The 96,027-nt window shown below is 61.9% G+C and carries 98 protein-coding genes, 1 tRNA gene and 1 pseudogene; 35 read left to right on the plus strand and 65 right to left on the minus strand.

Features of this window, described 5'->3' with window-relative positions; translation table 11 throughout:
- Window positions 1–148: 148 nt before the first annotated feature.
- The 4 genes from AC0L3N_RS09460 to AC0L3N_RS09475 form a co-directional block, all read right to left on the minus strand.
- Complete coding sequence (locus tag AC0L3N_RS09460; protein ID WP_473547292.1) at window positions 149–292, minus strand: hypothetical protein; 144 nt, start codon at window positions 290–292, stop codon at window positions 149–151.
- Window positions 289–567 (minus strand): DUF4031 domain-containing protein, encoded by a 279-nt coding sequence (locus tag AC0L3N_RS09465; RefSeq protein WP_473547294.1) that lies wholly within the window; start codon window positions 565–567, stop codon window positions 289–291. Before AC0L3N_RS09465 ends, AC0L3N_RS09460 begins: the two co-directional genes overlap by 4 nt.
- Window positions 568–639: 72 nt before the next feature.
- Window positions 640–1,938 carry a hypothetical protein gene (locus AC0L3N_RS09470; protein ID WP_473547296.1) on the minus strand — a complete coding sequence of 433 codons (1,299 nt, stop codon included), beginning with the start codon at window positions 1,936–1,938 and terminating at the stop codon, window positions 640–642.
- Window positions 1,939–2,036: 98 nt separating this feature from the next.
- Complete coding sequence (locus AC0L3N_RS09475; protein WP_473547298.1) at window positions 2,037–2,867, minus strand: cell envelope integrity EipB family protein; 831 nt, start codon at window positions 2,865–2,867, stop codon at window positions 2,037–2,039.
- Window positions 2,868–3,005: 138 nt separating this feature from the next.
- Between AC0L3N_RS09475 and AC0L3N_RS09480 the strand changes: the two genes are divergently transcribed.
- From AC0L3N_RS09480 to AC0L3N_RS09495, 4 genes are all read left to right on the plus strand, one after another.
- Complete coding sequence (locus tag AC0L3N_RS09480) at window positions 3,006–3,470, plus strand: RidA family protein (RefSeq protein WP_473547300.1); 465 nt, start codon at window positions 3,006–3,008, stop codon at window positions 3,468–3,470.
- A 7-nt stretch (window positions 3,471–3,477) separates the two neighbouring features.
- Window positions 3,478–4,206: a glycerophosphodiester phosphodiesterase gene (locus AC0L3N_RS09485; protein ID WP_473547302.1), complete on the plus strand. Its 729-nt coding sequence runs from the start codon at window positions 3,478–3,480 to the stop codon at window positions 4,204–4,206.
- 42 nt (window positions 4,207–4,248) lie between these two features.
- Window positions 4,249–5,466, plus strand: a complete 1,218-nt coding sequence (locus AC0L3N_RS09490; protein ID WP_473547304.1) for a GNAT family N-acetyltransferase — start codon at window positions 4,249–4,251, stop codon at window positions 5,464–5,466.
- 130 nt (window positions 5,467–5,596) lie between these two features.
- Window positions 5,597–6,028, plus strand: a complete 432-nt coding sequence (locus AC0L3N_RS09495; RefSeq protein WP_473547306.1) for an HIT family protein — start codon at window positions 5,597–5,599, stop codon at window positions 6,026–6,028.
- A 101-nt stretch (window positions 6,029–6,129) separates the two neighbouring features.
- Here AC0L3N_RS09495 and clpA read toward each other — a convergent pair whose 3' ends face one another.
- The 3 genes from clpA to AC0L3N_RS09510 form a co-directional block, all read right to left on the minus strand.
- Window positions 6,130–8,598 carry an ATP-dependent Clp protease ATP-binding subunit ClpA gene (gene clpA, locus AC0L3N_RS09500; RefSeq protein ID WP_123145837.1) on the minus strand — a complete coding sequence of 823 codons (2,469 nt, stop codon included), beginning with the start codon at window positions 8,596–8,598 and terminating at the stop codon, window positions 6,130–6,132.
- A gap of 6 nt (window positions 8,599–8,604) precedes the next feature.
- The gene (gene clpS / locus AC0L3N_RS09505) at window positions 8,605–8,931 is read right to left on the minus strand and encodes an ATP-dependent Clp protease adapter ClpS (RefSeq protein WP_165848388.1); all 327 of its coding nucleotides are present in this window, start codon (window positions 8,929–8,931) and stop codon (window positions 8,605–8,607) included.
- 273 nt (window positions 8,932–9,204) lie between these two features.
- Window positions 9,205–9,534 carry a phasin family protein gene (locus AC0L3N_RS09510; protein ID WP_292209689.1) on the minus strand — a complete coding sequence of 110 codons (330 nt, stop codon included), beginning with the start codon at window positions 9,532–9,534 and terminating at the stop codon, window positions 9,205–9,207.
- Between the two features lie 317 nt (window positions 9,535–9,851).
- Between AC0L3N_RS09510 and AC0L3N_RS09515 the strand changes: the two genes are divergently transcribed.
- On the plus strand, window positions 9,852–11,267 hold the full coding sequence (locus AC0L3N_RS09515) for a D-alanyl-D-alanine carboxypeptidase (protein WP_473547308.1): 1,416 nt from the start codon (window positions 9,852–9,854) through the stop codon (window positions 11,265–11,267).
- A 45-nt stretch (window positions 11,268–11,312) separates the two neighbouring features.
- On the opposite strand, the gene AC0L3N_RS09520 is transcribed toward AC0L3N_RS09515, so the two are convergent.
- The 4 genes from AC0L3N_RS09520 to AC0L3N_RS09535 all read right to left on the minus strand — a co-directional run bounded on the left by AC0L3N_RS09520 (window position 11,313) and on the right by AC0L3N_RS09535 (window position 14,777).
- Complete coding sequence (locus tag AC0L3N_RS09520) at window positions 11,313–12,011, minus strand: DnaJ domain-containing protein (RefSeq protein ID WP_123145834.1); 699 nt, start codon at window positions 12,009–12,011, stop codon at window positions 11,313–11,315.
- The gene (locus AC0L3N_RS09525; protein WP_473547311.1) at window positions 12,011–12,742 is read right to left on the minus strand and encodes a VWA domain-containing protein; all 732 of its coding nucleotides are present in this window, start codon (window positions 12,740–12,742) and stop codon (window positions 12,011–12,013) included. Before AC0L3N_RS09525 ends, AC0L3N_RS09520 begins: the two co-directional genes overlap by 1 nt.
- 97 nt (window positions 12,743–12,839) lie before the next feature.
- On the minus strand, window positions 12,840–13,277 hold the full coding sequence (locus tag AC0L3N_RS09530) for a DUF1489 family protein (protein ID WP_123145832.1): 438 nt from the start codon (window positions 13,275–13,277) through the stop codon (window positions 12,840–12,842).
- A gap of 96 nt (window positions 13,278–13,373) precedes the next feature.
- Window positions 13,374–14,777, minus strand: coding sequence for an L-serine ammonia-lyase (locus AC0L3N_RS09535; RefSeq protein WP_095493060.1), 1,404 nt, complete (start codon window positions 14,775–14,777; stop codon window positions 13,374–13,376).
- A gap of 161 nt (window positions 14,778–14,938) precedes the next feature.
- Here AC0L3N_RS09535 and AC0L3N_RS09540 point away from each other — a divergent pair, with 161 nt between their 5' ends.
- On the plus strand, window positions 14,939–15,694 hold the full coding sequence (locus AC0L3N_RS09540) for a DUF599 domain-containing protein (RefSeq protein WP_123145830.1): 756 nt from the start codon (window positions 14,939–14,941) through the stop codon (window positions 15,692–15,694).
- Here AC0L3N_RS09540 and AC0L3N_RS09545 read toward each other — a convergent pair.
- The 5 genes from AC0L3N_RS09545 to AC0L3N_RS09565 all read right to left on the minus strand — a co-directional run bounded on the left by AC0L3N_RS09545 (window position 15,631) and on the right by AC0L3N_RS09565 (window position 19,639).
- Window positions 15,631–16,440 (minus strand): YdcF family protein, encoded by an 810-nt coding sequence (locus tag AC0L3N_RS09545; protein ID WP_473547314.1) that lies wholly within the window; start codon window positions 16,438–16,440, stop codon window positions 15,631–15,633. The two genes, AC0L3N_RS09540 and AC0L3N_RS09545, sit on opposite strands and share 64 nt — an antisense overlap.
- 27 nt (window positions 16,441–16,467) lie before the next feature.
- Window positions 16,468–18,033 carry an amidase family protein gene (locus AC0L3N_RS09550; protein ID WP_123145828.1) on the minus strand — a complete coding sequence of 522 codons (1,566 nt, stop codon included), beginning with the start codon at window positions 18,031–18,033 and terminating at the stop codon, window positions 16,468–16,470.
- A complete protein-coding gene (locus tag AC0L3N_RS09555) occupies window positions 18,033–18,491 on the minus strand; it encodes a GNAT family N-acetyltransferase (RefSeq protein WP_473547316.1) in 459 nt (152 codons plus the stop codon). Before AC0L3N_RS09555 ends, AC0L3N_RS09550 begins: the two co-directional genes overlap by 1 nt.
- Window positions 18,492–18,498: 7 nt before the next feature.
- Entirely contained in the window at window positions 18,499–18,786 is a 288-nt protein-coding gene (gene gatC, locus AC0L3N_RS09560) for an Asp-tRNA(Asn)/Glu-tRNA(Gln) amidotransferase subunit GatC (RefSeq protein ID WP_473547318.1), read from the minus strand.
- Window positions 18,787–18,931: 145 nt separating this feature from the next.
- Entirely contained in the window at window positions 18,932–19,639 is a 708-nt protein-coding gene (locus AC0L3N_RS09565; RefSeq protein ID WP_473547320.1) for a metal-dependent hydrolase, read from the minus strand.
- A 100-nt stretch (window positions 19,640–19,739) separates the two neighbouring features.
- On the opposite strand from AC0L3N_RS09565, the gene ruvX reads away from it, so the two are divergent.
- Window positions 19,740–20,225 (plus strand): Holliday junction resolvase RuvX, encoded by a 486-nt coding sequence (gene ruvX, locus AC0L3N_RS09570; protein ID WP_123145825.1) that lies wholly within the window; start codon window positions 19,740–19,742, stop codon window positions 20,223–20,225.
- Here ruvX and AC0L3N_RS09575 read toward each other — a convergent pair.
- From AC0L3N_RS09575 to AC0L3N_RS09585, 3 genes are all read right to left on the minus strand, one after another.
- Window positions 20,192–20,503 carry a DUF6105 family protein gene (locus AC0L3N_RS09575; RefSeq protein ID WP_123145824.1) on the minus strand — a complete coding sequence of 104 codons (312 nt, stop codon included), beginning with the start codon at window positions 20,501–20,503 and terminating at the stop codon, window positions 20,192–20,194. The genes ruvX and AC0L3N_RS09575 overlap by 34 nt on opposite strands.
- Window positions 20,503–21,081 (minus strand): hypothetical protein, encoded by a 579-nt coding sequence (locus tag AC0L3N_RS09580; RefSeq protein ID WP_473547322.1) that lies wholly within the window; start codon window positions 21,079–21,081, stop codon window positions 20,503–20,505. Before AC0L3N_RS09580 ends, AC0L3N_RS09575 begins: the two co-directional genes overlap by 1 nt.
- 128 nt (window positions 21,082–21,209) lie before the next feature.
- Complete coding sequence (locus AC0L3N_RS09585; protein WP_123145823.1) at window positions 21,210–22,838, minus strand: DNA alkylation response protein; 1,629 nt, start codon at window positions 22,836–22,838, stop codon at window positions 21,210–21,212.
- 164 nt (window positions 22,839–23,002) lie between these two features.
- Here AC0L3N_RS09585 and AC0L3N_RS09590 point away from each other — a divergent pair, with 164 nt between their 5' ends.
- The 4 genes from AC0L3N_RS09590 (at window position 23,003) to dprA (ending at window position 27,096) form a co-directional block, all read left to right on the plus strand.
- Window positions 23,003–23,983, plus strand: a complete 981-nt coding sequence (locus AC0L3N_RS09590) for an aspartate carbamoyltransferase catalytic subunit (protein WP_473547324.1) — start codon at window positions 23,003–23,005, stop codon at window positions 23,981–23,983.
- Window positions 23,980–25,266, plus strand: coding sequence for a dihydroorotase (locus AC0L3N_RS09595; RefSeq protein WP_473547326.1), 1,287 nt, complete (start codon window positions 23,980–23,982; stop codon window positions 25,264–25,266). Before AC0L3N_RS09590 ends, AC0L3N_RS09595 begins: the two co-directional genes overlap by 4 nt.
- Window positions 25,267–25,387: 121 nt before the next feature.
- Complete coding sequence (gene plsY / locus AC0L3N_RS09600) at window positions 25,388–25,975, plus strand: glycerol-3-phosphate 1-O-acyltransferase PlsY (protein ID WP_473547328.1); 588 nt, start codon at window positions 25,388–25,390, stop codon at window positions 25,973–25,975.
- On the plus strand, window positions 25,972–27,096 hold the full coding sequence (dprA, locus tag AC0L3N_RS09605) for a DNA-processing protein DprA (RefSeq protein WP_473547330.1): 1,125 nt from the start codon (window positions 25,972–25,974) through the stop codon (window positions 27,094–27,096). Before plsY ends, dprA begins: the two co-directional genes overlap by 4 nt.
- A gap of 243 nt (window positions 27,097–27,339) precedes the next feature.
- Here the strand turns inward: dprA and AC0L3N_RS09610 are convergent.
- A tRNA-Lys gene (locus AC0L3N_RS09610) sits at window positions 27,340–27,415 on the minus strand.
- Window positions 27,416–27,678: 263 nt separating this feature from the next.
- Between AC0L3N_RS09610 and AC0L3N_RS09615 the strand changes: the two genes are divergently transcribed.
- Entirely contained in the window at window positions 27,679–28,155 is a 477-nt protein-coding gene (locus AC0L3N_RS09615; protein ID WP_473547332.1) for a BA14K family protein, read from the plus strand.
- A 78-nt stretch (window positions 28,156–28,233) separates the two neighbouring features.
- On the opposite strand, the gene glpK is transcribed toward AC0L3N_RS09615, so the two are convergent.
- The 22 genes and pseudogenes from glpK to coaD all read right to left on the minus strand — a co-directional run bounded on the left by glpK (window position 28,234) and on the right by coaD (window position 49,705).
- Window positions 28,234–29,727, minus strand: coding sequence for a glycerol kinase GlpK (glpK, locus tag AC0L3N_RS09620; RefSeq protein ID WP_473547334.1), 1,494 nt, complete (start codon window positions 29,725–29,727; stop codon window positions 28,234–28,236).
- 84 nt (window positions 29,728–29,811) lie between these two features.
- Window positions 29,812–31,554 carry an ABC transporter substrate-binding protein gene (locus tag AC0L3N_RS09625; RefSeq protein WP_473547336.1) on the minus strand — a complete coding sequence of 581 codons (1,743 nt, stop codon included), beginning with the start codon at window positions 31,552–31,554 and terminating at the stop codon, window positions 29,812–29,814.
- Between the two features lie 72 nt (window positions 31,555–31,626).
- A complete protein-coding gene (locus AC0L3N_RS09630) occupies window positions 31,627–31,908 on the minus strand; it encodes a DUF2160 domain-containing protein (protein WP_473547338.1) in 282 nt (93 codons plus the stop codon).
- A gap of 27 nt (window positions 31,909–31,935) precedes the next feature.
- Window positions 31,936–32,754 (minus strand): carbohydrate ABC transporter permease, encoded by an 819-nt coding sequence (locus AC0L3N_RS09635; RefSeq protein ID WP_065007668.1) that lies wholly within the window; start codon window positions 32,752–32,754, stop codon window positions 31,936–31,938.
- Between the two features lie 112 nt (window positions 32,755–32,866).
- Window positions 32,867–33,733 carry a carbohydrate ABC transporter permease gene (locus AC0L3N_RS09640; protein ID WP_065007669.1) on the minus strand — a complete coding sequence of 289 codons (867 nt, stop codon included), beginning with the start codon at window positions 33,731–33,733 and terminating at the stop codon, window positions 32,867–32,869.
- A gap of 5 nt (window positions 33,734–33,738) precedes the next feature.
- Entirely contained in the window at window positions 33,739–34,809 is a 1,071-nt protein-coding gene (locus tag AC0L3N_RS09645) for an ABC transporter ATP-binding protein (RefSeq protein ID WP_473547340.1), read from the minus strand.
- Between the two features lie 13 nt (window positions 34,810–34,822).
- Window positions 34,823–35,905, minus strand: a complete 1,083-nt coding sequence (locus AC0L3N_RS09650; protein ID WP_473547342.1) for an ABC transporter ATP-binding protein — start codon at window positions 35,903–35,905, stop codon at window positions 34,823–34,825.
- A 28-nt stretch (window positions 35,906–35,933) separates the two neighbouring features.
- On the minus strand, window positions 35,934–37,460 hold the full coding sequence (gene glpD, locus AC0L3N_RS09655) for a glycerol-3-phosphate dehydrogenase (RefSeq protein ID WP_473547344.1): 1,527 nt from the start codon (window positions 37,458–37,460) through the stop codon (window positions 35,934–35,936).
- A gap of 126 nt (window positions 37,461–37,586) precedes the next feature.
- On the minus strand, window positions 37,587–38,354 hold the full coding sequence (locus AC0L3N_RS09660) for a DeoR/GlpR family DNA-binding transcription regulator (protein ID WP_123145812.1): 768 nt from the start codon (window positions 38,352–38,354) through the stop codon (window positions 37,587–37,589).
- A gap of 124 nt (window positions 38,355–38,478) precedes the next feature.
- Window positions 38,479–39,891: a pyridoxal phosphate-dependent decarboxylase family protein gene (locus tag AC0L3N_RS09665; RefSeq protein WP_473547346.1), complete on the minus strand. Its 1,413-nt coding sequence runs from the start codon at window positions 39,889–39,891 to the stop codon at window positions 38,479–38,481.
- Window positions 39,892–39,946: 55 nt separating this feature from the next.
- Window positions 39,947–40,678 (minus strand): proteasome-type protease, encoded by a 732-nt coding sequence (locus tag AC0L3N_RS09670; RefSeq protein ID WP_095492829.1) that lies wholly within the window; start codon window positions 40,676–40,678, stop codon window positions 39,947–39,949.
- A 31-nt stretch (window positions 40,679–40,709) separates the two neighbouring features.
- Window positions 40,710–41,504 carry a transglutaminase family protein gene (locus AC0L3N_RS09675; protein ID WP_473547348.1) on the minus strand — a complete coding sequence of 265 codons (795 nt, stop codon included), beginning with the start codon at window positions 41,502–41,504 and terminating at the stop codon, window positions 40,710–40,712.
- Between the two features lie 61 nt (window positions 41,505–41,565).
- Complete coding sequence (locus tag AC0L3N_RS09680; RefSeq protein WP_473487047.1) at window positions 41,566–42,507, minus strand: alpha-E domain-containing protein; 942 nt, start codon at window positions 42,505–42,507, stop codon at window positions 41,566–41,568.
- Between the two features lie 63 nt (window positions 42,508–42,570).
- A pseudogene (locus tag AC0L3N_RS09685) lies at window positions 42,571–42,886 on the minus strand (four helix bundle protein).
- 101 nt (window positions 42,887–42,987) lie between these two features.
- The gene (locus AC0L3N_RS09690; protein WP_165848376.1) at window positions 42,988–44,400 is read right to left on the minus strand and encodes a circularly permuted type 2 ATP-grasp protein; all 1,413 of its coding nucleotides are present in this window, start codon (window positions 44,398–44,400) and stop codon (window positions 42,988–42,990) included.
- A 483-nt stretch (window positions 44,401–44,883) separates the two neighbouring features.
- The gene (locus tag AC0L3N_RS09695) at window positions 44,884–45,120 is read right to left on the minus strand and encodes an Lrp/AsnC ligand binding domain-containing protein (RefSeq protein WP_095492825.1); all 237 of its coding nucleotides are present in this window, start codon (window positions 45,118–45,120) and stop codon (window positions 44,884–44,886) included.
- 231 nt (window positions 45,121–45,351) lie between these two features.
- A complete protein-coding gene (tgt, locus tag AC0L3N_RS09700; protein ID WP_473547350.1) occupies window positions 45,352–46,482 on the minus strand; it encodes a tRNA guanosine(34) transglycosylase Tgt in 1,131 nt (376 codons plus the stop codon).
- The gene (gene queA, locus AC0L3N_RS09705) at window positions 46,475–47,590 is read right to left on the minus strand and encodes a tRNA preQ1(34) S-adenosylmethionine ribosyltransferase-isomerase QueA (protein WP_473547352.1); all 1,116 of its coding nucleotides are present in this window, start codon (window positions 47,588–47,590) and stop codon (window positions 46,475–46,477) included. The genes tgt and queA overlap by 8 nt, the downstream gene beginning before the upstream one ends.
- 12 nt (window positions 47,591–47,602) lie before the next feature.
- Window positions 47,603–48,001: a hypothetical protein gene (locus AC0L3N_RS09710; protein ID WP_135937499.1), complete on the minus strand. Its 399-nt coding sequence runs from the start codon at window positions 47,999–48,001 to the stop codon at window positions 47,603–47,605.
- Window positions 47,998–48,510 (minus strand): peptidylprolyl isomerase, encoded by a 513-nt coding sequence (locus AC0L3N_RS09715; RefSeq protein ID WP_095492821.1) that lies wholly within the window; start codon window positions 48,508–48,510, stop codon window positions 47,998–48,000. The genes AC0L3N_RS09710 and AC0L3N_RS09715 overlap by 4 nt, the downstream gene beginning before the upstream one ends.
- Window positions 48,511–48,538: 28 nt before the next feature.
- Window positions 48,539–49,129, minus strand: a complete 591-nt coding sequence (locus tag AC0L3N_RS09720; protein ID WP_473547355.1) for a peptidylprolyl isomerase — start codon at window positions 49,127–49,129, stop codon at window positions 48,539–48,541.
- 75 nt (window positions 49,130–49,204) lie between these two features.
- Window positions 49,205–49,705, minus strand: coding sequence for a pantetheine-phosphate adenylyltransferase (coaD, locus tag AC0L3N_RS09725; protein WP_473547357.1), 501 nt, complete (start codon window positions 49,703–49,705; stop codon window positions 49,205–49,207).
- Window positions 49,706–49,975: 270 nt separating this feature from the next.
- On the opposite strand from coaD, the gene AC0L3N_RS09730 reads away from it, so the two are divergent.
- On the plus strand, window positions 49,976–50,128 hold the full coding sequence (locus tag AC0L3N_RS09730; protein ID WP_095485300.1) for a hypothetical protein: 153 nt from the start codon (window positions 49,976–49,978) through the stop codon (window positions 50,126–50,128).
- A gap of 59 nt (window positions 50,129–50,187) precedes the next feature.
- On the opposite strand, the gene gyrA is transcribed toward AC0L3N_RS09730, so the two are convergent.
- Both gyrA and AC0L3N_RS09740 read right to left on the minus strand, forming a co-directional pair.
- On the minus strand, window positions 50,188–52,998 hold the full coding sequence (gene gyrA / locus AC0L3N_RS09735) for a DNA gyrase subunit A (RefSeq protein WP_473547359.1): 2,811 nt from the start codon (window positions 52,996–52,998) through the stop codon (window positions 50,188–50,190).
- A gap of 191 nt (window positions 52,999–53,189) precedes the next feature.
- The gene (locus AC0L3N_RS09740; RefSeq protein WP_123145803.1) at window positions 53,190–54,044 is read right to left on the minus strand and encodes a helix-turn-helix transcriptional regulator; all 855 of its coding nucleotides are present in this window, start codon (window positions 54,042–54,044) and stop codon (window positions 53,190–53,192) included.
- Between the two features lie 103 nt (window positions 54,045–54,147).
- Between AC0L3N_RS09740 and AC0L3N_RS09745 the strand changes: the two genes are divergently transcribed.
- Both AC0L3N_RS09745 and AC0L3N_RS09750 read left to right on the plus strand, forming a co-directional pair.
- On the plus strand, window positions 54,148–54,684 hold the full coding sequence (locus tag AC0L3N_RS09745) for a hypothetical protein (protein WP_473547361.1): 537 nt from the start codon (window positions 54,148–54,150) through the stop codon (window positions 54,682–54,684).
- A 74-nt stretch (window positions 54,685–54,758) separates the two neighbouring features.
- Window positions 54,759–55,388 carry a MarC family protein gene (locus tag AC0L3N_RS09750; protein ID WP_473547363.1) on the plus strand — a complete coding sequence of 210 codons (630 nt, stop codon included), beginning with the start codon at window positions 54,759–54,761 and terminating at the stop codon, window positions 55,386–55,388.
- An 89-nt stretch (window positions 55,389–55,477) separates the two neighbouring features.
- Here AC0L3N_RS09750 and AC0L3N_RS09755 read toward each other — a convergent pair whose 3' ends face one another.
- A complete protein-coding gene (locus AC0L3N_RS09755; protein ID WP_473547364.1) occupies window positions 55,478–55,903 on the minus strand; it encodes an OsmC family protein in 426 nt (141 codons plus the stop codon).
- A gap of 134 nt (window positions 55,904–56,037) precedes the next feature.
- Window positions 56,038–56,556 carry a single-stranded DNA-binding protein gene (gene ssb, locus AC0L3N_RS09760; protein ID WP_473547366.1) on the minus strand — a complete coding sequence of 173 codons (519 nt, stop codon included), beginning with the start codon at window positions 56,554–56,556 and terminating at the stop codon, window positions 56,038–56,040.
- Window positions 56,557–56,947: 391 nt separating this feature from the next.
- On the opposite strand from ssb, the gene AC0L3N_RS09765 reads away from it, so the two are divergent.
- The 9 genes from AC0L3N_RS09765 to AC0L3N_RS09805 all read left to right on the plus strand — a co-directional run bounded on the left by AC0L3N_RS09765 (window position 56,948) and on the right by AC0L3N_RS09805 (window position 65,338).
- Entirely contained in the window at window positions 56,948–57,163 is a 216-nt protein-coding gene (locus tag AC0L3N_RS09765; protein WP_473547368.1) for a cupin domain-containing protein, read from the plus strand.
- A 77-nt stretch (window positions 57,164–57,240) separates the two neighbouring features.
- Window positions 57,241–57,555: an ArsR/SmtB family transcription factor gene (locus AC0L3N_RS09770; RefSeq protein WP_095492810.1), complete on the plus strand. Its 315-nt coding sequence runs from the start codon at window positions 57,241–57,243 to the stop codon at window positions 57,553–57,555.
- Window positions 57,552–58,046: an SRPBCC family protein gene (locus tag AC0L3N_RS09775; RefSeq protein WP_473547371.1), complete on the plus strand. Its 495-nt coding sequence runs from the start codon at window positions 57,552–57,554 to the stop codon at window positions 58,044–58,046. Before AC0L3N_RS09770 ends, AC0L3N_RS09775 begins: the two co-directional genes overlap by 4 nt.
- Window positions 58,047–58,067: 21 nt before the next feature.
- Window positions 58,068–58,673 carry an ATP-dependent Clp protease proteolytic subunit gene (locus AC0L3N_RS09780; protein ID WP_473547373.1) on the plus strand — a complete coding sequence of 202 codons (606 nt, stop codon included), beginning with the start codon at window positions 58,068–58,070 and terminating at the stop codon, window positions 58,671–58,673.
- A 158-nt stretch (window positions 58,674–58,831) separates the two neighbouring features.
- Window positions 58,832–59,059 (plus strand): hypothetical protein, encoded by a 228-nt coding sequence (locus AC0L3N_RS09785; protein WP_473547626.1) that lies wholly within the window; start codon window positions 58,832–58,834, stop codon window positions 59,057–59,059.
- Window positions 59,060–59,831: 772 nt separating this feature from the next.
- Complete coding sequence (gene uvrA / locus AC0L3N_RS09790; RefSeq protein ID WP_473547375.1) at window positions 59,832–62,753, plus strand: excinuclease ABC subunit UvrA; 2,922 nt, start codon at window positions 59,832–59,834, stop codon at window positions 62,751–62,753.
- Between the two features lie 33 nt (window positions 62,754–62,786).
- The gene (locus tag AC0L3N_RS09795; protein ID WP_473547377.1) at window positions 62,787–63,239 is read left to right on the plus strand and encodes a GNAT family N-acetyltransferase; all 453 of its coding nucleotides are present in this window, start codon (window positions 62,787–62,789) and stop codon (window positions 63,237–63,239) included.
- Window positions 63,240–63,283: 44 nt separating this feature from the next.
- Window positions 63,284–64,090, plus strand: coding sequence for a DUF72 domain-containing protein (locus tag AC0L3N_RS09800; RefSeq protein ID WP_473547379.1), 807 nt, complete (start codon window positions 63,284–63,286; stop codon window positions 64,088–64,090).
- 96 nt (window positions 64,091–64,186) lie between these two features.
- Window positions 64,187–65,338 carry a GGDEF domain-containing protein gene (locus AC0L3N_RS09805; protein WP_473547381.1) on the plus strand — a complete coding sequence of 384 codons (1,152 nt, stop codon included), beginning with the start codon at window positions 64,187–64,189 and terminating at the stop codon, window positions 65,336–65,338.
- 40 nt (window positions 65,339–65,378) lie between these two features.
- Here the strand turns inward: AC0L3N_RS09805 and AC0L3N_RS09810 are convergent, their stop codons facing one another.
- The 6 genes from AC0L3N_RS09810 to urtA form a co-directional block, all read right to left on the minus strand.
- Entirely contained in the window at window positions 65,379–65,555 is a 177-nt protein-coding gene (locus AC0L3N_RS09810; RefSeq protein ID WP_473547383.1) for a hypothetical protein, read from the minus strand.
- A 456-nt stretch (window positions 65,556–66,011) separates the two neighbouring features.
- Complete coding sequence (gene urtE, locus AC0L3N_RS09815; RefSeq protein WP_473547385.1) at window positions 66,012–66,707, minus strand: urea ABC transporter ATP-binding subunit UrtE; 696 nt, start codon at window positions 66,705–66,707, stop codon at window positions 66,012–66,014.
- A gap of 69 nt (window positions 66,708–66,776) precedes the next feature.
- The gene (urtD, locus tag AC0L3N_RS09820; protein ID WP_473547387.1) at window positions 66,777–67,523 is read right to left on the minus strand and encodes an urea ABC transporter ATP-binding protein UrtD; all 747 of its coding nucleotides are present in this window, start codon (window positions 67,521–67,523) and stop codon (window positions 66,777–66,779) included.
- Between the two features lie 3 nt (window positions 67,524–67,526).
- The gene (gene urtC / locus AC0L3N_RS09825) at window positions 67,527–68,756 is read right to left on the minus strand and encodes an urea ABC transporter permease subunit UrtC (RefSeq protein WP_473547389.1); all 1,230 of its coding nucleotides are present in this window, start codon (window positions 68,754–68,756) and stop codon (window positions 67,527–67,529) included.
- A complete protein-coding gene (urtB, locus tag AC0L3N_RS09830) occupies window positions 68,753–70,369 on the minus strand; it encodes an urea ABC transporter permease subunit UrtB (RefSeq protein WP_473547391.1) in 1,617 nt (538 codons plus the stop codon). The genes urtC and urtB overlap by 4 nt, the downstream gene beginning before the upstream one ends.
- 124 nt (window positions 70,370–70,493) lie before the next feature.
- Window positions 70,494–71,804, minus strand: a complete 1,311-nt coding sequence (gene urtA / locus AC0L3N_RS09835) for an urea ABC transporter substrate-binding protein (RefSeq protein ID WP_473547392.1) — start codon at window positions 71,802–71,804, stop codon at window positions 70,494–70,496.
- A 301-nt stretch (window positions 71,805–72,105) separates the two neighbouring features.
- On the opposite strand from urtA, the gene AC0L3N_RS09840 reads away from it, so the two are divergent.
- Window positions 72,106–72,501, plus strand: a complete 396-nt coding sequence (locus AC0L3N_RS09840) for a hypothetical protein (protein ID WP_473547394.1) — start codon at window positions 72,106–72,108, stop codon at window positions 72,499–72,501.
- A 67-nt stretch (window positions 72,502–72,568) separates the two neighbouring features.
- Here AC0L3N_RS09840 and AC0L3N_RS09845 read toward each other — a convergent pair whose 3' ends face one another.
- The 3 genes from AC0L3N_RS09845 to AC0L3N_RS09855 form a co-directional block, all read right to left on the minus strand.
- On the minus strand, window positions 72,569–74,140 hold the full coding sequence (locus AC0L3N_RS09845; protein ID WP_473547396.1) for a GMC family oxidoreductase: 1,572 nt from the start codon (window positions 74,138–74,140) through the stop codon (window positions 72,569–72,571).
- 47 nt (window positions 74,141–74,187) lie between these two features.
- Complete coding sequence (locus AC0L3N_RS09850; RefSeq protein WP_473547398.1) at window positions 74,188–74,736, minus strand: gluconate 2-dehydrogenase subunit 3 family protein; 549 nt, start codon at window positions 74,734–74,736, stop codon at window positions 74,188–74,190.
- A 79-nt stretch (window positions 74,737–74,815) separates the two neighbouring features.
- Complete coding sequence (locus AC0L3N_RS09855) at window positions 74,816–75,211, minus strand: VOC family protein (RefSeq protein ID WP_473547401.1); 396 nt, start codon at window positions 75,209–75,211, stop codon at window positions 74,816–74,818.
- Window positions 75,212–75,576: 365 nt separating this feature from the next.
- On the opposite strand from AC0L3N_RS09855, the gene AC0L3N_RS09860 reads away from it, so the two are divergent.
- Entirely contained in the window at window positions 75,577–75,882 is a 306-nt protein-coding gene (locus AC0L3N_RS09860) for a ribbon-helix-helix domain-containing protein (RefSeq protein WP_123145784.1), read from the plus strand.
- On the opposite strand, the gene AC0L3N_RS09865 is transcribed toward AC0L3N_RS09860, so the two are convergent.
- Window positions 75,879–76,589, minus strand: a complete 711-nt coding sequence (locus AC0L3N_RS09865) for a purine-nucleoside phosphorylase (RefSeq protein ID WP_123145783.1) — start codon at window positions 76,587–76,589, stop codon at window positions 75,879–75,881. The two genes, AC0L3N_RS09860 and AC0L3N_RS09865, sit on opposite strands and share 4 nt — an antisense overlap.
- 85 nt (window positions 76,590–76,674) lie before the next feature.
- Window positions 76,675–79,245, minus strand: coding sequence for a cell cycle histidine kinase CckA (gene cckA, locus AC0L3N_RS09870; protein WP_473547403.1), 2,571 nt, complete (start codon window positions 79,243–79,245; stop codon window positions 76,675–76,677).
- 300 nt (window positions 79,246–79,545) lie between these two features.
- Between cckA and AC0L3N_RS09875 the strand changes: the two genes are divergently transcribed.
- A complete protein-coding gene (locus tag AC0L3N_RS09875; RefSeq protein WP_123145781.1) occupies window positions 79,546–80,283 on the plus strand; it encodes a flagellar biosynthetic protein FliO in 738 nt (245 codons plus the stop codon).
- A gap of 101 nt (window positions 80,284–80,384) precedes the next feature.
- Here the strand turns inward: AC0L3N_RS09875 and dksA are convergent, their stop codons facing one another.
- Entirely contained in the window at window positions 80,385–80,801 is a 417-nt protein-coding gene (gene dksA / locus AC0L3N_RS09880) for an RNA polymerase-binding protein DksA (RefSeq protein ID WP_006202025.1), read from the minus strand.
- A gap of 263 nt (window positions 80,802–81,064) precedes the next feature.
- On the opposite strand from dksA, the gene AC0L3N_RS09885 reads away from it, so the two are divergent.
- The 4 genes from AC0L3N_RS09885 (at window position 81,065) to AC0L3N_RS09900 (ending at window position 85,199) form a co-directional block, all read left to right on the plus strand.
- Entirely contained in the window at window positions 81,065–81,568 is a 504-nt protein-coding gene (locus AC0L3N_RS09885) for a SixA phosphatase family protein (RefSeq protein ID WP_473547406.1), read from the plus strand.
- Between the two features lie 287 nt (window positions 81,569–81,855).
- Window positions 81,856–83,370, plus strand: a complete 1,515-nt coding sequence (locus AC0L3N_RS09890; RefSeq protein WP_473547408.1) for a YcjX family GTP-binding protein — start codon at window positions 81,856–81,858, stop codon at window positions 83,368–83,370.
- A complete protein-coding gene (locus AC0L3N_RS09895; protein WP_473547409.1) occupies window positions 83,367–84,455 on the plus strand; it encodes a YcjF family protein in 1,089 nt (362 codons plus the stop codon). The genes AC0L3N_RS09890 and AC0L3N_RS09895 overlap by 4 nt, the downstream gene beginning before the upstream one ends.
- A gap of 189 nt (window positions 84,456–84,644) precedes the next feature.
- Complete coding sequence (locus tag AC0L3N_RS09900) at window positions 84,645–85,199, plus strand: hypothetical protein (RefSeq protein WP_473547411.1); 555 nt, start codon at window positions 84,645–84,647, stop codon at window positions 85,197–85,199.
- 97 nt (window positions 85,200–85,296) lie between these two features.
- On the opposite strand, the gene AC0L3N_RS09905 is transcribed toward AC0L3N_RS09900, so the two are convergent.
- A complete protein-coding gene (locus AC0L3N_RS09905) occupies window positions 85,297–85,455 on the minus strand; it encodes a hypothetical protein (RefSeq protein WP_473547413.1) in 159 nt (52 codons plus the stop codon).
- A gap of 216 nt (window positions 85,456–85,671) precedes the next feature.
- Here AC0L3N_RS09905 and AC0L3N_RS09910 point away from each other — a divergent pair, with 216 nt between their 5' ends.
- Together AC0L3N_RS09910 and AC0L3N_RS09915 are read left to right on the plus strand one after the other, a co-directional pair.
- Window positions 85,672–87,528 carry a monovalent cation:proton antiporter-2 (CPA2) family protein gene (locus AC0L3N_RS09910; protein WP_473547415.1) on the plus strand — a complete coding sequence of 619 codons (1,857 nt, stop codon included), beginning with the start codon at window positions 85,672–85,674 and terminating at the stop codon, window positions 87,526–87,528.
- Window positions 87,525–88,073: a DUF924 family protein gene (locus AC0L3N_RS09915; RefSeq protein WP_165848374.1), complete on the plus strand. Its 549-nt coding sequence runs from the start codon at window positions 87,525–87,527 to the stop codon at window positions 88,071–88,073. The genes AC0L3N_RS09910 and AC0L3N_RS09915 overlap by 4 nt, the downstream gene beginning before the upstream one ends.
- Window positions 88,074–88,176: 103 nt before the next feature.
- Here the strand turns inward: AC0L3N_RS09915 and folK are convergent, their stop codons facing one another.
- The 3 genes from folK to folP all read right to left on the minus strand — a co-directional run bounded on the left by folK (window position 88,177) and on the right by folP (window position 89,982).
- A complete protein-coding gene (folK, locus tag AC0L3N_RS09920) occupies window positions 88,177–88,689 on the minus strand; it encodes a 2-amino-4-hydroxy-6-hydroxymethyldihydropteridine diphosphokinase (RefSeq protein WP_123145776.1) in 513 nt (170 codons plus the stop codon).
- Window positions 88,673–89,032: a dihydroneopterin aldolase gene (gene folB, locus AC0L3N_RS09925; protein ID WP_123145775.1), complete on the minus strand. Its 360-nt coding sequence runs from the start codon at window positions 89,030–89,032 to the stop codon at window positions 88,673–88,675. Before folB ends, folK begins: the two co-directional genes overlap by 17 nt.
- A 107-nt stretch (window positions 89,033–89,139) precedes the next feature.
- On the minus strand, window positions 89,140–89,982 hold the full coding sequence (folP, locus tag AC0L3N_RS09930) for a dihydropteroate synthase (protein WP_473547417.1): 843 nt from the start codon (window positions 89,980–89,982) through the stop codon (window positions 89,140–89,142).
- An 84-nt stretch (window positions 89,983–90,066) separates the two neighbouring features.
- Here folP and AC0L3N_RS09935 point away from each other — a divergent pair, with 84 nt between their 5' ends.
- Window positions 90,067–90,684: a DUF922 domain-containing Zn-dependent protease gene (locus tag AC0L3N_RS09935; protein WP_473547419.1), complete on the plus strand. Its 618-nt coding sequence runs from the start codon at window positions 90,067–90,069 to the stop codon at window positions 90,682–90,684.
- A 46-nt stretch (window positions 90,685–90,730) separates the two neighbouring features.
- On the opposite strand, the gene AC0L3N_RS09940 is transcribed toward AC0L3N_RS09935, so the two are convergent.
- The 3 genes from AC0L3N_RS09940 to AC0L3N_RS09950 form a co-directional block, all read right to left on the minus strand.
- Entirely contained in the window at window positions 90,731–91,759 is a 1,029-nt protein-coding gene (locus tag AC0L3N_RS09940) for an NAD(P)/FAD-dependent oxidoreductase (protein ID WP_473547421.1), read from the minus strand.
- A 207-nt stretch (window positions 91,760–91,966) separates the two neighbouring features.
- A complete protein-coding gene (locus AC0L3N_RS09945; protein WP_023762917.1) occupies window positions 91,967–92,287 on the minus strand; it encodes a 2Fe-2S iron-sulfur cluster-binding protein in 321 nt (106 codons plus the stop codon).
- A 100-nt stretch (window positions 92,288–92,387) separates the two neighbouring features.
- Window positions 92,388–92,756 carry an Hpt domain-containing protein gene (locus AC0L3N_RS09950; RefSeq protein WP_473547423.1) on the minus strand — a complete coding sequence of 123 codons (369 nt, stop codon included), beginning with the start codon at window positions 92,754–92,756 and terminating at the stop codon, window positions 92,388–92,390.
- A 271-nt stretch (window positions 92,757–93,027) separates the two neighbouring features.
- Between AC0L3N_RS09950 and AC0L3N_RS09955 the strand changes: the two genes are divergently transcribed.
- Window positions 93,028–96,027: coiled-coil domain-containing protein (locus tag AC0L3N_RS09955; RefSeq protein ID WP_473547425.1), on the plus strand; the 3,000-nt coding region annotated here is incomplete at its 3' end.

Raw genomic sequence — 96,027 nt, forward strand, 5'->3', positions numbered from 1 at the left:
GGAAGCCTCTTTGAATCACGCTAACCTGCGACAGACCACAAATTACACGCCGTCGTTAACCTGAACTCGTTGCCCTGGTGTCTTGCGGCTCAGCGTGCGGCGATCAGCGCACCGGTGCCGATCATGGCGCCGCCGGCAAACCTGTTCATCAAGCGATACCGAGGCCAGCCAGGAACGCGCGAACGAACCCGCGCGAGACGCCGTTGGTAATGACCGTGAATACCGCCGGGCCAGGCGTGGCGGCGGCGAATGTGATCGCAGCGCAGTAAGCCAGAAATGCCGTCAACGTCATGGTCGTATCTTCCCCTTCGGCACCCGGACACGCCGGAAAACAGCAACGATCTCTTCGCGGCTGCATTCGATGGCGCCTTGCCGCACCGCGCGGTCGCGCTCGAAGCCGGTTATGTCATAATGCGGCGCCGATGTCTTCGGCGGTCCCTGATAGGACGAGCGCTTGATGCCGAGCTGTGCTGCAAAACGATGCAGCTCATCGGTGTCGTCGGCCAGCAGGTGACACCAGCGGTGGCCGACCCATTTCCAGATCGCCGCGTCGACATAAACCGCCATGAGGCTTGCCGCACTCCTTCATCTTGCGCCGACCAGCGGAGCCGCAGTTCACTTGGGGCCAAGATCCAAACGTTAGCGATGATAGAAGGGATTCGGATAGAAAATGAAGCCGCCGGCGGCTTCGAGTTCGGCCACGATCCCGGTGACAGCCGCCTGCATACGGCGGTGCAGTTCGGCGAGCGCATCGTCGATCGAGCCCGGAAAGGCGTGCAATCCCAACGGCTCCGGCACCCGGATATGCGCGCAGCGCGGCCCGGCCGGCTGCGGCACGAAGCGGTTGATCGTGTCGCGCAGCGTGCCCTTGCAATAGTCGTTGCGGATGCGCTTCAGATGCTCGGCGATCTCCTCTTGCGTGATGCGCGAGTTGGCTGAGACCCACGGTCCGACGCGTTGGAGGCGCTGAATGGTGTCCGCCAGCGTCCGGACCTGTTTTTGTCGTTCGGCGTCGCCGGTGTTTTCCCGCAGCCAGCGGCGCGACCGGCGCAAAAGCTCGGCGATCTCGTTGGCGCCGGGATCAAACGAAATGCCCTCCCCCAGGCGCCGGCTCAATTCGAGCAGCAGTTGCGTCTGACGCGCTGCATACGAAGCCCGTTCGTTGGGTGCCATGCCACAGGCAAGCTCATCGCGCGACAGCAGCGTCGCATAGATATGGTGGACGCGCTCCGGCAGCGTATCGGCGGCACGGCGTTCGATCTTCAGGCTCTTCTCGACATAGGCGCATTCCTGCGCCAACGTCGGCTCGACATTTTTGGTGAAGGCGAGCTTCCAGACAACCGGCGCGATCCAAGCCCTAGAATCCTGATCCGTCGCGCGACCGCGCTTGAGCGCTTCGAACCCCATCTCGACCGCCCCCGGAAGAAGCGGACCGACGACATTGGCATGCCAGCCGACGCCGCCTTCGGGATGCAAGAGAACACCGTGCCCCTTCAGCGCCCAGGCGATCGAGTGTTCCTTGGCAGCCCCACTATTGCCGGGAATCTGGGCGATCAGATTGTTGGCCAGCCAGAATTTCTGCATGATCCGGCCGAGGCCGTTGACGACGCCATGTGTGGCCCAGGATGCCGCGAGCGGACTGACCTGCGAGACGATCTCCTTGTCGATCATCCAGTCGGTAAAGAATTCCGGATGGTTGGGCGTGATGAACGTCGCCTTGCCGGCGCCGCAACAGGCCTTCAGCCGCTGCCGGTCGTCGTCGGGAAAGTCGATATGACGGACATTGGCGACGCCGCGCAATCCGGCCAGGCGGTTGAACGGCAACAGGTCGCGAAACCCGGGAATGCCATGCAGCATGACAACCCGGTTGACTACAGTCATGATCCTGATCAGCGCCGGATTGGGTCTCGGCGCCACGAACACATCGATTCTGCTCAACCCACCCCCCGATCGACCCATCGGCGTAGAAGTTGAGATGCAATTGCGGCGTGTTCAAGTCATTCGCCGCCGCCTTGTGGGCGTGGCTAACCTGAAGCCTATTTCGGCGGACAGGCTTTCGACTGATCGAACAACGACAGATTGACCAGCTTGCCGGTCATCGAGAACTCGCCATAGTCCATGACGAGGTCGCGCGTGATTCCGTTGCCATGCAGCTTGAAGCTGATCCGGTACTCCGGCACCTCCTCGCCTGACTTGTCGGTGCCGTCGAAATAGGCGATGTCGACCGGCCAGTATTTGTCGGTGGCGAGTTTCGCCAGTGCCGGCGCTTCCGGATCAGCCTTGTCGGCATCGGCTTTCTTGCCGACGACAACGGTGGTGGTCATCACCTTGTCGGCATCTTCCGAGCCGTCGAACAGGTTGGTTTCGTAGAAATTTTCGCCCTTTTCGGCCTTGTCGATCAGTTCGGCCAGATGCTGGGTCGGAAACTGGGTGGCGGCGAGTTCGAGGCTGCTCTTCTCCGGCTTGTCGATGTCGACCTTGAGGCCCTTCGTCTCCTTCGTCGCGGTGCCCTTGACCTCCTTGTCGAGGTTCTGGTCGACGAAGGATTTTGTCACGAACGAGAACGTCTTGCCTTCGGCGTCCTCGAAAGTGGTCGTCTGCTGGTCGGTCAGCTTTGTTGCATTGTCGTTGGTGGCAATCTGGGTGACGAAGCGGAACTTCACCGTGTAGCCTTCGCAAGGCGAACCGTTGAACTCATAGACCATGCGGCCGGAAATGCCGGTGATGCCGGAGCGATCGGAGGCTTTGTCCAGGCTCAGATCATAAACCGCGCGATGCGCCTGCAGCGCCGGTACGGCAAAAGCCGGCGCCATCGAGAACACCGCCGGCAGCAGGACGGCGTGGAATGCGAGGCGTGTTGCGCGCATGAGGGGCTCCGATCATCGCGCCTGATGGCAGGCCGCAGGGAAAGAGGGTCCAGCTTAAAAAAAGTCGTGGCGGAAGCGAGGCAAAAATAGCAATTTCGGCCCGGCCTGCGCGGCGTCATCAAGCAATAGGGAAATACCATGAGTGAAACAATCGAAAAGCGGCTAAGCGATCTCGGCGTGACGCTTCCGGTCGCCGCCGCGCCCGCCGCCAACTACTTGCCCCATTCCAGGTCGGGCAACCTGCTGTTCACCGCCGGGCAGCTGCCGCTCAGCGAGGGCAAGCTGCAGGCGAGTGGGCTGCTCGGCCGCGATGTCGACACCGCAAGCGGCAAGGAAGCGGCAAAATACTGCGCGATCAACATATTGGCGCAGGCCAAGGCAGCCCTTGGCGATCTCAAGAAAATCCGCCGCCTGGTGAAGATCACCGTCTTCGTCGCCTCGGCGCCAGATTTTGTCGAACAGCACCTGGTTGCCAACGGCGCCTCGGATTTTCTGGTTGCAGTGCTCGGCGATCACGGCAAACATGCCCGCTCCGCCGTCGGCGCCGCCTCCCTGCCGCTTAATGCCGCAGTGGAAATCGAAGCCATCTTCGAAGTCGAATGAGCCTGTCATGACCGATCTTTCCTGGCTGACCGCCCGACCCGTTGCCCATCGCGGCCTCCACGACATGAACAAGACGCGCTGGGAGAACACGCTTTCCGCCTTTGCCGCGGCAGCCGAACGCGGCTATGCGATCGAATGCGACGTGCATCTGTCGTCTGACCGCATCCCGGTCGTCATTCACGACAGCGATCTGAAGCGGCTGACCGGCCAGGACGGCTTCGTCTGGCAGCGAACGGCAGCGGAGATGACTGCGCTCACGGTTGGCGGCACATCAGACCATCTGCCGACTCTGCAGCAGGCACTCGACCTGGTCGATGGTCGTGTGCCGATGGTCGTCGAGCTGAAAGGGGTCCCCGGCCGGGACGAGGGCCTGGTGGAAAGCGTCGGCAAGATGCTCAAGCACTACAAGGGCAAGGCGGCGATCATGTCGTTCGACCACTGGCTGATCCGCGATTTCCCGAAACACGCGCCCGGCATTCCGGGCGGGCTGACCGCTTATGGCAATGACGTCAAGCTGATCGAGGCGCATTTCGCCATGCTGGCGCACGACATCGCCTTCGCCTCCTACGCCGCCGGCGACCTGCCGAACCGGTTTGTCAGTTTCGTGCGCGAAAGGCTCAAAATGCCGGTCATCACCTGGACCGTGCTCGACCAACCGGCGGTCGACTTGACCTTTAGATACGCCGACCAAATGACGTTCGAAGGATTCGAACCCGATCTTGTACAGGTCGCTTGAAACCGAGCTTGCATGGACCGGCACGGAGCTTAAATAAGCCTCATGGATCAAGGCGATGAAGGCGACGGGCAAACGGCGAATGGAGCGTATGCGATCCGGGTTGCCTCCGGCATCGGAGCCTTCACCTGCGCGGAATGGGATGGCCTCGGCGGTACCGCACGCGGCGACACAGAAAACGGCTACAATCCCCTCGTTTCATTCGCTTTTCTGAGCGCACTTGAGGATTCGGGCTGCGCCGTGCGGCGCACCGGCTGGCAGGGCCATCATCTCAGGCTGGAGACAGCGCAGGGAAAGCTGCTCGGTGCCGTTCCCTGCTACCTGAAATCGCATAGCCAGGGCGAGTATGTTTTCGATCACGGCTGGTCGGACGCGTTCGAGCGCGCCGGCGGGCGTTACTACCCAAAACTGCAATGCGCCGTGCCGTTCACGCCGGTCACCGGTCCTCGCCTGCTGGTCAACAAGGGCGAGGACAGTCGCGCCGTGAAAGCCGGCTTGGCAGCGGGCCTGAAGGCGGTGACGGACAAGCTCGGCGTGTCTTCCGCGCACGTAACCTTCGCGCAGCAGAAGGATGTCGGGGCGCTGGAAGCGGCGGGCTTCCTGCACCGCACCGACCAGCAGTTCCACTTCTTCAATGAAGGTTATTCGACCTACGACGATTTTCTCGCCACCCTGGCATCGCGCAAGCGCAAGGCTATGAAGAAGGAGCGGCGCGAGGCGCTCGCTCACGGCATCTCGATCGACTGGCTGACCGGCAGGGATCTCACCGAAAGGATCTGGGACGACTTCTTTGCCTTCTACATGGATACCGGCAGCAGAAAATGGGGGCGGCCCTACCTCAGCCGTGAGTTTTTCTCGATGATCGGCGAGCGCATGGCCGACGACATCCTGCTGGTGATGGCCAAGCGCAATGGACGCTACATTGCCGGCGCTATCAATTTCATCGGTTCCGATGCGCTCTACGGCCGCAACTGGGGCTGCATCGAAGACCATCCGTTCCTGCATTTCGAGGTCTGCTATCACCAGGCGATCGACTTCGCGATCGACCGTAAGCTGAAAGTGGTCGAAGCGGGCGCGCAAGGCGAGCACAAGCTGGCGCGCGGCTATAGGCCGGTGACCATGCATTCGGCGCATTACATCGCGCATCCGGGCTTGCGCAACGCGGTCGCCGACTATCTCAGGCGCGAGCGGCGCGAAGTGCAGCGGATGGGCGACTATCTTGAAGAGCACACGCCATTCCGCAAGGATATGGCGGGCGATTAGGGCGACGTGCGTCCAATTGGACGCACAAAGTACGCTCTAACACTTTGAATTTCCGCATCGTACTTTCCGAAAATCGATTCCGATTTTCGGGTCGGTACGGTAGAGCAAGGCACAATCCGGAGCGCACGCCATGGCCGAAGCAACCTACGACAGCAGCAATATCTTCGCGAAAATCCTACGCGGTGAAATCCCGTCGCATCGCGTCTATGAAGATGACGCAGTTGTCGCCTTCATGGATGTGATGCCGCAAGGGCCGGGTCATACGCTGGTTGTGCCGAAGGCGCCGTCGCGCAACCTGCTCGATGCCGATCCGGCAGTGTTCGGCCCGCTCTTCGCAAATGTCCAGAAAGTTGCGCGGGCAGTAAAAAAGGCCTTCGATGCCGATGGTGTCACAGTCATGCAGTTCAACGAGCCTGCTTCGGGCCAGACCGTCTTTCACCTCCATGTTCACATCATTCCACGCTTCGAGGGCATTCCTTTGAAGCCGCATAGCGGTCAGATGGAGAAGCCAGAAGTGTTGGCTGAGAACGCCGGCAAGATACGAACGGCGCTGGGAAACTGAAGCCGGGCGTCGCACACCAAATGCCTTCGGCAACTCACATCACTACCTCTTCATCTAACAAAAAAAGCCCCGTTTCCGGGGCTTTTCTAGTTTTCAGGCCATCACCCCTTGCGGGGCAGTTGCGGCACCAGGCTGCGCTTGCCGCCATCCTTGCCCTTGGGCTCCGCCTTCTGCGCGATCGCCTTTTTCGCGACGGGCTTCTTGATGGCAGCTTTCTTCGGCTTCGGCGTGTCGTCCGGTTCTTCCTTCTTCGGCTTGACCGGCGCCTCGTCGGCGAGTGACTCGAGCTTCAGGCCGGTCTCCCCGGTCTCCTTCTTCTCGACGGTGACGCGCACCGTGCCGCCCTTCTTGAGCTTGCCGAACAGCACCTCGTCGGCCAGTGGCTTCTTGATGTGCTCCTGGATGACCCGGCCGAGCGGCCGCGCACCCATTCGTTCGTCATAGCCCTTCTCGGCCAGCCAGGCGATCGCCTCCTGCGACAGGTCGAAGGTGACGCCACGCTCGGAGAGCTGGGCCTCGAGCTGCATGACAAACTTCTGCACCACCTGGTGGATGACCGGAATCGGCAGCGAGCCGAACGGGATGATCGCATCGAGACGGTTGCGGAACTCTGGCGTGAACAGCCGGTTGATCGCCTCGACATCATCACCTTCGCGCTTGGTCGAGCCAAAACCGATCGCCGCGCGCTGCGCATCCGAGGCGCCCGCATTGGTGGTCATGATCAGGATGACATTGCGGAAGTCGATCTGCTTGCCGTTGTGGTCGGTCAGCTTGCCGTGGTCCATGACCTGCAACAGGATGTTGAACAGGTCCGGATGCGCCTTCTCGACCTCGTCCAGCAACAGCACGCAATGCGGATGCTGGTCGACGCCGTCGGTCAGCAGGCCGCCCTGGTCGAAGCCGACATAGCCGGGAGGCGCGCCGATCAGCCGCGAGACGGTGTGGCGTTCCATATATTCGGACATGTCGAAGCGGATCAGCTCGACACCGAGCGAGGCGGCGAGCTGCTTTGCCACTTCGGTCTTGCCGACGCCGGTTGGTCCCGAGAACAGATAGGAGCCGATCGGCTTCTCCGGTTCGCGCAAGCCGGCCCGCGCCAGCTTGATCGCCGAGGTCAACGCCGTGATCGCGGTGTCCTGACCGTAGACGACGCGCTTCAGCTCGACGTCGAGACCGGCCAGCACCTTCTCGTCGTCGGCGGAAACCGTCTTCGGCGGAATGCGGGCGATGGTGGCGATCGTCGCTTCGATCTCCTTGATGCCGATGGTCTTCTTGCGCTTGGCCTCCGGCACCAGCATCTGCGAGGCGCCGGTCTCGTCGATCACGTCGATCGCCTTGTCCGGCAGCTTGCGGTCATTGATGTAGCGCGCCGACAGTTCGACCGAAGCCTTGATCGCCTCAGCCGTGTAGCGGACCTTGTGGAACTCCTCGAAATACGGCTTCAGACCCTTCATGATCTCGATGGCGTCCTCGATGGTCGGCTCGTTGACATCGATCTTCTGGAAGCGCCGCACCAAGGCGCGGTCCTTCTCGAAGAACTGGCGGAACTCCTTGTAGGTGGTCGAGCCGATGCAGCGGATCGTTCCGGACGACAGCGCCGGCTTCAACAGGTTCGACGCATCCATGGCGCCGCCCGACGTCGCCCCTGCCCCGATCACCGTGTGGATCTCGTCGATGAACAGCACCGCGCCCGGATAATCCTCGAGTTCCTTGACGACCTGCTTCAGCCGCTCCTCGAAATCGCCGCGATAGCGGGTGCCGGCCAGCAATGTTCCCATATCAAGCGCGAAGATGGTGGCGTTGTGCAGCACTTCCGGCACGTCTCCCTCCACGATGCGCTTGGCAAGGCCTTCGGCGATCGCCGTCTTGCCGACGCCGGGGTCGCCGACATAGAGCGGATTGTTCTTGGAGCGGCGGCACAGCACCTGGATGGTGCGGTTGATCTCGGACCCGCGGCCGATCAGCGGATCGATCTTGCCGGCCTTGGCCTTGTTGTTCAGATTGATGCAATAGGCGGTCAGCGCGTCCTGCTGCTGCTTTTTCTTGCCGCCGTCCTCTTGCGGCTCGGCGCCGCTTTGGCCGCCCTGTTCGTCGTCGGCGCCGCGCGGCGACCGCGTCTCGGATGCGCCGGGGCGCTTGGCGATGCCATGCGAGATGTAGTTGACCGCGTCGTAGCGGGTCATCTGCTGTTCCTGCAGGAAATAGGCAGCATGGCTCTCGCGCTCGGCGAAGATGGCAACGAGCACATTGGCGCCGGAGACTTCCTCGCGGCCGGACGACTGCACATGGATCACCGCGCGCTGGATGACGCGCTGGAAACCGGCCGTCGGCTTGGAATCCTCGTCATAGCCGGTAACGAGATTGTCGAGCTCGGTGTCGATATAGGTGAGAACCGTATGCTTCAACTCGTCGAGATCGACGTTGCAGGCGCGCATGACCGCGGCCGCCTCGGTGTCGTCGATAAGGGCGAGCAGCAAATGTTCAAGGGTTGCGTATTCGTGGTGCCGCTCATTGGCGAGCGTCAGCGCCTGGTGAAGCGCCTTTTCCAGGCCTTGGGAGAAAGCCGGCATGTTACCTCACTTCTTCTCCATCACGCATTGCAGCGGATGCTGATTCTGTCGGGCGAAATCCATGACCTGAGACACTTTGGTCTCGGCCACCTCGAATGTATAGACCCCGCACTCGCCCACTCCATGATTGTGAACATGGAGCATGATGCGGGTGGCGGCTTCACGGTCCTTCTGGAAAAAACGCTCCAGCACGTGAACCACGAATTCCATGGGCGTGTAGTCGTCGTTGAGAATGAGGACCCGATAAAGGCTAGGCTTCTTGATCTTGGTCTTGGTGCGCGTGATGACGGCCGTGCCGCGACCGGCCTCATTGCCGTCGCTGCCGTTTTGCATCCGCACTACATCTCTCGTGGCAGTCAAACCAATCGTCACGTAGCCCTGCCTTTTCGAATCCCCATATGAGTTCGACATGTAGGTCTTCGATGGACGATTTTAAGCCCTTCTGTTTAGCTGACAATATGGCTAGGTGGCCAAACTTGACCGATTTTTCGAAATCGTGAAGGCAGCAGAACCCTCTGATTTCAAATTGCCATGAAAAAACCCGGCCGCGCGCTCGCGACCGGGTCTGTCTTGCAGGCCCGAGGCCATCTTCACATTATAGCGAGGTTATTTCGCTTTTGCGACCATTGATTCGAACGGCTTGTAGGCTTCTTTGGCGAGTTCGGCATAGAGATCGCCGATCTTGGTGGCTTCGTTGACGAAGGCTTCGTACGACTGCTTGGCAAAATCGGACTGGATCTCGATCGCCTTCTCCAGCGACTTGGCCGACAAAAGTTTCTCGGCTGCTGCGCTGCCGGCCTCGAAGCTTTTCTTGGTGTACTCGCCCGCCTCGGTGGCGATGGCCTGCGCACCCTTGGAAAGGGATGCGAAGCTCTTCAAGCCGGTGTCGGCAAACTCCTTGCCGTATTTGCTGAAATCTTCATAGGTCTGGGTCATTTCACGCTCCCTTGACAGTTGACGTTGAACGGTAGACGCGCCCTGTCCGGGGCCGCGTTGTGCAATGCAAGTTATATATTGTGCACTGCACAAAAAGTCAATGTTTCACCGAGCGGGGTTCCAGCCGACCGGCGCGGCATACAGGCCCAGCCACCGGCAATGGCTAAAATTCGAATAAAGAGAAGCTCAAGCCCGAAGAAAATGGTGAACACGGTGGTTACCATAAACGGATTGGTAACGCTGACCGCGATAGCTTGGCTTGAAGTGAGGCAGGACCTTTGCCGCCTCCAGCAACAAAAAATTCAAAGGAACCATCGGTGCGTCAGGCGTTGTCGGGCATTCTCTCCAAATCCTCGTCCTCTTTGAAAACGATCATGATCCTCGCTTTGGCGATGACATTCGTCGTTGCCGACGCTGCTTCGTCGATGGCGGCGAGGTCAGCGGCTATCGTCATCGATGCCAAGACCGGCAAGGTGCTCTATTCTTCGAATGCCGATGGTCGGCGCTACCCGGCCTCGCTCACCAAGATGATGACGCTTTACCTGGCCTTCGAGGCCATGGCGAACGGCAAGATCAGCAAGAACTCCCGGGTCGTCTTCTCGGCCAATGCTGCCGCTGAACCGCCAACGAAACTCGGCGTCAGACGGGGCGGCGCGATCACGGTCGAGACCGCGATCCTGTCGATGGTGACCAAGTCGGCAAACGACTCGGCAACGGCGCTCGGCGAGCTTCTTGGCGGCAATGAAGCCAATTTCGCCCACATGATGACAGCCAAGGCGCGGGCGCTGGGCATGAAGGGCACTGTTTTCCGCAACTCCCACGGCTTGCCAAATCCCGGTCAATTCACGACCGCGCGCGACATGGCGGTACTCGGCATCGCGCTGCGGGAGCATTTTCCCCAGTATTACGGCTATTTCTCGCAGCGTTCCTTTCTCTACGGCCGCAAGCGCATCAACGGCCATAACCGCCTGCTTGGGCGCATCAAGGGCGTCGACGGTATCAAGACCGGTTATACTCGCGCCTCCGGCTACAATCTCGTTTCCTCGGTCGACGACGGCGATCGCCGCATCGTCGCAGTGATCATAGGCGGAAAATCCGGCGGCAGCCGCGACAACCAGATGGCCGCATTGATCAACACCTACATGCCGAAGGCCTCCTCGCGCGGCAGCGGCATGCTGGTCGCCAAGGCCGGCGGCGGCAATCCCATCACCGCTCTGGCAAAAGTGTTCCTGCCCAAGCGCGACGCGCCGACGCCGGACAGCAGGCCGGACGACGATGCCCCGGACGGCGATGCCATTGCCTCGCTAGTTGAGGAAACCGAACCCGCCGTTGAAGAAACCATCCCCGTTGTCCAGACCAGGCCCGTCTCTCAGACCAAGAAGGTCAACACAGTGGCCGCGGCCACGGCGGACGATGTGGCGACGGCGCGGGTCGCAGCAGCCTACGCCGAACCGGCGGCGGTCGATCCCGTCAACACGGCATCGGTGCCGTCCGGCTGGGCAGTCCAGGTCGCCTCTTCGCCAAAACAATCCGAAGCCCAGGCTCTCCTGGATGAGACGAGCAAGCAGGCGCCTTCGATCCTCGCCGATGCCACAGGTTTCACCGTCGCCTTCGAAAAGGACGGCGTCACCTACTACCGCGCCCGGTTCGGCTTTGGTTCGAAGACTGCTGCCTGGAAAGCCTGCAACGCCCTGAAGAAAAAGAAAATCGAGTGTTACGCCGTCCAGCAGTAGGCGGCGTCGAAAACATCTCCCGGAAAAATTCTGCGTCGAAGGAGACTAGTTGTGATCGGAGAGCAAGACGTCCTTGGCTTCGTTGATTCGCGCCGCCAGAAAAGAAGTGCCGCCGATATCGGGGTGCAGGCGCTGCATCAAGCGGCGGTGCGCCTTGCGGACATCCGCCGCGGCGGCCCCCGCTTCAAGACCAAGGATCTTGTAGGCCTCCTCCTTAGTCATGGCGCCCGAACCTGGCGAAACACCCAGCCCGTCGCCACCATTCGCCTCAGCGTCTTTGCGCCAGATGGGAAATCTGCCGTCAAGATACGTCTCTAGCAACTGGCGGCTCTCGGGGTCGCCAGGGAGTTCGCGATAAAGCTGCTGCAATTCCGCAAGGCTCATCGTGCCAAGCATCTTGCCTTCATGGCGGCCGGCGAGCACGAGCCCCTCCAGACTGCCGGTATCGTGATCAAGCTCCATTTCGAGTGCCGCGGTGCGCACCGTCGAATGCTTGCCCGGCTCCAGTTTCGCCGTCGGCCGCTTCATCCGCATCGAGCCATACCAGGCGAGCGCCGTCGACAGGATCAAGCCGCCGATGCCTGCGCGTCCAACCAGAAGCGCGGCGACGCCGATCAGCGCCAGCAGGGCGGGCCCAACTGTCCTCATCCAGCTTGCGAGTTTCGCGGGGTCGGCGCGCAGAAACACCGTGGCCACGCCGAGCAGCACCAAAAGCAACGCCACGAATGCGATAGTCGCGCCCATTATTTCCTGCCGCCTCGCAAATGCTCGATCATCAGCCGGTCTTCCGGCCTACCCCTCGCCTCCAGTGCCTTCAGCCCGCCGGTTGCAAACACGGCGACCGCCGAAAGCAGGTTGGCCAAAGTTGCGGCGGCCCGCCGATCAAATCGGAACCAAGCCCCTTTGGACAGCCGCGCAATTTCCTTGAATGCCTTTTCCGCGTCGGCATCATGGCCCTCCTGAAAGACGAAGACAGGAACGCCGTGCAGGCCGAGGCTCCCGGCTTTTTCGGCCAGATCGTCTATATTTTCTTCCATCGCATCGCCGATATAGACCAGCGCGTTGACCTTGGCCGCCGCCGTCTGTTTCAGCGCATGGACCAGCACCTTGCCTATCTGGGTGTGGCCGCTGCGGCATTCGATCCTCGTCATCAGCTGCTTCAGCGCGTTCGTATCGGTGACGAATGCGGATGAGCGGCACTCGCCAAGACCTCGAAAATAAACCAGTTGAACCTTGAGCGCCCCGGCCTTGCCGACGGCGTCGAACATCTCGCCCTGCAGCGCACAGGCGAGATCCCAGGTCGGCTGGCGGCTCATCGTCGCGTCGAGGGAAAGGATCAGCCTGCCTGACCCGGTCGCGGACGCAGCGAGCGTCCTCGCCTGACGGATAAAGGCGTCGATCTCGCCGGTGCTCGATTGGGGTTCGACCGGCGCAGGATTGGCCTTTGCGGGCACGGGCTGCTTCTTGTCGCTCATGACATTCAAGATGTGGCGTTGTCGCACAGCTTGCAAGCCCAGCATGAGGCGACTGGAGGGCCAGCGATCACGGCAGCTTTGAATTTGGGGCGCCTTCCTAGAGAAGGCCGAGATCGGCAAGCTCGCGCCTGAGTTTCGGCGGCATCTCGACCAATCCCGCTTTACCCTTGCCGAGATCGGCAGGTGCGTCCGTCGGTTTCAGGTAGCGCCAGCCTTGAAAGGCGCGGCGCGGCTGCCATTCGGTGCGCACGACCGCGGGATCGAGCATCAGATGACAGCGGCCGATGCCCTCGTCATCGGTGAAAGGACGGATTTCCGTGATCAACTGCCGGCATTGCACATTGCCCTTGATCACCCAGTAGAGGGAACCGCCATCGGTGACCTCGGCGCCGCGCGTCGGCATCATGCGTGTGGTGTGGTAGTGCTCGACCGGTTCACCGGCGCGCCGCCGTTCGTCGAGGCGGAAGGCGATCCACTCTTCGAGATCCTCGACGCTGTCGCAGCCGACACAGAGCTTTATGAGATTGAGAGACATGGATTAAGGTTTAGTTCGGCGTGCGAAGGCGTCAACGGTCGGGTCGACTTTCTCCACAGTGCCAGTGTTCGCAGTGTTCGCAGTGCCAGGTTTGGCTCAGCATTCCACGATATTGACGGCCAGTCCGCCGAGGCTGGTTTCCTTGTATTTCTCGTTCATGTCGAGCCCGGTCTGGCGCATTGTCTCGATTGCGGCATCGAGCGGCACGAAATGAACGCCGTCGCCCTTGATGGCCAGCGAAGCAGCGGTCACCGCCTTGACCGCGCCGAGCGCGTTGCGCTCGATGCAAGGCACCTGCACCAGCCCACCGACCGGATCGCAGGTCATGCCGAGATGATGTTCAAGCGCGATCTCGGCGGCGTTCTCGACCTGCTCGGGCGTGCCGCCCATGACGGCGCACAGCCCAGCTGCCGCCATCGCCGAGGCCGAACCGACCTCGCCCTGGCAGCCGACCTCGGCGCCTGAGATCGAAGCGTTGGTCTTGATGATGCCGCCGATCGCCGCCGCGGTCAGCAGGAAATCGCGGATGCTTGGCTGGTCGGCCTCGGGATGGAAATGCAGCCAGTAGCGCAGCACCGCGGGCAGCGTGCCTGCAGCACCATTGGTCGGCGCGGTGACGACGCGCCCGCCGGCGGCGTTCTCCTCGTTCACCGCCATGGCATAGATCGACAGCCAGTCGTTGGCGAGCAGCGGATTGGGCCGGTTCTGCTGCCACTGCTCCTGCAGCTTGTCATGCAATCGCCGCGCGCGTCGGCGCACCTTCAACCCACCCGGCATGATGCCGTCCTGCGACAGGCCACGCTCGATGCAGCTCTTCATGGCGCTCCAGATGCCGTCGAGGCCGGCGTCGAGTTCCTCGCGCGGCATCTGCGTCTCTTCGTTGACGCGCTTCATGTCGGCGATGGAAAGACCGCTTTTTGCCGCCATCGACAGCATCTCGACGGCGTTCTTGAAGGGGTATGGAACCTTCTTGCCTTCCGTCGTCACCGAGCCCTTCACCTTCATCCGCTGCAGTTCTTCCTCGGAAACCACGAAGCCGCCGCCGATCGAATAATAGATGCGCTTGAGCAGCAGGCGATCGTCGGCATCATAGGCGGAGAAGGCCATGCCGTTGGCGTGGCCGGAAAGCGGCGTCTTGCGATCCAGCACCAGATCCGTTGCCGGGTCGAAGCGATAGGAGGGATGGCCGGGCGGCGAAATCCGCTTGTCGGCGGCAATACGGTCGACGATGCTGTCCGCCTGATCGGGGTCCACCGTCTGCGGCATCTGGCCGGCAAGGCCGAGCACGACGGCACGGTCGGAACCATGGCCGATGCCGGTATAGGCAAGCGAGCCGTGCAGGCTGGCAGCGACGCGGTCGACCTTGGCGCCGGCCGGGCGTGGCCAGTCATCTCCCGCGACCTCGTCGAGAAAACGCCGCGCAGCCGTCATCGGCCCCATCGTGTGCGAACTCGATGGTCCAATGCCGATCTTGAACAGGTCGAAAACCGAAAGGAACACTCGCCGCTCTCTCCTATTAGAATTTACATATAGGAATTCCTGTGATGTTTCCGCTCTTTCGAAGATCGCGGCGCTGCACCTGCCGACCTTGTTTGCTCCGGCAGCGACATCGTTGCGTTCCGCCATCGAAGCGGCGCCACCGCTTGTGGTAAAAGGGTCGCATGGGCGATTCCTTTCATTTGTCGACGGCCGACCTCGTGGCGCTGGCCTTCTTCCTTTTCGTATGGGTGCTGCATACGCTCGCCTCCGACGGAAAGCTGGTCAGCCGCATGTCGCTGACGACGGCAATGAACGTCCAGCGCGAAGCCTGGATGCGGACCATGGCCGAACGCGAGATCCGCATCGTCGACACCGCCATTATGGCAGGTCTTCAACAGGGAACCGCCTTCTTCGCCTCCAGTTCGCTGATTGCGATCGGCGGCTGTTTTGCCCTGCTCGGCGCCTCCGATCAGGTTGTTTCGATGCTGAGCGATCTGCCGCTCGGCGCGACATCATCCCGCTCCGCCTTTCAGATGAAGGTGTTCGGATTGGTGCTGATCCTTGCCTATTCCTTTTTCAAGTTCGGCTGGGCCTACCGGCTGTTCAACTATTGCTCGATCCTGATCGGTGCGGTGCCGATCCCGCACGGCGAGGCTTCACGCAACCCGGTCAGCGAAACCGCGGTATGGCGGGCGGCGCGCATGAACATGCTGGCCGGAAAACATTTCAATTCCGGCATGCGCGGCGTCTTCTTCTCGATCGGCTACCTCGGCTGGTTCGTCGACCCAACGGTGTTCGTACTGTCGACGCTGCTGTTGCTGGCGGTTCTGGTGCGTCGCCAGTTCTTCTCGGCGGCGCGGCTAGCCGTGATCGGTCAGCCGCCCGAACCAACACCCGGTCCGGGGAAAAGCCGATCGATTCGGCCCGACAGCCAGTAGGCGACGAGCCCGATCCATTCGCGGACCGCCGTGCTGGCGGTTTGCAGCGAACCGAAGGGATCGTCGCGGAACAGGCCGATGCCTTCCTTGCCGGAGGTGCGATAATCGACCGGCCAAGGAACGGTGGCAAAGCCGGCCTTGTCGAACAGCGCCTTGGCGCGCGGCATGTGGAAGGCCGAGGTTACCAGCAGCCAGATCTCGCCCGGTTTCAGGGTGACAAGTTCCCGGGTGAAGACGGCGTTCTCGTAGGTGTTTCGGGATTTTTTCTCGAGGATCAGCCGATCGGCCGTCACGCCAAACGCGGCGAACAGACGCGGCGCCGTCTCTGCATCGCCCTCGCCTTCGCCGATCATTGCGATGGTGCCGCCTGAGATGACGACTTTCGGCGTCGGAAAATGCCGTGCCAGCACGGCCGCCGCGAGCATCCGATCGCCGCTTGCACTCAGTTCATAGCCGCCACGCGCGAAATTGATGGCGCCCTCCATGCCGCCGCCGAGCACGACGATGCCATCGACCTTTTCCGGCAGCGGCGGGCGCGGGAACCGCTCTTCGAGCGGGTTGAGCATCAGCGCGCCGAGCGAGGTCCAGGTCGAGAGGGCGAGGATGAGAAAGGCCAGCCAGCTGCCGGTGGCAAACAGCTTTTTACGCCCGACCAAGGCAGCAAGCAACGCAACCAGCAGCAGGATGATCGCCAGATTCAACGGCTGGACGAGGAGCCAAAATACCTTGGAAAGATAGTAGAACATCCCTCACCCTTCAGATGGGAGACGACACTACCACCACTTTTCCGGCTGGAACGTACCCGCCGCCTGTTCGATGACATGGGCGGTCTGGAACAAAGTTTCCTCGTCGAAGGGCCGGCCGATGAGCTGCAGGCCGAGCGGCAGGCCCTTGGCGTCTAGCCCTGCGGGCACGGCGATGCCCGGCAGTCCAGCCATGTTCACCGTCACCGTGAAGATGTCATTGAGGTACATCTTGACCGGGTCGGCGGCCATGTCCTCGTCGGCAATGCCGAAGGCCGCCGACGGCGTTGCCGGTGTCAGGATGACATCGACGCCCGCCGCGAATGCATTCTCGAAATCCCGCTTGATGAGATTCCGCACCTTCTGCGCCTGCAGATAGTAGGCATCGTAGTAGCCGGCAGAGAGGACATAGGTGCCGATCATGATGCGGCGCTTGACCTCGCGGCCGAACCCGGCGGCTCGGGTCTTTTCATACATGTCGACGATGTCCTTGCCCGGCACGCGCAGCCCGTAGCGGACGCCGTCATAGCGGGCGAGGTTTGATGAGGCTTCGGCGGGCGCAACGATGTAATAGGCGGGTAGCGCATATTTGGTATGCGGAAGCGAAATGTCGACGATCTCAGCACCGGCATCTTTCAGCCAGGCAATGCCTTTCTGCCACAGCGCCTCAATCCCCTCAGGCATGCCGTCGACGCGGTATTCCCTGGGGATCCCGACCTTCATGCCCTTGATCGGCTTGCCGATCGCCGCCTCGTAATCCGGCACCGGCCGGTCGACCGAGGTGGTGTCCTTCGGATCGACCGAGGCCATGGATTTCAAGAGAATCGCGGCGTCACGCACATCGCGGGCGATCGGTCCGGCCTGGTCGAGCGACGAAGCAAAGGCGACAATACCCCAACGCGAGCAGCGGCCGTAGGTCGGCTTGATGCCGACCGTGCCGGTGAAGGCGGCGGGTTGGCGGATCGACCCGCCGGTGTCGGTGGCGGTGGCGCCGGCACACAGGAGCGCCGAAACGGCGGAGGCCGAGCCACCCGACGAGCCGCCCGGCACAAGCTGGGCATTGTCGAGCGTACGCGCAGTCCGGGTGCCGCCGGCCGAGACAAAACCGCCATCGCCCTGATGCGTGGTCGGCATCACCACCGTGTCGAGGCGCGAACGCCGCCACGGATTGACGACAGGGCCGTAGTAGGAGGTCTCGTTGGAGGAGCCCATGGCGAACTCGTCCATGTTGAGCTTGCCGAGCATGACGGCGCCGTCGGCCCACAAATTGGCGGTGACGGTTGATTCGAAGTGCGGCTTGAACCCGTCCAGCACATGGCTGCAGGCCTGGGTGTGAATGCCTTCGGTGCCGAACAGGTCCTTTATCCCGAGCGGAATGCCTTCGAGCGACCCGCCCTCGCCCTTCGCCAGCTTCGCGTCCGAGGCCTTGGCCATGTCGCGCGCCTTATCATCGGTAACGACGACATAGGCGTTGAGCGCCGGATTGGCCCGCTCGATCGCCTGGAGATAGGCTTCGGTGATCTCGGTTGCGGTGATTTCCTTGGTGCGCAGCATGGCGCGGGCCTGCGAAATCGTCAGGTGGGTCAGGTCGCTCATCAGGCAAGGCTCTTTTCGTAAAACACCGACCACTCGGTATCAGGGTAGTCCAGCACCGGGCCGCAGCGCGAAAATCCGGCGCGTTCATAGACGGTCCACGCAGCCGGATGGCGGTCGCCGGTTTCCAGCACCAAACGCTTCAGCCCTTCATTGCGCGCCAGCGCTTCGATCCGCTCGACGATCCTGGCGCCAATCTTCCGTCCACGATGCGAAGGCCGCGTGTACATGCGCTTGACCTCGCCGACGGCGCCATCGTGGCGCTTCAGCGCGCCGCAGCCGATGGCAAGGCCGTTGTCGCGAGCGATGAAGACGGTTGTGTCATTGTCGGCCATCTGTTCGACGGACATGTGGTAGCAGTGCTCCGGCGGCGTCAGTTCCAGCAGCGTGTCGTTGAGTTCCTTAACCAGCCCGCGCACTTCGTCCTGCAGCGGCTTCTCGATGGCGATCTCGATTGCCATCGGCCCGCTACTCCACGACCTTCGGAACGAGGAAGAAATTCTCTTCGGTGGCCGGTGCGTTGGCGACGATGTCGGCCGCCTTGTTGCCGTCGGTGACGACGTCCGCGCGCTTCTTCATCTCCATCGGGATAACTGAAGTCATCGGCTCGACGCCGGAAACGTCGACCTCGTTCAATTGCTCGACAAAGCCCAGAATGGCGTTCAACTCGCCGGTCATGCGCTCGGCATCCTCCTCGCTCACCGCAATACGGGCGAGATGCGCGACGCGCTTCACAGTCTTGACATCAACGGACATATTTGTTTGTGCCTCGGGAAAACCAGTCCGCGCTATAGCGGCGCGGCGCGTGCCGCGCAACATGCATCGTGCCGAGAACCGGCCCAGAAGGTCCAAGGCAGGGCCACGCCGTCGCAGAGGAAACAGCTGCCGGCTTTGGCATCCTCTACAAGGTGATCGTCCCGCCGATCTCCGGCAACGCCACCTTCACGCCGGATCCCTCCAACCCCGCGACGAACTTGTCGGCGGTCTGGTCGATGATCGGGAACGTGCCGAAGTGACTGGGGATGACGGTCTCGAACTGAAAGAAGCGCCGGCAGGCAAGGGCTGCCACTGCGCCACCCATGGTGAAGCGGTCGCCGACCGGCACAATGCCGATCTTCGGCTCATGTAATTCGTTGATCAGCGCCATGTCGGAAAAGATGTCGGTGTCGCCCATGTGATAGAGTGTCTTGTCCTCCGGAAAATGCAGCAGGAGACCGCCTGGATTGCCGAGATAAGTGTTCTGGCCATTGTCACCTGGGAATGACGATGAATGCAGGGCCTGGACGAAGGTGGTGGTGAAACCGCCGCAATCGACGGTGCCGCCGATATTGCCGGGATTGATCTTCTTGTCGCTGGCGCCCTTGCCGACCAGGTACATGCAGACCTCGAAATTGGCGACCAGCATGGCGCCGCTTTTCCCAAGAACTTCCAGCGCACCGCTGATGTGATCGCTATGGCCATGGGTCAAAAGGACATGCGTCACCCCTTCCGCCGGCTCTTCCCAGCCGCCCTTCCATGACGGATTGCCGATCAGATAGGGATCGATGAGGATTTTCGCGTCGGTGGTTTCGATGCGAAATGCGGAATGTCCGTACCAGGTCAGTTTCATGAATGCCTTCCTCGATTTTTGCTTTGCCAAAGGATAGAACGCCGGCAGTGAAATTAAAGTCCCGCAGCGTCCTTTGCGGGCAGCAGTCGAAGGAAAGCCGTTGAGCATCATCACCATCGAAGAGCTGCCGGCACGGCTCAGCGGCGGCAAGACGCTGGCCGGGCTCGACCTCGGCGACAAGACCATTGGCGTCGCGGTTTCCGACCGGGGCTTTGCCTTCGCCCACCCGCGTCCCGTCATCATGCGCAGGAAATTCTCGCTGGATGCAGCTGTGCTGCTCGGCTTGCTGCAGAAAGAGAACGTCGGGGCCGTGGTGCTCGGTCTGCCGGTCAACATGGACGGGTCGGAAGGCCCGCGCGCCCAGAAATCCCGCGCCTTCGCCCGCAACATGGCTGCTGTGACCGACCTGCCCTTCGTTTTGTGGGACGAGCGACTGTCGACGGTGGCGGCTGAGCGGACGTTGATCGAGATGGATTTTTCGCGCCGCAAACGCGCCGGCAAGATCGATTCCGCCGCGGCGGCCTTTATTCTGCAGGGCGTTCTCGACCGGCTTCAGGCGCTCGGCGTCGGTGCCTGGTCGAAATAGCGGTCGAGCATTATCCTGATCCAGCCACCGATCACCCGGCGGCGGCGGAACGCCCAAAACGCCATGAGCAGCAGACTGTCGAGGATGCAGGCCTTTGCCACCATGCCGGGAATGAGCGCCGGATCGATGCCAAGCATTTCCCCATAGAGCTGGAAGACGAGGTCATGCAATTGGCGGCTCAGCATGACGTAGCCGAAATTGATATCGTTGAGCGACAGGAAGAACCAGCCCCAGAACAGGGCGAGCGGGGCCGCCCATAGCGCGAACAAGGTGCGCATCAGCGGCGATCCCTCAAGTTTGTGTCCGGCCCGAAGCTTGCGTCCGGCCGGCCGGAAATGCGCGAGAGCGCCGAGTTGTGCGCCGCCGCCTTCGCCATCACATGCGCGGCGGCACGGACTTCACCGGTGCCCGGAACCGTTGCGGCAAGGGCCGACCGCCGCTCTGCGAGCATGGCGACATAGGAAGCCAGCAGTGCCGCCAGTTGCACCGCGATAGCCATGAATAGCCCGTTGATGCCTTGCGCGGCGCCGCCGACGACAATCAGCGACAGTACGCCGGAGGCGGAGATGAAGGCGACCCGCACGACGCTGTCGGTGGCGTCCGGATTTGTCGGGTCGCTAAACAGAGTCTCGACAAAGGCCCAGCAAAACAGCACCGCTACAACAAGCAGCGCTACGGCAAGCGGTGCCACGACGACGGCGTTTTCGAGGTCGACGAAGCGGATATTCTGGACGACGACGCCGAGCACGCCAAGCGCTGCCGCAACACCGCGATTCCCGTCGATGCAGATGAACGCGAGCAGGGCGAAAACGACCGCCCAGTGCAAGGCCAGAAAGGAGCTTAATATATGCCGCATGGCGATCCTGCTTCCGTAAACAGGACAGTGGGCTTTGCGGCCCGCCATCGCAATGGAAACCATTTGTTAAGGTTAACGGTCATCCACAGCGGCGCGACAGACGACGAGAAACCCTCCCAAGTCTCCTCTCAGGTGACCGGCGGATAAAGCGTATCGATGATCATACGCGCGTCATGGCGTGAATCGAGCATGCCATAAGTATTGCGCCACTGGCCGGCGAGGCGCGTCTCGACGAAGGCGTCGGCGATCCGCCCTGCCCCCAGCCTGCGAAGCTCCGCCGCTGCCGCCGACAGCGCCAGTTGCTCGGTGAGCAGGCGGGCCGAGCCCTCGTCGGTTGCCGCGACCTGCATTGCCGCCTTGAGCACACCGACGGTGCCGCGTCCGCCGGCGCCGAGATCGCGATCGATGCCGACCAGCACCTCCTCGAACAGGCCGGGTGCACGCCCCAGCACGCGCAGCACGTCGAGCGCCATGACATTGCCGGATCCCTCCCAGATCGCGTTGACCGGAGCTTCGCGATAGTAGCGGGCGAGCGGCGCCTCCTCGACATAGCCATTGCCGCCGAGGCATTCCATCGCCTCGTAGAGCAGCGGTGGTGCGATCTTGCAGACCCAGTATTTGACGACCGGCGTCATGGCGCGCGCGAAGGCCGCCTCGCCGCGGTCGCTGGCCGCCTCGTCGAAGGAGCGCGCCAGCCGGAACGACAGCGCGGTGGCCGCAGCGACGTCGAGCGCCATGTCGGCCAGCACGCGCTGCATCAGCGGCTGCTCGATCAGATTGGTTCCAAACACCTGGCGGTGACGGGTGTGGTGGACGGCCTCGGCCAGCCCGGCACGCATGATCGCCGACGAGGCGATCGCGCAGTCGAGCCGGGTCAGCGTCACCATGTCCATGATCGTCTTGACGCCCGCCCCTGGCTCGCCGACCATCTCGCCGATGGCGTTGACGAACTCCACCTCGGACGACGCGTTGGAGCGGTTGCCGAGCTTGTCCTTCAGCCGCTGGAAGCGGAAGCCGTTACCCGACCCATCGCCGAGAATGCGGGGAACGAGAAAGCACGAAAGCCCTTCCGGCGCCTGTCCAAGCACCAGGAACGCATCCGACATCGGGGCCGACATGAACCATTTGTGGCCGGTCAGCCGATAGAAGCTGCTGCCGGCGCGCTCGGCCCTGGTGACGTTGGCGCGGACGTCGGTGCCGCCCTGCTTCTCGGTCATGCCCATGCCCAGCGTCAGCCCGGCCTTTTCGACCGGCGGCTTCTGGCCCTGGTCGTATTTGCGTGTCGTCACACGCGGCGCCCATTCGCGAAAAAGCTTCGGGCTTGCCATCAGCGCTGCCAGCGATGCGCTGGTCATGGTGATGGGGCAGAGATGCCCGGTTTCGAGCTCGGCCGTCAGGTAGAAACGGGCGGCGCGCACCTGATGACGGCGGCCGATCTCGGCATCGCCATTTTCCCAGACCGACGAATGCAGCCCGTTCGCCACCGACCGGCGCATCAACGCGTGATAGGCTGGATGGAACTCGACCAGATCGATGCGCCGGCCCTGCCGGTCATGGGTCCTGAGCTTCGGCGTCTCGACATTGGCAAGGCGGGCCAGCTCCTGCGCCTCGTGCGTCAGCACGAAACGGCCGAGCCCGTCGAGATCCTTGCGCACCGGATCGGAAAAACGCTCGGCAAGCTGGATCAGCAACGGATCGCCCCGCCAGGCGTTGCCGCCTGCCAGCGGCGGCGGCTGGTTCGTCACGTCGTCGGTCACGCATTGTCCTTATCATCATCATCACAAGGCCACGAATCCGAAGCCATCGGCGGTTTATAGCCCAAGCCGCGCAACGCGCGCGACGAAAATACCGGGGAGAAAGGCCGCAATCCAAAGCTGGTGCTTGCAGCCAAAGGTCCTCCACCCTATAGCAGCGCCTTGAGATGACCGACGCTTCGTCCCTGCCACTCTATCCCCACCGCCATCTTCTGGGCATCCGCGATCTTTCCCCCGCCGACATCGAGCTTTTGCTGGACAGGGCGGACCGGGCGGTCGCGATCTCGCGGCAGTCGGAGAAGAAGACCTCGACGCTGCGCGGCCGCACCCAGATCAACCTCTTCTACGAAGCCTCGACCCGCACGCAGTCGTCGTTCGAGCTGGCCGGAAAACGGCTCGGTGCCGACGTCATGAACATGTCGGTGGCCAGTTCTTCGGTGAAGAAGGGCGAGACGCTGATCGACACGGCGATGACGCTGAACGCCATGCGGCCGGACATATTGATCATCCGCCACCAGTCGGCGGGTGCCGCCGCACTGCTGGCGCAAAAGGTCGGCTGCTCGGTGATCAATGCCGGTGACGGCGCCCATGAGCACCCGACGCAGGCGCTGCTCGACGCGCTGACCATCCGCCGCGCCAGGGGCCCGCTGTCGAAGCTGATCGTGGCGGTCTGCGGCGACATCCTGCATTCGCGCGTGGCGCGTTCCAACATCATGCTTCTCAATGCGCTCGGCGCCCAGGTCCGCGTCGTGGCGCCGTCGACGCTTCTGCCCGCCGGCGTCGAGAAAATGGGCGTGATCGTCACCCGTTCGATGGCCGAAGGGCTCAAGGACGCGGATGTGGTGATGATGCTGCGGCTGCAGCGCGAGCGCATGGAAGGCGCTTTCGTGCCTTCGGTGCGCGAATATTTCCACTATTTCGGCCTCGATGCCGAGAAGCTGAAGGCGGCCAAGGACGGCGCTCTGGTCATGCATCCCGGCCCGATGAACCGCGGCGTCGAGATCGCCTCGGAAATCGCCGACGGTCCGCAGAGCGTCATCCAGGAACAGGTGGAGATGGGTGTTGCCGTGCGCATGGCGGTGATGGAAGCCCTGCTCGACCCCCGCCGCAATCGTGAGGACCGCAACCTCGAGGGCCGCGGCGCATGAACACAACGGTCTTCAGCCGGGCGCACATCGTCGATCCGTCGCGCGGCATCGACGAGGTCGGCACGGTCATTGTCGAGGGCCGCAAGATCGTCGCTGCCGGCAAGGCGGCATTGAACCAGGGCGCTCCGCAAGATGCCGTCGTCATCGACTGCGCCGGCAAGGCTGTTATCCCCGGTCTGATCGATGCGCGCGTCTTCATCGGCGAACCGGGCGGTGAGCACCGCGAAACCATCGCTTCGGCCAGCGTGGCGGCGGCCGCCGGCGGCGTCACTTCCATCGTCATGATGCCCGACACCGACCCGGTGATCGACAATGTCGCGCTCGTCGAATTCGTGCGGCGCACCGCCAAGGACACGGCCATCGTCAACATCTTTCCGGCGGCTGCGATCACCAAGGGCCTCGAAGGCCGCGAGATGACCGAATTCGGGCTGCTGCGCGAGGCCGGCGCGGTCGCCTTCACCGACGGGCGGCACACCATATCAAGCGCACTGGTAATGCGCCGCGCGCTGACCTATGCGCGCGATTTCGGCGGCGTGATCGCTCATGAAACCCAAGACCCCGACCTCGCCTCGTCAGGCGTCATGAATGAAGGCCTCTATGCCAGCTGGCTCGGCCTTGCCGGCATTCCGCGCGAGGCCGAGTCCATTCCGCTGGAGCGTGACCTTGCGCTGGCGCGGCTGACCGGCGGCACCTATCACGCGGCCAAGATCTCGACGGCCATGGCGGCAAACGCGGTAACGCGGGCGAAAGCCGACAGCGCGAATGTCACAGCAGGCGTCTCGATCCACAATCTGTCGCTCAATGAGAACGATGTCGGCGAATACCGCACCTTCTTCCGGCTGACACCCCCGCTGCGCGCCGAGGAAGACCGGATGGCGATGATCGAGGCGGTCAAGGACGGCACGATCGACCTCATCGTATCCTCGCACGACCCGCAGGACGTCGACACCAAGCGCCTGCCCTTCGCCGACGCCGCGGCCGGTGCCATCGGACTGGAAACGCTGCTGGGTGCGGCGCTGCGGCTCTATCACAATGACGACGTGACGCTGCTTAGATTGGTTGAGACATTGTCCACCGCGCCGGCAAGACTGTTCGGCCTGCCCGGCGGCACGCTGAAGCCGGGTGCGGTCGCCGATCTTGCGTTGGTCGATCTCGACGAGCCATGGATCGTCAGCGAAAGCGGCATCCGTTCGCGCTCGAAAAACACCTGTTTCGAAGGCGCGCGGCTGCAGGGCAAGGTCTTGCAAACGATGGTGGCGGGCCGCACAGTGTTTTCAGCCTAATGCATGTCGCGCAAAAGTGTGCAGCGGATTTGCGATAACGACATGCATAAAACAGCAACCTAAAGCGCGTCGCATGAGGCCGGTCAACCGCGACGCGCTTTAGGGCATATCTGGGGGAACAATGGCTTACGGCATCGTCTTGGCGCTGGTGTTCGGTTATCTGCTCGGCTCGATCCCGTTCGGGCTCCTGATCACCCGCGCCGCCGGTCTTGGCGACGTCCGCAATATCGGCTCCGGCAATATCGGCGCCACCAATGTATTGCGCACCGGCAACAAGGGCCTGGCCGCCGCCACGCTGCTGCTCGACGCGCTGAAAGGCTCGGCGGCTGTGCTGATCGCTGGTCGCTTTGCACCGGAACTCGGGCCTTGGGCCGGCCTCGGCGCTTTTTTCGGCCATCTCTTTCCGGTCTGGCTCGGCTTCAAAGGCGGCAAGGGTGTCGCCACCTATCTCGGCGTGCTGACCGCCCTTGCCTGGCAGGTGGCGCTGATCTTCGCCGTCGTCTGGCTGGCCGCTGCTTTCCTGTTCCGCTATTCCTCGCTGGCGGCGCTGACGGCTGCAGTCGTCGTGCCGATTGCACTCTATGTCCTTAGCACGCCTGAGATTGCCGGGCTGTTCGTGCTGATGAGCCTGATCGTCTTCATAAAACACCGGGCCAACATTGCGCGGCTGCTGGCCGGCACCGAGAGCAAGATCGGGGCCAAGGAGTGAGCCAGCGCGCCGCCGGGCCGCGACTCAGCGACCGGCAGCGGTTGAGCTGGCTTCGTTTGATCCGCACGCCGAATGTCGGCCCGGCCACCTTTCGCGATCTGATCAACCGCTTCGGTTCGGCCGAGACGGCGCTCGAGATGCTGCCCGAGCTGATGATTTCGGGCGGCGCTAGAAAGAGCGTCCGCATCCCGTCGATTGCCGAGGCAGAGGCGGAACTGGAGAGGGCCTGGCAGGCCGGCGCCCGCTTCGTCGGCATCGGCGAGGCCGAATATCCGTCATTGATGAAAAGCATGGACCATCCGCCGCCGCTGCTCGCGGTCAAGGGCGAAGGTGCGGTGTTCCGGCTGCCGGCGGTTGCCATCGTCGGCGCCCGCAACGCCTCGTTGGCCGGCATCAAGATGGCGCGAACGCTCGCCGCCGAACTCGGCCGCGACGGCTATGGCATCGTCTCCGGCCTGGCGCGCGGCATCGACACGGCGGCACATCAGGGCAGCCTTGCGACTGGCACGATCGGTGTGCTGGCCGGCGGCCTCGATTTGCCCTACCCGCCCGAGAATGCCGGGCTGTGCAACGAGATTGCCGAGCGCGGCGGCGCCATCATTTCGGAAATGCCATTCGGCTGGCAGCCGCGCGCCCAGGATTTTCCGCGCCGCAACCGCCTTGTCGCCGGTGCAGCATTGGGGCTGGTCGTGGTCGAGGCCGCGCAACGCTCCGGCTCGCTGATCAGCGCCAGGCTTGCCGGCGAGATGGGCCGACTGGTCTTCGCCGTCCCCGGCTCGCCACTCGATCCGCGCGCCGCCGGCGCCAACGCCTTGCTCAAGGACGGCGCCACCCTGGTCACCGAGGCATCGGATATTGCCAATGCGATCGCCCCCTTAGTCGGAGTGCAGACACGAGAGGCGCCGCCGCTCGAAAAGCCGCCCGACTTTTCCGCAACGCCGCCACCCGGCGAACACGACCGCGCCCGCGTCATCGAAGCCCTCGGCCCAACGCCGGTGGCGGTCGACGAAATCATCCGCCACACCGGCCTGCATCCCGCCCAGGTTTTCATGGTGCTGTTGGAACTCGACCTCGCCGGCCGGCTGGAGCGCCACGCCGGCGGGAATGTCTCGCTGGTATGATCGAAGTCTTCCGGATGTCTCAGCACACGATTCTTGGGAGAACCTGCCCCGATGCTATGAGGCGCTTACCAATACAATGGTGGGCGACGGGGCGGGCGGCTAGGAGAATGCTGCTGTGCTATCGCTTGCGGTCGGCAGCCATCTGACGCCGGAACAGGTGCGCCGTGAGCGTTTCGCAGTGTCATAGGTTCTGGCTATGCTCCACCGGATCAGCCTAAATAATTGACTTTTCATATGAAACAATGGTGAGCGCGCAGGGATTCGAACCCTGGACCTACTGATTAAAAGTCAGTTGCTCTACCGGCTGAGCTACGCGCTCCCGCGGGCTCAGAATGCCGCCCTCGAAATTGCGCGGAACATAGGGAGAGTGTCTCGACCGGTCAACCGGAAAAAGTGGGCACGTAAGCTGGACTTTTCGCGGTCTCGTGACGCCTCGCAGACCGCTTCGGCAAGGCCGGAGTGGCTGTCTCGCAGAAAGCCGAGACGCATTACGAATCAGCAGCTTTGCTGTTTTCGCGGAACAATTGCGCAACCCTACCCGTTTTTGTCGCTACAAGGGACGACGCTTTCAAGGAGAAGATCATGAACAGGATCATGTCGGGCTTGCTGGCGACCGCGCTGTCAGCGTCATTCGTTGTAGCGGAGATCGTGCCCGTCAACGCCCAGCCCATATACGTGCCGCCAGGTCAGAGCGTCTCGTCGGATGTCCAGACTGTCTACCACGGGCGGTGGAGGCGTAATTTCAACGGCGATTTCTCCCGTCGCGACCTCTACCGTCGCGATTTCGCCCGTGACGACGGCAGGTATTGGCGCGGCTATCGCGGTTATCGCTACTATCGTCCCAGCTATCGCCGTTACGGCGACTACTGGTTCCCGCTGGCTGCCTTCGCCACTGGGGCGCTGATCACCGGCGCGATCGTCAACAACCAGTACCGCCGCGTCTATCGAGGCGATGCCCACGTGCAGTGGTGCTACAACCGCTACAGATCTTACCGGGCCTATGACAACACGTACCAGCCTTACTACGGCCCTCGCCGGCAGTGCATCTCGCCCTTTTGATACGCCGGGCAGAGTTGAATAACGATTGTTGAAGAGCCTGCGCCGGCACCGGCGCAGGCTTTTTTTGGTGCGCGAAATTTACAGCGTGCTCAGCGTCCTGCGCACAGCATGGCGCCACCCCGCCAGCTTTGCGGAACGGACCGATCCATCCATGTCAGGTCGAAACCTCCGCTCGAGCGCCCAACTCCTGGCGAATTCCCTCGTCTTCGGCCAGACGCCCGCCTTTGAGCCGGCCAGCCATGCCGCGCCGAGTGCCGTCGTCTCCAAAATGGTTGGACGGTCGACCGGCGCATCGAGGATGTCGGCAAGCCGCTGCATCGTCCAGTCCGACGCCACCATGCCGCCATCGACCCTGAGAACGGTCTTCGCTGAAGCACCCTTCCAGTCCTTGCGCATGGCATCGAGCAGGTCGCGGGTCTGGAAAGCCACGGATTCCAATGCGGCGCGGGCAAATTCGGCCGGGCCCGAATTGCGGGTCAACCCGAAGATGGCGCCGCGTGCGTCGGCGTCCCAGTGCGGCGCGCCAAGCCCGACGAAAGCCGGCACCAGATAGACTTCTTGAGTCGGATCGGCGCTCGCCGCCAGCACACCGCTCTGCTCGGCCTTGCCGATCACCTTGATGCCGTCGCGCAGCCACTGTACGGCAGCACCCGCGATGAAGATCGACCCTTCCAGCGCATAAGTGGTCTTGCCGTTCAGCCTGTAGGCAATGGTCGTCAGCAACCGGTTCTTCGAGCGCACCAGATCACTGCCGGTGTTGAGCAACGCGAAGCAGCCGGTGCCGTAGGTGGATTTCATCATGCCCGGCTCGAAACAGGCCTGGCCGATGGCCGCCGCGTGCTGATCACCGGCCACGCCGAGAATCTTTATTTCTGCGCCGAACAGGCTTTTCTCTGTGATTCCATAATCGTCGGCGCAATCCTTCACCTGCGGCAGCATTCTTCCCGGTATGCCAAGAATGGCCAGAAGCTCGTTGTCCCATTCATTATCTTCGATGTTGTAGACGAGTGTGCGCGAGGCGTTGGTGGCGTCTGTGGCGTGAACCTTGCCGCCGGTCAGCCGCCAGATCAAAAAGCTGTCGATTGTGCCGGCCAGCAATTCGCCCTTTTCGGCGCGCTTCCTAGCGCCTTTCACCTTGTCCAGCATCCAGGCAATCTTGGTGCCGGAGAAATAGGGATCGAGCAGCAGGCCGGTCTTTCTGGTGAACTTCTTCTCCAGCCCCTGCTTCTTCAATTTCTGGCACAGCGGCGCGGTGCGGCGGTCCTGCCAGACAATCGCGTTGTGGATCGGCTTGCCGGTCGTCCTGTCCCAGATGACGACGGTCTCGCGCTGATTGGTGATGCCGATCGCCGCGATGTCGGCGGCCTTTCGCCCAGCAGCAGCCAAGGCTGCCTCGCAGGTCGAAACGACCGTGTCCCAGATTTCCTCTGGATCGTGCTCGACCCAGCCGGAGGCCGGATAGTGCTGGGCAAACTCCTTTTGTCCGCTGCCCACGAGTTTCATGGACCCGTCGAACACGATGGCGCGGCTGGACGTGGTGCCCTGGTCGATCGACAAGATGTATCCGGTCATGCTGTCTACCCCTCAGTTACAACGAAGGGAGACGGCTCGCGCCGCCTCCCTGTGGTCTCTTTCCGCTTTGGCGGTTCGGCAAGCCTACTGGGTGGTCCAGCGCTTTATCAGTTCCTCATAGACGATGGTCTCGCCTTTCGGCTTCTCGTTCTCGAGTTTGGCCTTAGGACCGTTCGGCTTGCCCAACCATTCGGCCGGATCTTTCGGCTCGTTCAGTCGCGGACCACAGCCGCCATAGACCTTAGCGGACTCGTCGGCGGCCTGCATGCGGGCCATCGTGATGTCCATTTCCTCAGCGAGGCGGTCCATCGCCTGCTGCGGCGTGAACGCCCCGGAGTTCACGTCGCCGATCTGCTGCCACCAGATCTGGGCGAGCTTCGGGTAGTCGGGCACGTTGATGCCGGTCGGCGACCAGGCGACCCGGTCTGGAGAGCGGTAGAACTCCACCCAGCCGCCGAGTTTGGGCGCACGGTCGGTAAACGACTGATGCCGAATGTCGGAATCGCGGATCAGAGTGAGCCCGACATGGGACTTCTTCAAAGACACGGTCTTCGACACGACGAACTGCGCATAAAGCCAGGCGGCCTTGGCACGATCGGCCGGGGTCGATTTCAGGATCGTCCAAGAGCCCACGTCCTGATAGCCGATCTTCTGCCCTTCCTTCCAGTACGGGCCGTGCGGCGACGGGGCCATGCGCCACAACAAATTGCCCTGATCATCGACCGTGTTGTTGCCTTCCGACTTGGGCTTCACCATGTCGGCAAGGAAAGCCGTGTACCAGAAGATCTGCTGGGCCACGTTGCCTTGGCTCAGCGCGGGCAGCGACTGGTAGAAATCGTAGCTCGCTGCTCCGGGAGGCGCAAAGTTGCGCAGCCACTCGTCCCACTTGGCGATGGCATAGACCGACGCCGGACCATTCGCCTCGCCACCGCGCGAAACGCTCGCGCCGACCGGATTGCAGGTGCCCGCCTCCATGCGAATGCCCCATTCGTCGATCGGGATGCCATTCGGCTCGCCGGGGCTGCCGGTGCCGGCCATGGACAGCCACGCGTCAGTCATGCGCCAACCGAGATCGGGTGCGCGCTTGCCGTAGTCCATGTGTCCGAAGACCTGCACGCCGTCGATTTCCTTCACGTCCTTGGAGAAGAATTCGGCGATATCCTCGTAGGCGGACCAGTTCACTGGGACGCCCAGATCGTAGCCATACTTGGCCTTGAACTTTTCCTTGAGTTCCGGCTTGTCGAACCAGTCCTTGCGGAACCAGTAGAGGTTGGCGAACTGCTGGTCCGGGAGCTGGTAGAGCTTGCCGTCCGGGCCGGTCGTGAACTTGATGCCAATGAAGTCTTCGAGATCGAGAGTCGGAAGGGTGACATCCTTGCCTTCGCCGGCCATGAAATCAGTGAGATTCACGGCAAGCTGCAGCCGCGAATGGGTGCCGATCAGGTCGCTGTCGTTGACATAAGCGTCATAGAGGTTGCGGTTGGTCTGCATCTGGGTCTGCACGGCCTGGACGACTTCGCCCTCGCCGAGGATCTGGTGGTTGACCTTGATGCCGGTGATCGCCTCGAACGCCTTGGTGAGCACGGTCGATTCATAGGTGTGTGTCGGGATACCTTCCGACAGCACGTTGACTTCCATGCCGGCGAAGGGTTTCGCAGCATCGACAAACCATTGCATTTCGGCTTCCTGAGCCGAGCGATCGAGGGTCGAAAGGCCATTGATTTCCGTGTCAAGGAATGTCTTGGCTTCGTCCATGCCTGCGTAGGCCCGACTGGCCCCGAGCAGCAGGACTAGTGCCGTTGTCGATGTTAGTAGGTGACGTCGCATGAGGTTCCTCCCATTTCGGTTTCAAGTGCGATCGGAGCGGTCGTTGTGCGGCCGCTCCAACAGTTTCTCCCCCTAGACGAATCGAAAAACGCCGATGGCGTAGACGATCGAGAGGGCGAGTGCCCACCACAGGTTGGGTCCGACAAGACCCAGCCAAGCGAGATGGATGTAGGCGCTGCCTAGCAGCGAAATGAACAGTCGGTCGCCACGCGTAGTATCGAGGCCGAGAATGCCATGGCGCGGCGCTCCGCCAGGACTGGCCAACTCCCACGCGGTCATCCCGACCAGAAGAAGCAGGATCACGCCGAAGAACGTGGCGGTCTGCCAAGTCCAGGCCATCCATGACAGATCCATCGTCTTTACTCCTTCCCTGCGCCGCCGCTAGACGCGGCCGAGCGCAAACCCCTTGGCGATATAGTTCCGGACGAACCAGATGACGATCGCGCCCGGAACGATGGTGAGCACGCCGGCGGCCGCGAGCAATCCGAGTTCGTAGCCCGATGTGCTCGCCGTCCGGGTCATCACGGCGGCGATCGGCTTCGCGGCGACAGACGTCAGCGTCTTGGCGAGCAACAGCTCGACCCAAGAGAACATGAAGCAGAAGAACGCCGTGACACCGATGCCGGAAGCGATCAGCGGCATGAATATCTTCACGAAGAACCGCGGCCAGGAATAGCCGTCTATGAAGGCCGTCTCGTCGATCTCTTTCGGCACGCCGGACATGAAGCCTTCGAGAATCCACACTGCGAGCGGTATGTTGAACAGGCAGTGCGCCAGCGCAACGGCCCATGGCGTGTCGAAGAGATTGATGGCCGAGTAGAGCTGGTAAAACGGCAGCGCGAAAACCGCCGGCGGCGCCATGCGGTTGGTCAGCAGCCAGAAGAACAGGTGCTTGTCCCCAAGGAAGCGGTAGCGCGAGAAGGCATAGGCAGCGGGCAGCGCCACGCTGACCGAAATCGCAGTGTTGATAAATACATAGCTGATGGAGCTGATGTAGCCATTGTACCAAACGGGGTTGGTGAGGATCTCGACATAGCTCGCCACCGTGAAACTGCGTGGCCACAATGAGAAGCCGCCGAGGATTTCGTTCGTAGTCTTGAACGACATGTTGAGCAGCCAGTAGATCGGCAGCATCAGGAAGATGATGTAGACCGTCGGCACGAGCCAAAGGAAGCGCGCCTCCCGGCCGCGTCCGCTCATTACGCTCGCCGACCGGAGACCCGCCGCATTCGACGCCGGTGGCGGCGTTGTCTGCTCTCGCATCAAAACGTCGCCCCTTTTGTCCCCAAGGCCTTCCTTCACCGATGTCATCTCAGCCCTCCGCTTCGGATTGGGTCATCAGGGTGTAGAAGAGCCACGACACTAGCAGCGTCATCAGGAAGTAGATGATGCTCATGGCCGCCGCGATTCCGAGGTTGAATTCGCCGAGCGCTGCCTTGACAAGATCGATCGACAGGAAGGTCGTGGCATTGCCCGGTCCCCCGCCGGTCAGTACGAACGGTTCAGTGTAGACCATGAAGGAATCCATGAACCGCAGCAGCATAGCAATGGTCAGCACGCGCTTCATCTTGGGCAGTTGGATAAAGCGGAACACCGACCAACGTGATGCACCGTCAATCTTTGCAGCCTGATAGTAGGCGTCGGGTATCGAGACGAGGCCTGCATAGGCAAGCAGCACCACCAGCGAGGTCCAATGCCATACGTCCATCAGGACGACGGTGAACCACGCCGACAGCGGCTGGCTGGTAAAATTGTAGCTGATGCCCATCGCGTTGATAACATAGCCGAGCAGCCCGATGTCCGGCAGCGCAAAGATGTTCCACATAGCGCCGACGACGTTCCATGGGATCAGCAACGGCAGCGACATCAACACCAGGCAGACCGCGACCCATGGGCCGGAACGCGGCATGGCAAGCGCCACCGCCACGCCTAGCGGCACCTCGATCAGCAGGATTAACCCGGTGAAGGCGAACTGGCGCAGGAGCGATGCGTGGAAGCGCGGCGAATTAAGGACTTCCTGGAACCACTTAACGCCTTCAAAGAAGAACAGGTTGTTTCCGAACGTCTCCTGAACTGAATAGTTGACCACCGTCATCAGCGGGATGATTGCGTTGAACGCCACCAGCACCAGCACCGGCAGCACCATGAACCAAGCCTTGTTGTTCCAGGTCTTATCCATGGAGTTCAGCCTCCCATCTCGACGCGCCAGGAATCGGCATAGATATTGATGCCGGCCGGGTCGAAAGCGATCTTCGGATCGGCGGGAATGTCCTCGTCCTCACCGACGATCGCCGCGATGTCGCGGCCTTCGAAACTGGCGCGCACCACCTTGTGGCGGCCGATATCCTCGACCTTGCGGATTGAAACCGGCATGCCGCTGGCGCCAAGCCTGACATATTCGGGGCGGATGCCGAGTTCGATCGCGCCTGTGATTCCGGCCTTGGGCGCGCCCGGCAATTCGATCGTCTGGCTGCCGAGCCGCGCGTTCCTGCCTTCGACCGCGACCGGCATGACGTTCATGCCCGGTGAGCCGATGAAATAGCCGACGAATGTATGCTTGGGACGCTCGAAGAGCTCTGCGGGAGAGCCGATCTGCACGATCTCGCCCTCATACATGACGACGACGTTTTCGGCGAAGGTGAGCGCCTCGGTCTGGTCATGCGTGACATAGACCATGGTGAAGCCGAAGCGCCTGTGCAGCTGTTTCAGTTGCGAGCGCAGCACCCACTTCATATGCGGATCGATGACGGTCAGCGGCTCGTCGAACAGGATCGCGTTGACATCGGAGCGCACCAGCCCGCGCCCGAGCGAGATCTTCTGCTTCTGATCGGCGGTCAGCCCCCGCGCCTTTCTTTTGGCCATATCGGCCAAGCCCGTCATTTCCAAAGTTTCGCGCACCTTGCGGTCGACGTCAGGTTCCGGGACGCCGCGGTTGCGCAGCGGAAACGCCAAATTGTCGTAGACGGTCATGGTGTCGTAGATGACCGGGAACTGGAACACCTGCGCGATATTGCGCTCCTGCGTCGACAGATTGGTCACGTCCTTGCCGTCGAACAGAAGCTCGCCATGCGACGGGTACAACAGGCCGGAAATAATGTTGAGCAGCGTGGTCTTGCCGCAGCCCGACGGCCCGAGCAGCGCATAGGCGCCGCCGTCCTCGAAGGCGTGATGCACCTCCTTCAGCGCATAGTCCTTGTCCGACTTCGGATGCGGCCCGTAGGCGTGGCGGATATGGTTGCAGTCGATGCGCGCCATGTGCCCTCCTCCCTCAAGCCGCCAGCATCTGTGGCGGCGCGGCCGAGCGGCCGTTCGCGTCGAAAACCATGATGTGCCGCGGATCGATGAACACCTCGATGGTCTGGTCCGGCTCGAACACCAGGATGCCGTGCTCCAGCATCACCCAGCGGACATCGGCGAAGTCGAGATGCACAAAGCTTTCAGAACCGGTGATCTCGGTCACCGAGACCTTGGCTTTCACCGGAACCGCCGACGGGCTCGGCCGGGCAAGAGAGAGATGGTGGGGCTGGAAGCCGATCGTGTAACTCGTATCGGCAATACCGGCGAGTTCAGCCGGCACCGGGAGGTCCACCCCACCATCAAGAAGGAAGCTCGAACCGCTCTTCTTCAGCACGATCGTGTTGAGCGGCGGATCGGCGAATGTCTTGGCCGTGACGAGGTCGTTCGGCCTGCGGAAGACGTCGATCGTCGGGCCGAACTGGGTGATGCGGCCTTCGGAAAGCGTCGCCGTGTTGCCGCCGAGCAGCAAGGCTTCGTGCGGCTCCGTCGTGGCGTAGACGAATATGGTGCCGGTCGCCGCGAAGATCTTCGGCAATTCCGCGCGCAACTCCTCGCGCAGCTTGTAGTCGAGGTTGGCGAGCGGCTCGTCGAGCAGCACGAGGCTGGCGTTCTTGACGATGGCGCGCGCCAGCGCGGTGCGCTGCTGCTGGCCGCCGGAGAGGCTGAGCGGTGTGCGGTCGAGGAAGGGCGTCAGCTTGAGAAGGGCTGCGGCATCGCGCACCTCCTTGTCGATCTTTGCCCGCTGGGTCCCGGCCACCCTCAGCGGCGAGGCGATGTTCTCGTAAACGGTCATCGCCGGATAGTTGATGAACTGCTGGTAGACCATGGCGACGTTGCGCTTCTGCACCGGGATGCCGGTGACATCCTTGCCATCGAACCAGACCGAACCGGATGTCGGCACATCAAGGCCGGCCATCAGCCGCATCAGGCTGGTCTTGCCGGAAAGCGTCGGTCCAAGAAGGACGTTGAGCGAGCCGTGCTGGAGCGTCAGCGACACGTCGCGTATATGCTCCGTCGCGCCGATCGTCTTCGTGACGTTTCTCAGTTCCAGCATGATGCCTCCTCCCAGGCTTTCTGCATCACTATTCGGCAGCCGCGACATGGCGCCGGCTTATCCCGCGCATGAATTCGTCGAGCGCTGCCGCCTGCTCGCGGCTCAGATGCAGGCCGTGCTTGGTCCTGCGCCACAATACATCTTCGGCCGTCATCGCCCATTCATTTTGAACGAGGTAGCGCACCTCGGCCTCGTAGAGATCGGCGCCAAAGTTGCGGCCAAGGTCGGCATTCGACCTGGCGAGGCCCAGCAGCATCCTTGCGCGAGTCCCGTAAAGCCGGGTCAGGCGGCGCGCCAGACGCGCATCGAGGAACGGATAGGCCGTCTTCAGTTTCGCCACTTCGGCGTCGAAGCCGCTGGCCGGGAAATCGCCGCCCGGCAGCGACGCGTTTGCCGTCCACGGTTTGCCGCGCTTGCCGAGAAAACCCTCGATTTTCTCGAGCATCGATTCCGATAGCCGGCGATAGGTGGTGATCTTGCCGCCGAAGGTGTTGATGATCGGCGCCGTGCCATCGCCGCCGTCGGTCTTCAGAACATAATCGCGGGTCGCTTCCTGCGCCTTCGAGGCGCCGTCGTCATAAAGCGGGCGCACGGCGGAATAGGTCCAGACGATGTCCGAACGCTTGACCGGTTGCGCGAAATATTCGCTCGCCGCAGCACAGAGATAATCGATCTCGGCATCGCTGATCTTCACGTCGTGCGGGTCGCCAGAATAGTCCTGGTCGGTGGTGCCGATCAGCGTGAACTCTTCCTCGTAGGGGATAGCAAAGATGATGCGGCCATCCTTGTTCTGGAAGAAATAGGCGCGCGGATCGTCGAACTTCTTGCCGATGACGATATGGCTGCCCTGTACCAGCCGGACATTGTGCACATCGTGCAAGCCGACCGTAGCGGACAGCACGTGGTCGACCCATGGACCGGCGGCGTTGACCAAAAGCCGCGCCTTGACCTCATCGGTGTCCCCGGTCTGCATGTTTTCCAGCCTGACCGCCCAAAACTCGCCTTCACGGCGTGCGCTGATGACTTTCGTGCGGGTTCGGATCGTTGCGCCGCGATCGGCGGCGTCCCGGGCGTTCAACGCCACCAGCCGCGCATCGTTGACCCAGCCGTCGGAATATTCGAAGGCCTTTCGAAACAACGGCTTCAGCGGCTTGCCGGCCGGGTCCTTTGCCATGTCCAGCGTCTTGGTCGCCGGCAGCAATTTGCGCCCGCCGATGTGGTCGTAAAGGAAAAGGCCGAGCCTGATCAGCCAAGCCGGGCGCAGGCCCTTGGAGTAGGGCAGCACGAAGCGCATCGGCCAGATGATGTGCGGCGCGTTTTTCCAGAGAACCTCGCGTTCCATCAACGCTTCGCGCACCAGGCGGAACTCGTAGAACTCAAGATAGCGCAAGCCGCCATGGATTAGCTTGGTCGAGCCGGAGGAAGTGCCGCTGGCCAGATCGTTCATTTCGGCAAGGAAGACCGAGAAGCCGCGCCCAACCGCATCGCGGGCGATGCCGCAGCCGTTGATACCGCCACCGATGACGAAGATGTCATGGATCGGGGGTGCGCTCACAACAGTCCTCCCGGATTTCGCATTGCAGCATTTTTAGGTTTTTACGAAACCGTGATGGGATTATTTCGAAATGAGAACGAATGTCAAACGAAATATAAACGGCGACAATTGCCGCAACGGCACCCACTAGGAGAGCGACGTTTCGATCAGTTGAACCTCTGCCTCCTGGCAGATCTTGCGCACCGACGGGATGTCGCAGCGGTCGGTGATGAAGGTGTTGACCTGCGACAGATGGCCGATGCGGACCGGCGCTGTCCGTTCGAACTTGGTCTGGTCGGAAACGAGGATGACATGCCGGGCATTGGCGATGATCGCCTGCGCCACCTTCACTTCACGAAAATCGAAATCGAGCAGCGCGCCGTCATGGTCGATCGCCGAGGCGCCGATCACCGCGTAGTCGACCTTGAACTGCCTGATGAAATCAACCGCCGCCTCGCCGACCACGCCACCGTCTGAGCCGCGCACGACGCCGCCGGCGATCACCACTTCGATCGAAGGATATATGCGCATCCTGTTGGCAACATTGATGTTATTGGTGATGACCATCAGGCCGCTGTGATCAAGGAGCGCCTTGCTGACCGACTCCGTCGTGGTGCCAATATTGATGAACAGCGAGGCATTGTCCGGGATCAGCCTGGCTGCTGCGCGGCCGATCGCCTCCTTCTCATCGGCGGCGATCTTGCGCCGTGCCTCATATTCCATGTTCTCGATGCCGGATGGGAACAGCGCCCCGCCATGAACGCGCGATAGCAGCCGCTGGTCGCACAAATCGTTAAGATCCTTGCGAATGGTCTGCGGCGTCACGTTGAAATGCGTCGCCAGATCGTCGACCAGCACGCGGCCATTGTCCTTGGCCATCTGGATGATTTCGGAATGACGCGGCGACAGATACATTGGGACCTCCCGTTTTCGTTTTTCTTGTCTATAGCGGAAAACGAAAGTGATGAAAAGGTATGAGCCGGCTAACGAAATTACATGCGTCCAAAGACAAACCTCGACGCAACTTTGCCGATCAATTTCAGGCCAGCCCGCGGGCGATTTCGGTGATGACCTCGAAAGCGGTGTCGACATCCGCCGCCGTCGTCTCGAACTGACCGACCTGAAAGCGGATCGCGATCTGCCCGTCCACCCGTGTCTGCGTCAGGTAGATGCGGCCATCGTCGTTGATCGCATTGACCAGTCGCAGGTTGTGTTCGTCCGAATCGATGCCGGCCGCCGCCAGATGCCGGAACGAAAACAGCGACAGCATCGGTTCCGTGACGATCTCGAAATCCGGTTCCCTGGCCAGCCGGGCGGCAAGACCTTCGCTCCAGGCGACATGGCTGCGGATCATGGTCCGCAGATTTTCCAGCCCGTGTGCGCGCAGCAGGAACCACAGTTTCAGTGCGCGAAAGCGCCGCCCGAGCGGCACCGACCATTCGGAATAGTTGATGATGCCGTCGCGTCCATGCGTCTTCAGGTAATCCGGCTTGATGGCGAGCGTCCGCACCAGGTCTTCCGGTCGGCGGATGAACTGCATCGAGCAGTCGAACTGCGCGCCCAGCCATTTGTGTGGGTTGAAGACGATGGAATCCGCCTCCTCCACGCCCGCCCAGAAATGCCGGTATTCCGGACATATCATCGCCGATCCGGCCCAGGCGGCATCGACATGCAGATAGAGCCCGTACCGCTTTGCCACTGCGGCGACGCCGGCGATGTCATCGGTGCCGCCGGTGCTGGTGCCGCCGACACAAGCGATGATGCCGGCCGGCAGCATGCCGGCATCCCGGTCGGCGACGATCGCCGCTTCGAGGGCTGTGACATCCATGGCGCGAAGGCGGCCGGCAACCGGAATGCGCACGAGATTGTCCTCGCCGATGCCCGATACCCAGATTGCCCGGTCGATGGAAGTATGGACCTGGTCGGAAGAATAGACGCGCAATATCGGCTGGCCCTGCAGGCCCTTCTTGTTGCCCTGCCAGTTGAGCGCGCGCTCGCGCATGGTCAGCACGGCGGCAAGCGTCGCCGACGATGCCGAATCCTGCATGACGCCGGAAAACCCTTCCGGCAGGCCAAGCGCCTGACGCATCCAGTCGACGACGCGCGTCTCGAGTTCGGTCGCTGCCGGCGAGGTCTGCCAGAGCATGCATTGCGCGGCCATCACCGAGACCAGATATTCGGCCACCACGGAAGCTGGTGCGGCATTGGCCGGGAAGTAGGCGAAGAAGCGCGGATGCTGCCAATGCGTCATGCCCGGCAGGATTTTTTGCTCGAAGTCGGCGAAGATTGCCTGCATCGTTTCGCCTTTTTCCGGCGGCGAGACATCGATGCTTCTAGAGATTTCGCCCGGTTCGACAAGCGGCCGCACCGGCCTTTCGCGAAGTGTGCTTCTGTAGTCGGCACCCCATTCGGCCGCGTACAGCGACCATTCCCGGAATTCGCTGCTATTCATTTTCCTCTCCGTCGCATCGAGCCCAGCAATCAAAGAGCACGAAAAACGGAGGCTTTCATTCGGGAAAATCGGGCAGGCTCGCAAAAGCAGCCTTCAGTGCATTCGACCAGCCGTCCGAGATGGTGCGGTAGTATTGATCGTCCTGGGCTATCCGCTTCTTCAGGCTGACCTTGAAGGCGTCCTTTTCATAGAACAGCAGGTCGAGCGGCAGACCCACCGACAGGTTTGATTTCAGCGTCGAGTCGAACGACACCAGCAGCAGTTTCACCGTCTCGGCGAAACTCATCGTCTTTTCATAGGCGCGGATGATGATCGGCTTGCCGTATTTGGTCTCGCCGATCTGGAAAAACGGCGTGTCGTCGGTGGATTCGATGAAATTGCCTTCCGGATAGATCATGAACAGCCGCGGCGCGCTGCCCTTGATCTGGCCGCCGAGGATAAAAGAGGCATTGAAATAGGAATCGGCCTTCTCGCCCGCCGGCGACGAACTGGCGATGACTTCCTTGACGGTGTCGCCGACCATCCGTACCGTCTGGTACATAGAAGGCGTTTCGAGCAGCGTCGCGTGGCGATCGGCCACCGCCTTGGTGCGTTCGTCGAGCAAACTGACGACGGCCTGCGTCGTCGCCAGATTGCCGGCCGACATCAGCACGATGACGCGCTCGCCCGGCTCCTCCCAGACATGCATCTTCTTGAAGGTCGAGATTGAATCCATGCCGGCATTGGTACGCGTGTCAGACATGAACACGAGCCCACGATCGATCTTCAGGCCGACGCAATAGGTCATCGAATCTCTTTGGCGGCAATCTTGCCGTGGATTACTGCTCCACGGTGACGATGACCGCAAGCTGTTCTTCCGCTTGTCCCAGCCGAATTCCTGATACGGGCGTGGCGTCGCGGTAATCACGGCCGGTCGCCACCTTTACATAGCGTTCGTCGGGCGAAATGCCGTTGGCGACGTCGAACGCGACCCAGCCAAGGCCCGCAACATGCGCCTCGGCCCAGGCATGGCTAGCCGCCTGCTCGACCGCAGCATCCATCATCAAATAACCGCTGACGTAGCGGGCCGGAAAGCCAATGGCGCGTGCGGCGGCGGCAAAGATGTGGCTGTGGTCCTGGCAGACGCCGGTCTTGAGCGCCAGCGCGTCCTCGGCCGGCGTCGCCGCATTGGTGGTGCCCGGCGTATAGGCGACGCGCTCGCCGATCACCGCCATCAGCCGGTGCAATCTTTCGATATCGGTCCCCTCGCCGACCGAGGCCGCGAGTTCGCGAATGCCGCTGCCGACCGTGGTCAACGGGGTTTCATGGCCAAACAGCCAGAGCGGCGCGAAACCCTGATGTGGCCCGGAGACGCCGGATGTGTCGCGTGTCACCACCTCGCCTGATGCCTCGACGGTGATGAAATCGTGGTCGCCTTCGACGCTCAACAGCCGCGTGTCGTTGCCGAAATGGTCGGTGAAGCGAACTTCCTCGCGCGCCCCTTCGATCGTCAGCGCCCAGGACAAAACGGTCTGCGTCGGCCCGCTGACCGGAAGCAGCCGTAACCGCTGCAACAGATAGTGCACCGGCGCATCGTAGCGGTATTCGGTCCGGTGGGTGATCCTCAGCCGCATTGCTCTCGTCCCCTGAGCATGATCTTTTCCGGAAACAGGCTTTCACTTTCCGGGATCATGCTCAATAGAACCTGTAGTCCTGCGCGATCTCGTCGCCGAGCCTGGTGTTATCGCGAATGAAATTGGCCAGGAATTCATGCAGGCCGGCGTCGAATATGTCCTTGATCGAGCCGGCCGTCAGCATGGCCTGGGTCTTGCCGGCTGTCGCATGACAGGCATGGCGCTCGCCATAATCGTCGCCCAGGAATCTGAGATGCTCCGTCAGGAAACGATAGCAGAAGGTCAGCGAGCGCGGCATGCGAACATTGAGGATCAGATAGTCGGCGATGTTGCTCGGCTTGTAGTCTGCCTCGTAGACCCAGCGATAGGAGCGGTGCGCCGACACCGATCGCAGGATCGATTCCCACTGGTAATTGTCGAGCGTCGAGCCGACCCACGAAATCGACGGCAACAGCACGTAATATTTCACGTCCAGGATGCGCGCCGTGTTGTCGGCGCGTTCGACATAGGTGCCGAGCTGCGAGAAATCGAATATCTCGTTGCGCAGCATGGTGCCGTAGAACGAACCGCGGATCAGCGCCGTTTCGCGCTTGATCGCGTCGAGCACGCTGGGCAGGTCGCGTTCGTCGATCGGCTTGGCCAGCATGCGCTTCAGCGACATCCAGGCCTCGTTGATGCTTTCCCAGGTTTCGCGGGTCAGCGCGGTGCGCACCATGCGGGCGTTGTTGCGGGCCGTCTCGATCGACACCATCGTGCTCGACGGGTTCGATGTGTCGCGCAGCAGGAAATCCGCGACATTGGCGGCGGTATAGTCGGAATATTTCTGCGTGAAGGCGGCGTCCGAGCCGGCGCTGAGCAGCACCGAATTCCACTCTTCGGAGGCGTTCTGGGTGCGGGTCAGCGCCATGCGCAGCCCGGCATCGACCAGCCGCGCCATGTTTTCCGCCCGTTCGATATAGCGGTTCATCCAGTAGAGCCCGTTGGCGGTGCGGCCGAGAAGCATGTCAACTTGCCTCGATGTCGAGCGAGTAGCGAATAGGGAATAGCGAATAAGGGAAAAAGGACTTCATGACTTTTGTTGCAGACTCCTGATCATCGAACGCAACATTTTTCCCGATCTCCTCGGTTTGGTTAAGCAACCGACCACCCTCTTTCTCGACCAGCAAGCCCACTCTCCCGGACAAGATCAGGTGCGTTTCCAATTCTTTGAGAGAACCTTGAGCAATGCGCAGAAATTGAATGAAGGCTCCCGTATTTTCTCGTCCGTGACCCTCCGCGATGTTTGCTGCGATTGACGCCGCCGAGCGCCTTATCTGAGAGGTCATTCCGTATGCTTCCTTGCTCGGGAACGCTGTCGTCACGGAATAGCAATCTACCGCCAATTCGATGGCTGCCTTCCAAACAATCAGGTCCCTGTAAGAATTGATCGCCGTCGCACACCCCCTATTCGCTACTCGCTATTGCCTACTCGCTACTTCCCACTCTAATCATCCAGCACCCACGTATCCTTGGTGCCGCCGCCCTGGGACGAATTGACCACCAGCGAGCCCTCCTTCAGCGCCACGCGCGTCAGCCCGCCCGGCACGATCTGGATGCGGTCGGAAACCAGCACGTAGGGCCTGAGGTCGACATGGCGCGGCGCCAGCCCTTTGTCGGTCAGGATCGGACAGGTCGACAGCGCCAGCGTCGGCTGGGCGATGTAGTTCGACGGTTTTGCCGCAAGTTTTTTGGAAAAGTCCTCGCATTCCTTCTTGGTCGCCGCCGGCCCGACCAGCATGCCGTAGCCGCCGGAGCCGTGCACCTCCTTCACCACCAGCTCGTCGATATGTTCGAGCACGTATTTCAGGCTGTCCGGCTCCGAGCAGCGCCAGGTCGGGATGTTGCCGAGGATTGCCTTGCGGCCGGTGTAGAATTCGACGATCTCGGGCATGTAGGAATAGATCGCCTTGTCATCGGCGATGCCGGTTCCCGGCGCATTGGCGATGGTGATGTTGCCGGCGCGGTAGACATCCATGATGCCCGGCACGCCAAGTGCTGAGTCCGGACGGAAGGTCAGCGGATCGAGGAAAGAATCGTCCACCCTTCGATAAAGCACGTCGATCTGCTTGTAGCCTTCGGTCGTACGCATCGCGACGTGGCCATCGACGACGCGCAGATCCTGCCCCTCGACAAGCTGCACGCCCATCTGGTCGGCAAGGAAGGCATGTTCGAAATAGGCGGAGTTGAAGCTGCCCGGCGTCAGCACGGCAATGGTCGGCGCACCCTTGGTGCTCAGCGGTCGCACCGCCGCCAGCGACTGGCGCAAGAGCTGCGGATAGTTTTCCACCGGCCGCACCTTGATCTGCTGGAACAGCTCGGGAAAGAGCTGCATCATCGTCTCGCGGTTCTCCAGCATGTAGGAGACGCCGGACGGCGTGCGCGCATTGTCCTCCAGCACGTAGAATTCGTTCTCGCTGATGCGCACGATATCGACGCCGATGATATGGGTGTAGACGCCGGCCGGCGGCCGCACTCCGATCATCTCCGGCAGGAACGCCTCGTTCTTGGCGATCAATTCCTTGGGGACGCGCCCGGCGCGCAAGATCTCCTGACGGTGGTAGATATCGTCGAGAAAGGCGTTCAGCGCTTGGACGCGCTGCTCGATGCCTTGCGTCAGCCGTCGCCATTCATTGCCGGAAATGATGCGCGGAACGATATCGAAGGGAATAAGGCGTTCGGAGGCTTCCTGCTCGCCATAGACGGCAAAGGTGATGCCGGTCTTGCGAAAGACGCGTTCGGCGTCCTGCATCTTCTCGCTAAGCCTGGCCGGATCCTGCTCCTTCAGCCAGCGGTCGTAAGCCGAATACGGTTTTCTCAATCCGGAGATTTCCGGAAGCATTTCGTCGAACGCTGGCAATCGCATACTCCCCTGTGAGGCCATTTCACTGGCGTCACGCGAGAAAATCAAGCGCAATCGGTGATTTGGAGGATGCCGGCGACCAGTATGTCGCGACCTGCCTAAAAATAGGGCAGCGCCGATATGGCTGGGTCAGGCTTTGCCTCGTGCCCGGGCAGGTGGCAGGCGCCGCTCAGAGACTGTTTCGAAATTCGCTCTGGCGAGTCATATGGTGGTGGTTTCGAGAACCGGCGCGCAGCGGACATTAGAGCGCTGCGCGTCCAATTGGACGCGCAAAGGACGCTCTAACACTTTGCATTTGCGCATGATCCTTTCCGGAAACCGAAATCGGTTTCCGGGGTCATGCGCTAGTCCGTGAGCACCGGCCTACGCCGGCCGTAGCTTTAACTGCCACGACCGCTCATAAGTGCTTCGGCCGGCGAAGGCCGGAAGCGCAGAAAACGCCATCAGATGGCCGCCAGAGTAGAGTTTCCAAACGGTCTCTCAGAACGCGCGGAAGGTGACGACTGTAAACGTGTCCTTGATACCTGGAAGAATCTGCACCTTCTCGTTGACGAAATGGCCGATGTCTTCCTCGTCGTCGACATAGAATTTGGCGAGCAGATCGTAGTCGCCGGCTGTCGAGTAGATTTCCGAGGCGATCTCGGCATCGGCCAACGCGCCGGCAACGTCATAGGACTTGCCCAGATCGCACTTTATCTGCACGAAAAATGCCTTCATTGCCCGGTCCTGCTCAAGCTTGCACGCATAATCGGCCCTTGTGGCAGACTGCCGCCCGGCTTTCAAGCATCAGGACGGCGCTCAGGCGGAACCCGACTTAAGTGCAGCCAATCGCCGAAATGTTCGCGCCCGCTGATCGTCGGGCCGGACGGCAAGGATTACCCGACGGCAGTTCCCACATCACTGGCTGCAACCTGCGCGCGGCACTTCGCTGAGCACCTGAGCGCTCGATCACATCGCCGGGATATCGCCCCTCGCCCAGCCCTCGGAAATTTCCGCCGCCCGCGCCTCGAAGGCGCCGGCGTCGATGGCGGCACGAATGTCCTGCATCAGCTTCTGATAGTAGGAAAGATTGTTCCAGGTCAGAAGCATCGCCCCCAGCGCCTCTTGCGAGCGGACCAGATGGTGCAGATAGGCGCGTGAATAATCTCTGGCGGCCGGGCAGTCGCTTTCCTCGTCGAGCGGACGCGGATCGTCGGCATGGCGGGCGTTGCGCAGATTGACCTTGCCGCGCCTTGTATAGGCGAGGCCATGGCGGCCGGCGCGTGTCGGCATCACGCAATCGAACATGTCGATGCCGCGCGCCACCGATTTCAATATGTCGTCAGGCGTGCCGACACCCATCAGATAACGCGGCCTGTCGGCGGGCAGCTCCGGGCAGCTGATGTCGAGCATTTCGAGCATCACCGCTTGCGGCTCGCCGACCGCCAGCCCGCCGATCGCATAGCCCTTGAGGTCCATCGCTTTCAGCGCCTGCGCCGAGCGCAGCCGCAGGGCCGGTATGTCGCCGCCCTGGACGATGCCAAACATTGCCTTCCCGGACTGGTCGCCGAACGCCGTCTTGCAACGCTCGGCCCAGCGCAGCGACAGCTCCATCGCCCGCTCGATCTCCTTCTCCATGGCCGGCAGCGCGGTGCATTCGTCGAGCTGCATCTGGATGTCGGAATCGAGCAGCCCTTGGATCTCGATCGAGCGCTCGGGCGACATCTCATGGGCGGCGCCGTCGATATGCGAGCGGAAGGTAACGCCCTTTTCGGTCAGTTTCCTCAGCTTCGACAGCGACATCACCTGGAAGCCGCCGCTGTCGGTCAGGATTGGGTGCGGCCAGCGGGCGAATTCATGCAGGCCGCCAAGCCGCGCCACACGTTCGGCGCCGGGCCGCAGCATCAGATGATAGGTGTTGCCCAGGATGATATCCGAGCCGACGCCGCGCACCTGATCCATATACATGGTCTTGACCGTGCCGCCGGTGCCGACCGGCATGAAGGCCGGCGTGCGGATTTCTCCGCGCGGCATGGTGATGGAGCCGCGCCGCGCTTTGCCGTCGGTCGCCAGCACCTCGAAGGTGAACGCCTTAGTCATTGAATTCTTGTCGTATACCGGGCGCGCGTCCATCGTTCTCCTCTTTGAACAGAAGGCTTGCATCTCCGTAGGAGTAGAACCTGTAGCGGGTCTCGATGGCATGTGCATAGGCCGCACGCATTGTTTTCAGACCGCAAAACGCCGAAACCAGCATGAACAGCGTTGAGCGCGGTAGATGGAAATTGGTCATCAGCATGTCGGCGGCCTTGAAACGATAGCCGGGCGTGATGAAGATGTCGGTCGGACCCGACCATCCGGCCAATGTGCTGTCCTCCCGCGTGGCGCTCTCCAGCAGGCGCAGCGACGTCGTACCGACGGCGATGATGCGCCCACCGCGCGCCTTCGCCGCGTTGAGCGCCGCGGCTGTTTCCGGGCTGACAGAACCGATCTCGGCATGCATCTTGTGGTCGGCGGTGTCGTCGACTTTCACCGGCAGGAACGTGCCGGCGCCGACATGCAGGGTGACGAAGCGCCGCTCGACGCCTTTGGCATCGAGAGCGGCGAAAAGCTCGGGCGTGAAATGCAGGCCGGCAGTGGGTGCCGCCACAGCCCCCTCCTCCCTGGCATAGATGGTCTGGTAGTCGCTGCGGTCGCGTTCGTCGTCGTCGCGCTTCGAAGCGATGTAAGGCGGCAGCGGAATGTGGCCGACGGCGTGCAACGCCTCATCGAGAAACGGACCTGAGAGGTCAAAACCGAGCAAAGCCTCGCCGGCCTCGCCCTTCTCGATCACCGTGGCATCGAGCTGGCCGAGAAAGCAGGAATTGGCGTCATGGCCGAAATGGATGCGGTCGCCAACGGCGATGCGCTTGCCCGGCCGCATGAAAGCCAGCCAGCGGTCGGGAGCCACCCGCATGTGCAGCGTGGCTTCGACCTGCGCCGCTGCTTCGCCGCGCCGCCTGATGCCTTTCAGCTGCGCCGGGATGACCTTGGTATCGTTGAAGACCAGCACGTCACCGGTCTCGAGCAGGGACGGCAGCTCGCGCACCGTCCGGTCCTCAAGTCCCTTACCCGGTCTGACAACCAGCATTTTGGCGCTGTCGCGCGGTTCCGCCGGTCGAAGCGCGATGCGCTCCTCCGGCAGATCAAAGTCGAATAGATCGACGCGCAAGAAAACCCCGCCTCAAAATTCCGGGCAGGTCACCGCCCAGGCGCCAACACCGTCGATGCTCAGCGTGCCGCCCATTGCGAAATTGGACTGTTCGCTGGCCTTGACCAGTCGCAATTTGGCTACGATCGAGCTGATGCCCTCATCGGTGAGATCGATCGCCATGTGCTGGTCGTCCTCGAATGCCTGTCCGACGATGACTTTCGTCGAACCCGGCTGACCGTCGGTGGTCCAGTTCCTGCCGCCGGCATCAAGCCATACGCGCGCAACCGCGATGACGGCAGTGTGCCCCATCAGGACGTCGATCGATGCCGCGTCGCCTTCAGCGCTGCAAACAATCGATTCTGTCGCCAGCGCCGGAGTAGCCGCCGCGACAAGCATCAGAGTGATCGCCGCGACAGCCCGGTAGGTCATTTTACGTCGGCCGCCACCTTCAGCGACACGATCTTGTCAGGATCCGGCACCGGCTCGCCGCGCTTGATCTTGTCGACATTGTCCATGCCTTCGATGACCTGGCCCCAGACCGTGTATTGGCGGTTGAGGAAGGCGGCATCGTCGAAGCAGATGAAGAACTGCGAGTTGGCCGAGTTCGGGTTCTGCGAGCGTGCCATCGAGCAGGTGCCGCGGCCGTGATTGGCGTTGGAGAACTCCGCCTTCAGGTCGGGCTTGTCGGAGCCGCCGGTGCCGGCGCGCGACGGTGCGAAAGTGGGCTTGCTGGAATTGCCGAATTTCACGTCCCCGGTCTGCGCCATGAAGCCGTCGATGACGCGGTGGAACACCACGCCGTCATAAGCGCCTTCGCGCGCCAGTTCCTTGATACGGCCGACATGGCCGGGTGCCAGATCGGGAAACAGTTCGATGACGACCTTGCCCTTGGTCGTTTCCATGATGAGCGCGTTCTCGCGGTCCTTGATCTCGGCCATGTCAGAATATCCTTTGAAACAAATGGGTTTACTTGCCGTCGGCGGCGATGCGCACCTTGATCATGCGATCGGGACCGGTGACGACCCCGTTCTGCGCCTCGTCGCCTTTCTTTATCTGGTCCACCAACTCCATGCCTTTCTCGACATTACCGACAATGGTGTACTGGCCATCGAGCGGCGGCGCCGGCGCGAACATGATGAAGAACTGCGAATTGGCGGAATCCGGGTCCTGCGAGCGGGCCATGCCGACCACGCCGCGCTCGTAGCGCTCGGACGTCGAGAATTCGGCCGGCAGGTCGGGAAGATCGGAACCGCCGGTACCGACAGCATCGGCGTTGAAGCCGTTCTTCATGTTGCCGAACTTCACGTCGCCGGTCTGCGCCATGAAGCCGTCGATGACGCGGTGGAAAGCCACATTGTCGTAAGCGCCCTGACGCACCAGCTTCTTGATCTGCTCGACATGCTTCGGCGCGAGATCGGGCCTGAGCGCGATGGTCACGTCGCCGCCCTTCAGAGTGATGATCATGGTGTTTTCCGGATCGGCGGCGAACGCCGAAACAGACGCAGCCACAAGACCGAAAACAACGACAAAGCAGGTGGCGAGCCTTTTGAGCTGCATGGATATTTCTCCGAAAACCTTTGTTTCGTGCATGTCGTTGTCCCAAAACCGGGTTCCACGTTTGGGCGACATGCGTTATTTCGCGAATTTGGCGGTAAGTGCGCCGGCCACAGCCGCCGGCACGAAGGGGCGGATGTCGCCTCCCATCGAGGCTATCTGACGGACAAGTGTGGCGGTAATGGTTCGCACCGAAGGGCTGGCGGGCAGAAAAACCGTCTGCAGTTCCGGCGCCATTGTCTCGTTCATGCCGGCCATCTGCATCTCGTAGTCGAGATCGGTGCCGTCGCGCAGGCCGCGGATCATGATCGAGGCGCCCTGCTTCCTGGCCGCCTCGATGACCAGCCCGTCGAAAGCGACAACCTTGATGCGCGCGCCGTCGCGGCCGAATTCGGCCTTCGTCGCTGCTTCGATGAGGCCGACCCGTTCCTCGAAGGAAAACAGCGGCTTTTTGCCGGGATGAGTGCCTATCGCCGCATACACGGTGTCCGCCACGGCCAGCGACGCCTTCAGCACGTCGAGATGGCCGTTGGTCGGCGGGTCGAAAGAGCCGGCATAAAGGGCGATGCGTTCTGTCATGGCAGGGTGCTTCTAGCGAGCCTCTCTCGCAAAGGCAATCCGATCAGCGAGCCGCCAATGCATGTCGCCGCAAAAGCATGCCCTCGGGCCTGACCCGCATCGGCTGAGCCACGTTAATCGCGATGCGCTTTGAGTGAACCTTTTGGCCGAGATGAACGACCAATGAATGGGCCGATCACGAAGGCTTCACGCAGCGTTCACCAGGTTGCAGCTTCAGAAGATGAAACCAAAACCCCATTTAATCGTTGCTAGGTGCAGGAGAACACGCACATGCTGATCTACATGCTCGCCGCCGCAATGACCGTCGCCATGCTGATAGCCACCGTATTCGGGCTGCATCAGGAAGCAGGGCGTGTCCGCGCCAAGGCCAATACCAAACGGTTCGAAGGCTTCGGTATCCGCAAGCCTTATCGCCACTTCTGAACCGGCCGCTATTTGTTGACGGCGCCGGACCCATCGGGCCGGCACTCCCCAATCAAGGTCTAGTCGGCGTTGTTGTCCGGGCCAGCGCCTTCAGCACCGGCATCCGGGCCGGCATCGCCCTCGACACTCTCTTCGGCTTCCTCATCCGACTGCGGTTCCGATATCCGCTCCACCGAAACGACCTTCTCGCCGTCAGCCGTGTTGAAGATGGTCACGCCCTTGGTGGCGCGGCTGGCGAAACGAATGCCGTTGACCGGCACGCGGATGACGGTGCCGCCGTCCGAGACAAGCATGATCTGATCGTCATTGCCGACCGGGAAAGTCGCCACCAGGCGGCCGATCTCAGCCACTTTCGACACATCGGTGGCACGGATACCCTTGCCGCCGCGCCCTGTGAGGCGGAAATCATAGGAAGACGAACGCTTGCCGTAGCCATATTCCGTCACCGTCAGCACGAACTGCTCGTGTGCGTTGAGGAATTCATAGCGCTCGTCGGAAAGCTCCGTCTCCTCGCCGACCTCCTCATTGGTGAGCTGGATATCTTCGTCCTCGCCCGCCGCAATGCCGGCGGCGAGCCGCCTTTCGGCCGCCACCCGCTTGAGATAGGCGGCGCGCTCGGCCGGTGGCGCGTCAACATGTTCGATCACCGCCATCGAGATTACCCGGTCGGTGGCAGCCATGGCGATGCCGCGCACGCCGACCGAATTGCGGCTCTGAAAGACGCGCACGTCGCTGACCGAGAAGCGGATGCACTGGCCGGAGCTTGCGGTCAGAAGCACGTCGTCACTGTCGGTGCAGGTCTCGACGCCGAGAATCTCGTCGCCTTCCTCTTCCAGCTTCATGGCGATCTTGCCGTTGCGGTTGACCTGGACGAAGTCCGACAGCTTGTTACGGCGCACCGTGCCGCGCGTCGTGGCGAACATCACGTCGAGCTCGCCCCAGCTGGTCTCGTCCTCGGGCAGCGGCATAATGGTGGTGATGCGTTCGCCCTGCTCCAGCGGCAGCATGTTGATCAGCGCCTTGCCGCGCGACTGCGGATTGCCGCTCGGCAGGCGCCAGACCTTTTCCTTGTAGACGATGCCACGCGAGGAGAAGAACAGCACCGGCGTGTGCGTGTTGGCGACGAACAGCCGGGTGACGAAATCCTCTTCCTTGGTCGACATGCCGGAGCGGCCCTTGCCGCCGCGGCGCTGCGCCCGGTAGAGCGACAGCGGCACACGCTTGATGTAGCCGGAATGGCTGACCGTCACGACCATGTCCTCGCGCTGGATCAGGTCCTCGTCTTCCATATCGGCCCCGCCCTCTGAGAGTTCGGTGCGGCGCGGCGTGCCGAACTCGTCGCGCACGGCGGCAAGCTCGTCCTTGACGATCTGCTGAATGCGGGCTCGGGACGACAGGATGTCCAGGTAATCCTTGATCTCGTCGCCGATCGTGTTCAACTCGTCGGCGATTTCGTCGCGGCCGAGCGCGGTCAGCCGCTGCAGGCGCAGTTCGAGGATGGCGCGGGCCTGTTCCTCGGACAGATTGTAGGTGCCGTCCTCATTGATGCGGTGGCGCGGATCGTCGATCAGCAGGATCAGCGATTCGACGTCGCCCGAGGGCCAGCGCCGCTCCATCAACTGCTCGCGCGCCGTCTGCGGGTCCGGCGCGCTGCGGATCAGCTTGATGACCTCGTCGATGTTGGCAACGGCAATGGCAAGGCCGACCAGCACATGGGCGCGGTCGCGCGCCTTGCGCAGCAGGAATTTCGTGCGCCGGCTGATCACGTCCTCGCGGAAGGCGACGAACGCCTTCAGCATGTCGGTCAGCGTCAGCAATTCCGGCTTGCCGCCGTTCAGCGCCACCATATTGGCGCCGAAAGACGTCTGCAGCGGCGTAAACCGGTAGAGCTGGTTGAGGATGACGTCGGCGACCGCATCGCGCTTCAGTTCGATGACGACGCGGTAGCCTTGGCGGTCGCTCTCGTCGCGAATGTCGGAAATGCCCTCGATGCGCTTGTCGCGCACAAGCTCGGCCATCTTCTCGATCATCGACGACTTGTTCACCTGGTAGGGAACCTCGGTGATGACGATCGATTCACGGTCGTTGCCGCGCGCCTCGACGTTGACGCGGCCGCGCATGACGATGGAACCGCGGCCTGTCGAATAGGCGCTGTAGATGCCGGAGCGGCCGAGCACGATGCCGCCGGTCGGGAAATCCGGCCCTGGAATGATCTCCATCAGCGCCGGCAGGTCGATCGCCGGATTGTCGATGAGGGCAATGGCGCCGTTGCAGACCTCGCCCAGATTGTGCGGCGGGATGTTGGTGGCCATGCCGACGGCGATACCGCCGGAGCCATTGACCAACAGGTTTGGGAAGCGCGCCGGCAGGACTTTCGGCTCGCTGCCGGACGCATCATAAGTGTCCTGGAAATCAACGGTGTCCTTGTCGATGTCTTCCAGCAACTCATGCGCGACCTTGGTCAGCCGCGATTCGGTATAACGCATCGCCGCCGGCGGATCACCGTCGATCGAGCCGAAATTGCCCTGCCCGTCGATCAGCGGCACGCGCAGCGACCAGTCCTGCGCCATGCGCACCAAGGCGTCGTAGATCGAGGCGTCGCCATGCGGATGGTATTTACCCATCACGTCGGCGACCGGGCGCGCCGACTTCACATATTTGCGGTTCCAGTGGTAGCCACTCTCATGGGCGGCATAGAGGATGCGGCGATGCACCGGCTTCAGCCCGTCGCGCACGTCGGGCAGCGCACGGCTGACGATCACGCTCATGGCGTAATCGAGATAGGAGCGCTGCATCTCCTCGATGATGGATATCGGCTCGATGCCGGTCGGGCCGCCGTCGGCGCCGCGCGGTGTCTTCTGGTCGGTCAAATCAGGTCACAATCTAATCGGGAATCACTCGGTGCTTATATAGGAAGCCGGGTCGAAACTCCAATGTCCGCGGTCGTTTTCCAGTGGCGATTTTTGTGGTGATTTCAAAAGGATATCACTGATTGCGACGATATGGCCGAGGCGCTTTTTCGTGGCTGTCGCGGCAAAGCTCATTGTCAGGCCAATTTGCTTCACAAAGCCGGAACGGCAGATGCGTTAAGCAATTTATCGCCTCGCCGCTGGAGCCGATAGGCGCCGGGCGCCTCGCCCATCACGCGCCGGAAACGGCGATTGAAGGTCGACAAATCGTTGAACCCTGCCTCGAAGGCGATCATCGAGATTGGCTCGTCCGACATGCGCAGCCGCACCGCCGCCCTGTGCAGGCGGGTTTTCAGCAGGAACTGGTATGGCGTCATGCCCGCGATGCGTCGGAACGTGCGGAGGAAATGATACGGGCTGGTCGCCGTCTCGCTTGCAAGCGCAGCAAGCGAGACCGGCCGGTCGGCATCCAGCTCAATGCGCCGCACTGCCTCCGCGACACGTTTCTGGTCGCGGCGGCTCGGCGCCTGGGCAGCAGGCGTGATACCGGAGGCAACGGCTGCGCCGGCAATCCGCAAACCGAGTTCCTCGAACGCCTCGATGTCGGCCATCTCGCGTGCGGCTTCCGCCTCGGCCAGCAGCGGTGCCAGCGCCGGTAACGGCGGCAGCCGCGGCGTCTCGAAGGCCAGCTTCTTCGTGCCCGGCGTGTCGGCGACGATCTGTTCCATATAGGCCGGGCTGAAATGATAGGAGATGCAGCGGTCGCCGACGCCATGCTCGTGCCCACACTCGTAGCAGGTGCCAGGGTTGCCGAGCAGAAGCGCGCCCGGCGTCAGCATCGCCGTGCCCTGGCTTGCGCGGTAGCGGAAGGTGCCATTGGTGACCACGGCGACGCAGAAGTTGCGATGCTCTTCCTCGAACGGGCGATCAGCGACGCCGGCAGTGCAGACCACGTCCGACACCTGCCAGCCTTTTCCGGACGCCAGTGTATGCACGCTCGTCGTCATGGCCGAAACATAGCAATTTTTCCCAAGCGCAAGAAGCCTGGCCCGGCGTACTCATCCCATTCTCCTGACAAGATGGGGCTCCTGACAAGAAGAGACCACAACCATGTTCAATTCATCCTCCTTTGCCGAAGCCCTGCACAGCGACGGGCCAGCCGCAAACTTTGCCGAGAAACTGGATCTTTACGGCCGTTTCGTCGGCGCCTGGACATTCGACGCCACGCGCCATCTCGAAGACGGCCAGCTGCTGACCGGGCGTGGCGAGGTGCATTTCGGCTGGGTGCTCGAGGGCCGCGCGATCCAGGACGTATGGATCCTGCCCGCGCGGAACACTGGCCCACAGAGTTCCCTCGGCAAATGGACCTTCTATGGCACGACACTGCGCATCTATGACCCCGGCGTCGACGCCTGGCATATCTTCTGGAGCGATCCGCGCACCCAGTATTACAGCCGCCAGCTCGGCCGTGCCGAGGGCGACACCATCATCCAGCAAGGCGCTGACGGCACCGGCGCTTCGGTGCGCTGGAGCTTTTCCCGGATTACCGAAAACTCCTTCCGCTGGCTGGGCGAACGCTCGCAGGACGACGGCGCGACCTGGCGGCTCGAAGTCGAGTTCCTGGCGCAACGCGCAACCAACAGTTGACCGCACGGTTTCCTCTGACCCTGCTTTGCTCTACCAATGCCGGTGTTCGGGCGCGCCCGGCGGGAGGGTCAGAGATGCCGAGCTTCGACAGCCTGTTCAACGCCTTCGTCACCATCCTCGTGACCATCGACCCGCCTGGCCTGGCGCCGCTCTTCCTCGCCGTGACGCGCGGCATGAACCGCGAGGAGCGCAACCAGGTTTCCGTGCGCGCCTCGATCATCGCATTCCTGGTGATGGCGCTGTTTGCAATCGCCGGCGCATCGATCCTGTCGGTGTTCGGCATCACGCTGCCGGCGTTCCGCGTCGCCGGCGGGTTCCTGCTGTTCTTCATCGCCTTCGAAATGGTGTTCGAGCGCCGGCAGGACCGCAAGGAGAAGATCGGCGACGTCGCCATCACCAAGGACATGATCCACAACATCGCCGCCTTTCCACTGGCGATCCCGCTGATCGCCGGTCCGGGCGCGATTTCAGCGACGGTCCTGCTGTCCGGCTCTTTTCCGGGTTTTGGCGCGCAGGCAGCCCTTGTCGGCATCATCGCGATCTGCCTTGTGATCACCTACCTGGTGTTTGTGCTGGCCGAGCGCATCGACCGGGTCCTCGGTCAGACCGGCCGCTCGATCCTGACACGGCTGCTCGGTGTCATCCTGGCGGCGCTCGCCGTGCAGTTCGTCGCCGACGGCATCAAGGCGCTGATGGCGGTATGAAAATGAAAGCGGCCTCGCGCTTGATTGCCGAGGCCGTCATTTTCGGCGCGCCCAGCTCGCACGACGAACCGCCGCCACTGGGTGCTATCCTACTTAGCCGTGGTGTCGATGACTTCGAAGTCGTGGGTCATCTCGGCAGTCTTGGCCAACATCGCCGTGGCTGAGCAGTATTTTTCGATCGACAGGTCGATCGCCCGTTTCACCTTGTCGCGCGAAAGCGCGCGGCCCTTGACGATGAAGCGCATATGGATGCGGGTGAACACCCGCGGCTCCTTCTCCGCCCGGTCGGCGTCGAGTTCGACCACGCAGTCTTCGACCGCCTCGCGCCCCTTTTCGAGGATGTGGACCACATCATAGGCCGAGCAGCCGCCAGTGCCGAGCAGTACCAGCTCCATCGGGCTTGGTCCCGGCGTCTTGCCTTCCGGTCCGAACGCAGTCCCCAGCACCACCTTGTGACCGCTGCCGGACTCGCCGACAAAAGTGCGCTCCTCGACCCATTTGACCCGTGCTTTCATCTGATACGTCCTTTCACCGCGCACTACTCAAACGCACAACGTCCCGAAAATCCAAGACAGATTTTCGGGACGCCAATGCGTGGCCTCAAATAGCTGGCGTTGTCAGCTCGCGCAGAGCCGTTCGCTCCGAGCGATCAGAACGGAATCTCGTCGTCCAGTTCGCGCGACGAACCGCCGCCACCCTTGTTGCCGCCACCGCCGCCGCGATTGAAACTCTCGCCCGGGCCGGACTGGCCAAAATCGGAACCGCGGCTGCTGCCGCTACCGGTATAGCTGCCGACCTGACCGCCCTCGCCCTGCCCGCGTGCGTCGAGCATCTGCAGGTCGCCACGGAATTTCTGCACCACGATTTCGGTCGTGTAGCGGTCATTGCCGGTCTGGTCCTGCCATTTGCGCGTCTGCAACTGGCCCTCGACATAAACCTTCGCGCCCTTCTTCAGATACTGCTCGGCGACCTTGGCGAGCTGCTCGTTGAAGATGACGACACTGTGCCACTCGGTCTTTTCCTTGCGCTCGCCGGAAGTCTTGTCGCGCCAGCTTTCCGAGGTGGCGACGCGGATATTGACGACCGGCTCACCCGAATTCAAACGGCGGATTTCCGGATCCGCCCCGAGATTGCCCACCAGAATGACCTTGTTGACGCTACCCGCCATGATACTTCTCCGCGCTCATCCGAAACAAAATTTCTGTCGCTCACCTTATAGACTGCGGACAATCCCCGCCTGCCGTGGCTGCCTTTTCCCACAAGGTTTTTGTTCTCTTTTTGTTCTAGGCTCATCAATCCCTACTGTCAAGGAATGTCAGCAACAAGTAGTATCTTGGGCCTGGAAATTCCACGAAATCTGGCCGCCGGGATCGAAGGTTGAACACAATGAAGACAGTTGCACATGAGGACCAGCCGCAAGAAGAGTGGCGAGCGGGAGTACAAACCCGCTGCACGTCTCGGCCCGCAACGGCGCAACTCAACTTTGCATTTTTGAACAATGGGTCGAGCCCTGGGTTGGCGCCCCGACACATTGGCACCCGGTCGAGGAGGTGCTTACTGTGATCGCTGGCAAGGCTGAAATGTGGATCGATGAGGAACGTTTGGTCTTAACTCCCGGGCAGTCCCTTGTTGTTCCCGCGCACAGGAAACATGGCTTCCGAAACGCCGACTCCGAAACGCTTCATATCCAAGCCGTGCTCGCGTCGCCAATTTTCGAGGCGACGTTCGACGGGTCCCCCGAGATGGTGAGACGCTGGCTTCTAACGAGCCTGTAAAACAGCGCCCTGCCTAAAACACCGCCAGCCTAAAACGCCGCTTGCCAAACCAATAAGTGTCGACTTATGCTTCTGCCATGATCGAAGCAGAGATTTTTCGAGCGCTTTCCGACCCGACGCGACGTGCCGTCTACGAACGGCTCGCCGCCGGCGAGATGACCGTATCGGAACTGCGCAGCGGCATGACCGTATCGCAACCGGCCGTCTCGCAGCATCTCGCAGTGCTACGCGGCGCCGGCCTAGTGGCCGAGCGGCGAGCCGGCCGCAACGCTTATTATCGCGCCGATCCGCAAGGGCTCGACCCACTGCTTGGCTGGATCGAGCGCTACCGTGCGTTCTGGCCCGAGCGTATCGAAAGGCTCAAGGCGGTTTTGAAGGATATGGACCAATGACGGCAAAACAGCATTCGGACATGGCGGCAGCTTCGATCGAGTTCGAGTGCGAGCTTCCAGAGCCGCCGGAAAAAGTATGGCGGGCGCTAACGGTGCCGGACCTGCTCGCAGCCTGGATGATGCCGAACGACATCAAACCGGAGATCGGCGGCCGCTTTGCCTTTGCTAAGGCTGATGGTCAGATCGAGTGCGAAATCCTGGACGCCGAGCCCGAACGCCTGCTGCGTTATTCCTGGCGGGAGCGGCCGGCGCCTGGCAACGCAGCGGATCCGCTTGCCAGCCCGCTGGACAGCCCAATGGATAGCATCGTCACCTTCACGCTCGACCGCACCCTGTCGGGCGGCACGCATCTGCGCATCGTCCACGATGGATTTGCGCGGGTAGCTACGCCTGCGGTTGCAGGCGCCGGTTGCCGGCTTTCGCTCAACGCACACAGCCCCAGACAGATCATAGCTGCAAACACGCCTCGCCTCTTCCTGCGCGCGGCCTGAGCGGCACAACGGAGAAAAGCGATGAGCGGTTTTGCTAGCCTGGTGCCGATGGTGATCGAGCAGTCGAGCCGCGGCGAACGCGCCTTCGACATTTTTTCGCGGCTGCTGCGCGAGCGCATCGTCTTCATCAACGGTCCGATCGACGACAACGTGTCGGCGCTGGTCTGTGCCCAGCTTCTGTCGCTGGAATCCGACAATCCTGACAAGGAGATATCGCTCTACATCAACTCGCCGGGCGGCGTGGTGACCAGCGGTTTCGCCATCTACGACACGATGCAGTATATAAGCAGTCCGGTATCGACTGTGTGCATGGGCTTTGCCGCCTCGATGGCCTCTTTCCTGCTGATGGCGGGCACGCCGGGCCGGCGCATCGCGCTGCCCAACACCAGCGTCCTGCTGCACCAGCCGTCAGGCGGTTTCCAGGGCCAGGCCTCCGACATCGAGCGCCACGCCGAAGGCATCCTCAGGACCAAGCGGCGCATGACCGAGCTTTACGCGCACCATTGCGGTCGCACCTTCGAAGAGGTCGAACGAACGCTCGACCGCGACCATTTCATGACCGCCGAGGAGGCAAAGACTTGGGGCCTCGTCGATCATGTTTTTGACACGCGTAAAAGGGCGGCGTGAAAGGGTAGCCGGCTCATGAGCAACGTCGGCCAAGTCATTCGGCAAGTTTGATCGCCACCGGTCTGGCTTCGACCATGGCGCGGCAATACAGTCCGTCGATGTCTAGGATTTCACGCACTTGCTTGAACCGACTGATCATCGGCATCGCCGTCGCGGCCATGACCTCCGGCACGGCGTTCGCTGAAAACAGTTCAACGCCGCCCCAGGAAGGCATGCTGCCAAGCGTGGCTGACGACTATCGCATCGCCAGACCGGCTCCCGAACCCGACGATGCCGTGCCCAGCACCGGTGACGGCCAGTTCAAGATCGGCGATACCGACGTCAGGATTTCCGGCAGCATAACTTTCGATGTCGGTGCCGGCACGATCAATGCCCCCCGGCGGTAGGACACCCCCATCAGTCTTCATAGCTGCCACAATCTCACGGCTCGCATGCGCTTGCGGCTATCCTGAAACGAACAGCCCCGCCGATGCTTCTGCAAACGGTCGGGGCTTTTTTTGGATCTAAAATCCAAACTTGCCGGGAGTACACTGCCGGCTTTTGATTTCGGATGCTTCGCGGCGTTCAGCCGACGATCCGACTAGTAGTCTCTGATTTTAATGGGGATCGGCAAGTCACGGTTTGTCGGGCGGCGCGAACGCCTGGCCCTGGCACTTATGCCTGCCGCGGCTCCAGCGACACGTGGAGCCTCAAGGGACTGTGCGGTGGAGTCATTCCTCTGCTCTCCTTTTCTGTCCATTGCGACCGGTGTCGTCCGAAGCGCATATCGCAAAAGCCTGCGGCGTCTCGCAGGCCACCTTGGGTGGCGAGGCCATCGAAAGACGGCCGGCTTCGGTTGACGTCTGAAGTCTGACTCTCTGAGGCTGAGACGTCAACCGTTGGATAGCCGATTACAAAAAATGTGATCGCTTGTGTGGCGAATCCGAAATTTGCATCCGTTTTGAGTAGCGCGGCGTCGGCCGTGGATTACATGGGCGCTTTTGTCAGGAGCGTGTTCGGTCTTTGTTCTTTCCGCTTGCCCGCCCGCGCGAAAGACGGTTAAAGGCTCTGGTCGAGAGTTGTGGCGTCTCTCGAAAAGGTGACGAAATTACCTACATAGGGGATGGCCGGGACAACCCGCCATCCCATGAGATTCCAGATCTGAGGCGGCGACCGGCGATGGCCGACCATAAATATCTTTCCATTCGCGGCGCGCGCGAACACAATCTGAAGAATGTCGATCTCGACTTGCCGCGTGACAGCCTGATCGTCATGACCGGCCTGTCGGGCTCCGGCAAGTCGTCGCTCGCCTTCGACACCATCTATGCCGAGGGCCAGCGCCGCTATGTCGAGAGCCTGTCGGCCTATGCGCGGCAGTTCCTCGAAATGATGCAGAAGCCTGACGTCGACCAGATCGACGGCCTGTCGCCGGCTATCTCAATCGAGCAGAAGACCACTTCGAAGAACCCACGTTCGACAGTCGGCACCGTTACCGAAATCTACGATTACATGCGGCTGCTGTTCGCACGCGTCGGCATCCCCTATTCGCCGGCCACCGGCCTGCCGATCGAGAGCCAGACGGTGTCGCAGATGGTCGACCGCGTGCTGGCGGTCGAGGAAGGCACGCGTCTGTTCATCCTGGCGCCGATGGTGCGCGGCCGCAAAGGCGAATACCGCAAGGAGCTGCTGGAACTGCAGAAAAAGGGTTTTCAGCGCGTCAAGGTCGACGGCGTCTTCTACGAAATCGCCGACGTGCCGGCGCTGGACAAGAAATACAAGCATGACCTCGACGTCGTCGTCGACCGCATCGTCGTGCGCGGCGATCTGGCGACGCGGCTTGCCGATTCCATCGAAACCGCGCTGAAGCTCGCAGATGGGCTGGCGGTGGCGGAATTCGCTGACCGGCCGCTCGACGGCAGCCAGACCGGCGAGGATTCAGTCAACAAGTCGAAGAACGAGACGCACGAACGTATTCTCTTTTCGGAGAAGTTCGCCTGCCCGGTGTCCGGCTTCACCATTCCCGAGATCGAGCCTAGGCTGTTCTCCTTCAACAACCCGTTCGGCGCCTGCCCAACCTGCGACGGCCTCGGCAGCCAGCGTGCCATTGACGCCAGCCTGGTCGTGCCAGACGACAATCTGTCGCTGCGTGCCGGCGCCGTCAGCCCATGGGCGAAATCGACCTCCCCCTATTACGTGCAGACGCTGGAGGCGCTGGGCAAGGCGTATGGCTTCAAGCTCGGCGACAAGTTCCGGGATCTGACCGAAGAGGCAAAGCAGGCCATCCTGCATGGCACTGGCGAGCGCGAGGTCACTTTCCAGTATGATGACGGCCTGCGCTCCTACAAGACGACCAAGACCTTCGAAGGTGTCATTCCCAATCTGGAGCGGCGCTGGAAGGAGACCGAATCGGCCTGGATGCGCGAAGAGATCGAGCGCTTCATGTCGGCCACGCCTTGCCCGGCCTGCCGCGGCTACCGGCTGAAGCCGGAAGCGCTTGCGGTGAAGATTGCCGGCAAGCATATCGGCGAGGTTACCGAGCTGTCGATCCGCAAGGCCGACCAATGGTTCACCGAGCTGCCCGGGTCGCTCAGCGACAAGCAGAACGAGATCGCCGTGCGCGTGCTCAAGGAGATCCGCGAGCGGTTGCGCTTCCTGAACGATGTCGGGCTCGACTATCTGACGCTGTCGCGCAATTCCGGCACGCTGTCGGGCGGCGAGAGCCAGCGCATCCGGCTGGCCTCGCAGATCGGCTCCGGCCTGACAGGGGTGCTCTATGTGCTGGACGAGCCGTCGATCGGCCTGCACCAGCGCGACAATGCGCGCCTGCTCGACACGCTGAAGCATCTGCGCGACATCGGCAACACGGTGATCGTCGTCGAGCATGACGAGGACGCCATCCTGCATGCCGACTACGTCGTCGATATCGGCCCGGCTGCCGGCATCCATGGCGGCCACATCATCGCCCAGGGAACGCCGCAGCAGATCATGGCCAGCCCCGCCTCGATCACCGGCAAATATCTGTCAGGCGAGCTCGAAGTGGCGATGCCGGCGGTGCGGCGCGAGGCCAAGAAGAACCGGCGCCTGAAGATCGTCGGCGCGCGCGGCAATAATTTGAAGAACGTCACCGCCGAAATCCCGCTCGGCACCTTCACCGCCGTCACCGGCGTGTCCGGCGGCGGCAAGTCGACCTTCCTGATCGAGACGTTGTTCAAAGCAGCGTCGCGCCGCATCATGGGTTCGCGCGAGCACCCGGCCGAGCACGACCGCATCGAGGGCCTCGAATTCCTCGACAAGGTCATCGATATCGATCAGTCGCCGATTGGACGGACGCCGCGTTCCAATCCCGCCACCTACACCGGCGCCTTTACGCCGATCCGCGACTGGTTCGCCGGCCTGCCCGAGTCCAAGGCACGTGGCTATCAGCCGGGTCGCTTCTCGTTCAACGTCAAAGGCGGCCGTTGCGAGGCCTGCCAGGGCGACGGTGTCATCAAGATCGAGATGCACTTCCTGCCGGACGTCTACGTCACCTGCGATGTCTGCCATGGCAAGCGGTACAACCGCGAGACGCTCGACGTCTTGTTCAAGGGCAAGTCGATTGCCGACGTGCTCGACATGACGGTCGAGGAGGGCGTCGATTTCTTCGCCGCCGTGCCCGGCGTACGCGACAAGCTGGAGACGCTGAAGCAGGTCGGCCTCGGCTACATCCATGTCGGCCAGCAGGCGACGACGCTGTCGGGCGGCGAGGCGCAGCGCATCAAGCTCGCCAAGGAACTGTCGCGCAAGGCGACCGGCAAGACGCTCTATATCCTCGACGAGCCGACGACCGGCCTGCATTTCCACGACGTCGCCAAGCTCTTGGAAGTGCTGCACGAGCTGGTCGACCAGGGCAACACGGTGGTCGTCATCGAGCACAATCTCGAGGTGATAAAAACCGCCGACTGGGTGCTCGATCTCGGTCCCGAAGGTGGCGACGGCGGCGGCGAGCTGGTGGCGTCAGGCACGCCGGAGGACATCGTCCGCGAGAAGCGCAGCTACACCGGCCAGTTCCTGCGGGAATTGCTGGAGCGGCGGCCCGGAGGCAAGCGCGAAGCGGCGGAGTGAGTGAGGACTGGCTGGCGTTGGAAGAACCTTCAAATGAAGATCAGAAGAGCGCTTGCTGAGGATCTCACCACAATCGTCCGGCTGAACGAAGCCGCCTATGCGCCTTACACCACCTTGCTTGGCGCCCCGCCGATCCCGGTCACCGAGGACTATGCGCCGCGGATCGAACGCGGCGAGGCCTGGCTGCTGGAAAGCAGCGGCGAGCCGGCCGGACTGATTGTCCTCGAGCGGCACCCAAACCACACGATGATCTTCTCCGTCGCCGTCGGCCCTGCTTTCCAGGGCAAGGGTTTCGGCATCGCACTGCTCAAGTGGGCGGACGAACAGACGCGCCTGTGGCATTTGCCCGAGGTGCGGCTCTACACCAACGCCAGGATGGAACGAAACATCGCGCTCTACAAAGCCTATGGCTTTCACGAAACGGGTCGTCGGCCCAATCCATACCGGCCAGTATGGACCATCGTCGACATGGCGAAGACGGTTTGAGACGATAGCAATCGCCTGATTTTTTACAGACCGGGAGGACGATAATGACTCAATCAGGAACAATCCGCGCCGGCATGGGCGGCTGGACCTTCGAGCCATGGGACGCGTCCTTCTATCCGGACAAGCTGTCCAAGGCGAAACAGCTGCACTACGCTACCCGGCACGTGCCGAGCATCGAGGTCAACGGCACCTATTATTCGAGTTTCAAGGAGCCGACCTTCGTCAAATGGGCTAACGAGGCGCCGGACGGTTTTGTCTATTCGCTGAAAGGCAACCGCTTCGTCACCAACCGCCGCGTGCTCGGCGAGGCCGGCGAGTCGATGATGCGCTTCCTGGGGTCGGGCGTCGCCGCACTCGGCGACAAGCTCGGGCCGATCCTGTGGCAGTTCGCGCCGACCAAAAAGTTCGATCCGGACGATTTCGAGGCCTTCCTCAAGCTTTTGCCTGAAAAGCAGGACGGCGTTGCGCTGCGCCATGCGGTGGAGGTGCGCAACGACAGCTTCGTCGTGCCGGAATTCGCTGCCCTGGCGCGCAAATACAAGGTGGCGATCGTCTACGCCGACCACGCCAAATATCCTGCGATCGCCGACATCACCGGCGATTTCATCTATGTCCGGTTGCAGACCGGCAGCGATGATAATCCCGACTGCTACACGCCAAAGGCGCTCGACGAATGGGCGGCACGGGCAAAAACCTGGGCGGAAGGCAAGGCGCCGGCCGACCTGCCGCGCACCGATCCGTCAACCGACGCACCGGTCAAACCGCGCGATGTGTTCGTCTACTTCATCACCGAGGGCAAGGTCCGCGCGCCGTTCGGCGCCATGGCGCTGATGAAGCGCGTCACCGGCTGACAACGTCGAATCATGGCATCTTCACAGCCGTCGTAACCTTATCGATACCTCCTTGCTGCATGAATTCGCGGAGCTGGGGCAGCCGCGGGTTAGGGCATGTCGCTCGACTACCACTCACTTCTGCTGGCTGTCGGTTTTTCCGCCGCCTGCCTGAGCCTGACGTTGTTCGGCATCTGGCTGACCGCGCGAACTGAAAAGTTTCTGCTGACGTGGTCGATCAGCGCGTTGTTGGTCGTCGGCGACGTATTCATATACGAGGACTATATCGAGACGCCCGGACGCATCCTCGGCATCGCGACCTTCGCCTTGCTCCTGGTTGGGTTCTCGACCATGCTGGGCGCCGCCTACCAGTTCAGGTCAGGCCAGTCGCCGATCCCGCTGACGGTACTCGGCAGCTGCATCTCGCTTGCCCTGGCGCTGCCGCCGATGGCGCTCGGATATGACGGGCTCGGCTTCATATTCGAAAATTTCCTTGCCGCCCTGCTTCTGTTTGCAACGGCCTATCAGTACTGGGTCGGACGCGCTGAAGCTCCTGTCCCGATCATCGGCCTTACCGTGCTCTACTCGGCCACCGGCATTTCCTTTGTGCTGTGCGCCATGGCTCTTGCATGGGATGGGAAGCTTGTCCTCGGGCATGCGCCCAGCAACTGGGCGGAGGATCTGAGCCTCGTCGTCGTCATCGCCAGCATAACCGGCATCGGCGCCCTTTCGCTGGCACTCAACCAGGGCCGTCCGGCCCGATATCACCGTCTGGACGCACTGACTGATCCGCTGACCGGCCTGCTCAATCGCCGCGCGCTGTTCGATCTCAATGGCGGCGCCCCGATCGGGGCTTTCACGGCGGTGGTCGTGTTCGACCTCGACGGCTTCAAGGCCATCAACGACGAGTTCGGGCACGCCACGGGCGATCAGGTGCTGAGAGTGTTCGCCGAGGAACTGGTCGAGAACCTTCGCCCCACCGATGTCGCCGCGCGCATGGGCGGAGAGGAATTCGCGCTGGTTCTGAAGCGCACCCTGCCCGAAGCGGTGGAGTTCACCGCCGAGCGTATACGCACCGCCTTCGCCGCGCGCGTCATCGAGACCGAAACCCGTCCCCTGACATGTACGGTCAGCGCCGGATACGCTTTCGGCAGCAAGGACGGCATGAGCTTTGACAAGGTGCTCAGCGCCGCCGACAAGGCGCTCTATGCCGCCAAGCGTGGCGGTCGCAACCGCGTCGCGGCCTCGACCTTCCGACGCGCAAGTTAGCCACTTGGCGGTATAGCGCGTCCGCCCCTTCCGTCAGCCCTCACGCCGCCGTCACGACCTCGTTGTAGGTATCGAGATCGACGTAGAAGACCTTGGTGATCTCTGCAATCAGCTCGTCGCGGTCGTATCCTTGCGATTTCAGAATATTGATGGCGGTCATGATGTCGACGCGCTCGGTGAGCCGTCGTTTCTGGTAGTCCTCGACGTAACGTTCCATCGGCGTCCCTGGCCCAAGTGCCCCAAATGCGTCGAACAAAAATCGGATCGCAGGAAGGGGTTGCTTGCACAGAACGTGCCGGCTGAGCCCACGCCTCACCTTGATCCGTCAACGAGACTGATACGGAAAGCGGCCGACTCAACAAGGCCAAATAAAGCCTAGCATGCAATCTTCAGCGCGCCAGAGGCGTTCAGGAAAGACTGAGCGGCTTTCGTGATTTCGTCATCCTTGGGCGCAGTGACGCGAAGCGGAGCGAAGACCCAACGCTGTAACTTCAGAGCATCGCCACAGTGCAGAATCCAGGATGGGGGGAGAACGGCTTCTATTCTTGACCGCTGCACTCTTCGGCGGATGTCACGGCATGGATCCTGGGCTCTGCGCCGCGTCGCTTCGCTCCTTGCTTCGCCGCAGGATGACGAGGGGAGAGATGGTTCGGCTAATCTCGAGGGTCTGCGATTAAACGGTCAGGAACTTGCGAACATCCGCCCGGTCGAGATCCTCGGCCGGGCCGGTGTGGACGATCTGCCCGCGGTCCATGATGTTGACCTCGTCTGCCAGTTCCCGGCAGAAATCGAGATACTGTTCGACCAGCAGCACGGCTATGCCGGCCTGGTCGCGCAGATAGCGGATGGCGCGGCCGATATCCTTGATGATCGACGGCTGGATGCCCTCGGTCGGCTCATCGAGCACCAGCAGTTTCGGCCGCATCACCAGTGCCCTGCCGATGGCAAGCTGCTGCTGCTGGCCGCCGGAAAGATCACCGCCCCGGCGGCCGAGCATCTGCTTCAGCACCGGAAACAATTCGAAGACATGGCCGGGAATGTTGCGGTCGGCGCGCTTCAATGGCGCAAAGCCCGATTCGAGGTTTTCCCGCACGGAGAGCAGCGGGAAGATCTCCCTGCCCTGCGGCACGAATGCGATGCCCGACCGGGCGCGATCATACGCCGCGCTCCGGTCGAGCGCCTTCCCCTCGAAGGCAACGCTTCCGCTCGTCAGCCGGTGGTGGCCGACGATCGATCTCATCAAACTGGTTTTGCCGACGCCGTTGCGGCCGAGCACGCAGGTGATCTTGCCCGCGCCGGCCTTCAGCGAGACGCCACGCAGCGCCTGGGCGGCGCCGTAGTGCAGCGTGGCATTGGAGACTTCGAGCATGGTCAGCGCCTTCTCCAACGCCTGAAGAACGAAAGGTCGAAATGATGGAACGGAACGCGCCAGACCATATCATCTCCCCAGATAGACTTCGACGACACGCTCGTCGGCCGATACGAAATCGAGCGAGCCTTCGGAAAGGACCGAACCTTCGTGCAGGCAGGTGACCTTGACGCCGAGCTCGCGCACGAAATGCATGTCGTGCTCGACGACGACGACCGAGTGGTCGCGCGCAATATCCTTGAGCAGCCGCGCGGTCTCCTCGGTCTCGGCGTCGGTCATGCCGGCGACCGGTTCGTCGACCAGCAGCAGCTTCGGATCCTGCGCCAGCAGCATGCCGATCTCGAGCCATTGCTTCTGTCCGTGGCTGAGATTGGCGGCGAGTTCATCGCGCTTGTCGCCCAGCCGGGTGATGCCGAGGATATCGTCGATCTGCCGCACTTCCGCGGCCGAACGGCGATGGAACAGCGCCGGGAAGATCGAGCGTGGGCCCTTCAGCGCCAGCATCAGGTTCTCCTCGATCGTGTGGCTTTCGAAGACGGTCGGCTTCTGGAATTTCCTGCCGATGCCCATCATGGCGATCTCGGCCTCGTCATGTTTGGTCAGGTCGACCTGGCCGTCAAAGAAAACCTCGCCCGCGTCGGGCCGCGTCTTGCCGGTAACGATGTCCATCATCGTGGTCTTGCCGGCGCCGTTGGGACCGATGATTGCCCGCATCTCGCCCTTGTCGAGCACCAGCGACAGATTGTTGATGGCGCGAAAGCCGTCGAAGGAAACCGAGACGCCGTCGAGATAGAGGATGGTGTTGCTCTTCGACATCGCTCACTCCGCCGGCTGCGGTTCGGGGCTGGATGCCGACCAGTCGCCGGGCGTCCTCGCGGCACTGCGAACGATCTTCGGCGCCGGGACATCCGGATCGGTGCCGGCTTCCTCGGCGGTCGAGGCCGCACGCAGCGCCTTGGCATTGCCGCGCCAGGAATCCCACATGCCGACAATGCCCTTGGGCAGGAACAGCGTTACGGCGACGAACAGGCCGCCCAGCGCAAACAGCCAGAACTCGGGCAGCACGCCGGTGAACCAGGATTTGCCGGCATTGACCACAAGCGCGCCGATGATCGGCCCGACGATGGTGCCGCGCCCGCCGACGGCCGTCCACACCACGACCTCGATCGAATTGGACGGCTCGAACTCGCCTGGATTGATGATGCCGACCTGCGGCACGTAGAGCGCGCCGGCAATGCCGGCCATGACAGCCGACACGGTGAAGGCGAACAGTTTGACGTTCTCCGCGCGCCAGCCGAGAAAGCGCGTGCGGCTCTCGGCGTCGCGCACCGCCATCAGCAGCTTGCCGTATTTGGAACCGACGATTGCCCAGGTGACGAAGACGGCGAGCGCCAGCGTGACGGCGCTGGCCGCGAACAATGCCGAGCGTGTCGCATCCGCCTGCACGTTGTAGCCGAGAATATCCTTGAAATCGGTCAGGCCGTTGTTGCCGCCGAAACCCATGTCGTTGCGGAAAAACGCAAGCAGCAGGGCATAGGTCATCGCCTGGGTGATGATCGACAGATAGACGCCGGTGACGCGGCTGCGGAAGGCGAACCAGCCGAAGACGAAGGCGAGCAGGCCGGGCACCGCAAGCACCATGATCGCGGCAAACCAGAACTGGTCGAAACCGTACCAGAACCACGGCAATTCCCTATAGTTCAGGAACACCATGAAGTCCGGCAGCAGCGGATTGCCGTAGACGCCGCGCGAACCGATCTGGCGCATCAGATACATGCCCATCGCATAGCCGCCGAGCGCGAAGAAAGCGCCGTGGCCGAGCGAAAGGATGCCGCAATAGCCCCAGACGAGATCGAGCGCCAAGGCGAGCAGCGCGTAGCAGAGATACTTGCCGGTGAGCGCGACGACATAGGACGGCACGTAGAACGCACTCGTCGGCGAGACCGCAAGATTGAGCAGCGGCACGATGAAGGCGACCGCCAAAAGGATGAAGATCGTGATCGCGATGCGGCGGTCGGCGCCGGCGGCGAAGAAGCGTCCCGTGATCATGCTTCCACCGACCTGCCCTTCAGCGCGAAAAGGCCGCGCGGGCGCTTCTGGATGAACAGGATGATGAGGACCAGCACGACAATCTTGCCGAGGACTGCCCCGGCATAGGGTTCAAGGAATTTGTTGACGATGCCGAGCGAGAAGGCGCCGACCAGCGTGCCCCAGAGATTGCCGACGCCGCCGAAGACGACGACCATGAAGCTGTCGATGATGTAGCCGCGGCCGAGATTGGGCGAGACATTGTCGATCTGGCTGAGCGCGACACCGGCGATGCCTGCAATGCCGGACCCCAATGCAAAGGTCAGCGCGTCGACCCATGGTGTCCTGATGCCCATCGAAGCGGCCATGCGGCGGTTGGCGGTGACGGCGCGCATCTGCAGGCCCCAGGGCGTGCGCTTCATCACATAAAGCAGCACCGCGAACACGCCGAGCGCGAATACCAGTATCCAGAGCCGGTTCCAGGTCACGGCGAGCTGGCCGATATCGAACGAACCCGACATCCATGACGGGTTGCCGACCTCCTGGTTCGTCGGCCCGAAGATGGTGCGCACGGCCTGCTGCAGGATCAGCGAGGCGCCCCATGTCGCCAGCAGCGTCTCCAGCGGCCGGCCGTAAAGGAAACGGATCACGCCCCGCTCGATGACAAGGCCGACAAGCGCCGCGACCGAGAAGGCGAGCGGCAGTGCGATGACCAGCGACCAGTCGAACAGGCCGGGAAAGGAGCTTCGGATCACTTCCTGCACGACAAAGGTCGTGTAGGCGCCGAGCATGACCATTTCGCCATGCGCCATGTTGATGACCCCCATGACGCCGAAGGTGATGGCGAGACCGATCGCCGCCAGCAGCAGCACCGATCCGAGCGAGATGCCGTACCAGATGTTCTGGCCCGCATCCCACAGCGCCAGCGTCGAATTGATGTTGGCGATCGCCGCCGTCGCCGCGTCCTTGACCGCGCCTTCGGAATTGGCCTCGACGGCGGTGAGCAGGGACAGTGCGTTGCGATCGCCGCGCGCGCCGATCAGGGCGATCGCTGCGAGTTTGTCGGCCTCCGGCCTGTCCGACACCAGAACCGATGCGGCGCGGGCCTGTTCGAGCAGCGCTTTGACGCTTGCCACGCTCTCGCTGGTGATGGCGGCATCGAGTGGCTCGATGTTTGTGGCATCGGGCGTCTTGAACATGGTGTCGGCGGCAGCAATGCGCGCGGCCGGATCTTTCGCGCCGAGCGTCAGCGTGCCCAGCGCATCGCGGATGGCGCGGCGCAGCGTATTGTTGACCTTGATCTTGGTGATCTCGCCCTTGGCCGCGTCGCCGGATTTTTCACCGCTCAGCGGGTCGAGCAGCGCAACGCTGCCGCCACCTTCCTTGCCGATGAAAACCAGCGAATCGGCCTTGCGGACGTAAAGATCGCCCTCCGCAAGCGCGCCAAGCGGGCGTTCGACGGCAGTATCACCGGTGGCCGCGAGCTCGCGCACGACAGCTTCGGTGGCCGAAAAATTCGAGGCAGTGGCAAATTTGGCGATGATGGCGCGCAGATCCGCTTCGGCAGCGTGCGACGGCGACAGCATCCCCAGGAGGAGCAGCAGCGTCAGGCCGATCGCGCGGGTGAAGATCATCGTTTCTGGCGACTCTTGAAGGGTTGAACTTCGCGTCCGGGCGGGCTGGAGGAGAGGAGGAGCTCGCCCGGACGCGTCGCGGTCTGGGTCGTGGAGAAATCCACGACCGTCAGACCCGGGAGGATCAGTTGGTTCCCTTGCCGCCACACTTGCCGGTTGCAACATTGAAGTTGCCGCAGGACAGAGGCGCGCGCCAATCGGAGATCAGGTCCTTCGAATCAGCCAGATAGTCAGACCACTCGTCACCCATCACCAGGCCAGGCGTCTGCGAGACGGTCTCGAACTGGCCGTCGGCCTGGATTTCGCCGATCAGCACAGGCTTGGTGATGTGATGGTTCGGCATCATGGTCGAATAACCACCGGTCAGGTTCGGCACCGAGACGCCGATCACGGCGTCGATGACCTTGTCAGGATCGGTGGTGCCGGCCTTCTCAACCGCCTTCACCCACATGTTGAAGCCGACATAGTGGGCTTCCATCGGGTCGTTGGTGGTGCGCTTGTCGTTCTTGATGAACTTGTGCCAGTCGGCAATGAACTTCGCATTCTCGGGCGTATCGATGCTCTGGAAATAGTTCCAGGCGGCGAGATGACCGACGAGCGGCGCGGTGTCGAGGCCGGCAAGCTCTTCCTCGCCGACCGAGAAGGCCATGACCGGGATGTCCTCGGCCTTGATGCCCTGATTGCCGAGTTCCTTGTAGAACGGCACGTTGGCGTCGCCATTGACGGTCGAGACGACGGCGGTCTTCTTGCCGGCCGAGCCGAACTTCTTGATCGCCGAGACCTCGGTCTGCCAATCGGAGAAGCCGAACGGCGTGTAGTTGACCATGATGTCTTCAGCAGCGACGCCCTTGGCCTTCAGATAGGCTTCAAGGATCTTGTTGGTGGTGCGCGGGTAAACATAGTCGGTGCCTTCAAGCACCCAGCGCTTCACCGAACCGCCGTCCTCGCTCATCAGATAGTCGACGGCCGGAACAGCCTGCTGATTCGGCGCCGCGCCGGTGTAGAACACGTTGCGCTCGCTCTCCTCGCCCTCATACTGGACGGGGTAGAACAGGATGTTGTCGAGCTCGCTGAACACCGGCAGCACCGACTTGCGCGACACCGAGGTCCAGCAACCGAACACCGCCGCGACCTTGTCCTTGGAGATCAGCTCGCGCGCCTTTTCGGCGAACAGCGGCCAGTTCGAAGCCGGATCGACGACGACCGCTTCGAGTTTCTTGCCGAGCAGGCCGCCCTTTGCATTCTGCTCTTCGATGAGCATCAGCATGGCGTCCTTCAGCGTCGTCTCCGAAATCGCCATGGTCCCCGACAGCGAGTGGAGAATACCCACCTTGATCGTGTCGTCAGCCGCCCTGGCCGGGACGCTCATCAGCAGGCCGGCCGTAACCGCGCCTGCCGAAAGCATTTTTGTGATTGTCGAGAAACTGCCCCTCATATTTCAAACTCCCTAGCTGGTTGATCGCATCGCAAACAGACCATGCAACGGCTGTGCCAACCGCGGGAGCAAAATTAAGTGGGCTTGGATTTCCCAGCCCTATCAGCCGGTTAATATATTAGCCGCCAAAGATAAGCGCCGCCGCCGGTGCTCTGCCTGGAAAAAACTCCCCCACTCTCGCCTAATTTTTGATCACTCGCGAATTAATGCGCCAATTTTGAGCAGAACCAGATCAAAGACAGCGAACCGTTGCAGCGCAGCAGGAAAATGGGGCAAGTTCGATCTTCAAAAGAGCGACGTCATGGCCTCCAGGATTTCTTGTATTTTCAGCACCATGCTTCTGGTTGCGGCCACCGGCGGCGCACGCGCCGACTTCACCGACGGCAAATTGCCGGACGGCACCTATCACTGCGAAGTCTATCTGCTTGGCATGTTCCTCAGCCTTGGCGACATCACCATCAAGGGAAATGTCTATAGCGGCCCGGTGATCTTCGGAACCGCCCGGCAGGGCTACAACTATCAGATGGATGCAAACGGCGAGATTACCTGGTTGGGTCCGTTGGGCGGCTATACGACCGGCGGCAACTCGATCTCGCTCACACAAGCCACCCTGGACGGTCAAACCAGCCCGTCCTTCGACATCATCATGAAGCAGCCTGACGGCGCCTTCACCGCCTCGACCTGCACAAAGCGTTGAACAGCCTACAGGAAGAGGCGCGAAACCTTGCGAGGTTTCGCGCCAGCAGGCAGTCGGGAGGGTATGGCTAAATGCTCTTGGCCGACATCTGTTCGGCGATATAGTCAGCCTGACGGATCGCCAGCGACACGATCGTCAATGTCGGATTTTCAGCGCCGCCGGTGGTGAACTGGCTGCCATCCGACACGAACAGGTTCTTGATGTCGTGCGCCTGGCCATGCTTGTTGACGACGCCGTCGGCCGCCTTCTCGCTCATCCGGTTGGTGCCGAGATTATGGGTCGACGGATAGGGTGGCGTCGGGAAGGTCCGCGTCGCCCCGACCGCCGCGTAGAGCGCCGAGCCCTGCTTGTAGGCGTGGTTGCGCATCGCCGTGTCGTTGGCATGGTCGTCGAAATGGACGTCCGCCACCGGCATGCCGTGCTCGTCCTTGATATCGGCATGCAGCGTGATGCGGTTTTCCTCGCGCGGCATGTCCTCGCCGACGATCCACATGCCGGCCATATGGTCGTAGTGGTCGAGCGCCGTGGTGAAGGAACGCCCCCAGCCGCCGGGATTAAGGAAGGCGGCCATGAACGGCAGGCCGAGCGACAGCGTCTCCAACTCGTAGCCGCCGACGAAGCTGCGCGAGGGATCGTTGCGGGCTTCGTCGCGGATGATACCGGCCATGGTGGTGCCGCGATACATATGCACCGGCTTGTCGAAGATGCCGTAGACCGAGCCCGTGGTGTGGCGCATGTAGTTCTTGCCGACCTGCCCCGACGAATTGGCAAGGCCGTCGGGAAACTGGCTCGATGCCGAATTGAGCAGCAGCCGCGGGCTCTCGATCGAATTTCCCGCGACGGCGACGATGCGGGCCTTCTGTTCCTGAAGTTTGCCGTCCTTGTCGGCATAAACGACGCCGGTCACCTTGCCGCTGGGATCGTGGTTGATCTTGATCGCCATGGCGTTTGGCCTGACCTCGAGATGGCCGGTCGCCTCGCCCTTGGGAATTTCGCTGTAGAGCGTCGACCATTTGGCGCCCCATTTGCAGCCCTGGAAGCAGAAGCCGGTCTGCTGGCAGGCATTGCGGTCGTCGCGCGGCTCGGAATTGATTGCCATCCGGCCGGTGTGGCACTCCTTGTAGCCGAGCTTGTCGGCGCCGGCCTTCATCACCTTGAAGTTGTTGTTGCCGGGAAGGCCCGGGATGTTGTTGGTGAGCGTCACGCCTAGTCTGTCTTCGGCCTTTGCGTAGTAGGGCTCCAGCTCGGCAAGCGTGATCGGCCAATCGAGCAGGTTCGCGCCTTCCAGTTTTCCGTAGGTCGAAAGCGTTCTGAATTCATGCTCCTGAAAGCGCAGCGAGGCGCCCGCCCAGTGCGTGGTCGAGCCGCCGACCGCCTTGACGATCCAAGCCGGCAGATTGGGGAAATCCTTCGCCACCCGCCAGTCTCCCGAGGTCGTGCGCTTGTCCGTCCAGGCGAGCTGGGCGAATGAATCCCACTCGTCGTTGATGAAATCCTCATATTCGTGGCGGGCGCCCGCTTCCAGGATGACGACATCGATGCCCTTCTGCGCGAGTTCGTTGCCGAGCGTGCCGCCGCCGGCGCCCGAGCCGATGATGACGACCACGCCATCGTTCTTGAGATCAAATGGTGCTGCCATGGTTTCCTCCCGTGATATCTGTTGTGTACGGTTTGGGACGATGGGGCTCAGAGCCACTCGATGTCGTCGAACCCGCGCGCCATGTAGCCGCCCTTGGAGTAGGACTCGCCCTCGTAGCCGAAGATCGGCCAGACCTCCTTCTGGTTGTAGAGGCCGACGACAAGCCCGCCGCGGACTGCCTGGAAGAACGGCGTGTCCTCGATTTCTCTCAGCACGGCAACGCGCTGCTCCTCCCAGCCGAGACCGGTGTAGCCGCCCTTGCCCGACTTCACGTCGAGATCGGCAATGCCCTTTTCGATAAGATCTTTGTGGGTGGGGTCTTTCCCGGCCTGCTCATCGTGGGCCTTGACGGCGATTGCGTAATATTTGTCAGGCACTTGATCGTGCGGGTAGATGTCACGCGCCATCTGGATCAGGGTCGCCATGGTTTCGGGCTTGAGCGCGGATGTCTCAAGACCCCAGGCATGTTCCGGGCTGATGACGGCGCTGCCTGAAATGACCAGCAACGCGCCGACACCGCCGCGCTTCAGAAGCTCGCGGCGCGATAGGCCGGGCTTCTTTTCATGGGCCGGCTTTCTCTCATAAATCGTGACCATTTGTTCCTCCCTTGCTTGCTATCTGCACCCGAAGGTGCCCTGGCTGGCGCCGCGCTGGCCGGCGCGGCCGTAATGTCTCCTATTTGAACCGGCCCTGACGCTGCAGGACCTCGATCTTGTAGCCGTCGGGATCCTCGATGAAGAAGAAGCGCGCGAGCAGCGCTCCGTCGAGGTTGAACTCGACGATCTTCTTCGGGGCGAGGCCAAGCGCGCCGAGCCGGTCATGTTCGCTGTCCAGATCGGCGACCGAAACCGCGAGATGGCCGTAGCCGTCGCCGAGCGCATAAGGCTCCTGGCGGCCCTTGTTGACGGTGAGCTCGACCTCGAACTCCGCCTCGGCATTGCTCAGATAGACGAGCGTGAAGGTTTCGAAATCGAGCCGTTCAGCGACGTCCAGCCCAAAGGCTTTCCGGTAGAAGTCGATGGACCGGGCCTCGTCCAGAACCCGGATCATGGTGTGGATCGTCTTCGCCAAATGACACTCCGTCGCAGCAGCGCCTTGTGCGCGTCGGCGTGATTATGCGCGGTTTGCGGCAGAGGTGGTGGCAGCCGATTACCACGCGCTAATCTAACGACGGGGTGGCAAACCGCTAATGCATGTCGCGCAAAAGTGCGCAGCGGTTTTGCGATAACGACATGCATAAGAACGAGGCCTAAAAGCGCGTCGCATGAATCCATTCAAACGCGACGCGCTTTTAAGGACGAAAGTCCGATTGCTGTTTTCCGCTTTCCAGCTGAAGATAATTTGCCACGATAGGCACTGCTCAAAGGCGCGAGTCGCTGCTGATTGCGCCTAAAATCAACAAGAATGGCCAAGACCAATAAGAACGGGAGGTAACGATGTGCAGGGTTTTTGCCGGGCAGGATCCGGAGGGCTACCGGCAGATCAATCGATCGATCCGCATCGACGGGCACTCGACGAGCATCCAACTCGAGGCGACGTTCTGGGCATTGCTCGACGAGATCGCCGACAGCCAAGGTCTGACGACGCCGAAATTCATCTCGAAGCTTTATGACGAGGCCATCGAGATCAATGGCCAGATTCCGAACTTCGCCTCGATGCTGCGCACGACCTGTGCTCTCTATCTGCGTGGCCATCGGCCGGGCATCGAAGAACACTCGGCCCCGAAACGGGAAGCGGCTTAACTTTCGATCGCAACATCGAGTGCCAGGCGGGTCATATCGGTGAAAAGCGCCTGGCGTTCGGAATAGTCGGTTTGCTCGCCGGTCACCACATTGTCGACGACAGTCAGCATCGACAGGGCCCGGGCGCCGAAATGCGCGGCGATGCGATAGAGCGCACTGGTCTCCATATCCACGGCCAGCGCGCCCTGTGCCTGTGCTTCGGCGAAGCGATCGCGCCCCTGGGGATGATAGAATATATCGCTGCAGATGGTCAGCCCGGCCTGATGTTCGATGCCGATTTCGGCAGCCCGCGTCAATGCCTGGGCATAAAGGGCCGGATCGGGGCCGGCATCAGCACCGTAGAGCCCCAAGACCTGGCCGCTCTCTGCACTTTCACCCCGCACCGACTGCGAGATCACCAGGCTGCGCAGTTTAACCGCCGCCGTCAGGGCGCCACAGGTGCCGGTGCGGATCAGTGTCCTCACGCCATGGAAGTCCAGCAATTCATGCGCGTAGATCAGGAATGACGAGACGCCGATGCCGGTGGACTGGATGCTGACGGGCTTGCCGCGAAACAGGCCGGTAAAACCGAGGGCCTCCCTTCGACGATTGACGCAGCGCGGCGCCTCCAGAAAGGTTTCCGCCATCCATTCGGCACGCTGCGGATCGCCCGGCAACAGCACTGTTGCGGCATAATCACCTTTGCCTGCCTCGTTGTGCGGCGTCACGGCATGCTCCCCCAAAACCCGCCGCCCGTTTCGCCATAATCATGGCAGTCTCACGCCATTTCGCAAGTGCGAGAATTAGTATGCCCTAAGATTCCAGCACATCCTTGACGATTGTGGCCAGTTGCTTGAGCGAAAACGGCTTCGGCAGGAAACCGAAATGCGCGTCTGCCGGCAGGTTCTTGGCGAACGCATCCTCGGCGTAACCGGAAACGAAGACGAATTTGATGTCGGGTTGCCGCTTGCGCAGTTCGCCAAGCAGCGTCGGCCCATCCATCTCAGGCATCACCACGTCGGAAACGACAATGTCGACCTTGCCGTCGAGCGCCTCGAAGACTTCCAGCGCCTCGACGCCCGAGGACGCTTCGTGGACGGTGTAGCCGCGCGACGTCAGCGCCCGCATGCCGCCCATGCGCACGGCATCCTCGTCCTCGACGAGCAGCACCGTGGCCGAGCCCGACAGATCCTTGGCTGCGTCGGCGATCTTTGCCGGTGCGACCGGCGCCTCGCCGGGCTCGCCTGCCTTTCTCGCCTCAGCAATGTAGCGCGGCAGGAAAATGCGGAACACCGATCCCTTGCCGACCTCGGAATCGCAGAAGATGAAGCCGCCTGTCTGCTTGATGATGCCGTAGACCATGGACAGGCCGAGGCCGGTGCCCTTGCCGACCTCCTTGGTGGTGAAGAAGGGTTCGAAAATCTTCTTGAGGACTTCGGGGGCGATGCCGCTGCCGGTGTCTTCGACTTCGACCACCACGTAATCGGCCGGCGCAAGTTCGCGGTAGGGAAGGCTTTCGCTCTCTTCTGTCGTCACGTTCCGGGTGCGCACGGTGAGGTCGCCGCCGGCCGGCATCGCATCGCGCGCATTGACCGCCAGATTGACCACCACCTGCTCGAACTGCCCGATGTCGACCTTCACCGGCCACAGATCGCGGCCATGATCGACCTTCAGCTTGATGTCGCTTCCGACCAGGCGGGCCAGCAGCATCCGCAGATCGGCAAGCACGTCGGTCAGGTTGAGCACCTCCGGCCGCAGCGTCTGCTTGCGCGAGAAGGCCAGAAGCTGCCTCACCAGCGAAGCCGCCCGGTTGGCGTTCTGCTTGATGTTCATGATGTCGGGGAAGGACGGGTCCGACGGGCGATGGTTGGTCAACAAAAGGTCCGACGCCATGATGATGGCGGTCAGGACGTTGTTGAAGTCGTGTGCGATGCCGCCGGCAAGCTGGCCGACCGCCTGCATCTTCTGGCTTTGCGCCATCTGGCCCTCGAGCGCCTTCTGCTCGGTGGTCTCGACGGCATAGACGATGGCCGATTCTTCGGCGCCCTCGCCGGTGCCGTCGGCGACCGCGTTGACGTAGAAGCGCATGTGCCGTTCTTCATTGCCGGGCAGCAGCGTATCGATCGGTTCGATGTCGGCCTGCCTTTGTCGCGCTTTTTCGAACGCCGCGGCAAAGGCGGGCCGGTCGCGCTCATGGATCACCGTGTCCAGCCGCACGCGCCGATCGACCGCGTCCCCGTCGACGACGGAGGAAAACAGCGACAGGAAAGGCGCGTTGGTGCGCAAGATGCGCCCACTGTTGTCGACCGCCGCTATTGCCATCGGCGTCGAATTGAAGAAGCGGGTGAAGCGGATCTCCGAGGCGCGAAGATCGGCGGAAGCGTCCTCGCCTTGCGTCCGGTTGAGCACGATGGTGCGCGTCGGACCGTTGACACCCTCGCGGCTGGCCGAGACCCTATGCATGAAACGCACGGGCAGCGCCTCGCCTTTCACCGTCGTCAGATCGAGATCGATGACCGCATTGCGCGTGGTGCCGGGATCGGCCTTGACTGAGCGGACCAGCGCCATGCCGTCGCCGGCGACGATCTCCGGAAGCGTAACGGCACCAGGTGTGAAGCTCGTCAGGTCGATGCCCAGCCACTCCGCCAGCGTGGCGTTGATATAGGTGACGCGGCCTTCCTGGTCGGCCGAAAAGAAGCCGGCCGGCGCATGGTCGAGATGGTCGATGGCCTCCTGCAGATCAAGGAAGAATCGCTCCTGCTCGGCCCGTTCTTCCGAGATGTCGGCGAGTTGCCAGGCGAGCAAGGGCAGCCGCTGGCCAGGGACGCTGAAGGCGCGGGCACGGGCGCGATACCAGCGCGCGCCCGGCTCGGCGCCGGGTCGAATGGATTGCGCAAGCCGAAACTCTCCGTCGCCGGGCTGGCCGTCGCGCAGGCCGGAGGCGAGCCGGTATATGGTCACCGAGGCCTCGGGAACGTCGGACAGCAAACTTTCGACCGTCTTGAGATCCGCCGCGGACGCGGCGCCCGTCATGTCGGCATAGGCCCGATTGGCGTAGACGACACGACCCTTGGTGTCCGTGACCAGAAGACCTTGCGACATCGAATCGACAAACGCTTTCGATAGCTCGTCACTCGTCGAGCGCGGTGTGATCTGCACGAAGCCGATGGCGGTCGCGAACAGGAAGCCGACGCCGATCATTGCCAGCACACCAAGCATTCCGAGCAGGAATGGATCGCCAAGACGTTCGCGGAAAAGGCCGAAGACGATCGCGGCGCCGGTCAGGACGACGATGAAGACGATGAGCCGGGTGACCGCACCCGGTCGCGTGTTCTGGTCGACGATCGGTACCGGATAGAAATCGCCGCGCGCTTCCTTGGCCATATGCCCCCTGCTCGTGAAATCCGGTACTTGCCCCTGCCCGGTTGAATCACATTCTCAGGGTCCGGAAAAGGCCTTGGCGGCAAATGTCCGCTAAAAATGACGCCCGTTCTGCGCCACCAACTTGCTGAAAATCCAGTGTGGTGGATTTGAAGTGGGAACGCTGACGCACTCAATTCGCAGGAACTTCAAATCCACCAGATTGGCGTTTCAAGCTGTTCAAGAAGCGCGAAAGGCAACTTGCAGGGGCGTGCCGCAACAGTCTAGTGTCACTTTTCTTCGAAAGCCGATACGGGGGCACTAATGCAAGGGCTGGATAGCGTTTTAGGTCCTTATGCCGCGGAAATCCTGTGGACGCTGGTCGCGCTTGTCCTTCTGGCCATTATTCTCCTGATCATCAAGCTGGTCCGCAATCTGACCTTTGGAACATTCGTTGCCGGTGGCAGGAACCGCAAGACGCGCCTGGCCGTCATGGACGCCACCGCTGTCGACAGTCACCGCCGGTTGGTGCTGGTGCGCCGCGACGACATCGAGCACCTGCTGTTGATCGGAGGCCCAACCGATGTCGTCGTCGAACGCGACATCCGGCTGTCGGCGCTGCGCCGTCCTGCACTGACCGGAGATAGCGGCGGCCATCAGCCGGCACCGCGGCCGCGCGCGCCTCAACCGGCTCCTGCGCCAATGATGCAAGCACCGCCTCCGCAGCCGGTAAGCGCGGCCCCGACGCCTGTCCGGCCCCATCAGACCGCACTGGCGCCAGCGCCGAAGCCAGGGCAAAGCCATGAATCGGCGACCATCACGCCGCTGCCCGCCTACGGATCGGCGAACGCCACTGCGTTTCGACAGGCGCCATCGCCGGCAAGACAGGATTCCCCGCCAAAGCAGGATTCTATTGACGATACGCTGATGAGGGAGCTCGAGGTCTCGTTTGATGACCCGCACCCCACCAAGCCGGAGAGCAAGCCGGCGGTAAAGGCGCCGTCGTCTCTCGATGACGAGATGACGAAGCTTCTCGGCGAGCTTTCCAGCCAGAAAAGATAACCGGCCAGAAACCGGGGCAGCGAACAGCTAACAAAAAATGGCCGGAGACCGGCCATGACAAAATTCGCTATCGGCTGCTTTTTAGGCGCTCCGCCTGTGCTTCAGTCGTCGCGGTAGACCTTCTCGCGGCGCTCGTGGCGCTCCTGCGCCTCGATCGACAAGGTCGCGATCGGACGCGCATCGAGCCGCTTCAGCGCGATGGGCTCGCCGGTTTCCTCACAATAGCCATAAGTGCCTTCATCAATGCGCTGAAGCGCGGAATCAATTTTTGAAATGAGTTTTCGCTGGCGATCGCGGGCGCGAAGTTCGATGGCGCGGTCAGTTTCCGAAGAGGCGCGATCAGCGAGATCGGGGTGGTTGGCGTTTTCCTGCTGCAGGATTTCGAGAGTTTCGCGCGCTTCGCGCAGTATGTCGTTCTTCCAGGTGACGAGCTTCAGGCGAAAGTAGGATTTCTGCCGTTCGTTCATGAACGGCTCGTCTTCGGAGGGTACGTAATCGGCAGTAACGATGTCGTTCATTCGACTCACCCAAACAGCCCCAATTTTGGCGCCTATATATTCGCGGACCGAATGCTGCACAAGCGTAATCGACGACAGTTTCACGCAATTGTTAATGTCGGGCAAAACGGTATTGGCCGCATCATTCGCATGAAGGGCACGACCGAATTCGCGTATGATTTGTTGGGTTTGAAAGGTGCCGGCCATTGTGCATAAGGCCGTTCTCATGGCTAATCCTGCAGCGCCTTTGGCGAGTTTCGGTGTTTGGCACAAGCGAGGGGCCGGTGAGCAAGCTCTATCTGTTGAGGCATGCCAAGGCCGGATGGGCCCTACCCGGCATGCGCGATTTCGATCGTCCGCTCGACGCATCCGGCATCGCCGACGCCGAAACCATGGGTGCGGCCATGCGGGCCCGCAGCTACATTCCGGACCTCACCCTTTGCTCCAACGCAAAGCGGGCGCGCCAGACGCTGGAAGGCCTGGCAGGCCACACCGATACAGGCCGGGTCCTGTTCTTGGACACGCTCTATAGCGAAGACGCCGCCAGTTATCTCTCGATCATCCGCGGCAATGGCGGGCCAGGCTCGCTGCTCGTCATCGGCCACAACCCGATGACGGAAGATCTCACTATCGCGCTTTCGGGCGATGGCGACGAGGCTGCGAGGGGAATTCTGAACCACGGCTTCCCGGCCTCCGGACTCGCGGTCGTCCGTTTTCCAGGCAGTCTTGCCAACGCCGCGCAAGGCACCGGCTATCTCGAAGCCTTCGTGACGCCGGCCGATCTCTGATGCCATTTCAACCTAGCGTGGTGGATGCGAAGTTCCTGCCATTTCAAAAGCACACTACAGCGCCGCGCGTCCTCTTGGACGCGCAAAGGACGCTGCAGAACTCAATTTTGCGCATGATCTTTCCGAGCCTATGGTTCGGGTTCATGCGCGAATTCAATGATTTGCTGGTGTGGCTTAGATTCCGAAATTCGCTCACTGCGCTGCCCCAAGGTACTGCGAATTTCGGATTCGCCACACTAGGCGGCAGCGTCTATATCGGGTCGTACCGAAGCCCCGAGAGACGCATTTTGGCATCATCGCTGACCACTTTCACCGACGAGGCGAAGATTGCCCTGGATACGCTGTCGGGGCGCGCTACCGGGCTTTTTTCGCCATCGCTGCGGCTGGGTGTCACTGGCCTTTCCCGCGCAGGCAAGACAGTGTTCATCTCAGCCTTTGTCCACAATCTGATCCATGGCGGGCGCATGCCGCTGTTCGCGGCGCAGAAATCGGGACGCATCGCCCGTGCCTTCCTCGAAGAGCAACCGGATGACGCCGTACCGCGATTCCAGTACGAGGATCACGTAGCGGCCCTGGTCAACGACCGCCTCTGGCCAGATTCGACACGGGCCATTTCCGAACTGAGGCTCACCATCGAATATGAATCGGCCTCCGGCTGGAGCCGCATGTTTTCATCAGGCAGATTGTCGGTCGATATCGTCGACTATCCCGGCGAATGGCTGCTCGACCTGCCGCTGCTCGGCAAATCCTACGCTGATTTCTCACGCGAAGCCTTCGAGATGGCCGTGCTGCCGGTGCGCGCCGACCTTTCGCAGGAATGGCGCGCGCTCTCTGCCGCAGTCGACCCGAATGCGGACGCCGACGAGATGACGGCGCGCCGCCTCGCCGAGAGCTTCGCCGCTTATCTCAAGGCATGCAAGCTCGACGAGCGGGCGCTTTCAACCCTGCCACCCGGCCGTTTCCTGATGCCCGGCGATCTTGAGGGCTCGCCGGCGCTGACCTTCGCGCCGTTGCCGGGCCTGAGTGAGCGGCGGGCGCGTTCCGGGTCGCTTCAGGCGATGATGGCGCGGCGCTATGAGGCCTACAAGACATATGTCGTAAAGCCGTTCTTTCGGGAGCACATCACGCGCCTCGACCGTCAGATCGTGGTGATAGACGCCCTGCAGGCCTTGAACGCAGGCCCCGGCGCCATGGCCGATCTCGAACGTGCTGTGACCGAAATCCTCGCCTGTTTCCGCCCCGGCCGCGGCAATTTCCTGACCGACTTTTTTTCAAGGCGCATCGACCGCATATTGGTGGCGGCGACGAAGGCGGACCATCTGCACCACGAAAGCCACGACCGGCTGCAGGCGATCGTGCGGCGGCTCGCCGACCGTGCCGTGGCGCGGGCGAATTTCACCGGCGCCGATGTCGACGTGGTTGCCCTGGCGGCGGTCCGCGCGACCCGGGAAGGCACGGTCAAGCAAGGCCGTGAGACGTTGCCGGTCATCATTGGCACACCGTTGAAAGATGAAAAGATCAACGGCGAAACATTTGACGGAAAAACCGAAACAGCCATATTTCCCGGTGATTTACCGGAGAAAATTGATGCAGTGTTCGATGTCTCTGGGCCAGACCATCGGCAGAGCCCAGACCATCGGCAAAGCCCAGACCATCGACAAAGTAATGATGACCCGGCAATCCGCTTCGTGCGCTTTCGCCCGCCAAAGCTCGAACGCACGGCTGAAGGCGTCACGCTGTCGCTGCCGCATATCAGGCTCGACCGCGCCCTGCAGTTCCTGATCGGAGATCGTCTGGCATGACCGCGCCCCGCAAGCCGGCGGCTTTTCGCATCGAGCCGGAAGCCGCGCCAAAAGAACGGGCAGCCTTGCGGCAGCCCGACGCTCCATCGGCCAGAAAGCCACGCGCCGCGAAGGCTGATCTTGCCGTCGTCACTCCAGCGGAAATCGACGTTTTCGACGAGCCGGATATTATCGCCGCCGAACCGCCGCCTGCCACCGCGCCGCGTAAGCGTTCGATATCAGGTGGCTTGTTGTTCGGCGCATTGGCCGTTCTGGTTTCGCTGGCCCTCGGCCTTTGGACCGATCAGCTGATTCGCGATCTGTTCGCACGTGCCGAATGGCTGGGCTGGCTTGCCGCCGGGATGGCCGTGATCGCGGTGCTGGCGCTTCTGGTCATCCTCGTCCGCGAATTCCTGGCGATCGCCCGCCTCGCCGAGGTCGAAAAGCTACAGAAGCGGGCACTCGACGCCATTGCCCGCGACGATCCGAAGGCCGCTCGCGCCGTGGTCGACGAACTCTCGGCCTTTGTCGCGGCCAAACCCGAAACCGCGGCCGGCAGACGTGCGTTGGCAGACTTGCGCGACGAGATCATCGACGGTGGCAATCTGGTGCGCCTGGCCGAGACCGAAATCCTCGGCCCCCTCGATGCGCGCGCCAAGGTGATGATCCTCGAAGCGGCAAAGCGTGTGTCGCTGGTGACGGCGGTCAGCCCTCGCGCTCTGGTCGACGTCGCCTATGTCGTGTTCGAAGCGGGCCGGCTGATTCGCCGGCTGTCGGAACTTTATGGCGGCCGGCCGGGCACGCTGGGGTTCTTCCGGCTGGCGCGCAGCGTTCTCGCTCATCTGGCGGTGACCGGCTCGATTGCCGTCGGCGACAGTTTCGTTCAGCAGATCGTCGGCCATGGCCTCGCTGCTCGGCTCTCGGCCAAGCTTGGCGAAGGTGTCGTCAACGGCATGATGACGGCGCGCATCGGCATTGCTGCGATGGAGACCGCAAGGCCCCTGCCCTTCAGCGCCACGAGACGGCCCGGCATGGGTGATTTCCTGTCCGCGCTGACATCGTTTGCAACGAAAAAGCAGAAGGAGACATCCACTTCCGACACGTGACAACCGTCTCCAGCACCGCACGTCCTGGTAAGCGCACCAAGGACGGTGGAGCACTTTGATTTCGCGCATGATCCCAGCGCAAATCGCTTCCGGTTTTCGGGCCATGCGCTAGCGGTGACGAAGCATTAACCAATCTTGTTCATGGTCGGACGGGTTCCAAACCAGTCTCTTTGTTGCCGGGTGTCGTCGATGAAAAGCGTGATCTTGTCTAGCGTCCTGCCGATGGCGGTCGTGGTTTCAACAACTGCCGGCATGGCCGAAAAGACCTTTGCAGCAGAACGGGACAAGAAGTTCTTTCAATCGGTGGAAGGCGAATGGGTCGGCCCAGGGGAAATCGTCGCCGGCAAATACAAGGGCACGAAATTCACCTGCAATTTCACCGGTTCGACACCAGACGGCAAGATCGGCATGTCGCTCGACGGCGGCTGCCGGGTCGGCATGTTCACCCAGCAGATGTCGGCGACGATCCAGCACAAAGGCCGCGAGGGCTACAAGGGCAGCTTCATGGGCGGTGCTGCCGGTTCCGGCCTCGACATTATCGGCGGCAACGTGGTCAGCGCCAACAAGGTCGTCTTCACCATCAACCGCAACCAGTTGCGCGGCGTGATGCAGGCTCTTGTCCCCAACGACAATTCGATGACGGTGACGGTTGCGGTGCGCGTCGACCAGCAATTGGTGCCGGTCATTGGCATGAAGCTGAAGCGCGTCGATACGGTCGAAGTCGGCTCCATCGCGCCGAACTGAGCGGCCATTGCGCGACCGATAGGACGTGCAGCGCTCTACTCTAGTTGCAAAAAGCGGCAGCCACGGCCACCGCTTTTTCCAAAACTCTGATCGATGCTCAGCCCTTGATGGCGGTGATCAACTCGTCATAGGCCTTGCAGGCCTCGTCCGCCGTTGTCGTGCGCTGATACTTGGTTGTGACCGCCTGGACCTTGGCGGTGAGGTCGGCTGCCTTGGCCGGATCCTTGGTAACCGCCTCCTGAGGGGCTGCGGTCATGTCCTGAACCTTCTTGGTCAGCATTTCGGTCGTGCAGTCAGGCGCCCGATTGCTGCAACATTCAACGCAGCGGGTGCATAAAGCTGTGGAGCGCGCCTGCAACACTGCTGCACCAGTTTCCGGATTCGGACTGTTCGATTTCAGCCGAAGCCCCTATCTTGGGCGCTCGATGCCGCAGCACGTGCGGCGGTCCCTAGAGAGAACGGAACGGCAGGCATGGCGGCAGAAGCAGCGGGCAGCGATCTGATCCACGTGGTGGCGCTGCTCGCCGCAGGTGTTGTCGCCGTACCGATCTTCAAGCGCGTGGGGCTTGGCTCCATTCTCGGCTATCTGGCGGCCGGCGTGGTCATCGGCCCGTTCGGCATCGGCATCTTTTCCGAATCGGAAGCGATTCTTCACGTCGCCGAGCTCGGCGTCGTCATGTTCCTGTTCATCATCGGGCTGGAGATGCAACCGTCGCGGCTGTGGGGACTCAGGCGAGAGATCTTTGGCCTTGGGGCATTGCAGGTCGGCGTGTGCGCGCTGTTGCTGACCGGCGTCGGACTGGCGGGAGGTTTTCCGGTCTCGCAATCCTTCGTCGCCGGCGCCGGCTTCGTGCTGACCTCGACGGCGATCGTCATGCAGCTTCTGGAGGAGCGCGGTGAGATCGCCGCGCCCAAAGGCCAGCGCATTGTCTCCATCCTGCTGCTCGAGGACCTGGCGATCGTGCCGCTGCTGGCCCTGATCGCCTTCCTGGCGCCGGGCGGCGCCGATATGAGCTTGACGCAGCGGCTGACGGAGGTGGGCATCGGCCTTGCCGCCATCGTCGGGCTGGTGCTGGCCGGGCGCTATCTGCTCAATCCGTTCTTTCGCATCCTGGCGGACGCCCGCGCCCGCGAAGTGATGACCGCAGCCGCCCTTCTGGTCGTTCTGGGGTCGGCGCTTGCCATGCAGCTCAGCGGCCTGTCGATGGCGATGGGCGCTTTTCTGGCCGGCGTGCTGTTGTCGGAATCCACCTTTCGCCATCAGCTGGAGGCCGATGTCGAACCATTCCGCGGTGTGCTGCTCGGGTTGTTCTTCCTCGCTGTCGGCATGTCGCTCGACCTGCATGTGGTCATCGAGAACTGGCGGATTGTCGTCATCTACGTCGTCAACTACATGGTGATAAAGGCGATCTGCATCTACCTCGTCGCCCGCATCCTCAAGACCGGTCACCGGGAAGCGTTCGAGCGTGCCGTCTTCATGGCGCAAGGCGGCGAATTCGCCTTCGTTCTCTATTCCGCCGCCGCGGCGGTCGGCATCATCGACAGCCAGGCTAATGCGACCCTGACGGCGATCGTCATCATCTCCATGGTGCTGACACCGCTGGCTATTCTGGCATTGCGGTATCTGACGCCGCGCGACGAGCAGTCGCTCGAAGGCGTCGACATCGCCGATGGCCTTACCGGCAGCGTGCTGATCATCGGCTTCGGCCGCTTCGGCCAGATCGCCAGCCAGCCGCTGCTGTTGCGCGGGATCGATGTGTCGATCATCGACAATGAGGTCGAGATGATCCAGGCGGCGGCCGATTTCGGTTTCAAGGTCTATTATGGCGACGGCACGCGGCTGGACATTCTGCGTGCCGCAGGCGCAGGCCGCGCGCGCGCCGTGTTGATCTGCGTCGACAAACCCGATGTCGCCATCCGCATCGCAAAGCTCATCAAGGCGGAGTTTCCCCTGCTGACCGTGCTGGCACGCGCTTTCGACCGCGGAACCGCACTCCAGTTGATAGGTGCCGACGTCGATTTCCAGATTCGCGAAACCTTCGAATCAGCGCTTGTCTTCGGCGGCTCCACGCTGGAAGCGCTGGGCGTCGACCCGGAGGAAGTCGCCGAGGTGATCGAGGACGTCCGCCACCGCGATGCCGCCCGCTTCGAGCTGCAGCTCGCCGAAGGCGTTCGCGCCGGAGCGCGCTTCCTCAAGGGCAATATCGGCACGCCGATTCCGACACCGCTCAGCCAGCCACGCCACGCCGGTCAGGCGCTCAATGAAGAAACCGCCGGCGTTCTGCATAAATCCGAGCCTGCGGATTTAACACCTGGAGCAAACAGATGATCGAACTGGACGAGCGCTCGCTCTCCGTCACCAAATTCTGGCGTGACGCTGGAGAGGATGCATGGTTCGAGAAGAATGATGCCTTCGACGCCGAGTTCCGCAACCGGTTTCTCGACCTGCACTACGCTGCCGCGCGGCGTGAATGCGACGACTGGTCGGAGCATGCCGAAGGCTCACTGGCGCTGATGATCCTGCTCGACCAGTTCCCGCGAAACTGCTTTCGCGGCACCGGCCATATGTATGCGACCGACCCGCTGGCAAGGCATTTTGCCGAAAAGGCGATCGCCGCCGGCCAGGATCTGGCGCTCGACGAAGAGCTGCGCGTCTTCCTCTATCTGCCTTATGAGCATTCGGAGCATCTCGCCGACCAGCTCAAATCAGTGGACCTCACTACCGCCAAAGCCCAATCCTATCTGAAGTATGCGGTCGAGCACCTGGAGATCATTCAGCGCTTCGGCCGCTTTCCGCATCGAAACAGGATGCTTGGCCGCGAGACGACGCCGGAGGAACAGGTGTTCCTCGACGGCGGCGGATTTTCCGGCTGAGCTCAGTGCATCGGAGCGAAAGGTGCGAAGCGGCTTTCGGTTAAATCCAATGCGTAAACAAAGAGATAGAGCAGCGCAGCGGTTCCATTTGAAAACACGCCGTTTAGGTCAGCCACCAATCCCGGCCGGACGGCAGTCGCTCGATGCCGGCGCTGTCGAGAGCGGCAAGCCGCTCCGCCACGCTTCTGCCGTCGACGGTGAGGTCAGCTGCGATCTCGGCCAGCGGCGCCAGAACGAAAGCGCGCTCCAGCATACGCGGATGTGGCACTTCCAGCCCGGTTTCGTGGATGATCCGATCACCGAACACCAGAATGTCGATGTCGATCAGGCGTGGACCCCAGCGCTCCTCGCGCACCCGCTTCAGCCTGCACTCTACATCGAGGCAGAGATCGAGCAAAGCATGTGGTGCGAGCACAGTCGAAATTTCGGCAGCCGCATTGAGAAAATCCGGCTGGTCGAGCTTGCCCCAGGGTGGTGTGCGGTAAAGCGAGGAGACCACAACCACGCGCGTGTTCTCGTCGGCGTCCAGCATGCGCAGCGCCGCGCCCATCGACCTTGCCGGGTCGCCGAGATTGCCGCCAAGGCTGAGGTAGACTGTGTTATTCGGGCCAGACAACGGTCACCTCGACATGATCGAGCACACCGGGCACCGGAGCGTTCGGCTTGCGCACGGTAATCTCGGCCTTTTTGATCTGGGGAAACCGGGCCGTCAGCGCCCGGGCCACCTCCAGCGCCAGCGCTTCTATCAGAAAACGCCTCTCCCCGGTTATGATCTTTTCGATCACCCCGAAGGCGACACCATAGTGGACGGTATCTTCGATGGAATCGTCGACCAGCGCGCGGCCGGGTTCGACGGTGAGCGCGGCGTCGACATAGAAGCGCTGGCCGAGCGTCTCCTCCTCATCCAGCACGCCGTGCCGGGCGAAGAAAGCGCAGTTCTTCATGCGTATGACATACATCGCTCAGCGTCCCGCTCGATTAGAGCGAGGTCCAGTTGGACGCACAAACTACGCTCTAACGCTTAAAATCTACGCATCCTGCCGGAAATCGATTTTGATTTTCGAGCCTATGCGGTGGTTTCACGCGCCAGCATAGCATCGGCGAGCGCCAGCGCATCCACATTGATTGCGACATCGTGGACGCGAAAAAGCTGCGCGCCCTTGAGCCTCAGTATGACGCTCGTCGCCGCTGTTCCGGCGCCCCTGGCCGAGGCGTCGCGGCCGGTGACGGCGCCGATGAAGCGCTTTCGCGACGTACCGGCCATCAGCGGAAAGCCCAAGGCATCGAGTTCGGAAAACCGTGCCATCAGGTCGAGATTTTCCTCCGCTGTTTCCTTGGCGAAGCCAAAGCCCGGATCGAGCACGATTTGGTCGTCGGCAACGCCGTTTCGCCGGGCGATTTCCAGTGACTTCCTGAGGAAGGAAAACTGATCCTCGATCACGTCGGGCAGTTTTTGCCTGTCACGTCCGGTGTGCATGATGACCAGCCCGGCGCCGGTCTCGGCAGCGACGCGCGCGACGCCCGGTTCGCGCTGCAGGCCCCAGACATCGTTGACGATATGGGCGCCGGCAGCGACGGCAAGCCGGGCGGTGTCCTCGCGATAGGTGTCGACCGAAATCAGCGCCTTGCCAAGCCTGGCGAGCGCCTCGATGACAGGCAGCACGCGGGCCTGCTCTTCCTCGACGGCTACCGGAGATGCGCCGGGGCGTGTCGATTCTCCACCGACGTCAATGACGGAGGCACCCTCTTGCACCATCCGGCGGGCCTGGGCCGTCGCCTGTTCGGGCGCAACGAACAGTCCCCCGTCGGAAAAACTGTCCGGCGTGACATTGAGGATACCGACGATCACCGCCTTGCCGCCAAGGTCGAGATGACGCCCATGCGCCAGTTGCCATCGCCGTGTCGTCATTGTCCATCAACCATGTGTGATCCGCCAAAGATCAATTCCGTTGCGCCGGCAGCGGCCGTAGCGCATGGTAGGCAAAGAGGCAACATGATGAAACGATCACTGCTTTGCGCCCTGATGCTCGCCTTTTCTGCCTTGCCGGCGGGCACGGCGAGTTTGGTAAAGACATATACCTACTTCAGCATCGGCGGCAGAACGCTCGATGATATCGGATCCCAGCTTACGAAACTTGGACCTCAGGTGAAAAGTACCGGGATGCGGCATCCAGGCGCCACGCAGATGGCGTTCACCACCCGCGTCAGCTATGCGGAAAAATCGAATTCCTGCGCGATTGCTGACGCCGACGTCACTCTCAAAGTCAAGGTGATCCTTCCCGAGTGGCGCCGCTCGCGCAAGGCTGATGCGGGCGTAAGGCTGTTTTGGGATACATTGTCCGCCGACATCAAGCGCCATGAGGACCGCCATGTCGAGATCGCCAAGAACCATGCCCGCGACCTCGAGGATGCGCTGAAGGCGACCTATCCGCAGAAGACTTGCCAGGAGGCCAAGGCCAAGGCCGCGGAAGTCGCCGCCGCTATTCTTGCCAAGCACGACCAGGCCCAGATGCAATTCGATCGCGTCGAGACAATCAATTTCGAAAGCCGTATCCTGCGGCTGCTGCGCTATCGCATGGAGCGCATCGAGAACGGCCGGCTGCCGGGTTAGCTCAGGCCAGATGATAAGATCGATTCTCGTGGAGTAAGAGTGGGCGTCAGCCGGCGACGCCGAGCTTCTTCTGTAAGCTGGTCGACGACGTCGTATACTGGAATACGATGCGCTCGCCGGGGCTGACGATGCGCTTGGCTGCCTGCGCCATCAGGGCGACCTCATGGAAGCCCGACAGGATCAGCTTCAGCTTGCCGGGGTACCAGTTGATGTCGCCGACGGCGAAGATGCCCGGTACCGACGTCTGGAATTTCTCGGTGTCGACCGGGATCATGTTCTCATGAAGATTGAGCCCCCACTCGGCGATCGGTCCGAGCTTCATGGTCAGGCCGAAGAACGGCAGCATCCGCGTGCACGGCACCTCGATATCGCCGCCGGGGCCTTTGATGGTCGCGGAGGAAAGCTGGCCGTCGGCGCCGGACAATCTCGTCACCTGCCCGACCTGGAAATCCAGTTCCTTCATCTCCTGCATGGCGTACATCTTGTTGACGCTGTCGGGCGCCGCGCGAAACTCCGGCCGGCGGTGGACCAGCGTCACGCTCTTGGCCACAGGCTGCAGGTTCAGCGTCCAGTCGAGCGCCGAATCGCCGCCACCGACGATGATGAGGTCGTGGCCGCGAAATTCCTCCATCCGGCGAACCGAGTAGAAGACGCTCTTGCCCTCATAAAGCTCGATGCCCGGGATCGGCGGCCGCTTCGGCTGGAACGAGCCGCCGCCGGCGGCGATAACCACAACCTTGGCTTCAAACACCTCGTTCTCGTCGGTGATCACGCGAAAGCTGCCGTCCTCGAGCTTTTCGAGGCTTGAGACCATGCGGTTGAAGGTGAAGTCGGGCTTGAACGGCGCGATCTGCTCAAGCAGCCTGTCGACCAGGCCCTGCGCCGAAATCGATGGCCAGCCGGGAATGTCGTAGATCGGCTTTTCCGGATAGAGTTCGGCGCATTGCCCGCCGGGCCGATCGAGTATGTCGATCAGATGGCATTTCATGTCGAAGAGGCCGAGTTCGAATACGGCGAACAGGCCGACAGGCCCCGCCCCGACAATCAATACGTCCGTCCTGGTGATATCGGTCATGAATGCGCCTTCGATGCGCACGACCGCAAAAATCGAAATCGATTTTCGCTGGGGATCATGCGCCAAATCACGGTGCTACAGCGTCCTTTGCGCGTCCGAGAGAACGCGCGGCGCTGTAGAGAACGGCGCGACACTGCATGACCATTGGCCCTCTGCCAAGCCGGAGCCGGAAAAATCGGCTATATCTAGCGCTTCAGCCTTCACGCTTCAGCCTTGGCGGGCGGGCACGCGTACAACCAGGCCGTCGAGAGCGTCGCGCACCTTGATCTGGCAGGAGAGCCGTGAGTTCGGCTGGACGTCGTAGGCGAAGTCCAGCATGTCCTCTTCCATCGCTTCCGGCTCGCCGACTTCCGCCGTCCATGCCTCGTCGACATAGACGTGGCAGGTCGCGCAGGCGCAGGCGCCACCACATTCGGCCTCGATCCCCGGCACAGCGTTGCGGATCGCGTTCTCCATGACGGTCGAGCCGTTTTCGGCATCCACGTCAAATTGTGTGCCGTCATGGGCGATGAAGGTCAGCTTGGTCATTTGTCACCTGAAGGGAGTCCCAGCCGAGATAATCACTCCGGCAGACAAGTCAACTGCCGCGCGAAAGCGGCGCTATATGCCGTTTTTTTCGGAAATCGGTTTAACGGCTGATGGCGGCGACGAAATCGCGGACTTCTTCGATCAGGGCGCCAAGCCGCTTGAGGATATTGGTATCTTCAGGTTGAAGTTCGATCGCGCTGGCGCAATCGGCAATAGCGAAAGCGCCGACGCCGCGCGCCGAACCTTTCAGCCCGTGCGCCAGAAGCAGTCTTTGCCCCACATCGGCGTCGACGATCCTGTCGCGAACCGACAGCGCCTGCTGTACGAACAGCGCCAGCACCTCCTGCTCGAGGCTGCGGTCGCCCATCGTCTGGCGCGCCAGATGCGCCAGGTCCACCGGCCGCGACCCGGCCGTTCCCGACACGTCGCCGCCGGGCATCGAGAAGGCAATGCCGTTTTCGCCACGCATGAATCTGCAACTCCGTTCTTCCAGCCGCAAAAAATAGGCCCATCCTGTGGACGACGGGTTAATGATTGGCCCGGAAAAATGTTGCGATAACGGCGCCGGAATCACAGTTCTGTTAACCTTATATTTAAAGTTTTACGTATCGCGCCGAATGCATGTTTTCTTTACCCCGGTGTGTCATTACGATACGACAGGTCCATTTTCAGCCTCTTGCGTGGGACACGACAAGCAGAATCAATAAGTCCCGCGGCAGCTTGTACAGGGTAGCGAAGGCATGGCGAAGAAAACATCGACGACAAGAACGCTCGACAACGACGTAGCCAGGGAACTCGAAAAAGCACTTGATATCGATCTGAGCGGCGATGCCGGCGGCGACCTCGACATCGCAGCGTCGATGGAAGATCTGGAAGCGCAGATATCGCAGGCTGCCGACGAGTTGGCCCGCGAAGGCCGTAACCAGAATGCCGAGCCTGTCGCCGACCAGAGCCAGAATGCCGAGCCTATCGCCGACCAGGGACAGAATGCCGAGCCCGCCAACTGGAGCCTACAGACGGAGCCTGCCAACCAGGACCAGAAAGCAAAGCCCGCGGCAATGGCCAAGCCGGCTGAACTGCGCTCTTTGGAAACGCGCAATGGCCAGCCGGCCGGTTTCACGCCAGCCAATGACCCGCGTCAAAAAGACTACAAAACGCTGCTGCACACCCTCAATCGGCGTGCCTCGAACACGATCTACTGGATCGTGGCGCTCGTTTCGCTTGCCTGGATCGCGGGCGCCGGTGCATTGGCCAACCTGCTGTTTGGACCAGGCATCTGGCAAATCCGCACGCCCGGCCAGTTCTTCGCCCGTCCCGAACTGATCGGCCTGGCGATCGCTGCGATCCTGCCCGTCCTCCTGTTCTGGGCGTTTGCAGCCATGATCCGCCGCGCGCAGGAAATGCGCATCGCGGCTCAGTCGATGACGGAAGTGGCCTTCCGCCTGACCGAGCCGGAAAATATTGCCCAGGATCGCGTCATGATGATCGGGCAAGCCGTCCGCCGCGAGGTGGCGGCCATGGGCGAAGGCATCGAGCGCACGCTTGCGCGTGCCGTCGAGCTCGAAACCCTGGTCCACAGCGAGGTGAACCAGATCGAACGCTCCTACTCGGAGAATGAATCGCGCATCCGCTCGCTTGTCGACGGGCTGGGCAGCGAGCGCGAAGCGGTGGTCACTCACGCCGAACGCGTGCGCGCCTCGATCACCGGCGCGCATGAGACGCTGAAGGACGAAATCGGGGCTGCCAGCGACATCATTCGCGACAGCATTCTCAACGCCTCGACCAACCTGTCGATGACCATCACCAATTCCGGCGACACGCTGATCGACAGGATCAACCAAAGCTCGTTGTCGATCTTCGATTCGGTGGAAGGCCGGCTCGAGTCGATCACGGACCGGCTGTCGACCTCCGGCGAAGCCTTCGCCAGCCTTCTCGATACACGCATCGCCAAGCTGACGGACACGACCGACGGCCTCACCCGATCGCTGACCGATCTGCTCGACGATCGGACCTCCGGCATGGTATCGTTGCTCGGCGGCGCCGCGCGCACGCTCAACTCCGAATTTGAAGCCAGCCTTGACGGCATCGAGCGGACGCTGGCCGAACGCGGCCAGGCGCTGATCAGTGAATTCCAGACCCGCGCCGAAGCGCTCGACACCGGCACCCAGAAGCTCAACGCCGCGCTCGAGGCCCGCGCACGCCAGATCAACGAGACGCTGGTCGAGCGCGCGCGCGAAATCGCCCATACCTTCCAGGAGAGCAAGGAGACGCTGTCGGCGATGATCGATCAGGGCAAGACCCAGATCGGCGCCGACATGGCCGATATTGTCTCGTCGACTTCGTCCATGCTCGAAGCACGCGCAGGCGATTTCGCCGGGCGCATGGAAGCGGCCCGTCATGTGGTGTCGCGCTCCTTCGACGCCGACATCCAGCGGCTTGCCGATGCCCGCGTCGGCATCGAAGAAGCCGTCGAGAACCACAGCCGCAAGCTTTCCGAAAGCCGCGAACGCATGGCGGCGGCAATGCAGGCCGATCTTGCGAAATTCGCCGAAAGCCGCGCCGGCATCGACGCGGCCGTCACCGACCAGGTGCAGAAGCTTGCCGAAGGCCGCAACCTGATCTCGCGCGCCCTCGAAGAGGATCTGCGCAAGGTCAACGAGTCAAGCGCCGCCATCGATGCTTCGCTCGGCAGCCATCTCGAAAGGCTCGAAGAGGGCCGCAACAGGCTTTCACAAGCATTGAACGAAGACTCCGGAAAACTTGTACAAGCACGTACGATCATTGACGAAATGGTTGCCGGCCATGTTGGCAAGCTCGCCGAAGGCCGCAGCATTCTTTCACGCGCCCTCGAGGCCGATCTCGGCAAGCTGGCCGACAGTCGCGCCAGCATCGACGGACTGGTCGCCGGTCAGGTCGAGAAGATCGCCGAAGGTCGCGCCATACTCGCCAAGGCGTTGGAGACCGACATTGTCGGCATCAAAGATCTCATCGAGAGCCATTCCGCCAAACTGGCGGAAGACCGCAGCCTGCTTTCGCGCTCGCTTGAAGGCGACCTGTCCGGCATCCGAGGCCTGATCGAGGACCATTCGGGCAGGCTCGCCGACGATCGCAGCCTGCTTTCGCAGACGCTCGAGGCAGACCTCGCCAAATTGGCGGAAAGCCGGTCGAGCATCGACGGGCTGGTCGCAGGCCAGGTCGAGAAGTTGGCCGAAGGCCGCGACATCCTCAAGCGCGCGCTGGAATCCGATCTCAGCACGATCAAGGAGGTCATATCAGGCCAGTCCGAAAAGCTGGCGGAAGACCGTGGTCAGCTCTCGAAGGCGTTGGAAACCGACCTGCAGAGCGTGAATGGGCTTATCTCCGATCACATGAACAGGCTCGCCGAGGACCGTTCAATCCTGTCGAAGGCGCTCGAAGACGACCTCGCCAAACTGGCTGAAAGCCGGTCGAGCATCGATGGTCTGGTTACCGGCCAGGTCGAGAAGCTGGCAGAGGGCCGCGACATCCTCAAGCGCGCGCTGGAATCCGATCTCAATACGATCAATGACGTCATAGCAGGCCAGTCCGAAAAGCTGGCGGAAGACCGCTCGACCCTGTCCAAGGCGCTTGAGGACGACCTCGCCAAGCTGGCGGAAAGCCGGTCGAGCATCGATGGTCTGGTTACCGGCCAGGTCGAGAAGCTGGCCGAAGGCCGCGACATCCTCAGACGTGCGCTGGAAGCAGACCTCAATACCATCAAG

The organism is Mesorhizobium sp. WSM4807 (assembly GCF_055811615.1).

Coding starts and splice junctions, on each gene's coding strand:
- AC0L3N_RS09660 (WP_123145812.1), bottom strand. CDS start 38,354: ATGTATCTGTCGCCGCGTCATTCCGAAATCATCCAGATGGCCAAGGAC.
- AC0L3N_RS09465 (WP_473547294.1), bottom strand. CDS start 567: ATGGCGGTTTATGTCGACGCGGCGATCTGGAAATGGGTCGGCCACCGC.
- AC0L3N_RS09730 (WP_095485300.1), top strand. CDS start 49,976: ATGCTGATCTACATGCTCGCCGCCGCAATGACCGTCGCCATGCTGATA.
- AC0L3N_RS09490 (WP_473547304.1), top strand. CDS start 4,249: ATGGATCAAGGCGATGAAGGCGACGGGCAAACGGCGAATGGAGCGTAT.
- AC0L3N_RS09715 (WP_095492821.1), bottom strand. CDS start 48,510: ATGGCCGAGATCAAGGACCGCGAGAACGCGCTCATCATGGAAACGACC.
- AC0L3N_RS09540 (WP_123145830.1), top strand. CDS start 14,939: ATGGGCGATTCCTTTCATTTGTCGACGGCCGACCTCGTGGCGCTGGCC.
- AC0L3N_RS09950 (WP_473547423.1), bottom strand. CDS start 92,756: ATGCGTGGCGAAAACGGCATTGCCTTCTCGATGCCCGGCGGCGACGTG.
- AC0L3N_RS09565 (WP_473547320.1), bottom strand. CDS start 19,639: ATGAAACTGACCTGGTACGGACATTCCGCATTTCGCATCGAAACCACC.
- AC0L3N_RS09625 (WP_473547336.1), bottom strand. CDS start 31,554: ATGCGACGTCACCTACTAACATCGACAACGGCACTAGTCCTGCTGCTC.
- AC0L3N_RS09550 (WP_123145828.1), bottom strand. CDS start 18,033: ATGAGCGACCTGACCCACCTGACGATTTCGCAGGCCCGCGCCATGCTG.
- AC0L3N_RS09555 (WP_473547316.1), bottom strand. CDS start 18,491: ATGGCAATCGAGATCGCCATCGAGAAGCCGCTGCAGGACGAAGTGCGC.
- tgt (WP_473547350.1), bottom strand. CDS start 46,482: ATGACTAAGGCGTTCACCTTCGAGGTGCTGGCGACCGACGGCAAAGCG.
- urtC (WP_473547389.1), bottom strand. CDS start 68,756: ATGATCACGGGACGCTTCTTCGCCGCCGGCGCCGACCGCCGCATCGCG.
- AC0L3N_RS09675 (WP_473547348.1), bottom strand. CDS start 41,504: ATGCGGCTGAGGATCACCCACCGGACCGAATACCGCTACGATGCGCCG.
- AC0L3N_RS09750 (WP_473547363.1), top strand. CDS start 54,759: ATGCCGAGCTTCGACAGCCTGTTCAACGCCTTCGTCACCATCCTCGTG.
- folB (WP_123145775.1), bottom strand. CDS start 89,032: ATGTATGTCATACGCATGAAGAACTGCGCTTTCTTCGCCCGGCACGGC.
- AC0L3N_RS09635 (WP_065007668.1), bottom strand. CDS start 32,754: ATGAGCGGACGCGGCCGGGAGGCGCGCTTCCTTTGGCTCGTGCCGACG.
- AC0L3N_RS09755 (WP_473547364.1), bottom strand. CDS start 55,903: ATGAAAGCACGGGTCAAATGGGTCGAGGAGCGCACTTTTGTCGGCGAG.
- AC0L3N_RS09475 (WP_473547298.1), bottom strand. CDS start 2,867: ATGCGCGCAACACGCCTCGCATTCCACGCCGTCCTGCTGCCGGCGGTG.
- AC0L3N_RS09510 (WP_292209689.1), bottom strand. CDS start 9,534: ATGACCCAGACCTATGAAGATTTCAGCAAATACGGCAAGGAGTTTGCC.
- AC0L3N_RS09650 (WP_473547342.1), bottom strand. CDS start 35,905: ATGCTGGAACTGAGAAACGTCACGAAGACGATCGGCGCGACGGAGCAT.
- AC0L3N_RS09530 (WP_123145832.1), bottom strand. CDS start 13,277: ATGTCTCTCAATCTCATAAAGCTCTGTGTCGGCTGCGACAGCGTCGAG.
- AC0L3N_RS09905 (WP_473547413.1), bottom strand. CDS start 85,455: ATGACCGCAGCCCCTCAGGAGGCGGTTACCAAGGATCCGGCCAAGGCA.
- AC0L3N_RS09680 (WP_473487047.1), bottom strand. CDS start 42,507: ATGCTTCTCGGCCGCACCGCCAACGGGCTCTACTGGATGAACCGCTAT.
- AC0L3N_RS09460 (WP_473547292.1), bottom strand. CDS start 292: ATGACGTTGACGGCATTTCTGGCTTACTGCGCTGCGATCACATTCGCC.
- AC0L3N_RS09495 (WP_473547306.1), top strand. CDS start 5,597: ATGGCCGAAGCAACCTACGACAGCAGCAATATCTTCGCGAAAATCCTA.
- AC0L3N_RS09590 (WP_473547324.1), top strand. CDS start 23,003: ATGACCGACGCTTCGTCCCTGCCACTCTATCCCCACCGCCATCTTCTG.
- AC0L3N_RS09860 (WP_123145784.1), top strand. CDS start 75,577: ATGTGCAGGGTTTTTGCCGGGCAGGATCCGGAGGGCTACCGGCAGATC.
- AC0L3N_RS09595 (WP_473547326.1), top strand. CDS start 23,980: ATGAACACAACGGTCTTCAGCCGGGCGCACATCGTCGATCCGTCGCGC.
- folP (WP_473547417.1), bottom strand. CDS start 89,982: ATGACGACACGGCGATGGCAACTGGCGCATGGGCGTCATCTCGACCTT.
- uvrA (WP_473547375.1), top strand. CDS start 59,832: ATGGCCGACCATAAATATCTTTCCATTCGCGGCGCGCGCGAACACAAT.
- AC0L3N_RS09875 (WP_123145781.1), top strand. CDS start 79,546: ATGCAAGGGCTGGATAGCGTTTTAGGTCCTTATGCCGCGGAAATCCTG.
- AC0L3N_RS09940 (WP_473547421.1), bottom strand. CDS start 91,759: ATGACCGATATCACCAGGACGGACGTATTGATTGTCGGGGCGGGGCCT.
- AC0L3N_RS09665 (WP_473547346.1), bottom strand. CDS start 39,891: ATGAATAGCAGCGAATTCCGGGAATGGTCGCTGTACGCGGCCGAATGG.
- AC0L3N_RS09640 (WP_065007669.1), bottom strand. CDS start 33,733: ATGGATAAGACCTGGAACAACAAGGCTTGGTTCATGGTGCTGCCGGTG.
- AC0L3N_RS09480 (WP_473547300.1), top strand. CDS start 3,006: ATGAGTGAAACAATCGAAAAGCGGCTAAGCGATCTCGGCGTGACGCTT.
- AC0L3N_RS09840 (WP_473547394.1), top strand. CDS start 72,106: ATGGCCTCCAGGATTTCTTGTATTTTCAGCACCATGCTTCTGGTTGCG.
- urtB (WP_473547391.1), bottom strand. CDS start 70,369: ATGATCTTCACCCGCGCGATCGGCCTGACGCTGCTGCTCCTCCTGGGG.
- AC0L3N_RS09845 (WP_473547396.1), bottom strand. CDS start 74,140: ATGGCAGCACCATTTGATCTCAAGAACGATGGCGTGGTCGTCATCATC.
- AC0L3N_RS09775 (WP_473547371.1), top strand. CDS start 57,552: ATGACGGCAAAACAGCATTCGGACATGGCGGCAGCTTCGATCGAGTTC.
- AC0L3N_RS09745 (WP_473547361.1), top strand. CDS start 54,148: ATGTTCAATTCATCCTCCTTTGCCGAAGCCCTGCACAGCGACGGGCCA.
- AC0L3N_RS09670 (WP_095492829.1), bottom strand. CDS start 40,678: ATGACCTATTGCGTCGGCCTGAAGATCGATCGTGGGCTCGTGTTCATG.
- AC0L3N_RS09935 (WP_473547419.1), top strand. CDS start 90,067: ATGATGAAACGATCACTGCTTTGCGCCCTGATGCTCGCCTTTTCTGCC.
- dksA (WP_006202025.1), bottom strand. CDS start 80,801: ATGAACGACATCGTTACTGCCGATTACGTACCCTCCGAAGACGAGCCG.
- AC0L3N_RS09580 (WP_473547322.1), bottom strand. CDS start 21,081: ATGCGGCATATATTAAGCTCCTTTCTGGCCTTGCACTGGGCGGTCGTT.
- AC0L3N_RS09740 (WP_123145803.1), bottom strand. CDS start 54,044: ATGACGACGAGCGTGCATACACTGGCGTCCGGAAAAGGCTGGCAGGTG.
- AC0L3N_RS09910 (WP_473547415.1), top strand. CDS start 85,672: ATGGCGGCAGAAGCAGCGGGCAGCGATCTGATCCACGTGGTGGCGCTG.
- AC0L3N_RS09545 (WP_473547314.1), bottom strand. CDS start 16,440: ATGTTCTACTATCTTTCCAAGGTATTTTGGCTCCTCGTCCAGCCGTTG.
- AC0L3N_RS09850 (WP_473547398.1), bottom strand. CDS start 74,736: ATGGTCACGATTTATGAGAGAAAGCCGGCCCATGAAAAGAAGCCCGGC.
- AC0L3N_RS09945 (WP_023762917.1), bottom strand. CDS start 92,287: ATGACCAAGCTGACCTTCATCGCCCATGACGGCACACAATTTGACGTG.
- glpK (WP_473547334.1), bottom strand. CDS start 29,727: ATGACCGGATACATCTTGTCGATCGACCAGGGCACCACGTCCAGCCGC.
- AC0L3N_RS09525 (WP_473547311.1), bottom strand. CDS start 12,742: ATGAGCGACAAGAAGCAGCCCGTGCCCGCAAAGGCCAATCCTGCGCCG.
- AC0L3N_RS09805 (WP_473547381.1), top strand. CDS start 64,187: ATGTCGCTCGACTACCACTCACTTCTGCTGGCTGTCGGTTTTTCCGCC.
- AC0L3N_RS09720 (WP_473547355.1), bottom strand. CDS start 49,129: ATGCAGCTCAAAAGGCTCGCCACCTGCTTTGTCGTTGTTTTCGGTCTT.
- gatC (WP_473547318.1), bottom strand. CDS start 18,786: ATGTCCGTTGATGTCAAGACTGTGAAGCGCGTCGCGCATCTCGCCCGT.
- AC0L3N_RS09520 (WP_123145834.1), bottom strand. CDS start 12,011: ATGGGCGCGACTATCGCATTCGTGGCGTTGCTTTTGGTGCTGCTCGGC.
- coaD (WP_473547357.1), bottom strand. CDS start 49,705: ATGACAGAACGCATCGCCCTTTATGCCGGCTCTTTCGACCCGCCGACC.
- urtE (WP_473547385.1), bottom strand. CDS start 66,707: ATGCTCGAAGTCTCCAATGCCACGCTGCACTACGGCGCCGCCCAGGCG.
- AC0L3N_RS09915 (WP_165848374.1), top strand. CDS start 87,525: ATGATCGAACTGGACGAGCGCTCGCTCTCCGTCACCAAATTCTGGCGT.
- urtD (WP_473547387.1), bottom strand. CDS start 67,523: ATGTCGAAGAGCAACACCATCCTCTATCTCGACGGCGTCTCGGTTTCC.
- AC0L3N_RS09810 (WP_473547383.1), bottom strand. CDS start 65,555: ATGGAACGTTACGTCGAGGACTACCAGAAACGACGGCTCACCGAGCGC.
- clpA (WP_123145837.1), bottom strand. CDS start 8,598: ATGCCGGCTTTCTCCCAAGGCCTGGAAAAGGCGCTTCACCAGGCGCTG.
- AC0L3N_RS09615 (WP_473547332.1), top strand. CDS start 27,679: ATGAACAGGATCATGTCGGGCTTGCTGGCGACCGCGCTGTCAGCGTCA.
- AC0L3N_RS09645 (WP_473547340.1), bottom strand. CDS start 34,809: ATGGCGCGCATCGACTGCAACCATATCCGCCACGCCTACGGGCCGCAT.
- plsY (WP_473547328.1), top strand. CDS start 25,388: ATGGCTTACGGCATCGTCTTGGCGCTGGTGTTCGGTTATCTGCTCGGC.
- AC0L3N_RS09785 (WP_473547626.1), top strand. CDS start 58,832: ATGACCTCCGGCACGGCGTTCGCTGAAAACAGTTCAACGCCGCCCCAG.
- AC0L3N_RS09485 (WP_473547302.1), top strand. CDS start 3,478: ATGACCGATCTTTCCTGGCTGACCGCCCGACCCGTTGCCCATCGCGGC.
- AC0L3N_RS09795 (WP_473547377.1), top strand. CDS start 62,787: ATGAAGATCAGAAGAGCGCTTGCTGAGGATCTCACCACAATCGTCCGG.
- AC0L3N_RS09695 (WP_095492825.1), bottom strand. CDS start 45,120: ATGAAGGCATTTTTCGTGCAGATAAAGTGCGATCTGGGCAAGTCCTAT.
- AC0L3N_RS09770 (WP_095492810.1), top strand. CDS start 57,241: ATGATCGAAGCAGAGATTTTTCGAGCGCTTTCCGACCCGACGCGACGT.
- AC0L3N_RS09630 (WP_473547338.1), bottom strand. CDS start 31,908: ATGGATCTGTCATGGATGGCCTGGACTTGGCAGACCGCCACGTTCTTC.
- AC0L3N_RS09575 (WP_123145824.1), bottom strand. CDS start 20,503: ATGCGCACCTTGTTCGCGCTATGGGCGGCCCCGCTCGCCCTGTTCTGG.
- AC0L3N_RS09800 (WP_473547379.1), top strand. CDS start 63,284: ATGACTCAATCAGGAACAATCCGCGCCGGCATGGGCGGCTGGACCTTC.
- AC0L3N_RS09710 (WP_135937499.1), bottom strand. CDS start 48,001: ATGACCTACCGGGCTGTCGCGGCGATCACTCTGATGCTTGTCGCGGCG.
- AC0L3N_RS09900 (WP_473547411.1), top strand. CDS start 84,645: ATGAAAAGCGTGATCTTGTCTAGCGTCCTGCCGATGGCGGTCGTGGTT.
- urtA (WP_473547392.1), bottom strand. CDS start 71,804: ATGAGGGGCAGTTTCTCGACAATCACAAAAATGCTTTCGGCAGGCGCG.
- AC0L3N_RS09895 (WP_473547409.1), top strand. CDS start 83,367: ATGACCGCGCCCCGCAAGCCGGCGGCTTTTCGCATCGAGCCGGAAGCC.
- clpS (WP_165848388.1), bottom strand. CDS start 8,931: ATGCAAAACGGCAGCGACGGCAATGAGGCCGGTCGCGGCACGGCCGTC.
- cckA (WP_473547403.1), bottom strand. CDS start 79,245: ATGGCCAAGGAAGCGCGCGGCGATTTCTATCCGGTACCGATCGTCGAC.
- ssb (WP_473547366.1), bottom strand. CDS start 56,556: ATGGCGGGTAGCGTCAACAAGGTCATTCTGGTGGGCAATCTCGGGGCG.
- AC0L3N_RS09780 (WP_473547373.1), top strand. CDS start 58,068: ATGAGCGGTTTTGCTAGCCTGGTGCCGATGGTGATCGAGCAGTCGAGC.